Below are 115,343 nucleotides of genomic sequence, written 5' to 3' on the forward strand. Positions count from 1 at the left end.
TAATGAAGGTAATGCGGTCTCCACCACCTACACGGTTAACGGCCGCTTTGGTGCCGTGGTGATTGCCCCAGGTACTGGCTTCTTCCTGAATGATGAAATGGATGATTTCACCGTCAAAGTGGGCGAGCAAAACCTGTATGGTTTAGTACAGGGGGCAACCAACTCCATCGCCCCCGGTAAGCGCCCACTATCGTCTATGAGCCCAACATTAGTGACCAAAGACGGTAAGACATTTATGGTGTTAGGCTCTCCGGGTGGCTCCCGAATTATCACCATCACCCTGCAAACAGCCCTCAATGTCATTGACCATGGCATGGCACCACAAGAGGCGGTAGATGCACCACGCATCCATCACCAATGGCTACCTGATGAGGTATATTACGAACAACGTGGCGTATCCGCAGATAGCCTTAATCTGCTGAAAAACATGGGATATAAGATGGTCGAACAGAACCCATGGGGTGCAGCCGAGCTGATTCTGGTGGGTTTGGCCGGAGTGGAGGGTGTCAGCCCGGCCAACTCGGGGAATGACTCGGCAGTTTCCGGCAAAGTTCGTGAAGGTTACCTGTACGGCGCTAACGATGTCCGTCGCCCTGCCGGTGCCGCCATCGGTTACTGATAGTAATGGCTTACTAATGTAACTCATCCTCCATCAATATATCGATGGAGGAATTTACCACTTCATTATATACCCTAAATAATTCGAGTTGCAGGAAGGCGGCAATCGAGTAAATCCCGATGAGCTTACTCAGGTAAGTGATTCGGATGAACGAAAGCAGCCAACGCACATGCAGCTTGAAGTATGACGGGTATATATCACCAGGGTAATGACTGCCCCTGATAATCGATAAATCCATGCCCCCCTTTACCCGAAGCGTGCTCAATTTGGTCGACCACACCCTTCACACTGGTCGCAATAGTCAGGGGTGCCGCATCCCCGCCCATATCCGTTTTTACCCAACCGGGATGAATCGATAGCACCGTCAGAGCCGGATCGGCCACTTCAGCAACCAAACTACGGGTCATCATATTCAGTGCGGCTTTACTGGCTGAATAGAGAGGTTTATGGCCGGAGGCATTGTGACCAATACTCCCCAACTGAGAAGACATAAAGGCCAATACACTTTGAGTTGGATTACGTTGTGTCAGCAGATGCTGAGCGATACGGATAGGTGAAACGGCATTAGTTTGGAATAATTCCAGAATATCTTCCGGTTGCGCCTCAAGAGCTGATTGATGCTGCGGCCCAGAGATACCCGCATTAACAAATATCAGGTCGAATATCTGCCCCTGTACCTGTGGCAAAAACTGCTTAATACTTTCAGGTTTATTAATATCCAATGTTAGCCAATGGGCGGCATGGGCTGCGGTATCTTTCGCAACACCGCGTGTCGTCGCAGTCACTGACCAACCACGGCGATTAAGTTCGTCAACCAGCCCCAGTCCCAAACCTCTTGAGGCGCCAATGATCAATGCCTTTCGTTTAATTGTGCTCATATCATTTTCCCTTTGCTGAATATTACCTGCCCACTGTTTGGCCAGCCATACGATTACCTATCATATATATAATATCTCAACAAAAGGAAAAGCGGCGCTTGGCCGCTTTTAATCGCTATCACTGCTGGCTAACGATTAAGTTAGCGCTCACCAACACCACGCCACAAAGTGACACTCTCGCCAGCCAAGTGCAGATTGACGCCTGACTCAGTGCCATCCAGCTCAGATGAGCCTTCCAGACGCAGCCACTTAGCGACATTGAGTAAAGGGGATGCTGGCAACGAAACATTGATATCACTAATACGTTGTATCGCGACCATCACTCGTTCACGTTGGTAGCTACGAATAAACACCAAAGTGTCACCATTGGCATAAACCACCTGACAACCACCACGCCGCAGCGCCATGCTTTTGTGCCGTAGAGCCGCCAGTCGTTGGCATAATTTCAATAGGTCATTATCCCACTGAGCCTGATCCCACGGGAAGGGTTTGCGGCAGAACGGATCATTGCCACCATCAACACCAATTTCATCGCCATAAAATAAGCAAGGCACACCAATCCAGCTAAATAACCACACCAGCGCCATCTGCATCCGGGCTTTATCATTATTTAGTAGCGTGATAAAACGAGCAGTATCATGGCTGTCCAGTTGATTAAATAAACGCAACTGATGGCCGTGCGGCAATCCGGCTCGGTACTCATCCATCCAGTAGGCACAATCCTCAGCGTTGAGTTTTATTGGATGATAAGCCACATCCTGGCCCGCTAAAAAGCCACGCACCGGTAATGCAAAACCCATGTAATTCATTGCCGAATCTTCTACACCGGCATGTAACCAATTACGTGCATCACCAAAGTGTTCCCCCAGAATATAGGCCTGCGGATTTTCTTCTTTTGCTGCCTGATAAATACCGGCTAAATGGCGCAAATTCCCTTTTGCTCCGCCCTCCTCCCCCAACATATGCACTACATCTAACCGCCAACCATCAATGCTGTAAGGGGGGCGTAACCAATAACGCACCACACTATCGTCGCCCCGATAGATTTGATTTACCACGTCCTCACTCGCGAAGTTGAGTTTTGGCAAGCTGGCATTACCTTTCCAATCCAACGCTCGCCCATCGGGGAAGAAATTAAACCAGCCCCGATAAGGTGAGTCCTGATGATGACAAGCACCATTATCCCCTTGCTGGTGCCTATCAAACCAATGATGGGAATCACCGGTATGATTAAACACCCCATCAAGTACCAATTTTATGCCGGCCTCACGGGTAGCCAGACGTAATTGCAGAAAAGCCGCCTCGCCGCCCAGATAGGGATCTATCTGATAATAATCTTGCGTATCATATTTATGTACGCTGGGTGCGGTAAAAATTGGATTTAGATACAACGCAGTAACGCCAAGTTGTTGCAAATAAGGGATTTTTTGGCTGATACCCGCCAGGTCACCGCCATAGAATGTTGAAGCGGCATTAGTGTCATCCAATGGTTGTTGCCATGCACGACGAGCCACCGAATGACCCGCAGCGTGATGATGATAACTCCCATTTTGCACGCCGTGCTCACCCTGACTACTGGCAAACCGATCGGGGAATATCTGATAAAAGACTTGGTCGGCCACCCAGTCAGGGCCACTGTCGGGCATATCAATGGCAAACTGAGCCAGTTGCGCCGGAGGAACCCGCGAGAATCCCAGCGGGCCGAACCATTGTTGGTCGTCATCCCATAACAGTTTAAAACAGTAGCGCCGTGTAGGTTGCCCTTCATGTAAAGGCAGCGTCGCGCGATAACACCAAAAGCCATCACGCTGTTGGCCTTTCATCGTCAGTAGCCATTCTTCATTATCCGGTTCGCAGCGTAAGAAAACCTGTGCTGGTAATGTGTCGCCATGCAACCATTCGCCATGCAACCATAAAGTAATCTGTAATGCGTCGCCTCGCTGACGAACAAAAGGCGGGACCGGAAGATGCCAACCACTAAGCATAAAATTCTCCTGCGTTAACCAAAACCATTCCTGTTAAGGCTATCTGGTGCAGACATTAACGCCGCGACACATTCACCTGAGATAGGCGATTTATCTGAATATACAGCTCGCCGATATAAATAATGTCATGTAGTGGCTGCTTCCCCCTCATCTGTCACTATAAATATCAGGGATGAGATTGGGGGAGGAGAAGTATGTAGGTAAATAGCAGAATGCCCCAGATTGTATAGAGCAAAAAAAGCCGAGAAATCTCCCGGCTTGATAGTAGGTATTGACTCAGTATTATTCAGTTTCTTTGGCAAGCTCTAGCTGTTTCTTTTGATGGCGCACTTTCAAGTAATACCCCACCAACAGCAATGCAATCCACACTAACCCTACATACAGTGAAATGCGGGTTGTCGGGAACCAGCCAATCAGAGCGATGATAAACACCAGGAAAATGATTGCCAGCACCGAAGTAAAGGTGCCGCCACGCAGTGGGAAATCCAGCGCCTTAATCTGTTCTTTGCTTAATGAACGCCGGAAACCAATCTGGGAAAACAAAATCATGATCCATACCCATACAGTGGCAAAAGTCGCCAGCGATGCGATAACCAGGAATACATTTTCCGGCATGATGTAGTTCAGATAAACCGCAATCAGCATGGCAAACATCATCACCAACACCGTCACCCAAGGCACACCACGCTTGGATATTGCCGCAAAGGCTTTTGGTGCGTGGCCCTGTTCCGCCATTCCGTTCAACATACGCCCGACACCAAAGACATCACTGTTAATGGCAGATAATGAAGCGGTGATCACCACAAAATTGAGAATACCTGCCGCAACGGTAATCCCCATATGCTGGAAGGTCAGTACAAATGGGCTACCGTTCGTGCCCACCTGATTCCAAGGGTAGATAGACATGATGACAAACAGGGTCCCGACGTAGAACACCAGGATACGCCACGGCACTGAGTTAATTGCTTTCGGAATGGAGCTTTTTGGATTTTCCGCTTCTCCGGCGGTAATACCGATAATCTCAATACCACCATAAGCAAACATCACCAGTTGCAATGATAGGATCATGCCGACGAAACCGTTACTGAAGAAGCCGCCGTTAGTCCATAAATTATGAATACCGGTCGGCTGTCCACCGTTACCAATACCCCAAATAATGATACCAAACCCGGCCAGAATCATGATGATGATGGTGGCAACTTTAAAGAATGAGAACCAGAACTCCAGCTCACCGAAGACTTTGACACTCATCATATTAACTGCGCCAATAATCAGCACCACACTCAGCACCCATACCCAATGAGGCACGTCCGGGAACCAGACCCCCATATAGATACCGAAGGCGGTCACATCAGCAATAGCAACAATCAAAATCTCAAAGCAATACGTCCAGCCGGTGATATAGCCCGCCATTGGCCCAAGGTAATCTTGTGCATAGCGCGAGAAAGAGCTGGCCTGTGGGTTATTCACTGACATCTCACCCAACGCGCGCATAATGATAAATGCCACCACGCCACCGATCAGGTATGCCAATAACACACTAGGCCCTGCCATTCTTATCGCATCAGCCGAACCATAGAATAAGCCGGTACCTATTGCTGACCCTAATGCCATAAAGCGGATATGACGGGTCGTCAGGCCCCGTTTCAGCTTATTTTTGACTGGTAATTCCATGTACATTGCCCCGTCTTTTTTCAGCAAAAAGCCACGGGGATGAGCCGTGGCTAAAAAAAATCCTATAACTGTGCCGTTATTGCTTAGCAGCAACTTCCTGGCGACAGCAGAGGCGATCGTACAACCCTACGACGACGAATACCAGCAGGGAAGGCGATAACCACGCCAGACCTTGTTCAGCCAATGGCAGATGCTGAGTCCATTCAGGCAGGAAGTGCGCGAATGTAGAAGCCTTCACCGCATCAAGAATACCGAACAGCAAACTAACCAGCATAACCGGAGCCACGATACGTGAGGCATGATGCCACCAGCGCAAAGTAAAGCTCATCAAAACCAGCACGATGCATGGTGGATATATCGCTGTCAGCACCGGAATGGAAATCTGAATTAGGTGACTCAAGCCCAAATTCGATACCATCATTGAGAAGATACCGAGAATGAATACCAGCGCCCGATAAGACAGCGGCAAGTACTGAGCAAAGAATTCAGCACAGGCACACGTTAGGCCCACAGCGGTCACCATACAGGCAATGAAAATCAATGCGGCCAGGAACACACTGCCCAAACCACCAAAGGTGTGCTGAACATAAGCATGCAACACGACTGCGCCATTCTGTGCGTCAGGCGTCAGGCTGCCACTGCCACTGCCAAGTTTAAACAAGCTCAAGTAAACGAGCGTCAAACCGATACCGGCAATCAATCCTGCCCAAATGGTATAGCGCGTCAGCAGCCCTGCGGAAACCACTCCACGCGAACGGGCCGCATTGACGATAACGATACCAAAGACCAAGGCACCTAAGGTATCCATGGTCAGATAACCATTAACGAAACCGGAGGAGAAAGGCACGTTCTGATAGGCATCAGTGGCTGAAATCAACGGACCGGCAGGCCAAATCAACGCCGCGATACCCAAGATAGCAAGCGCCAGAATTTTCAGTGGGGCCAGAATATGACCGACGGTGTCCAGCAAACGCCCCGGATAGAGCGAAATGCCAATCACCAGCGCGAAATAAACCACACTATAAATAAACAGCGGCAACGGGCCATCACCAGTCAAAGGGGCGATGCCCACTTCGAAGGAAACTGTTGCGGTTCGTGGCGTGGCAAACAGTGGGCCGACAGCCAAATAACAGACGGTAGCCAGTACCAAACCAGCACTACGGCCAATTGGGCTACTCAGGGCATCAATCCCCCCGCCAACCCGGGCCAGTGCGATAATGGTAATAACCGGTAAGCCAACCGCGGTTATCAGGAAGCCAAGAGCTGCCCACCATACATGTTCACCCGATTGTAAACCAACCATCGGCGGGAAGATGATGTTGCCAGCTCCAACGAATAAGGCGAAGGTCATAAAACCTAATGCCATAATATCTTTAGACGATAAACGATGACTCATAGTGATGTGCGTTGCCTAGTTAAATGACCAAAAGGAAAAGTTCTAAGTTGTGGTCTTTCCTACGTGATCGAAACGATACAAAGCTCTGATAAACGCAAACTCCGGCGGTTAATAAGCAATCTATTTCGTCAGTATGCAGTGTTTTTGAAGTTATTTGCAGGTGGAATAGGCCAACAACGGCGCTAAGTAGACCGTTTATAGCGGAGAAAGGCAAGTCGGGATCATAAAAGCAGAGCCATCATCCAGATAATGTTATCAAACCAGTTAATCATGCCATGTTTTAAGAAATACACGCCATATGATTTGTATTATTTGTAGCCAGTCGTTAACAATTTACCGCCAATCTGGTGACGAATACTCAGGAGAGGTTGATCATTTTACGCACAGAAATGATGCAAGATTGCATAGGCAAAAAACGACGACTGAAACACCTTAATCAGTAAAACCTAACGCTTTTCGGGTGTGAATCAGTATCTCGGGAGGCAGGGGGAGATAACCGTCATGGGTGACCCTCTTTTGCCCCTCAGGTGATAGAACCCGCTCAAGGAACGCCGCAGTCAATGGCTCCAGTGGCTGGCCCGGAGCTTTATTGATATAAATATACAGATAACGTGATAAAGGGTAGCGGCCATCTTTAACATTCTCAGGAGTTGGCATCACAAAATCTTGCCCCACCGCCGCCAGTGACAACGGTTTAACACCACTGTTACGAAAACCAATACTGGCATAACCAATGCCATTCAATGAGCCAGCCACCGCCTGTACCACAGAGGCGGACCCAGGCAACTCATTGACATTATTTATAAAATCACCATCGCACAGTACCTTATGTTTGAAGTATCCATAGGTCCCCGAAGCTGAGTTCCGGCTATAACGTTGTAAGGAACGCGCCGCCCACGCCCCTTCCAATCCCAACTCACCAAAGCGCTGAATCTGGTGTGGCTCTCCACATCGGCGATTTTGCGAAAAAATAGCATCAAGCTGCGGTAAAGTCAGTTTGTTCAGTGGGTTATCCTGATGAACAAACACCACCAATGCATCAACTGCCACAGGAACTGCCAGTGGCGGATAGCCATAACGTTGAATAAATGCGTTGATCTCACCCGCTTTCATTGGGCGGCTCATCGGACCAAGCTGGGCGGCACCGACAGCTAACGCCGCAGGGGCAGTAGAGGAACCTGCCGCCTGAATTTGCAAATTAACACCAGGATAGTGATGATTAAAGTCATCTGCCCACAAGGACATCAGATTGGCTAAGGTGTCAGAACCCACACTGGAGAGGTTGCCTGATAAGGTATTGGTGGCAGGCACGGAAGCCATCGGCAAAACAGCAACCGGAGGGGAAAATACCGCTTCAGATTGCGCTAAAACGGCATGGCTAAACCATAGCATGACATGCAACAACGTCAGTTTTGCCCATTTCATCAGCTTGGTATCCATGCAGTTTTTAGGATTTGACTGCATTCTCGGCTAAAACTGCGGGAACAATCAATCGATTCGGCAAGGTAAAGATAAATCGAGTCCCCAGACCGACTTCGCTCATGACCTCTAAACGTGCATCGTGATGACTCAATGCATGTTTCACAATTGCCAGCCCTAATCCACTGCCCCCCGTTTGCCGTGATCGGGCTTTATCCACCCGATAGAACCGCTCCGTTAGCCGTGGAACATGTTCAGGACCGATTCCCGGCCCATTATCGCTGACCTGAAATTGTGCACCTTGTGGCGTTTGCTGCCAACACACCTCAATTTGGGTACCAACAGGCGTGTGATTGACGGCGTTATAAACCAGATTTGATACCGCACTGCGCAGTTGGTCTTCGTTACCAAACACTTTTAATTGGTCGTTAACCCGGAAGGTAATCTCATGTCGTCCGTTACTGAGAGCCTGAACTTCATGCTGTAACACTTTCAGCATCAACGGAATATCCACCCGCTCATTCATATCCACATTAGGTGCCGCTTCAATTCGTGATAGCGTCAAGAGCTGTTTTACCAATCCATCCATTCGCTTAGTCTGCTCTTGCATGGTCCCCAGTGCTTTATCCCGTAATGGCCCAACCAGCTCTTGGTCATTCATCATTTCCAGATAACCTTGCAACACCGTCAGTGGCGTACGCAATTCATGACTGACGTTGGCAAAGAAATTACGCCTTGCACCTTCCAACTGCCGCATCTGAGTAACATCACGGGCAACCATCAATAATTGCCCTTCTGAATAAGGCATCACACGAAATTCGACGTAATAACCATTGTTCAGTTGCAGAGTCAACGGGCGGGAGAACTCTTGTTGTTGCAGATATTGGCTGAATTCTGGGTAGCGCAATAAATTAAGGATATGTTGGCCGTTATCCTCCGGCCAACGAAACCCTAACAACTGCTGAGCTAAACCGTTACACCAGAAGATATTGCCATCAATTGTGGTAATAACTACCGCGTCAGGCAATGATTCGGCACCACTGCGGAAACGTTTGATAAGCAAAGCCAGTTCGCGCCGACGCCGACGATTTCGCAACTGCATTTGGTACAAGCCGTAAAATAAAGGCTCCCAGCTCCAGCGACCAGCAGGTGGTGTCATGCTACGGTCTAACCACAACCAGTGAGATAACTTAAGTTGATTATAGAAATTCCAAACCAGCGCCGCGACAGCTGAAATCAGCAATAGCCACGGAAGATAGCCGATGAAGGCACCCAGGAGTAATGCAGGCAGACAAAAAAGAGCCAGCTCGAGAGCCAGCGTTTTCCATGATAAGCGTTCTAACACAACGAATTCTCCGGCACTGAAAACTCAGTAGCGCGTTGAGAAACGGTATCCAGTTCCCCGGACAGTTTGTACCATTCTGTCATGACCATCAATTTCAAGCGCCTTGCGTAGCCGACGAATATGCACGTCAACCGTACGATCTTCTACATAAACGTTAGTGCCCCAAACATAATTAAGCAACTGTTCACGGCTGTAAACGCGCTCCGGGTGGGTCATAAAGAAGTGCAATAACTTAAACTCGGTCGGCCCCATATCCAGCGCTTGCTCATTGGCCATAACCCGATGTGAGGAAGGATCAAGGCTTAGCCCTTGCATTTCAATAACTTCCTCAACAGCCATCGGCGATATTCGGCGCATCACTGCTTTAATACGCGCAACCAGCTCCTTCGGCGAAAACGGCTTGGTAATATAGTCATCTGCGCCCACTTCCAAACCGCGCACCCTATCCTCTTCTTCGCCACGGGCCGTCAGCATCATCACCGGAATATCTCTGGTCAACGCTTCACGTTTCATATGTTTAATGAACTGAATACCCGAGCCGCCAGGTAACATCCAGTCCAACAACACTAAATCAGGGAAAGGCTCCGACAGACGAGTTACTGCGCTGTCATAATCTTCGGCTTCTAATGGTTGGTAACCATTCTGTTCCAACACAAAGCACACCATCTCACGGATTGGCGCTTCATCTTCCACCACAAGTATGCGTCTTGCCATCATCAACCCTGCCAGTATGTTAGTGGTCACTATTTGATTTCGGGAGCCATTATGCGTCAGTTTTGTGACATTTTTATGAAAAACATCACGCTTCTACTAGCAATAAGCATAGTGATAAATTTCATGATAATTGCAAAACACAGCAGTCAAGTTTGCGAGACGTCTCGGAGATTTTCCTCCTAGCCTTTTTTTAGCCGCGACATCCGGCGGGCAGCGTTTATAATCAGCGCCATTATCTTTGACTGATAACCTGCCGTGCGGGAGATTTATGCGCATTATTCATACCTCTGATTGGCATTTAGGCCAGCATTTCTTCACTAAAAGCCGCGCTGCTGAGCATCAGGCATTTCTGCACTGGCTCATTAATCAGATCGAAGAAAATCAGGTAGATGCGCTAATTGTAGCAGGTGATATCTTTGATACTGGCTCCCCGCCCAGTTACGCCCGTGAGCTATATAACCGTTTCGTGGTTGAGCTCCAACCCACTGGCTGTCAGTTAGTGGTATTGGGGGGTAATCACGATTCTGTGTCAACACTGAATGAATCACGGGGTTTGCTCTCTTATCTCAATACCACCGTTATTTCGTGCGCCAACAGCAATCTCGATCAACAAATCATTATTCTAAAAGACCGCCAACATCAACCTGCGGCTCTGCTGTGTGCGATCCCGTTTTTACGGCCAAGGGACTTAGTCACCAGTCAGGCGGGTGAATCTGGAGGGCAAAAACAACTGGCTTTACAAGAAGCGATCGCGGGCCACTACCAGGCACTGTATCAGCGGGCGGTTGAATTGCGTACCGAACTGGGTTTGCTACTGCCCATTATTGCCACCGGGCACCTGACTACCGTTGGCGTCACCACGACAGACTCGGTTCGCGATATCTATATTGGTACATTGGATGCTTTCCCCGCGCAGGCATTTCCACCAGCAGATTACATTGCTTTAGGCCATATTCATCGCGCCCAGCAAGTGGCTAAAACTGAACATATCCGTTATAGCGGCTCCCCCATTGCTCTCAGTTTTGATGAATTGAGCAAGGAGAAGAGCGTCTATCTGGTGGAATTCCACCAACAGGCACTGGCATCAGTTACCCCTCTCTTCATCCCACAATTTCAGCCAATGCAATTAATTAAAGGGGATTTAGCGCAAATAGAGCAGCAACTGGCTCAATTCTCTGAGCATCAAGGCTTACCCGTATGGCTAGATATAGAAGTTGCCACCCAAGACTATCTTACTGATATCCAACGCCGTATTCAGGCTCTGACCACAGAGCTACCGGTTGAAATTGTATTGTTACGTCGCAGTAAAGAACAACGTAACAACAGTATCGAGCGGCAGGAAAAAGAGACACTCAATGAGCTGAGTGTTACCGATGTGTTTGAACGCAGGCTGGCGCTGGAGCCAGACTTAGCCGAGCCGCGCCAACAGCGGATGCGTCAAATGTTCAATCAGGTGGTTGATGACATCACGCAAGATAAAGATGCCGCACAGGAGCAGCCTGCATGAGGATTTTAAGCTTACGTCTAAAAAACATTAATTCTCTGCAAGGGGAGTGGAAGATAGATTTCACCGCCGAACCTTTTGCCAGCAACGGTTTATTCGCTATCACTGGCCCGACAGGCGCAGGCAAAACCACACTGCTGGATGCCATATGCCTTGCGCTATACCACCAAACACCACGTTTGACTGTCACGCCCAGCCAAAATGAGCTAATGACACGCCACACAGCGGAGTCACTAGCCGAAGTTGAGTTTGAAGTAAAAGGCATCTGCTATCGTGCATTCTGGAGCCAGCGGCGGGCAAAAAACAGCCCGGAAGGCAATCTGCAAGCCCCTAAAGTTGAGTTGGCGCTATGCGACAGCGGTAAAATCCTGGCCGATAAAGTGCGTGATAAGTTGGAGATGGTTGCAGCGATCACCGGCCTGGATTTTGGCCGTTTCACTAAATCAATGATGTTATCGCAAGGGCAGTTTGCTGCTTTTCTCAATGCCGATGCCAATGACCGTGCCGAATTATTGGAAGAGCTAACGGGGACTGATATCTACGGGCGGCTATCTGAATATGTCTTTGAGCAACATAAACAGGCCAAGGCCAATCTGGATGCTTTACATCAACGTGCCAGTGGTATTGAACTGCTCAATGAAGAACAGCGCTTGGCATTAACGCAACAAATCGATGATCTCCACCAACAAGAAAAGCAGCTTGTTTCAGCACAATCAGCGAGTCAAAACCAAATAAACTGGTTAACCGGCTGGCAAAGACAGCAACAGAATCTACAAGAATATCAGCAGCAGCAAACAATTATTGAACAAGAATATCAGCAGGCACAACCTGAATTACACCGGCTGGCCCGTAGTGAACCGGCTGAGAAGTTGCGCCCTTTACTGCGTGACTGCTCACTCAGCCAACAGGATGCACAACAGACACAGCTGCGTATCACCGCGCTGACCCAACAGCAGCAACAGCTTCAGAGCCAACTAACCCCCCTGGCTCAAGCTCTGGAACAAGCCAATACCGCACGCCAACAACAGGCGGCCAAGCAGCATGAACAAGAAACACTGATTGAGCAAAAAGTGGTACCGCTGGATAACCTTATCGCGCAACAACAGCACTCATTAGCGCAATTTGCCACTCAATTGCAGCAATTGCGCGGCAAAGAACAACAAGGTAGACAGCAACTTGAGTTAAATGAGCAGCAGTTGCTAAAGACGCATCAGCGCCTGCAACAATTAGCTGAATATGCACAGCAATATCCCCACCATCAACACTGGGTAAAGTACCTACCGTTATGGCGCGAACAGTTCCGCCAATTGCACATACAGCACCAGCAGTCAGTGGCTAACGAGCAGCAATTACAGCAGCAAGCCTTATTACTGAGCAGCTTGCAACAGCAAGCGACCACATTAAATGAGCAGGATAAACAGCAACAGGCCGTATTAGTACACGCGGCCTCGCAAGCAGGTAGCATCCAGCAGCAATTAGCAGCATTCGAGCAGCAACAGCCCGCAACACAATTGCGCCAACAACTTGACGAGTTGCAGCAACAGCGACCGGCCCGGCAACAACTCGCCACATTATCGCCTTTAGCACAACAAGTTCAGGCACAGCACGATAAACAACAGCAACAATTCACCAGCCAACAGCAGCAATTAAAACAGCTTGAACAGCAGTTAGAAGAAAAACGTCAGCGCTACAAACATCAAAAACAACATCATGCTGATCTGGAAGCCTTGTGGGAACGCGAAAATCAGATAGTCAGACTGGAAGCGGAAAGAGCCAAACTCCAACCGGGAGATGCCTGCCCACTATGTGGCGCATTGGATCACCCCGCTATCACTGCGTATCAGGCGGTAAAACCGTCGGAAACAGCCGAACGCCTCGAGAAACTGCGCCGTCAGGTTGAACAACTCGCCACTGAAGGCTCAGAATTAAGCGCACAAAAAAACAGTATGCAGCAACAGCAGCAGCATCTAGAGCAAGAGTTACAGCACAGCCGCCAGCAATTGGCCGATTATCAACAGCGCTGGCAGCTGCTGGCGCAACCTCTGGCGTTGACATTTGCATTACATGAACATGCAGCATTAATGGATTGGCTGGAACAGCAGGAACAATCAGAGCAACACTGCCAGCGGAAATTGGCTGAATATGAGCGACTAAACCAGCAATACCAACAAGCTAAAGATGCTCTGGCTCAAGCAGAACAACAGCAGCAAAAACACTTGCAACAACTGGCATTAATCACTCAGCGCCAGCAAGATACTCAGCAAGCCCAACAGAAACTGCAGTTACAGCATCAACGCCAGCAAGATGATTTAGCTCAGATGCGCCAAGACTTCAATAATAGTTTGGCTGATTTATCATTATCAGTACCAGCAGCAGACCAGCAGCAGAGTTGGCTGACTCTGCGGGAAGAGGAACACCAGCGTTGGCAGCAGAATCAGCAAGAACAACAACAGTTGGTTCTGGGGCAAAAAACACTGGAAACGCGGATTGAAGAAGAGCGTCGCCATTTACAAGAGTGCATTGACCAGTTATCGGCGCTCACCCAACAACACCAACAGGCTGAAACCCTATTACAACAACAGAGTCAGCAACGTCAGGCACTGTTTGGTGATATCAGTACTACTGAGGCTCGTCAGGTGTTGCGCCAACAACAACAGCAAGCTGAGTTGATACAACAGAATGCGGCAGAAATCCTGCAACAGACTCAGTCCCAGCTAAACCGATTAACGGGGGAGCTGGCGGGCTTAGAGCAACAATATCAGCATAATCAGCAGCGCGCTGCCACCGCTCAAGCTCAATTACAGCAAGCACTGGCGATCAGCGAGTTCGAGGACGAAGCCGCCTTAAACGCCGCACTGCTGGATGAAGAGGAAAGGCAACGTTTGCAGCAATTAAAACAGCAATTGAGCGAGCGACAACAACAAATCAACATCCGCCAGCAACATGCCGGTGAAGCGCTGGAGCAACTATTACAGCAGTGTCCGGCGGGTGTCGATAAAGCATCTGAATTGGTGGTATTGCAACAGCAATCAGAGCAATTGTTGATGCAACTAAAGGCCAATACATTACGGCAAGGCGAGTTACGCAATCAGTTAGAAAGCGATACAGCGCGCCGTAGTAACCAGCATGCACTGTTTGAGCAAATTGAGCACAGTCAGCAGCAATATGAAGATTGGAGCTATCTCAATCATTTAATTGGTTCCAAAGAGGGTGATAAATTCCGCAAATTTGCTCAGGGTCTGACACTCGATCATCTGGTCTATCTGGCAAACAACCAGCTCAGCCGCTTACATGGCCGCTATTTGTTACAACGCAAAACCAGCGATGCATTAGAGCTGCAAGTTGTGGATACCTGGCAGGCGGATGCAATACGAGATACCCGCACCTTATCTGGGGGCGAAAGCTTTTTAGTCAGTTTGGCGCTTGCTCTGGCGCTGTCGGATCTGGTCAGCCATAAAACCAGCATTGACTCTCTGTTTCTTGATGAAGGCTTTGGTACGCTCGATGCTGAAACACTGGATACTGCGCTGGATGCTCTGGATAGCCTGAATGCGTCGGGCAAAACCATTGGAGTCATCAGTCATGTTGAAGCAATGAAAGACCGGATTCCAGTGCAGATTAAAGTGAAGAAAGTCAACGGACTGGGCGTTAGCCGCTTAGACAGTATCTTCCAGGTCAAGTAGGTATAGCAAAACTGCATATTAACCAGCGTCATTAGCAGCAAACGAGCTACAAATCGGTCGGGAACCGATTTGAACAGCATTTATGCTAGCCCGCAGGGTGAGCCTCAAGGATGAGGCTCATTAATCCCGATGAGCTTACACAAGTAAGTAATTCGGGTGCACGAGAGCCGCTAACAACGCTGTCGTGTCAAAGACAAAAAGTATTACCCAAAAGCATTGGCATTACAGCTAGGCAGCAAACGAGTAAGTCCCGATGAGCTTACACAAGTAAGTGATTCGGGTGCGCGAGAGCCGCTAACAACGCTGTCGTGTCAAGGACAAAGAGTATTACCCAAAAGCATTGGCATTACAGCTAGGCAGCAAACGAGTAAGTCCCGATGAGCTTACACAAGTAAGTGATTCGGGTGCGCGAGAGCTGCTAACAATGCTGTCGTGTCAAGGACAAAGAGTATTACCCAAAAGCATTGGCATTACAGCTAGGCAGCAAACGAGTAAGTCCCGATGAGCTTACACAAGTAAGTGATTCGGGTGCGCGAGAGCTGCTAACAATGCTGTCGTGTCAAGGACAAAGAGTATTACCCAAAAGCATTGGCATTACAGCTAGGCAGCAAACGAGTAAGTCCCGATGAGCTTACACAAGTAAGTGATTCGGGTGCGCGAGAGCTGCTAACAATGCTGTCGTGTCAAGGACAAAGAGTATTACCCAAAAGCATTGGCATTACAGCTAGGCAGCAAACGAGTAAGTCCCGATGAGCTTACACAAGTAAGTGATTCGGGTGCGCGAGAGCCGCTAACAACGCTGTAGTGTCAAGGATGCTGGGTAATAGCAGGCCACAACCAAGCGGCCCCACGCACACCACTAGAATCGCCATGAAGTGCTTTGCGTACCGGGGTCTGGCACTCACCACCAAATATCCATGGGCTGATTAGCGCGGGCAAGGTTGCATATAGCCGCTCAACATTGCTCATGCCACCTCCTAATACCACCACATCTGGGTCAAACAGATTAATGACATGGGCTAACGACTTGGCAAAGCGTTGTTCATAATGACTCATTGCTTGCTCTGCGATGGCATCCCCTTGTGCTACTAAGGCGATAATTTCGTGGCCTTTAAGCTGCTTGCCACTCATACGAAAATAATCTGTCGCAAAGCCGGTGCCGGAGACAAAAGTCTCAATACACCCTTTTTTACCACAATAGCAGGCTACTTCCTGTTGATATTGCCGCTCTTCATCATTTTGCCACGGTAAAGGGTTATGGCCCCATTCACCCGCAATACCATTGCCGCCAGCATGTACCCGGCCATCAATAGCAATACCAGAGCCACAGCCGGTACCAATAATGGCCGCAAATACCAGATGTTTCCCCGCCCCCGCACCATCGGTAGCCTCTGATACCGCCAAACAGTTAGCATCATTTGCCAATCGCACTGGGCGGGAGAGTAGTTCTGATAAATCCTTATCTACCATCTGACCATTCAGCCACACTGAATTGGCATTTTTTACTTTGCCTGTAAACGGAGAGAGAGTCCCTGGGATACCCACCCCCACACTCCCCTGCTGGCCCGTCGCCTGCTCCGCATCTGCAACTAACGTTGCAATCGCCTGCAAGGTATTTTGATAATCGTGGCGGGGTGTATCAACCCGTTTACGAAATAACTCCTGCCCGTCGTTGGCCAATGCGATGACCTCTATTTTGGTGCCACCCAGATCTATACCAATGCGCATAGCGCTTTACCTCATTGACAGGAAAATTCATTGTTGGTGATAACCGATTTTATCAAAAAATAAGGCCCTGCTTGCCAAAAACGTGACGACAATAAAAATCTTCTTCTTTCAGTTTGGACAATACACCCCAGTGACACAATCTTTGTCGCCCGCTATTTTGCATTCTGTCGTGTTTGAATCCCTGTGGATTAAAATAGCGCTCAGCCGATGAGCGGTTGGCTCTGTTTTTTTCTTATTCTTTTTACTAGGGGCCGAGGCGTCAATTCGTTATCATGCCGCCCTGCGTTTGATTAACTCGCGCGCTCCAGGCGCGCCCGAGCCAGGGATAACACTATGTTGTGGTTTAAGAATTTAATGGTTTACCGTTTGAGCCGGGAAGTTTCACTATCTGCGGATGAAATGGAGAAACAGTTAAGCGCCCTCAGTTTCACGCCGTGTGGCAGTCAGGATATGGCAAAAACGGGCTGGGTATCACCGATGGGGTCGCATAGCGATGCATTAACCCATACGGTTAATGGCCAGATTGTCATTTGTGCCCGCAAAGAAGAGAAAATCTTGCCATCACCAGTGATTAAGCAAGAGTTGCAAGCCAAAATTGAGCGCCTGGAAGGTGAACAGCATCGTAAACTGAAAAAAACTGAAAAAGACGCATTAAAAGATGAAGTTTTGCACAGTTTATTGCCACGCGCATTCAGTCGCTTTAACCAAACCTTTTTGTGGATTGATACCGTCAACGATCTGATTATGGTTGATGCTGCCAGCGCTAAACGGGCTGAAGACACCTTGGCATTGTTGCGTAAAAGTCTGGGTTCCTTGCCGGTGGTACCACTGACCTTAGAAAACCCTATCGAGCTGACGTTAACCGAGTGGGTGCGTAGTAAAGAATTGCCCGCCGGATTTGCGCTGATGGATGAAGCTGAGTTGAAAGCCATTCTGGAAGACGGCGGCGTGATCCGTTGCAAGAAGCAGGATCTATTCAGTGATGAAATCGCAGTACATATTGAAGCGGGCAAGCTGGTCACTAAACTGGCACTGGATTGGCAGGAACGCGTTCAATTGGTTCTGTCCGATGATGGCTCACTTAAGCGTCTGAAATTCGCTGACACGCTGCGTGAACAGAATGATGATATTGATCGGGATGATTTTGCGCAGCGCTTCGATGCCGATTTTATTCTGATGACCAGTGAACTGGCCGCCTTAATTAAAAATCTGATTGAAGCCTTGGGTGGCGAGGCTCAGCACTAACTTAGGTGCATAACACAGCTTAAGCTGATATCGCCCTTTCGCGATGAGAGGGCGAGTATCTGAATTCTTTAGCTCAAATATTTACACAGATACGAAGATGCTTCAGCAACTTGCAGGTTAAACTCACTTTCCCCTGGAATGTAGAAGGTTTCACCTGGCTTAAACACTTCCCAGCCAGCCGAACCAGGAATCAGTACTTTTAAGCAGCCGGTGATCACCGTCATTTCTTCCGCTTTAGCCGTACTGAAGGTGTACTCTCCCTTTTCCATCACCCCAACGCTAGCTTGCCCAATGCTGTCACTGTCAAAACCAATAGATTTCACTTTCCCGGTAAAATACTCATTAAATTTCAGCATAGTTTTGTACCCGCGTCTTAATCAAGATTGAGCTTTCATATTAGGGTTTCTATAAACGCTCTGTCACTGATTATTATGGCGAAATGGGATCATCGCCGGATTCACTCCCGAAGTTGTGGATAAAGCGTACAATTTAGCGGCAAATAGCCCTATTGGGGCCGGTAAATAGCTGCCATATGGTTGAAAATTAGCCATAGCAAACACCTTCACAGTTGTCGTGAAGGTTCATTTATCGAAATAAGAGTGGTATTAGAGGTTGCGTAAGATGTACAGCGCCAGCGAGGTTTCAAAAATCACAATCAATATTGACCAGAACGCTGGCATAAAATTGGTGTGTTGGTGAATAAAGGATTTGAAGGTTTTCATCGGCCCGCCTTGATCGGCCTTGCCTTAAGGGGCATTTATCAACGCAAACGATTTACGCTGAAATGATTACGTAGGTGATAATTGTACGCTTCGTATAATTATCAGGCAATCAGGTGGGCTAATTATTCATCGGATAAATTACGCTTACTTTCCCAGCTACTTTACGGTTTCATCAGTCAGAAGCTGCAAAATTTGTTCAACAACATCTTGCGGCGCTTGAGTCGCATCCAGCACATAGTGGGCAACCTCTTGATACAAAGCTTCCCGGCTAGCCAGCACATCCTGCATTTCCTCTACGATCGGTTTACCTGTAAGACTTGGTCGCTGGGCATCTTCCGGGGCTTCGGCTAATCGTTCAGCCAACACATTCGCTGATGCGCGTAAATAGATAACCTGCCCATGCTTACGCATAAAAGTACGATTCTCAAGAGCGAGCACCGCACCGCCACCGGTTGCAACAACAGTTTTAGGCGCAGTGACAGCCTGTAGAGCCATACTTTCCCGCTGGCGGAAACCCTCCCAGCCTTCGCGAGCAACCACTTCAGCAACACTCAACTGTGAGGTTTGCCGCATAAACAGATCAGTATCTATAAAACGATATCCCAACGCCTGTGCCAACGCCTTCCCTACCGTTGTCTTACCCGCACCGCGCGCGCCTACCATGAAGATAGTCTGTGTCATTACTTGAAAGTCCTTTCGCATCAACTTCTGAGGATAAATTCTCGGCATCAAAAAACTGGCCACTATTGTCGACCAGCTAAATAGTATTAACACTCAGCTCTACACTGTAGATGCGAATCATACCGATAATTAAAGGTAGTGCAAACTTTACAGCATCGTAAAATTAACGATACACCATTAGCCATTCTACTTTACTGCCAACCGCCCAAGATTACCCCTGCTGCGGTGGCAATCAATCTGGTTGGCAATAGACAAATTAGGTTTGAAGGATCCACTGTAAGCGTCATAAAGAGAAACTTTCGGTGTCAGCTTATAGACCACACCGGTACGAGGGACCAATTGACTATCAGAGCTATCGGGATTGATGACGAAAGGCCGCCCTTTACCGGCGAAAGCATCAAACTGATCGAAACGTAAACCTGCCAGTACAACCTACTTATCTATCAGCTCAATTGAATTGGGAAGGCATTTGGATGAGAGCGAAAAGTCGCTGAAAGTCACACTCAAGCGTGTATTTGATCAATACGATTGGGCTTTTTACCTGATAATCCTCTGGCAAACCAGAGGCTATTGCACAGGTAATATGAGGTGACTATCAAGGTTAGACCATTAACGGGGCTGACAAATATACACCAATGCAGGAGGGAAATTACGTACCACGCGTATCTTTTTCCACGTGAAATAACGAGATAACAGTGGCTCGGAAAGGTGGCTGTATTGAAATAAGACTAACACTCCGCTGTTAGCGCGTAAGCGCTGCTGAGTTTGCTGCAATATTCTAATACTGATTTTGGTTGGGATCGAGAGTAATGGCAAACAACAAAATACCACATCGTAATTCTGATCCAACTGTTCGGCTGAACGATCAGCTACCTGCAAACGTAAATCTTTAATCTGGTGTAATGCATGAACAAAGTGTGGCTGAATCTCGTAGGCCTGTAAGTGAGACTTTGCTGACATATGTGACAAAATACGCTTTGTCAGCACACCATCAGCAGCCCCTAATTCAGCAATATTAAGGTTTTGGGTCCAATCTACCTGATTCAACATCGCCTGACATAACCAAGGCGAAGAAGGAGCTAACGTACCAACGGTACGTGGTGAGGCAATAAAGCGCTGTAAATAGGAAAACTGACTTTTAAAATTACGCCGGACAGTGTTTAGCATAGCCTCTCCTCGGAAACCCGAATGGACCACAATAACACCTTATATTTATTAAGAGCGCATTAAGATTGCTCTAAGAGTTAATTATTTTTAGCAGATAAATTGATAGTACCGATGGGTAATAATGAAATGTACAGTCTTAGGTTAACAATGACCCATTATTGTTAACCTATTTTTAGAGTCTGATTAAAAAAATATTGCCATATCAATATAGTATCTAAATATTTCACTCACACTAACTTAGGCTTAGAACATTAACGATAAATCTCGGCACTGGCGTTGTAATGGCTGGAATCACCAGGGTTACTGATACCAATGACCCGATAGTGGCTGGCACCATCAGCGCTCGCTTTGGTATTCAATGCTGATTCCACATCCATGGGTGAACCGCTAACATTAGAAAGAGAAATCACCCCCATACTTTGCAATTTAGTGGCTTGTTCTGAGCTAATTTCTTGCGCGGCCAGAGTGGCGAATGAGGTGGTAGTAATAAGTGCAGCGATGATAACAGGTAATAGTTTCATAATATGCTCCAACTGACGGGTTATATGTAACGTCTTGCTGAGGTTAATTATGGGCGGACTAACGCAAGGTGACGTAATGCAATGTAAAGAAGCTCAATCATTGTGAGAGTAATAAGGAGAAAATAAATTAATTTGTGTCATTAGAAAAATAAATCACAAATATTTATGGGAAATCGTCGATGCATTAACACCGCCGCCTGCTGGTAGACCCTATATATTGCAAGATGCAGGCGGCTTGAAAGGTGACGGGTATCAGTCACGCTTTGCTACAATCATCATAATATCACTGGTAAATGAACCATCAGTTTGGATCTCATAATGCTTGATTACACCATCAGATGCTGATTTTTGTAACTCACGGATCGCGATAGCAAAATGCTGTGGAGTACGCATTCTGGCAATCCAACTACTGAACTCCAAATAGAGTCTATCGGAGGTGACTTCATTTATCACTAACCCGGCATCGGTCACTAGTGCCAGCCATTCGCCGGGAGAGTAATTTCGCACATGTGAGGTATCACGTAACACCTCCACGGTCTGTAAATAGATATCCAGCACCGGATGACCGGGGGAAACTACATCCATAAAGATTATCTTTCCGCCGGGGCGTAATACACGTTTAACTTCTCGTAACGCTTGGCCGACATCATGCCAATGATGGGCAGAATAACGGCTGATAACAATATCAAAACTCTGATCATTAAACGGCAATGACTCTGCTAATCCTTGCTGTACTTCAATATTAGTCAGTTCTTTATCTGTTGCCGCCTGACTGACCACTTGCAACATTTGCGCTGAAAGATCATAAGAAACTACAGATTTCACCACTGCCGCAGCGGTAAAACTGGCATGTCCGGCACCACATCCAAGGTCAAGTAAACGGGCATCGCCATCAGATTGCAATAGTGTAGCCAGACGCTGTAAATCTTTACCTTGAGCGTGAACCGCACTGGTCAGATAAGCATTGGCTTGATCGCCAAATTGCCGCTCAACGGCATCTTTATGGCTATTCTGCATGGTCATTACATCCCCTTTTATGGTTTAACCTTCTGATTTAATTTATGTATCCTATTTCCTACAAAACATTACTATGTTTATCTCAAACTAAATCTACTATATACACAAAGCTATTGGAGTTGTAGGCAGACCGCAAGTAAACGCATCTCCATAAGCTTATTCAGGGGTGAGAGCGCCGCTAACCCCCTTAGCACTTCAAATACCAAGGGAATATTATGGTCACACTCAGAGCAATGCATACCGAAGAGCTAAACGACTATCGGAATCTCTTTATTAGTGAGTATGCGCAAGATTTATCATCCAATAGTGGTTATAGCATCGAGCAAGCATTGGATCATGCAACGCAAATTTTTGATGGTTACTTACCAGAGGGTGTTAATACTCCCGGTGACCGTCTGTATTGCATCGAAAATAAGGATGGCGAGAGCGATAATAATGCACTGGTGGGCTATTTATGGTACGGCCAGGCTAACAATGATAGCGCAGCTTTTATTAAAGATTTCTATGTTCTGCCGCAACATCAGCGTAAAGGCTATGGTTCTGCGTGTTTACAGGAATTAGAAAATATACTGGTCGCTCAGGGCATATTTGAGATAAAACTGCGGGTCGCTGCGGATAATCCACAAGCGAAAAGATTGTATGAGCAAATGGCATTTGTAGTAACAGGATTTAATATGTCCAAATCACTGGCAAGAAAACCATAGGGATAAACAGGCGACTACAAGGCGAAAGACAATAAGCAGATAGCGCTTGCATCACTGCAAACGAAAAATAAAAGCCGGAACATCGGACTAACGGTTCATCAGATGGTGGCCTGCGTTAAACTGCTTTATCGTCGCCCATCTGTTGCAGTTGGTTTTTGTAAGATTTCACTTTTTGGCGTTTCTTCATCCAAATGGAAAACGATACAACAAAAATCCCGCCCGCCAGTGTTAACACACCTAACTCATGCTGATAAAACAGCATTATAATGAAATAGATGGCAGAAATGATTGCCACCCATTTAGCCGAATGACCAATAGAGCTTTTCTCATCAGTCAGACGGCGGATACTCTCTTCTTCGCTAATTCCCATGCGCAACCTCCTTAGTGACAAGTGTATAATATTGGGGCAGTTGCATGATAATTCAACATATTTTTCAGTTTTTATTTTGTTCAGTCAAGATAGTGCTAATTGACTACCCCGACTGAATCGATATTGGTTATAAAATAATAATCAGTTCGTATTCGCCACCATCCAGAGCAACTCGTACCCCGTCGGATTGATAGGCGAGTGCCAAACCATTCAATGTCGCCGAACTAATCCCCTGACAGCGCTGGGCCGGACTTTCAACACGAATAACATAGCGCGTGTTAGCCAGATTAACCGTCGCCTCAAATCCCGGCCAACTGGCGGGTATGCAAGGATTAATCACCAGTTCCCCGCCTTCACGCCGGATCCCCAGAATACCTTCCATACCCGCGCGCTGCATCCAGCCCGCAGAACCGGTATACCACGTCCAGCCACCGCGCCCAACATGAGGTGCGACTGAATAGACATCGGCTGCGACCACATAGGGTTCGACTTTGTAACGCGCAATCCCCGCAGGGGTATTGCCATGATTTATCGGATTGAGCAATGCAAACAGGTTGCGGGCCTTATCCCCCTCACCTAATTCAGCAAAGGCTAAAATCACCCACATGGCAGCATGGCTATATTGCCCCCCGTTTTCCCGTAAACCAGGCGGATAGCCTTTGATATAACCAGGATCATCTGGCGTTTTGTCAAAAGGCGGAGTGAATAGCAGTGCCATCCCATCATCGGGACGAATAAGATGTTGTTCCAGTGAAGCCATTGCTTGTACGGCTCGTAGTGGGTCGGCGGCCCCCGATAGCACCGCCCACGACTGGGCAATAGAGTCAATACGGCACTCGTTGCACGCTTTAGATCCCAGCCAACTGCCATTATCAAAGGTTGCACGGCGATACCAGTCGCCATCCCATGCTTCCCGCTCTAATGCCTCGATTAAACCACTGAGATGTTCCTGCCACTGCCTGGCCCGTCGAGGGTCACGCTCGCTCGCTAACGGAATGAGCATTTTCAGCGTTGCCACCAGCAACCAACCCAACCAAACACTCTCCCCTTTTCCCCCTTCACCGACTCGATTCATGCCATCATTCCAGTCACCGGTCCCCATCAGCGGTAAACCAAGCTCTCCGGTCAATTCAATGCATTGATCCAACCCTTTGGCACAATGTTCAAACAGTGAGGCGCTTTCCTGTGCCACCAGTGGCTGGAAGAAAGCATCGTGTTCGCCTGGGTGCAATATCGGCCCTTCGAGGTACGGTACTGTTTCATCCAGCACACCGCTATCACCGCTTGCAAGAATATACGTGGCGGTGGCAAAAGAGAGCCAAACCCGGTCATCAGAGATGCGAGTTCGCACCCCCTGCCCGGAGTGAGGCAACCACCAGTGCTGTACATCACCTTCGATAAATTGTCGCCCGGCGGCGCGCAATAGGTGATGTCGCGTCGTATCCGGTTGAACAAAGGTTAGCGCCATGCCGTCTTGTAATTGATCGCGGAAACCATAAGCGCCACTGGCCTGATAAAATGCCGACCTTGCCCAAACACGGCATGCCAGCGTTTGATAAAGCAGCCAGCCGTTGAGCATGATATCCATCTGCCGATCCGGCGTTTTCACTTGGATAGCCTTCAGCAAGGTACGCCAGTAATCGGTGACGTCACTCAACACCGCATCCAGATTTGCCGTACGGTAACGGGTAATTAAAGCTTGTGCCTCACTCACTGAAGCACACTGGCCGATAAACCACACCACCTCGACCTGTTCACCCACCGCCAGTTCAATCGTTTGTTGCAGCGCACTACAGGGATCAAACCCGGCACCGGTCGTACCGGAAAGCGGTATTATTGCCGATAGGGCTAACGGTGCAGAGCTGTCTCGATAATGTCCGAGGAACTCGCTACGATCGGCGGTCCAGCTAGTTTGCTGTCCATTTAAGTCAGCGAAGGAAACTCTGCCGGGGAAGGCGGTGCTCCAGGGATTTCGCGCCAACATGGCACCGGTTGGTTCATCCATTTCGGTAATAATAAATGGCCCGGTAGCCCCGCGAGAAGTCGCCAGTACCCATTCGGCATAGGCGGTCACCGAGATACGCCGTGGTTTATCCGACATATTGCGCAATGTCAGACGGGATATCTTGATAGGATCCGCCAGCGGCACAAATTGCAGCAGCGTCATGCCAATACCATTAGCCTGATGCTCAAACCGACTATAGCCATGACCGTGGCGAGCGATATAGGTGCCACCATCGCGGATCGGCTGTGCCGTAGGACTCCAGAGCAGCCCAGAGTCTTCATCGCGCAGATACAGGCATTCGCCAGACGAATCGATAACGGGATCATTGAGCCACGGCGTTATCTGGTTTTCTCGGCTATTTTCAGCCCAGGTATAGCCACTACCGGTAGCCGAAACCTGAAAACCGAAGGTCTGATTGGAAATCACATTCACCCAGGGCGCGGGGGTATTTTCCCCATCATTCAGGCAAGTTATATATTCCTGCCCTTGCAAGCCAAACCCTCCCAGACCATTAAAGAACTCCAGATTTTCAGGTAAGGGTAATAAGGTTGCCGTCGGCAAGTTAACCGGTTTGACCAGTGAGAAACTGACTTTCTTATCTGCTGTTAATAACTTTTTATCCTGTGCTAACAGGCGCTTATCTGATGTGAATAACTTTTTATCCGATGCGAACAGCTTTTTATCTGAAGGAACAATTTTCTTGTCCAGAGTGAATAACAGATGGTTGAGTTGATTACCCAATGTGCCATAACGGGCTGATAACACCACCCGAGCAACCGAACGGAGTAGCGATCGAGTCTCTGCACTCATCAGATCAGCACGCAAGGCATAGGCCGAACCTTGTCGTAGCTGATCACCCAAGTGTGGCCGTGACTGGCTACTGCGCACTGCGGTTTCTATAGCGATTTGCAAATCTTGTACATAAGAAGACGCCCGTTCATTGATGATAACCAGATCAACCGCCAAACGTTTCATGCGCCAGTATTCATGTGCGCGCAGTAATTGCCGCACCTGATCAATGTCTTCGATATCATCAATACGCAGCAGAACTATCGGCAAATCACCCGATATGGATTGAGTCCATAATGCTGATTGGGCCCCTGCACCACGTATGATAGTTGTCGATGGCGAACGGAAGCGGGCATCGGCATACAAAATAGGCGCGGCCAGTTGCTGAAAATCTGCCGCCTCCTCAGCTTTAATCTCCAAATGGCGTAACTGCACCTGAGCCTGGGTCCAAGCCAATGTTTTAGCACGATCATACGCACTGCGGTCCCGGTGTTTATCCACCATATCCAGCAAAGCTTCTTTCGATGAAGCAATCAGTGTCCAGAAGGAAACCGTAACCGTCTTGCCCGCCGGTACCAGCAAGCTCTGGCGCAGTGAGAATATCGGATCCAGCACTGTACCCACGGTATTTGACAGTGCCACTCCCACTTGCATGGCAGCCGAGCTAATAACCCGGTTACCGCGACCAATAAACTTGGCCCGATCCGATTCATATTGCAGCTCACTCATCGGCAGGCCATCAGCAACCAAGAAATGCGCCGCCCAGACTTGCGGTTCTTGTGCTGTTCTGGGCCGCCGCGTCGCAATTAATGCACCCAATTCCGCCAGATATTCAGTAACCACAAACATTTTGGCGAATGCCGGATGCGCACTGTCTGCTGCGGCCGCAGTGAGTACCACTTCAGCATAAGAGGTCAGTTCAATCTCCCGCGCACGGCGACCCGTGTTAAGTAACGAGATCCGCCGTACTTCACCATCATCTTCACTGGAGATAAGCACATCCATGGTGCTGGTCAGCGTACCGTCGCGGCAGATAAATTCGGCATGATCCTCACTGAAAATCACCTCACGATGGGAATTATCACTGGCGGCCAGTTGCGCCCCGGCAGACCAACTGCGGCCACTGCGCAAATCACGCAGGAAAATAAAGGAGCCGTAATCATCACAAGTAGTATCTTCCCGCCAGCGAGTGACCGCGACATCCAGCCATCGGCTGTAGCCAGCCCCCGCGCTGGTCAGCATCACAGCATAACGGCCATTGGATAACAGGTGAGTCACGGGTGCTCCAATAACCGGTGAGGACAAGCGGCGAATGGTTGGTAATGCACTGTCTGCCACCGCTGAAAGCAACACCTCCTCGGTCCGAGGATAAGCAATCGCCACATTGCGAGGCATCCGCTCCTGCAACAGTAATTCGCAAGCCTGAATCATTGGCTCATGGTGAAAACGGTTGCGCATCCGTCCTTGCTGTAAGGTATTGGCAATAGCAACAATGGTCATTCCCTGATGGTGCGCCATATAGTTGCGTACAATTACCACCTGCTGATGTTCCGGTAAGCGCGAGCGGGTGAAATCCAGTGCTTCATAGTAACCATAGCGGCCTAACGCACCCATCTCCGCCAGTTTTTCATAGTTTTGCAGCGCACCGTGTGGATCAATCATAGCTGCCAGCCCGGTAGCATAAGGCGCGATTACGGTATTTTCTGATAAACCACGTTTTAACCCCAACCCAGGGACACCAAAGTTAGAATATTGATAAGTAAACTCGATATCACGTGCACTGTACGCCGACTCAGAAATGCCCCACGGGATATTCAAGCTGCGGCCATAAGCCTGTTGCCGTTCAACCACCAGTTGATTCGTTTGTTCCAGCAAGCTGCCCGCCGGCGCGCGCATCACCAGTGAGGGCATCAGGTATTCGAACATCGAGCCAGACCATGAAATCAGCGCAGCCCCTTTACCAATCGGGGTCGCCGCTCGCCCCAGACGGAACCAATGACGGGTCGGTACATCGCCTTTGGCGATAGCAAATAGACTGGCAAGGCGAGCCTCTGAGGCCAGTAAATCGTAGCAACTCGGATCAAGGCTGTTATCCACCAACGAATAACCGATGGATAATAATTTACGCTCGGGATCAAGCAGGAAAGCAAAATCCATCGCCAGCGCCATATGGCGGGATTCAGCAGCCAATTTCAACAACCGATCATTAACTTGCTCCTGCATCTCCTGCGTGAGTTGCTGGTCATATTCATGTTCAGCGGCCGCCAAAATCAGTACTTCAATCCAATAACTCAAATCAATAAATGCATTATCATCAATAGAGCGTGCGACACCATGCACCATCGCTGAGGCTTTGACCAATAACGGTTTTAACGACAGCGGTAACATTTCAGTGTCACCGACTCCCTTTAAATCCATACGGATTTGTTCTAAAACTGCCCACAGCTTACGTTTAAAATCAGCATCACCCGCGGGTAACGCGTTAAAGGATATCTCGGCCAACAACAGGTTATCCATCAACCCCTTAGCGCCGTTAGTCGCCAGCGGTTCTGCCGCCCACTCTTCACAGGTATTGGCCAGCACAATCAAATGCCCGGCTAGGTTGCCACTGTCGACCGAAGAAACATAAGCCGGTTCCAGCGCCCGTAGATCCTGCGTGCCATACCAGTTAAAGAAATGCCCGCGGAAACGCGCCAGTTTATGAAAGGTTTCAAAGGTTGCTTCCAGCCGCATCAAGGTGCGATAGGTACCCGCCCAACCAAAATCGCGAGCAGCCACAGTCGAGAGTAAATACAATCCCATATTGGTCGGTGAAGTGCGGTGTGCCACCACAGGTTTTGGATCTTCCTGAAAGTTATCAGGCGGCAGCATGTTTTCATCAGGCGTAACAAAGGTTTCAAAGAAGCGCCAAGTGCGCCGGGCGGTCAGACGCAACTCGGGGATATCTTCCGCCGTTATCGGTTTATGTTGTGCTACCTGATGGGAGCGACTGACCCACAACGCGATGGCCGGAGCGAAAAACCATATAATGGCAAAGGGTAAAATCAGTGGCCAGGCCAAGGGCGAAACCATCAATGCAATGGCGGCCATCAGCAAACCTAATAGCGTTCCACCCGCCATATGGCGATAAAAACCGGCGACACCGGGGTGGGGTTTACCGGCAGATTGTGCGGCGGTGGTCCACTCCAGTAAATTACGATGGGTAATAAATAGGCGAATTAGCGTGCGGCCAATAGCATCAACCATCTGCCAGGCGTGGTCAGCCAGGAAAATCAATGACAACAACGTCTGACTGCCTGCTCGTTTAGTATCATCGAGTAAAGAACGTAAATGGTTACTCAGCCGAGTATTCTGAGCCGGCCATAATGAGAACAAAATGGGTAGAAAAGAGGGGAACGCGATCAGCAAGATGACTACCAGCACCCCAACCCACGCAGCAGGCATGGGTAGCATCCAACTGCAACCCAGCAACATTAGCGCAAAGGGAGCAACCAGTGAGCGGCGCAAGTTATCCACCATTTTCCAACGGCCCAGCAATGGAACATTTTTGCTGTCTTTGTCGTTCCTGACCACCCAACGCAATAATTGCCAGTCACCCCGCGTCCAGCGATGCTGACGCTTGGTAATTACGTCATAGCGGGCGGGTGACTCTTCCACCACTTCAATATCCGAAGCCAATCCGGCACGGGCAAAAATCCCCTCAAACAGATCATGGCTGAGTAAGGCATTTTCTGGCACCCTGCCGGCCAGCGAGGCTTCAAACGCATCAACATCATAAATACCTTTGCCGGTATAAGAGCCTTCGCCAAACATATCCTGATAAACATCTGAAACTGCGGCAGCGTAAGGGTCCATCCCCCCAGGACCAGAAAATACCCGTTGGTATAACGATCCACCTTTGCCCATCGGCAATGCCAGCGTCACACGCGGCTGAAGGATGCCATAACCATCGATGACCCGCTGCTGGTCTGCACTAAAGCGTGGTTGGTTCAGCGGATGCGCCATTTTGCCAATCAAGCGCAGGGCAGCATCGCGCGGCAGTCGGGTATCGGCATCCAGCGTAATGACATAACGCACATCGGTTGGCACCTGTGGTTCACCGGCGGCGGTGGCAATAAATGAGGTGTCCGTCGCCCCCCGTAACAGGCGGTTAAGTTCATGCAACTTGCCCCGTTTACGCTCCCAGCCCATCCAACGGTTTTCACTTTCATTAAACCTTCGCTGACGGTACAACAGCAGAAAGCGCGGCCCGGCAGGACCGGGGCCATATCGTTGATTAAGCCGTGCAATAGCCTCATCGGCTAATAGCAGTAGTGGGCCATCACTCGGTATGACTTGCTGGTCTGCATCAACCCCATCCAACAACAGAGCAAAGGTAAGAGAACCTGTAGCCCCCGATAAATGATGGACTTCTAGCTGCTCGATTTGCTCCAATAAATCGCTTTTACTGGTGAGCAACGTGGGCACCACCACCAAGGTACGCAATCCATCCGGTACGCCACTGGTTAGCTCCAATCCCGGTAAAATCGTGGCACCAAAGCTCCAGGTGATAACGCGGTTTACCAGGGCAGTTGCCACATCTGTCGCAGGGATAAATGCGATTAAGGTAAATAATACCAGCCAGCCCGTCGCCAGTCCGGGGAAAGAGAGCGCCCACAGCACCAATGCCAGTAATCCGGCAGTGACCAGGAAAATGGCCGCCATAAAACCGCCAACACCAAAGCTGACGCTCAAGCGGCTAAACCACAAACGTATTGAAGGACTGAATCTGAGTTGATTCTCTAATTCACGCCTTCCCGCCCCAATCAAGTGATAGCCTGGGTCACGGCAGCGTTCGACATTCTCTGGTTCTGCGGCCTCAGCTGTAGTCTGTGCGACTTGCAGGGCAAGAGCGGCAATTTCCAGTTCAGTGAAGGTGGAACCTCGGCATAATTGTTCGATGGCACTGCGGTACAAATTGCGGGTTTGAAAATCCATACTGGCGAAGGTGCTGCCCTGGCGTAAGCATTCATCGACCAGGCTTACACTCTCAAACAGATCAGCCCAGTCAATATCCGAGATCAACCGCATACTGGTAATAACATTTCGGACCGAAACGTTAGATGACCCCTGCCGTAGTTGAGCTCGTTGTACAACTTCACTAATCGATAGCCCTTGTAATTGAAGGCGATCTTCCAGCCAGCCCAATGCTGGCGTGGTGCGTGGGTCTTGATCACGTAACCGCTTTGCCAATTGAGATGCAAATTGCTCAGATAAAGGCTCACTGGATCGCACCGTAATATCAGACTCCAGAGCCAATCGGCTATCGCCGGCGTCCAATAAGCGATTCGCCAGCGCCTCAGCATCTGCCCGATCTTTACGACCTTGAGTTATCTGATCAGCCAGACGGCGTAAATTCTCTATCAGCACAATACGCAGCGTAATCGCCACCGCCCAGAGTTCACCAATAGTCAGCGGTTGAACACGCTGATACGCCATAATAAAACGGCATAATACATCCGGGTCCAGATGGCTGTCAGTGTGCGCCACAAAAGCCCAGGTAATGCCAAATACCCGTGGATAGCCAGCGAAGGGGCCGTCGGCCAGCTTCGGCAATTGACGGTAATAACCCGGCGGCAAATCATCACGGATCTCGCGGATCTGCTCTTCAACCAGATGATAATTATCCAACAGCCACTCAGCCGCAGGGACTACTGCGCGGCCCTTTTCCAGTTCTGCGGCACTGGCCCGATATGCTGCCAGCAGCGTATTGGCATTATCATTCAGGCGGGCATGCAGAGTAGATACCCGTGGTGGGTGGGTAGTTATCGACTGCGCTTTGGCAAGGCTCTCAGCATGCTGTTCCAATCGCTCCACACTGAATAGCTCATCCCTTACAGGTGCAGTATCATGCCAAGGGGGAGTCGCTGCGGTGGGTGATCCAAGAATAGCCTTTAGAAATAATTTCATAGGTACCTTTCTGGTCGGGTGCTCATACAGTCTGATGGCAATCTGCATAATGAAAAGTCGGGAATAGCCGTTAAAAGGCGTATCCAAACGGATTGCTCAGGTGAGCTTCCTGAGCCGTGCGAGCCGCGTGATATTGAGCAGAAAACGCCTTACAGGCAGAATGCTGTCAAAAATGCCGAGTGAAGGTGGAAAGCAAAAGACGGATACACCAAAGTATCCAGTCATAAAAAAGGGGCGAGTAAAGGCTGACGATACGCAATAAACGTACGACAGCAAAAAAGCTGAATAGTATTAACTATAGCCCAAAGGAGAAATTAAGGATCAGGGCATAAAATGAGAGAAATAAATCAAAAGGTTACATTAACAGCAGGTACTGTAATTTAAATACCTGCCGCCTTGCCACTATTACACAGACTGTTGGTAATCACCCCATACTTTCAGAAACTAGATGCTGTCTTGAAATTTTCGTGCCTTGGCAGTTTGCTGTTTCTCTAACTCAAAAATGGCGCGTTGCAGCCCTTTTTCTTGGATTGGACTCAGACGAGGAAATTTAAAACTCAAGCGTTGTACTGTGAGGGTTTCACCTTTGTTATTCACTACCTGTTTATCAATGGCCCGGATAAACTGCAGGTCCAGCTTAAAAACACCAAAACCACATAAATCCACTGAGGCATCTCGTAATATACCGCATTCCTGAAGGGGGAACTCACTGCCTTTCACTGCATACAGACCCATGCCCCCCAGGGAAATATCCCCTAATGTGTACGAGAAATTACTGCCATCAGTAAATTTCCCAGAACAATAATAAGGGGGCCATTGAGGAATGTTTACACGAAAATATTCCCGCCGTTGGATAAAATAAAGCTGCTCAGGAATAGCCGAGCTAAAGGCAGGTAGTGATAAATATTTTATTTCTTTCAGTGAATTACAAGTAAATTCAATTTTTGCGCCCGTAGGTTCTGCAATAATAGTCAATTGATTAGCAGCAAGGGCCAGACGGTTCTCGTGTTCTACACTACCAAAATCAAAAATAAACTGATTCGTCTCAGGTACCACATCCAGAATACGGCTGATAAATTGTCCGCGCGCATGCATAACCATCACTGCGGTATCGTTCTTCTTTAAATCTCGAAGAATTGCACAGATCGCTAATTTATTCGTTTTGACAAAATTTTCTTTAGACGTTTCGCTCACCTGCCATTCCCCATCTTTAATTTATTGCTCTGGCTACCCAGATTATTTTAATGAGCATATAAGTATCAGTATAGTTATCGGCAGATGCTTGAATTACTTTAATTATTTTTATAAAAAAACCGAAAGTTTAATTTCCACCCCAGGATTTCAAGATATAAGAAACCCGCATAGGCTTTGAATACGCTGTTGGACTGAACCAGACCAATATCCTTTACAACTAATCTTAAACGGAGAGCACTAGAGAGAGAACGTGGCAATTGATAAAAATTTGTGATCCAGGCAGCATTAAATCATCAGTCTGACTTGTACATTATTAACGCTCAAATTAGACATTTGAGTCATTTTTTATACCAATGAAATTTTAATAATTAATTATCAATGAATTACAAAAATATTCATGATACAAGCCGCCCTCTGAATAGGTATAAAAATGGTATATAAAAATCTGGTAACAAATATTCGAAAATTAATAAATCATCAGGATATTTCGCTGGGTGATTGCTTACCATCAGAAATTCAGTTAGCAGAGCGTTTTGGTGCATCACGAATGACAGTCAGAAAAGCACTGGATGTCTTAATTCAAGATGGTTTACTGGAACGGCAACAAGGGCGAGGGACATTTATTATCGGGAAAGATCTTAAACATGATAATAATCATCTGAACAGTTTCACCGAACAGATGAAAATGCTCGGCAAGACACCACATACTGAAGTTTCTGAGTTCAAAATTATTAGGGCATCGCAAGACATTGCCAGTCAGTTAAACATCAATCAAGACGATAAAATATATTATATCAAACGATTACGTTATGCTGACAAACAGATTATTCAGATAGAAGAGAGTTATCTGCCAGTCTCTCTGATGCCGGATTTAACTTACCATCATCTTGAATCATCTAAATATGACTTTATTGAAAAACATGCTAATTATCAGATTGAAGGTTGCCGGCAGACATTTTTACCTATTGTCGCCAGTCAGGAGTTTGCCCTGCAACTCCATTGCGACCCACGTACCCTGCTGCTGCAATTACTCGCCGTATCCAATGGAACTGACGGAGTCGTGGTAGATTTTTCGGTGATAACCTTTAATCCGGTTGATTATAAAGTCAGTTACTATCTCAAGCGCCATCCGCTAGATTAAAGGGTTGATTAGTGCATTAATCCTTTTTATCAGTAGATTAATGCACCAGAAGAAATATCAATAAGCCTAGCCCGGTAATAAACTCCCCAAACCAATAAATAGCCCGGCGATTGTGGCACTCATCAGATTAGATAATGTTGCCGCCAGTAGTGCACGGAATCCTAAGCGCGCAATTTCAGATGATCTTTCGGGTGCAACAGCACTGAAAGCGCCCACCACGACAGCAATTGAGCCAAAGTTGGCAAAACCACACAACGCAAAAGAGATAACTGCAATCGTTTTTACATCTAATGTCGCTATGGTTTCTTTCAGATAAGGAGAGAAACTCAAATAGGCTACGAACTCATTAATGGCTAATTTCTGGCCGATAAAACCACCCGCCAGTGAAGCATGTTCCCAAGATACGCCCATAATATAAGCCAGAGGCGAGAACACATAGCCAAGGATACTTTCCAGACTGAGCTGTTCGAAACCAAAGATGCCGCCAATTCCGCCAATAATGCCGTTAATTAACGCAATTAATGCAACAAATGCCATCACGACGGTGGCAACCCCAACGGCAATTTTTAACCCCAGCATGGCACCGCTGGCTGCGGCTTCGATAATACTGGCAGGGCGTTTGTCACTGAATGTCATCTCATTGAATTCAACTTTTGACTCTTCTGTCGCCGGGCTGATAATACGCGCAAACAATATCCCGCCAGGGATAGCCATTAACGAAGCAGCCAACAAATATTCAATCGGAACCCCAAGCCCGGCATAGCCCACCAACATAGAACCCGCGATGGATGCCATACCGCTACAGATAACGGTAAACAGTTCATTGCTGTTCATCTTATTAATAAAGGGTTTAACTACCGCTGGGATCTCATTCTGACCAAGGAAGATAGTGGTGACAGCGGCAAATGACTCTACTTTACTGATACCGAGTAACTTTTGAAATATAGAACCGAGAATATTAATTAGCCATCCCATAATGCCGAGATAATAAAGAATAGAAATTAATGAAGTGATGAAAATAATGGCCGGCAGGACATGAAAAGCAAAAACAAAACCGGCGCCATCAAATAACTCATTCATTTTTGGGCTAACTAAACCACCAAAAATAAATGCGCTACCTGCGTCACTATATGAAATAACTCTATTCACTGTATTAGCAATCGAAGAGATAAACCACTTTCCAGCAGGAACATAGAGCATGACTGCACCCAATGTTATTTGCAATAATAATGCAGCCCCGACGGTCCGTAATCTTATCTTTCTTTTATTTACTGAAAAAACATAGGCGATAAACAATAAAATGCATATCCCCGCCAAACTACGCAATAAATCCATAACCCCCCCGAAGTACCTCGAAGTTCCTATATAGATAGCTCATGCTCGAAAAGGTGCCCCTCGGACAACAAATGTGTCAGGGCACCTCAAAGATATGAGCAAGTATTTTGTAATAAGGACAATATTTAAAGCGTGTTACCGTTCTTTATTAAATAATGCTCTGATAGGAGCAGGCAATTTTGGCAGCTAACTGCGCATTATTAAATACCAACTGTATGTTAGCGTTTAAACTGTCACCACCGGTTAATTCAGCTACTCTGGCCAACAGGAATGGCGTACTTTCTTTACCAATAACCCCCTGCTCTTCTGATTCTTTTACTGCCTGATCAATGGCTGCATTGATCATCTCTTCGGGTAAAGCATATTGTGGTGGGATGGGGTTGGCAACAACCATTCCTCCACGCAGGCCGATACTCCATTTGGCATTCATTGCTGCCGCAATTTGCTCAGCACTGTCTAAGGTAATACTGACCTCAAACGGGCTGGTCCGACAGAAAAAAGCGGGCAGTGACCGAGTCTGATAACCAATAACCGGCACCCCATTAGTTTCCAGATATTCCATGGTTAGACCTAAGTCCAAAATAGATTTAGCGCCGGCGCAAACCACCGTCACATTAGTTTTCGCCAACTCCTGTAAATCGGCGGAAATATCAAATGTGGTGGCCGCACCACGGTGTACACCACCAATACCGCCGGTCGCAAAAACCTTAATCTTCGCCATTTGTGCAATAATCATGGTGGAAGCCACTGTTGTAGCACCATGTTGTCCATTTGCTATCACAAAAGGCAAATCACGACGGCTGACTTTCATAATGCTATGGCCTTCCTTGCCCAGCAATTCTATTTCGTCACGGGATAGGCCCGCTTTCATCCGGCCGTTTATAACGGCAATAGTGGCAGGAACAGCGCCATTCTCACGAATTTTCTGCTCTACCAGTAACGCTGTTTCTACATTTTGTGGGTAAGGCATCCCATGAGAAATAATGGTAGATTCTAATGCGACGACGGCTTTATTTTGCGCCAAAGCCTGTGCAACCTCTGGTGATATATCTAAATAAGATTGTGCCATTGCGTTATTTGTCATGGTTGTAATTCCAATAGTTTTTTAACACTGCCATTTGACAGATTGGGGTTATTAGTCAGTTCCGAAGAGAGCGTTAATGCTGAGCACCCTTGAGCAAAACGGATACTCTCAGCAAATTCCATGTCATCCAGCCAGCAACTTGCTAAACCAGACATCATCGCGTCTCCGGCCCCGGTAACATTCACAATGTTGATATTCAGTGGCAATGACCAGCCAACCTGTCCATCAATTTCACTGAAATAAACCCCCTCTTTTCCCATACTTAATGCCAGGCGCTGGACGCCTTGTTGGTGAAACCAGTGCGCCACCACCGGAATATCATCGTGGCTGTTAATTTTCATGCCACTGAGTATCTCTGCTTCCAGACGATTAGGTTTCAGCGTGTGAATATGGGATAACCAGTTTTTAATTCTGGGTGCTTTGAATGCTGAAACCGTATCGACGAATACAGGAACATTACCGGCATTGGTAAATATCCATGAGAGGGCTTCTTCGGTTAAATTACAGTCGACGACTAATATTCCCGCGTGTTGAATTATCTCTTTGGTGGTTGCTAATAATGACGGCGTTAGTTTTTCTAATATGCGCATATCATTAATCGCCACCAACATTTCGCCACCATCATCGAGTAACGAAACATAAGTAGAGGTATTTTCACCGTGCAAACTGTGGCAATTACTGACATTGACACCGGCGCGTTTAGCCTCATCAATCAGGGTCGCACCATAAAAATCATCTCCCACCACCGAGATGAGATGGCACTCTTTGCCTAATAGCGCAATATTTTCAGCAATATTTCGCCCAACACCGCCTGGGGTGCATTTTATTTTCCCTGGGTTGGAATCTTCATAAATGAGCTTACTGGCTGCATAACCACAAACATCCATATTTACCGAGCCAACCACCACCACATAACTGTGCTCAGATAATATATATCCCTTTCCTTTGATATAACCTTTTTGCATTAGATTCATAATGTGACCCGCCACCCCCGAGCGACTAATGCCTAGAATATCGGCAATTTCTTGCTGGGGGATCAATGGATCTCGTCTCAGAAGCTGCAATATTTGTTTTTCTCGGCTGGTCATAATGGACACTTGTTTGTTTTTAAACATGTGCTTGTTTTATTATTTTGACTAAATAGAGTAAAGCGTATTTTATTACTCTATTTCAAAGTTGAGAGAACGATCGTAAGCGTGTTTTCAAGCAGTTACAGCACATTTTCTGTGAGGTAACTCAAGTTCTTCCGATAGGAAAATAAGTTTTAAATAGTAATATTCTGACAGGAAGGATATTCCACTAAAAATAAAGATAGATAATCAAGAGGATAACAATACACGCAGAAGCAACCCAACAAGTGTTTGGTTGTCTATTTTTGGGTAGGTAAATTGATGAGTAGCCATAAACGCGTTACATCGAATAATGATCTATTTCACACTTAAAGGCTGATACTTCACAGGGAGATTAACCAGAGAAAAAAATAAAACGACAGCAGCAGCCAGATGTCGTTTTACTGTATATGTTCTATCTGGTAATTAGCTACGCACTAAATCGTCGCCATAGCCAATCCACTTATAGGTTGTCAATGCATCCAACCCCATCGGGCCACGGGCATGAAGTTTTTGTGTACTTACTGCCACTTCAGCGCCTAAACCAAACTGGCCGCCATCGGTGAAACGGGTGCTGGCATTGACATAAACTGCCGATGAATCCACCGCCCGGACAAAATGTTCCGCGCTACTGAGTGAGCGGGTCAGAATAGCATCAGAATGGCTGGTGCCATGCTCGCGAATATGGTCAATAGCAGCATTGATATTAGCCACAATCTCCACATTCAAATCCAGAGATAACCATTCATCGTCATAATCAGCAGCTTCAACAGCCACTACCTTGGCCTTACCTTCGGTCAGATACGGCAGCGCCTGCGGGCTGGCATGCAGTGTCACGCCAAAGGCATGCATTCGGGTACTGAGTACAGGCAGGAAGCGCTCTGCAATAGCTTGATGAACCAGCAAGGTTTCCAATGAGTTACACGCACTTGGCCGCTGAACTTTGGCGTTTTCAATCACTAATAACGCTTTCTCAAAATCAGCACTTTCATCCACAAAGGTATGACAAACCCCAATACCACCGGTAATCACCGGAATGGTTGATTGCTCACGGCACAGTTTATGTAAACCAGCCCCACCCCGTGGAATCAACATATCGACATAGCGATCCATACGCAGTAACTGATTTACCAATTCCCGATCAGGGCTTTCAATCGCCTGCACTGCCGCCGCGGGTAAGCCGCACTGTTCCAGTGCCTGCTGGATAACCTTCACGGTTGCCTGATTAGTGTGATGAGTCTCTTTGCCACCCCGCAAAATCACGGCATTGCCGGTTTTCAAGCAGAGGCTGGCGACATCAATCGTAACGTTAGGACGTGCTTCATAAATGACACCAATCACCCCCAGAGGCACACGGCGGCGTTCCAGCTTTAAGCCACTGTCAAGTAGGCTGCCATCAATAACGCGGCCCACAGGGTCATTCAGGCGGCATACCTGACGCACATCATTAGCAATAGCCGCTAAGCGTGCCGGGGTCAATAACAGCCGATCGAGCAGCGCCTCACTCATGCCCGTATCACGTGCAGCCTGCATATCTTGCTCGTTGGCATGCAAAATAGCCTGACTTTCAGATTCCAACAGGTTAGCTATTACTGCCAGCGCCTGATTTTTCTTTGCCGTGCTCAACATTGCCAACTGCCAGGAAGCCTGTTTGGCGGCTTTCCCCATCTGTTCCAGCATGCTCATGCTCGCTCCTTAGCTAACAATCATATCGTCACGATGAACCGCCACCGGGCCATATTCGTACCCGAGGATTTCACTGATTTGTTGCGAGTGATGCCCCGCTAACATGCGCAGCGCATCGCTGTTATAGCGTGATACACCGTGGGCCAAATCCCGCCCGCCAAGATTGCGGATACGGATCACTTCACCACGGGAGAAATCCCCTTGAACACTGCGAATACCTTTGGGCAGCAGCGAACTGCCGCGCTCCATAATAGCGGCTACAGCCCCATCATCGACCGTAATTTCACCCGCTGGCGGTGCACCAAAAATCCAGCGTTTACGGTTTTCCAACGGGGTTTCCAGTGCATGGAAGCGAGTACCAACCGGCGTGCCATCAATCACATTCGCAATAACACCGGACTGACTGCCCGCGGCAATAATCACATCAATACCAGCGCGGCAGGCAACATCTGCTGCTTGCAGTTTAGTGGCCATACCACCAGTGCCAAGGCCTGAGACACTATCGCCAGCAACTCCGCGCAAAGCATCATCGATACCATGCACTTCGCGAATAAGCTCAGCTTCAGGATTGTTACGCGGATCAGCCGTGTATAACCCCGCCTGATCGGTCAGTAACAGTAGCTTATCGGCACCGGCAAGAATGGCTGCCAGTGCCGAGAGATTATCGTTATCGCCTACTTTGATTTCAGCGGTGGCGACAGCATCATTCTCATTGATTACCGGCACGATGCGGTTATCCAGCAAGGCATTCATGGTGTCACGGGCATTGAGAAAACGCTCTCTGTCTTCCAAATCAGCACGGGTCAGTAACATCTGACCGATATGGATGCCATAGATGGAAAACAGCTGTTCCCAGAGCTGGATTAGCCGGCTTTGCCCGACTGCGGCTAACAGTTGCTTTGAGGCAATAGTGGCAGGCAATTCTGGATAACCCAAGTGTTCACGCCCGGCGGCAATCGCCCCGGAGGTGACAATAACAATACGATGACCTTTTGCGTGTTGCTGGGCACATTGGCGCACCAGTTCAACAATATGGGCACGGTTAAGACGACGGGAACCGCCGGTCAGAACACTCGTCCCCAATTTCACAACCAATGTCTGGCTGCCACTCATAATTTTTCTGCCATTGGGATGAATTAAAGAAACAATATATACCCAAAGTAATTGGAGTTGCAGTATGGCTGCCAGCGAACTCATCCCGATGAGCTTATTCATGTAAGAACAAATGTGACTCGGGTGAATGAACGTAGCTAACAACCCTGCGGCTCTATGTACGAAGGGGATGGGTCTTTGTAGCAGGCGGGAGGCATAATGCCAACAGTCAGAATGAGAAATTCCCCCTTTTATTGTGCTAAAGGGGGAATATTCTATTTAATTAGGCATTAACAAACAGACTTCTAAGCGGACAACTTCAGCGGCTGATCGCTAAAATGCTGCGCTGGCTCCAATCTCATTTCAATTGAAGTCAACATCTCAGCAAGGCGTTTATGGAAACCACGCAGCGTGGTCTCCAGTTTCTCTTGTATTTCAGGATCTTTAATCTTTTCCGCTTTCCAACTGCCTTCTTTATTAAACAGGCCGAACTGGTAAACGTAGGTAAAATGGTCTTCTGCCGGTTCCAACTCTATCCACCAGCCCCAAAACTCACGTTTCTCGGGGGCAAGCTTCACATTGACGCAAACAGCTAAACAGTCAAAGAAAAAATGGTCACTCTGGCACTGCCCTTCACGCAGATATGGTCCTAAAGCGGCAAAACGTTTCATAAGCTTACTTTTAGGATGAGCACTGGTCGACGTCATTCTTAAATCTCCTTATATAGACGATCCTTTTTAGCAAACTGTTAAAAATTAGCAACTCATTAACGCATTTTATCTTCTAACCACTCACTGGCTTGCAATAATGCACGGTGGAAATTGTCGTACAGCGGCGTTGATGATATAGGTAATAGCTTGCCATCCGCCGAGGAAGAACAGATTAACTTCGCCTCTTCTTTCGGGCTGAATGGATCATTTTCCCAGTAGCCCGCCAACATAGGTGTTTGGCAACGCCGCCCCAGCAACCCCTGTGTTTTCAGCGAATAGCGGTTCATTTCTGTTCTAAGCGTTTCATCTGCCGCATCAGCCATTCCCAATCGGCTGGCCATAACATCCATATACATATCTGGCACCTGGCGCTGGCTGTCAGCGTTACACAGAAGATAATGCACAATCGGCCCAAGGCATGCCACAGCACGCACCCGCTGCGGCTCTAAATACCCCAGGCGCACCGCTACGTTGGCACCGAAACGGAAACCGAAAACACTGACTCGCTGATGATCAACCCAAGGGATATCCGGCAATGCCTGCAATACTTGCTGATGCAGATAACTGGTGTCCTGCGTTAACTTCCAACGCGACGAAGCCCCCACCGATGGCATGTCCACCGTCAACATGGCTATCCCTTTCGGGGCCAGATAGTCACGGAACAGGCGATGATAGTCACTTTGCAATGTATCCAACCCACCACACATCAATACCGTTGGGAATGGCGCACTGCCAACAGTCGGCATATGCAGGAACCCCGCCAGCGTACCGCCATCTGAAATCGCGAAATTAAGCTCTTTCAGGTTATACGGCAGGTGTTCAGCGGCGGCTTCATAGGCGCGGTTTGATAACACCTCGACTTGCTCGGCCAGCTCATCACCTTTCAGATGTGGGTAACCCGCAATGCTGTATAAATTGGCCGCATTTAACCAGTATTGACCAGCATTCAATGGGTCAGTCTCTTCCATGGCTTTTTGCTGCCACAGCATCCCCTGATGGGCCCACTCATAAATCCAGTTACCATTGCGATAGCCCACCACGGTATCTAGCAGTTCGTTATCGCTGTGTTCTGCCTTTGAACAGGCAATGCGTGACAACACTTCTTCTATTTCAAGGGGATCAACACCGCGCCAGGTCCATATCAAACGGTTGATCATCCGATACCAATGGCTGGTGGTATCACCGTCCAAGGCAGAATGTACCGTCATAGGATGGTTGCAGTGAGCATGCCGCACGAGAGTTGAAGTTTCAGGATGCTTGAACTTTGGTTTAAACAGAATTTCAGAGAGGTTGGCTTGTGCCATGGTAACGATAGCCTCCATAAGCCGTGATTCAGGCCCGATAAGGGCTGGTCAGATGGGGTCAAGTGTACTCATACTGCGGAGAAAATGAAACGCCCGGAGCTGACCAGGCGTTTAAAGCCAACTAAATTACTTACCGCTTAAAGGAGCAACAAAGGTTACAGCCATATCCCACGGCTGCTCAATCCAGGTGCCCTGAGGAATATCAACCACATAATCATCAACTAATGGGCGACCAGCAGGTTTGGCGAAAATAGTAACAAAGTGTGCCTTCGGATACATCTCACGGATAGCTTTCGCAGTGCCGCCAGTATCAACCAAATCATCAATCACAATAAAGCCTTCGCCGTCACCTTCAGCACGTTTCAGGACTTTAAGCTCGCCTTGGTTATCATGGTTATAACTGGCGATGCAAACGGTGTCGACATAACGAATACCCAGCTCACGCGCCAGAATACCCGCAGGCACCAAACCACCACGGCTTACCGCAATAATCCCTTTCCATTGATCGGCTGGCAGTAAACGCTGTGCCAGTTTGCGGGCGTGAATTTGCAACATATCCCAGGTAACGACGTATTTTTCGCTCATAAAGTGTAATCCCAGCCAGTAAAGGAGTGGCTTGCCATGTATCAGAAGGGGAAAAAAGGTTGCGCGAGATTATAGTGAGCCAGCCGGATAAAAACCAGCAATTATCGGGTTAATTAATCGGGTCTAATGCGGTAATTGTGCGGCGAAACGCGCGTAATGCCGATGAAAGTGATATTCTCAAACCATCTCGCCATTCCGATGGCGGTTTGTCACTACCCTTAAAATCTTTAGTCATCAACCCGATAGCATCTCTGACATCTTCATCCTGAGGTTGCCGATATGAGCATGCTGTTACAGGAGACTTACAGTGTCTGAACTGTCTCAACTTTCGCCTCAGCCGTTGTGGGATATTTTCGCAAAAATCTGCTCAATCCCCCATCCGTCTTACCATGAAGAAGCGCTGGCGCAGCACATTATGACGTGGGCCAAAGAAAAAGGTCTGCACGCTGAGCGTGACAAGGTCGGTAATATCTTGCTGCGTAAGCCTGCTACCAAAGGGATGGAGAACCGTAAGCCAGTTGCGCTGCAAGCTCATCTGGATATGGTTCCGCAGAAGAATAATGATACGGTACATGACTTTACCAAAGATCCTATCCAACCATATATCGACGGTGAATGGGTTAAAGCCCGTGGCACCACATTGGGTGCGGATAACGGCATTGGTATGGCTTCTGCGCTGGCCGTATTGTCTGATGACAGCGTTGAACATGGCCCACTGGAAGTGTTACTGACCATGACCGAAGAAGCCGGTATGGATGGTGCCTTCGGCCTGCAACCTAATTGGTTGAAAGCCGATATTCTGATTAATACCGATTCTGAACAGGAAGGTGAAATCTATATGGGTTGCGCTGGTGGTATTGATTTTATCACCACTCTGGCCCTGAAGCGCGAAGCCGTTCCTGCTGGGTTCCAAACCCTGAAACTGACCTTAAAAGGCCTTAAAGGTGGTCACTCCGGTGCGGATATCCATTTAGGTTTAGGCAATGCCAACAAGCTGCTGGCCCGCTTCCTGTTTGAACACGCAAAAGATCTGGATCTGCGCGTATTGGACCTCAATGGCGGTACATTGCGTAACGCTATCCCGCGTGAGGGTTCGGTGATCCTGGCAGTTAGTGCAGATAAAGTCGATCAATTGAAAAGCCTTAGTCAGGCGTATCTGGCAACGTTGAAAAACGAGCTGGCGGCGGTGGAAAAAAATCTGGCACTCCTGCTCGAACCGGTATCCACTGAGACAAAAGCGCTGACTAAAGACACACAGCAGCGTTTAGTGGCACTGCTGAATGCCACGCCAAACGGTGTAATTCGCATGAGTGATGCCGTTAAAGGCGTGGTTGAGACCTCACTGAATGTCGGTGTGGTTACCATGAATGAGAACGAAGCAGAAATCATCTGTCTGATTCGTTCCCTGATCGACAGCGGCAAAGATTACGTGGTGAGCATGCTGACGGCAATTGGTCAGTTGGCTGGTGCACAAACGCTACCGAAAGGCGGTTACCCTGGCTGGCAGCCGGACCCAACCTCTCCTGTCATGGCATTGGTGCGGGAAACATACCAAAAACTGTTCAACAAAACACCGAACATCATGGTTATCCACGCGGGTCTGGAGTGTGGTTTATTCAAAAAACCTTACCCGGATATGGATATGGTGTCGATTGGGCCAACCATGACCGGCCCACATTCACCGGATGAACAAGTTCATATCGAAAGCGTTGGTCAATATTGGCAGTTACTGACCGCCCTGCTAAAAGCCATTCCAGAACGGGCATAAACAAATCTGATTGATCTTTATGTGATAACGGCGGTGCTTCGACCCGCCGTTTTTTATTGCATATACTATTCCCAACTAAGCAATAATTGCCGCTCAAGTTGTGGATCCAGTAAAGTGACATGTAGCCCTACCAAGCGAACTCCCCGCCCGGCTCGCCGTTCATTCCATGCAGTGCGCGCCACTTGTAGCAGATCAGTCTTATTCAGTTCCGGCCAGACATGCTCCTGCGTAGTTTGTTGAAAATCATGAAATTTCAATTTAATACCCTGACGCGCAATATGCAGATCCGGCCTCACTTTACGTAATCGAGTTTCCAGTTCAATATAAAGCTGTTCAATCAATGCCTCACAACTTTCCCAGTCATGAATATCTTCCGCCAGCGTTCTTTCAACACCGACCGATTTACGCAATCTGTCCGGGGATATTTCCCGCTCATCAATACCGTGGCTACGCTCCCACAACACATGACCGAATTTGCCAAAACGCTTTAATAGTTCAGCCTGCGGATAGTTTTGTACCTCGCCGCAAGTAACCAACCCGAGTTCTTGTAAACGTTTAGCGGTCACTTTCCCCACGCCAGGAATCTTACTCAACGGCAAATCATGCAGGAAAGGCTGAATCTGATTAGGGGTGATGACATATTGACCATTCGGTTTATTCAGATCTGACGCAATTTTGGCCAGAAATTTTATCGGGGCAATACCGGCGGAGGCGGTCAGACTCAGTTCATCAGAAATGGCTTGACGGATTTCCTGAGCAATTAAAGTGGCAGAACCACTGCATGCGGAGCAATCAGAAACATCCAGATAGGCTTCATCCAGCGAGAGCGGCTCAATCAGCGGGGTATAGCGAGCGAAAATTTCACGGATATGCAGCGACGCCTCTTTATAAGCCGCCATTCTGCCAGGAATAACTTTAAGCTGTGGGCAGAGTTTAAGTGCCATCGCCGTTGGCATAGCACTACGAACACCATAACGTCTGGCAGGGTAATTGGCCGTACTGATCACTCCACGCCGATCGCGGCTGCCGCCAATCGCGATGGGAATATCACGCAAACTGGGATCGTCGCGCATTTCCACTGCCGCGAAGAAGCAATCCATATCGACATGAATAATCTTACGCATGTTATCTTTCCCCAACCAAACCACTGTATAAGGATACAGTTAAATCGGAAAAATTCAAGATTATCCTAATCCTCAACCCGCCTCAGATTGCTTATCGGAGGCTAGCCTGCTAGCTGTTTACTCAGTCCTCTCCAATATCAGCAAGTCCCGCCGATAAAGCTGGCTAGACGGCCTAAATCCACATTACCTCTCGAAAGAATCACACCAGCCCGTTTGCCGCGCAGATCGAACTGATCACCAAACGCAACGGCTGCCTACAGGCAACCGCTGGGTTCAACCACAATCTTCATTTAGTGGTCGCTAAAAATAGAACTCTTCAATGACTTATCTTGCTGATGCCGTTCTAACGCCAGTTCAATCAGTGTTGTGATCAACTCTGTAGAACCGACTCCCGTGGCGCGCCAGAGTTTGGGGTACATACTGATATTAGTGAAACCAGGTAGTGTATTGATTTCATTTATAATAACGGTATTTTCTGGCGTTAAAAAGACATCTACCCGTGCCAGACCACGGCATTCAAGCGTACGAAACGCGGCTAATGCTACTGCGCGAATATTGTCGCTGGCTGCATTGTCTATCACTGCAGGGATAACCACCTGAGCACCGGTTTCATTAATATACTTGGTATCGTAGGAGTAAAATTCATCACTGACGACCACTTCACCACACAGGCTAGCTCGAGGGTTATCATTACCCAGTACCGCACATTCAATCTCGCGCCCAACAATAGCTGATTCAACTAATACCTTATGGTCAAAATCAAACGCAAGCGTAACAGCCTGCTGGTATTCAGCCGCATTGCGTACTTTACTCACCCCAACCGAGGAGCCTTGATTTGCCGGTTTGATAAATAAAGGTAAGCCAAGTTTTGCCGTTATCTGCTCAAAACTGTAATTATCTTTATTTGTCCGTGTCAGCGTAATAAAAGGGGCAATATTCAACCCGGCATCACGCAGTAACCGCTTGGTGAGATCTTTATCCATGCTGACCGCAGATCCCAGCACGCTGGACCCAACGAAGGGGATATTGGCCATGCGCAGCAAGCCTTGCAAAGAACCATCCTCGCCTAATGTACCGTGTACTATCGGGAAAATAACATCCAGTTGCGCCAATGCTGTGGCATTATCCGCCGCAATCAGTTGCTGGCGCTCTTGACCGGGAATCAACGCTACATTTCTGTTTGAGTGATTCAGGGAGATCAGCGCTGGATTCTCTGCATTTAACAAATAGCTGGATGCATCGTTAACATGCCATTTCCCCTGTTTATCAATACCCAGTAGCGTGACATCAAACTTTTCCTTATCAATCGCCTCTACGATGTTTTTAGCCGACTGCAACGACACTTCATGCTCAGCCGATTTACCACCAAAAATCACACCAACCCGCAATTTCGACACACAGTATTCCTTCTTAAAATCTGGCACTTAAAGGTGCAACAACCCAGTGAAATCTCACCTCACACTAATACAATCTTTGTCTGCTTAACTAATGGTTTTTAAGATTTATACAGAATTTTCTCACTCCGCGACAGGGAATAAACATCATCAATATCAGTATGTAATTCTATTGTTGATGAATACCACCCTATTTATTCATATCAAGATAACCACCGCGATGAGTCATAATTATCCTAATCAAAACACCAACTAATTACGTATATAACAGAATTGAATTCTGTTATTGGTTTTTTTTTGCATTTTGTCATTTATTTTTAATAAAAAACCATTAAATTCGACAAGGTCGAAAAATGTTAGTTATATGATTAACCTTCACCTCATAAAATTCATTATTAGATAATGAATGGAAACTATATATTATGCGAAATTATATAATGGCTACCCTACTCCTTTCCGCTACCTTTGTTGTTAACGCCCAATCTGTTACCCTTGCAGCGCCACAAATTATTGCCCACCGTGCAGGAACGGCTGATGCGCCAGAAAATACCTTACCGGCTATCGATAAAGCACTGTCTAATGGTGCTGACGCCATATGGATTACATTACAACTATCGAAAGATAATATTCCGGTATTGTATCGCCCTATAGACCTCAAAGAGTTGACAGATAAGTCCGGTACCATCTCAGGTTATACTGCACAACAACTGGCTAAAGTGGATGCGAGCGTTGCCTATGATAAGAAACATCATATTCAACCGAAGGCTGGCACACACACAGGTATTCCCACACTTGATGAAGTGCTGAAGAAGTATCCTGACACGACATTCTATCTGGACATTAAATCGCCCGATGCCAACCCAATAACCTTTGCCAAAGCCCTAAAAGAGACGCTTACCGCAACCAGCAAAGGAGAAAAAGATCGCTTCGCACGTACCCGAGTTTACTCTACGGATGATAACTATCTGGAAGCACTGGATAAAGTGAATGAAACCAGTGATATCTCACATAAAATCAATCGATTTGAAAGCCGCAAATTTACTCGGACTCAATTAGCTAATATTACGATGGATCATAAATGTGAATTGCCAGCAGATAATAAAGAACGTTGGTATGGTTTAGAGTTACATCGCAAAGTACAAGTGGTAGAAAAATACACGTTGGGCGAAGGGCGTTCTGATGCAGTATTAAGTTGGGATAAAGAGGCGATGGATTGTTTTAGAAGGAATACCAACGCACATATTATTTTCTTCGGCATCAATACTCCCGAAGATTATAAAAAAGCGAGGGAATTACAGGCAAATGGAGTTATGGTTGATTCTCCTGCACTTTTTAAAAGTATAGTGAGTAAGTAAGAATAAATAAGTAAAGAACAACCACAATGGTATAGACGTAAATCAGAAAATGAAAAAACAGCATTATCGACGTAGACTAATCAGCCACGAATAGCACTAAAGCGTAAATACCCCCCTGGTCAACACTGAGTTGGCTGGGGGGTTATGTCTAAATTTGCTTGTCGTGCATATAACCACGTTTTATACAGAATGCTCGGCATTAAAGCATCGTAATCTATAACACATCTTATAGGATACGGTATTGATCCAATTTTTTCTGGCGAGCGGCTTCCTTAGCCAAGCGCTTCTTACGAGAATCACAAGGCTCAGGGCAATCACATACTTTCTCCATCCCCAAACCCGTTATTCCTCCGCAACTGCCCTGTAAGGTTTTACGTTTTACGATATAACCTAACGACATCCCGCCGATGGCCAATAGAAAAAAGACAAAGGATGCGATAAAAACAGTCAACATATCCTCTCCTATCAAGGCCGTTTTTGCAGATAAGGTTTGAACGCATCAGAATAGCGTTCCTCAAAACCTTCATCGGTTTTTACTATCATAAACACTGGAATACCCAGTAAATTAGCGAGTGCCATCCCTCTTTCTGGCCCAAGGACATCTAACCCAGTCGACAGTCCATCTGCGGTCATACAGCTTGGGTCCAAAACAGTAATTGAGACTAATCGGTGGTTAATTGGTCGGCCAGTATCCGGGTCAATCGTATGTGAGTAACGCACACCATTCTGTTCAAAGTAATTACGATAATCCCCTGAGGTTGCTATCGCCATACGTCCAGGTTCGATAACCTCTTGAGCACTTTGCGCAGAACCTGCGACAGGTTTTTCTATCGCAATGCGCCAAGGTTTATTTTCCCCATTATTGCCACGAGTCCGTACTTCCCCTCCGATATCAACCATATAGTTGGTGATATTTTGCGTTTCCAGATATTCGGCTACAACATCGACCCCATATCCCTTGGCAATAGAGGATAGATCAACATACAACTCAGGGATCCGTTTGAGCAAGGCACCATTTTCTACGGCCAGATTATTAATACCGACCCATGCCCGACGTTTGGCAATTTCAGCCTCAGTAGGAACAACATCTGGCCGCCCTTCAGGACCAAAGCCCCATAAGTTAACCAAAGGTCCGACGGTGACATCCAGCGCCCCATCGGTCAGGCGATTAATGCGAATAGCCTCACGCACGACTTTAGCCGTCGCCGCTGAAACCGCGAAAGGTGTATTCACGGCACGACTTTGATTGAAGCGACTCAATTCAGAGTCGGGCCGATATGTCGACATCTGGTCATTAACCTGTTCCAACTCGCGGTCTATTTCCTGCTGTAACTTCTCTGGGCTGGGTGTGGATGAGTCACTCATATACTTAATTGAATATGAAGTTCCCATGGTTTTACCTTCGAGATTCACTTGCTCAGGACCACATCCTGTGAGCAGCAAAATCCCCACCACTGCCATGAACCAATGTGTTATCTGTTTCTGCACAATATCCCCAATTGCAGTAAAAAGCCGTGTAATGGCAAATCAGCCACCAAAATCATCAAGCATAATATTGTCGTCTTCCACACCGAGATCCTTCAGCATCTTGATAACTGCCGCATTCATCATCGGAGGGCCACACATATAGAATTCACAATCTTCCGGTGCCGGATGATTTTTAAGGTAATTTTCTAACAACACGTTATGAATGAAGCCGGTATATCCCGTCCAATTATCTTCCGGCTGTGGGTCTGATAATGCAACGTGCCAACGGAAATTATCATTCTCAGCCTGTAACTGGTCAAAATCTTCTTCATAGAACATTTCACGCCGTGAACGCGCACCATACCAAAAACTGATTTTACGCTTCGAATGTAGCCGCTTAAGCTGATCAAAAATATGCGAGCGCATCGGTGCCATACCCGCCCCACCGCCAATAAAGACCATCTCGGCATCGGTATCTTTGGCAAAAAACTCACCAAATGGACCAGAGATAGTCACCTTATCACCGGGTTTTAGTGACCAGATATAAGAGGACATAATACCTGGCGGTGCATCAGGAACTGACGGTGGTGGCGTGGCAATACGCACGTTAAGCATGATAATGCCACGCTCTTCCGGGTAGTTTGCCATCGAGTAGGCACGCACCGTTGGTTCAACGACCACTGACTCGAACCGGAACAGATTGAATTTATCCCAATCACCGCGATATTCATCAGGCACATCGAAGTCCGCGTATTTAACAGTATGCGGTTCGGCCTCTATTTGGATAAAACCACCGGCACGGAATGGCACCACTTCACCATCTGGAATCTTCAGTTTCAGTTCTTTGATAAATGTGGCTTTATTATCATTAGAGATAACTTCACACTCCCACTTTTTCACCCCAAAGATTTCTTCTGGCAATTCAATTTTCAGATTTTGCTTAACGCTAACCTGGCAAGCTAACCGGCAGCCTTCTTTCGCTTCACGCTTTGAGATATGTGAAAGTTCCGTCGGCAGGATATCCCCGCCACCTTCTTTAATTGTCACGCGGCACTGCCCGCAGGAACCGCCACCACCACAAGCTGAAGAAACGAAAATACCTTGGCTGGAAAGCATGTTGAGCAGCTTATCCCCTGCCGGAGCGGTAAAACTTTTGTCCGCATCATCATTAACATCAACGGTAATATCACCGGTATTCACCAATTTTGATTTGGCAAATAGAATCATCACCGTCAATGCCAGTACGATGAGGGTGAACATCACTACGCCCAGAATTATTTCCATGAATTATTCCTGCCTTTATAAATTCACACCGGAGAAAGACATAAACCCTAAGGCCATCAATCCGGTTGTGATAAAGGTGATCCCTAACCCCTGTAAGCCCGCAGGCACATTGGCATATTTCATTTTTTCGCGAATACCTGCGAGGGCCACAATCGCCAGCATCCAACCGATACCCGAACCAAAGCCATAAACGATGGACTCAGGGAAGTTGTAATCTCGTTGCGCCATAAAGGAGACGCCGCCGAAGATGGCGCAGTTGACGGTGATCAGTGGCAGGAAAATACCCAATGCGTTATAAAGTGCCGGGAAATAGCGATCGAGAATCATCTCCAACACCTGCACTATGGCGGCAATAACACCAATAAAGGTGATGAAGTTGAGGAAACTAAGATCAACCCCTTCAACCAATGCGCCATCACGCAGCACCAGGTTATAAACCAGATTATTCGCAGGTACTGAGATACCCAATACCACCGTTACCGCGATACCAAGGCCAAAGGCGGTCGACACTTTCTTGGAAACAGCGAGGAAAGTACACATCCCCAAAAAGAATGCTAACGCCATATTCTCCACAAACACCGCGCGGACAAACAGACTGATGTAATGTTCCATCGTCAATTACTCCTTCTCAATCTGCGCAGGTTTCAGGGTACGTAGACCCCAAATCAGCAAACCAATGATAAAGAATGCGCTTGGTGCCAACAGGAACAATCCGTTCGGCTGATACCACCCGCCGTTCTGGACGGTTTCAAATACTGTTACTCCAAATAATTTGCCGGAGCCAATCAGTTCGCGGACAAAACCCACCAACACCAGCACTACGCCGTAACCCAAACCATTACCAATACCATCCATAAAGCTTTCAATCGGCGGCGATTTCATCGCATAAGCTTCAGCACGCCCCATCACAATACAGTTAGTAATAATCAGGCCGACAAATACGGATAGCTGTTTGGATATCTCATAGGCATAAGCCCGTAAGATCTGATCGACCACAATCACCAGCGAGGCAATAATCACCATCTGAACAATGATGCGCACGCTGTTTGGAATATGATTGCGAATCAGTGAGATAAAGAAACTGGAGAACGCCGTTACCAAGGTAACGGCCAGCGTCATCACTAATGCGGTTTCCAGCTTGGTGGTCACCGCCAGCGCGGAACAAACGCCAAGGATCTGTAAGGCTATCGGGTTGTTATCAAATAACGGCCCAAATAAAACCCGTTTAATCTCTTTGCTATCAGCCATTTTTTAACGCTCCTTCGCGCACTTTTTTCAGGAACGGGCCAAAGCCGTTTTCACCGAGCCAAAAATCAAAGCTGTTTTGCACCCCATTAGAGGTCAAGGTTGCACCTGACAGACCATCGATCGCATGAGGATCATTAGCCGGTGCGCGCCCTTTAACAATCCGAATAGCCGGTTGGCCTTGCTCGTCAAATAGCCGCTTACCAATCCATTGATTACGCCAAATTGGGTTCTCAACCTCGCCTCCCAGCCCTGGGGTCTCACCCTGATCGTAGTAGGTGATACCACGCACCGTTTTGCCGTCAGTGTCGATGGCAACAAAGGCATACATCATTGACCACAGACCGGAGCCATAAACAGGGAGAACTATCTTGTTGATTTGCCCGCTTTCACCACGTACCAGATAAATTTCAACGACATTCGCGCGCCGGCGGATGCCAGCAATATCCTGTGCGGGCGTTAGGGCAATGCTCATTTGGTCACTACGCAGTGCCTGAGCACGATCAAAGGTTGCCGGATCTTGTTGAATAAACGCACCGCTTTGCAAATCCAGCAGCCGTGGTTCAATGCGCAGCGCAAATTCCCGCTGAACGTCTTCTGCCGGCATTCTTGGTTGCAACAAACCCGCCACCGCTAGAATATTGCGCTGTTTGTCTAATAGCCGTTGCTCCTGCTGCTTGGCTTTCAAACCAACAGCCGCACCAGAAACCACCACAGAACACACCAGACAGAGCACAATTACCACCAGCAACGTTTTGCTGATGCTGTCATTATTTCTTGGTTTATCACTCGCCACGCGCTTTCCTCCGCTTGATGTTGGCCTGAACAACCACATAGTCAAACAGCGGTGCAAACAGGTTGGCGAACAGGATCGCCAGCATCATTCCTTCGGGATAAGCTGGATTAGCGACGCGGATTAACACACACATCGCACCAATCAAGCCGCCATACCACCATTTCCCTTTATTGGTAAAGGAAGCCGACACTGGGTCGGTCGCCATAAAGATCATCCCGAAAGCGAAACCACCGAGTACCAGATGCCAATACCACGGCATGGCAAATAACGGATTGGTAGTGGAACCAACCCAGTTAAATAGGTAGGCCGTAGCAATCATGCCAATCATGACCCCAGCCACAATCCGCCACGAGGCGATGCGGCCGAAAAGAATAATGGCACCGCCAATCAGGATCATCAGCGTAGAGACCTCGCCAATAGATCCGGGAATATTACCGAGGAAAGCATCCATCCACGTAATAGGCTGATTAGTAATGGTATTAACCAAACTGTGGCTACCGTTGACACTCCATTGTGACAATGGAGTTGCACCAGAAAAACCATCAGCGGCAGTCCACACCAAATCACCGGATATCTGTGCCGGATAAGCAAAGAATAGGAAAGCACGCCCAGCCAGTGCCGGGTTGAGGAAGTTACGCCCAGTGCCACCAAAAATCTCTTTACCAATAACCACACCGAAAGAGATCCCAAGTGCTGCTTGCCATAATGGCAATGTGGGAGGGACTATCAGGGCAAACAGAATCGAGGTGACAAAGAAACCTTCGTTGATTTCATGCTTGCGGACAATAGAGAATACCACTTCCCAAAAACCACCGACCACAAACACAACGGCATAGATAGGCAGAAAATAAACCGCCCCCAGCACCATTTTGCTTGCCCAGCCAGCATCTGGAGCCAATGACGCCCCTAGCATTTGTGCCAACCAGTAATGCCAGTCACTGGCTATAATCTGTTGCAGTTCCGCGCCACTGTAGAGTTGGTTTAGCGCCGGGATGGCCTGTAGCCCTACGTTATACATGCCCCAGAACATGGCTGGGAATACCGCCAGCCATACCAGAATCATCATCCTTTTCAGGTCGATTGCATCTCGTACATGGGAAGCACCCGGTGTTACTTTGCCCTGCGTATAGAAAATAGTGGCTGCGGCTTCATATAGCGGATAGTACTTCTCTAATTTGCCACCCGCTTCAAAGTGGTGCTCTATTTTCTCAAGAAAATTTTTCAGGCCCATCAGTTATCCTTCCTGCTCAATCTGGGTCAATATGTCGCGCAGTACCGGACCGTATTCGTACTTACCGGGGCAGACAAATGTACATAAAGCCAAATCTTCTTCATCTAACTCCAGGCACCCTAGCGCTTGCGCGCTGTCGGTATCACCGGATAACAGATCACGCAACAAATGGGTTGCCAGGATATCCAGTGGCATCACCCGCTCATAGTTGCCAATAGGCACCATAGCGCGCTCCCCGCCGTGCATGTCGGTTGAGAAAGCAAACAGTTTGCGTTTGAAGAAATGGCCCAGCGTGGTGCGGGTGATCGAATATTTATCGCGACCTGGCATTACCCAACCAAATAGTTCTTTTTCTCGCCCTTCGCGGATAACCGATACTTGCTGGTGGAAACGGCCCAAATAACCATGAGTTGCGGAGAAAGCAGTGCCGCTGAGGACTGAACCAGAGATAATACGGTTCTCCCCCTCTTTTAACTTAGCCGCGGTTAATTCAGCCAGGCTGGCACCCAAACGGGTACGCACTAATACTGGTTGATTTACCTGTGGACCCGCCAGCGCAACGATGCGGTCAGTACAGAGTTCACCACGGGTAAATAATTTACCGATAGCAATCACATCCTGATAACCCACATGCCACACCATTTTACGCAAGCTCACCGGTTCAAGAAAATGGATGTGGGTACCAACCAGACCCGCAGGATGGGGGCCGGAGAATTCATTATAAGTTATCTGGGCATTAGAATGGTTGGCAACCACCTGCCCCGGGGCATGGCCCACATGCACCTTGCCTTCAGTTAGACGCGTAAGAACAGTTAAACCGTGCTTAAAGGCGTCTGACTCAGTGGCAATAATGACCTGCGGATTGGCTGCCAGCGGTTGGGTATCCATTGCACTGACAAAAATAGCGCGTGGGCGACTACTAGGAACAGGGGTTTTACTAAACGGGCGGGTTCTGAATGCAGTCCATAAACCAGACGCCAGTAATAGGCTTTGCACCTGTTCATTGCTCAGATGATTAAGGTCCGCTGCATCATAGTGTGGGAAAGGTACTTGCTCATCCCCTTCAATCTCTATCACAACAGATTGTAGCACCCGGCGTTCACCACGATTAATAGCGCTAATTCTGCCACTGGCGATCGCAGTAAAGGTCACCCCTGGATTTTTTTTATCTTCAAAGAGCGCCTGGCCTTTCTTAACCCAATCACCTTCTTGCACCAACATTGAGGGGCGCATGCCCACATACTCTTCACCGAGCAGAGCCACATGACGAATAGCAGGACCATCCTCTATCACCTGCACAGGTGCTCCGGCGATGGGTAGGTCGAGTCCTTTCTTTATTTTAATCATAGGTTTGAGCGACTTTATTAGTTATATCAAATGCTGTACTTAGCCCAGAGCGTACAGCCACATAAAGATAAGATACTTTCATGGTTCAGTTAAACGACGGTTTAATACCCAGTCAATTAGATAAACATAAACGCTAATTGAAAGCATCGCGGTAATGAGTACTGATACCCACATTGAATGATTTCAGGGTAAAATGGCTGTTATAACGATTACATGTGCAAGCCATCAGCAGTGGACGATTTTAGCATTTTCATTCCGCACTGTCTGACAAATGCAGTGACCTGGGTCAAGCAAACACGAATATTTTACGGCTAATTTATCTATCCACTCGGTAAAACCGTATCGTTAATTCATGTTTACCGACTTTGTGGTTATTTTATACAAAACATATATTGCTAAAATTTTTCCGACTGATAATCTGCGCCTATAAATCGAAAAATGCAGTGGCATAATTTACATAATATAAGTAGGAATAATAAATGGGCAAAATCGCACGGTTGTTTGCGATGCTTACGTTTGTGGTGATAATTGGTTTGCCTGCGGTATCCTTCACCAGCTCAGCCAGTGAGCCTGTGGCAGTATCCAAAGAGCTAAAACAACAATTACTCGGGTCATCGGTCTATATTCAGATTTTCAAAGAAGAACGTACCCTGGAATTATACGCCAGGCTACAAGGTGAATATCGTTTAGTGCAAAGCTATCGCATCTGTGAATTTTCAGGTGGCCTTGGCCCAAAACGCCGTGAAGGGGATTTTAAAAGCCCGGAAGGTTTTTACAGTATTGATATGCGCCATTTAAAACCTGACAGTAAGTTTTATCGGGCAATCAATATTGGCTTCCCAAATGATTATGATAAGTCGCAGGGTTATTCAGGGAAATATCTGATGATCCACGGCGCTTGCAAATCAATCGGCTGTTATGCAATGACCGATGCCTATATGGACGAGATATTTAACTACGTGCAAACGGCATTTATCTTTGGTCAGGAAAAAGTGGATATCAGTATCTATCCATTCCGTATGACTGAACAAAATATGCAACGCCACCGTAACTCGTCGGATTACAGCTTCTGGCGGCAATTACAGCCGGGATATGCCTATTTTACCAAAAACCGGATGCCCCCATCCGTTGCAGTGATCAACGGGCAGTATGTACTCAGCCGCCCGCCAGTCTCCAATGCACCGGTATCGCAATATGCGCTCACCAAATCAAATTCGCTCACCAAAACAGAATAATGCAAATTCACCTGGTGCAATTTTGTGCCAGGTTTCATTACCTGTCAGGGGTTGAGTCGCAATCACCGTGACCACATCTTTGGGTGTGGTCTGGCGTTGAAAATCTATCTCAACATCTTGATCCAGTAAGGTCGCTTTACCAAAAGGTGCCCGGCGCGTAATCCAATACAGATTGGTCGAACAGAACGCCATCACAAAACGCCCATCCGAGAGCAACATATTAAAGACCCCTTTGGCCCGCAACTGCTCACATAGGGTAGCGATATAGCGGAATACCGCTGGCCAATTACTGGGAGTACGAGGGTAGCGCTTTGCCAATTGATTAAGTAGCCAGCAGAAAGCATATTCGCTGTCAGTCTGACCGATAGGCCGGAAAGTACCGGTCTCTAATTGACGATAACCTTTAAGTTGGCCGTTATGGGCATACGTCCAGTTTCGTCCCCACATTTCGCGGGTAAAAGGGTGGGTATTCTCTAACGCCACTTCACCGCGATTTGCCTGACGGATATGAGAAACCACCGCACAGGATTTTATCGGGTAGTCTTGTACCAAACGGGCTATGGGTGAATTAAAACTGGGTTGGGGATCTTTAAACGTGCGGCAACCATTACCTTCATAAAAGGTAATACCCCAGCCATCTTTATGTGGGCCAGTCCCCCCGCCCCTTTGCACTAGGCCGGTAAAGCTAAAGCAAATATCCGTGGGAACATTTGCGCTCATCCCGAGCAATTCGCACATAACCAACCTCCCGCGTATATCTTAGCTCTTGGTGTTGCAGCGTTGTAGCTGCTCTCGCTCACCGTCTAGGTGATCAACGAGATTGATAATACCGTTGATCACCACGACATATCAGGCTTTAACCATCTCTTTTTCAATCAATTGAATCAAGATATGAATCACTTTGATATGAATTTCCTGAATGCGATCGGCATAACCAAAATGGGGAACCCGAATTTCGATATCTGCCGTACCCGCCATTTTGCCACCGTCTTTACCCGTCAGGGTGATCACCTTCATCCCTTTGGCACGAGCAGCATCAATCGCCTTAATGACATTAGCTGAATTACCGGAAGTGGAAATACCGAGTAATACATCCCCTGTGCGGCCGACGGCTTCAACATAACGAGAGAAGATATAGTCATAACCAAAATCATTACTAACACAAGAGATATGGCTAACATCTGAAATAGCAATCGCCGGATAACCTGGACGATTCTCGCGGTAGCGGCCGGTCAACTCTTCGGCAAAATGCATGGCATCACAATGGGAACCGCCATTACCGCATGACAAGACTTTACCGCCAGCCTTAAAAGAATCAGCCAATAATACGGCTGCGCTCGCAATAGCATTGATATTGCTATCATCTTTCAAAAAGTTTGCCAGTGTGTCTGCTGCTTCATTCAATTCACTGCGGATTAAATCCTGGTACATGGGAGCCTCTTTATAGTTCTATGGCATCGATATTCATCAGCCGTCAGTGTACCGGATAGCATAAACAGCGAGAAGCACTGTAATGAATAAGACATAAGAGTTTTAACTATTAATGCGGGCAGTTTGTGAGATGAGTTGTAAATAACATGTAATGGTATTGATAAAAATAATGAGATGGACTACAACAAATGTATCTCTCAACAGGTCAGACCTCCTACATCTCAGGAGCTTCACTATGATGGTTCTTAGCATTGTTGCCTTACTGGTTCTTATTGGTGTGCTGTTCTATCACCAGGTGAACCTCTATCTCAGTAGTTTGATTCTTGTCGTTTACACCGCCGCGATGGGAGCGTTGCAGTTATGGTCATTCTGGGCATTATTGCCTCTGGTGATTGTTTTGCTACCCCTGACGCTGACCCCACTGCGCCAGTCACTGTTTTCTGCACCAGCATTGCGCATGTTCCGTAAAGTCATGCCTGCGATGTCACGCACCGAAAAAGAAGCGATTGATGCAGGTACCACTTGGTGGGAAGGTGATTTATTCCAGGGCCAGCCTGACTGGAAGAAACTGCATAACTACCCAAAACCGCAGTTAACTGCCGAAGAACAAGCTTTTATTGATGGGCCGGTAGAAGAAGCCTGTCGTATGGCTAATGACTTCCAAATTACCCACGAACTGGCTGACTTGCCGCCAGAACTGTGGGCGTATCTGAAAGAACACCGCTTCTTTGCGATGATCATTAAGAAAGAGTACGGCGGCCTTGATTTCTCAGCTTATGCTCAGGCACGTGTACTGCAAAAACTGTCTGGCGTGTCTGGCATTTTGGCCATCACTGTTGGTGTACCTAACTCTCTCGGCCCCGGCGAATTGCTGCAACACTACGGCACTGAAGAGCAAAAAAATCATTATTTGCCTGGTTTGGCTCGTGGCGACGAGATCCCTTGTTTCGCCCTAACCAGCCCAGAAGCGGGTTCTGATGCCGGCGCAATCCCAGATACCGGCACCGTCTGTATGGGCGAATGGCAAGGTAAGCAGGTACTGGGCATGCGCCTGACCTGGAATAAACGCTATATCACCCTCGCCCCGATCGCCACAGTGCTCGGGCTGGCGTTCAAACTGTCTGACCCTGAACATCTGTTGGGCGATACCGTTGATTTAGGCATCACCTGTGCGCTGATCCCAACCAACACCCCTGGGGTGGAAATTGGTCGTCGTCACTTCCCACTGAATGTGCCATTCCAAAATGGCCCGACCCGTGGCAACGATATCTTTGTGCCGATTGATTACATCATCGGCGGGCCAAAAATGGCTGGGCAGGGCTGGCGCATGCTGGTGGAATGCCTGTCTGTTGGCCGCGGGATTACCTTGCCGTCCAATGCCACTGGTAGCTTAAAAAGTGTGGCGATGGGGATCGGTGCTTACGCCTATATTCGTCGTCAGTTCAAAATCTCAATCGGTAAAATGGAAGGGATTGAAGAGCCGTTGGCGCGAATCGCCGGTAATGCTTATGTGATGGACGCGGCGGCAACCTTAATTACCAGCGGTATTATGCTAGGTGAGAAACCGGCGGTGTTATCCGCTATCGTTAAATATCACTGTACCCACCGTGGTCAACGCGCTGTGATGGATGCCATGGATATTGCCGGCGGTAAAGGGATCTGCCTTGGTCCGGCCAACTTCGTAGCCCGTGGCTACCAAGGTGCCCCTATCGGTATCACCGTTGAAGGCGCTAACATTCTGACCCGTAGCATGATTATCTTCGGCCAGGGGGCAATCCGTTGCCATCCGTTTGTTCTGGATGAAATGGCAGCAGCACAATCTAATGATGTTGCCGCCTTCGATAAAGCGCTGTTCGGTCATTTGGGCCATGTGGGTAGTAGCAAAGTCCGTAGCTTCTGGTTGGGGCTGACCAATGGCCGCACCAGTGCCACGCCAACCAAAGACAGCACTCGCCGTTATTACCAGCATCTGAACCGCCTGAGCGCCAATTTAGCTTTGCTCTCTGATGTCTCAATGGGGGTGTTGGGTGGCAGCCTGAAACGTCGTGAACGTATTTCTGCCCGTTTGGGGGATATTCTCAGCCAAATGTATCTGGCATCAGCAACGTTGAAACGCTATGAAGACGAAGGCCGCCAAAAAGAAGATCTGCCGCTGGTTCATTGGGGTGTGCAGGATGCCCTGCATCAGGCAGAGCAGGCTCTGGATGATTTACTGCGTAACTTCCCAAATGGCGTTATTGCCGGGTTAATGCGGTTGGTGGTCTTCCCGTTTGGTCGCGTACATCAGGCACCGTCAGACCAGTTGGACCATCAACTGGCGCAGTTACTGCAAGTACCGTCAGCAACCCGCAGCCGTATTGGTCGTGGTCAGTATCTGACACCGAGCGAGTTTAATCCAGTAGGTTTGCTGGAAGCCGCTTTGCAAGATGTGATTGCAGCAGAGCCAATTCATAAGCGCCTGAGTAAAGAAGCGGGTAAAAGCCTGCCATTTACTCGCCTGGATGTGCTGGCAAAAAATGCGCTGGCTGAAGGGAAAATCAATGTTGAAGAGGCCGCTATTTTGACTAAAGCAGAAGAGAGTCGCCTGCGCTCAATTAATGTCGATGAGTTTGCAGCCGATGCCTTGGCAGCCAAGCCTGCACTAAAGCAGCCAACCAAACAACGGCAAACTGAAGCAGCGTAATAAATAAGTCTTATTGATGTTAGTGTCTACTCAAGCCTCCGATTCAGGAGGCTTTTTTTATCCTCTTTCAGCACCACAATCATCAAGCAGGCCTCTAATAATTAGCCCGAATTGCTCAGGTTTCCCGCTAAACAGCACATTATCAGGCTGAATTGTTAACAACTGGCGACGTAGGCTATTACGCCACTCAATATCGGTGATCAGCCGCACGGTAACCGCAATATACTCAGCCAAATCATGTGCAATCAACTCCGCAGATAATCCCAGCCGACGGAACAATCCCTCATCGATATGTTCGTGTACTTCAGCCCCACTCAGGCAAACACCGGGTAACCCCTGACGCACAGTATCGACGATGCCATTGGTATTGCCGAAAGGAAAAGGATTAATAAACAGGTCACACTGATTAATGACCAATAAATAGTCCTGATAGGCCAAATGCTCATAGATTTTAGCTTGAGGGATAACAGCATTAACGGCTTTTTCCATCACTCGATGGGTAATTCCCCAGCAAAAACCCACCAAAAAATGAAATATCACCGGCGTTGATGTTTGCCGGGCAATCTCAGCACAGGTATCGATAAAGCGAGGGTTAATTTTCATCGCCGAGGCACAAACCGCGATATGTACCGCTGGGCGCTCATCGAAATGTTGTATCGGTTCCGGCTGGCAAATATTGGCAGGCGGCACATAGGGCAGACAGTCCTTGGGTAACGCAACCACTTTTTCGGAGAAACACTGAGGATCCCCCAGATAATCCTCTTCCACTAATACCGCATCAATATAGCTGGAATGGGTCGTTGCCGGATGGCCTAGTGCCATTATCTGTAAGGGCGCTAAGCGTAAATTAGTCAGTGCAATGGTGAGTGGAAACATCCCGACACTGGGGAAGTAGATAACATCCGGTCGCAATTGTTGCGCCAATGCCACAATAGCCTCAACCGCCCCCGCCCGCTGGACCTGGGTAAAATCATCAAAAACGTCACGGGTGATGGCATCAGTGGCCCCCACAATGGTGACGCCATGGGTGGAAAACTGCTCACGCGCGGCGCGCAACGTACTGGAGTGAGTACGGTAAATAGAATGGCCGCTGTTAAACCACTCCAGGATAACCAGCATCAATGGTTTATCCCGCGCAGGTGGGAGGGAGTGGTTATCAGATAGCCCATTGCGCAGCAGCGTGTTACGTAAGTGAAAATTAATACTGCGTTTTATGGCGTGTTTTGCTGCTCTATCTGCATAACTGCAATGCATATAAACATCGTGCAGGATGCGTTCAGGTAAGCCCTCAAGATTCTCTAGCGTTAGTAGTTTTTCAGGTAACCACTCTAATAGCCGCTCACGTTTCGCATGCCCAGCAGCGCTGGGTAAAATACGTGGCGACAGTAACGCCAGAAACAGTGCCGCGGCCACAGGGGGATTAAATTGCCACAATATATCCGGCTGAAGCGGAATACCCGATTCAGGTAAATACATCAGGCAAAATTTCAGAAAATTATGGTGCTCAAAGCGCAAAGGATGGGCGCATCCCTCCCCCGCTTGATTAAGGTTGGTAATCACATGATCCGCATGGCCAAAAGGTGATGCGGCAAATATCAACGCTATCCAGCGATGGAAATTAATCAGTTGTAAAAAACCTTTATCGGATACCACAAAACCAGGATCAGAAAGTAGGTTGCCAATAGCCGCAGCCAGGCGATTACAGTAATGCTCCTGTTGCTGTACCGATTGATGCTTAAGCGAAAAAACATCCCAGCGGCCATATTGGCGGTCCAGTTGCTCCAACATCAAGACCAGTAATCGCCCCGCCTCCTCATAGCGCCGCACACACACTAAAAACTCGAAATAGGGTAATGAAAATGCGGTCGACTGCTCTACCGCTGATGCTAATTCAGCCGTTTTCTCCACCATTGTCAGCTCACCTTGTCACATCGACATCACGATTTCTCTAGCAAATTTAGAGAGTTAAAAATCCATTACTCCTGACCCGATATTTTAGTCAGGGGGTTCCACTTACCGAGAACATGGGTCCCGCATAGCTCGTGCTCATTGGTAACCTGTTCGGAGGTTATACCCTTAGGAATACAAACCGTGAGGCTGATATGGTCTGTACTATCATGCTCATATTCAGTCAGGATAGAGGGCGGTAAAGTTTGTGTTTCGAGGGCGCCGAGAATTTGATTTCGTCTTATGAGTAACGAGGCTGATTCCCCCCCCTCCTGAGACTGAGCTACCTGCGTACTATCTCCAGTCGATTTCTCACCGGGGTTAGGGGCCGACCTGACTTTACCGCCAAAATTATTTTTATTAACAGGTTTGCCATTGATAATCACATTGTCACCAATATTCTCCGGCAAGGTGAAAAACACCGATGGCTTATATGAGCCGGTATTCCCGCCAAGCGTAATGTCAGTTATCGCTGCATAATCATTGAGGAAAATACCATGAGTATTACCGGAACGGCCGTTCACCCTCCCCCCACTAATTGGGCCACCAATATGCACACCATGACCATCACCTGCGGCATCACCATTAATCGTCGTATTGCCGCTGTTGAATACTAGCCCCGTGATCTCCACGCCATGACCATCGCTGGCATTACCGCCTAAGGTGGTGTCATTCAGCGTATTGTTGCCGCCGAACTGAACACCGGTGCCTTTCTCACCGCTAGCATTGCCGATCACCGTCAGCAGATCATCCGCTGCAGGGCCACTGAGCGAGGCGTTTTCACCAATATCAACACCGGTGCCATTAGTGGTATCGCCTTGCACCACGCTGCCGTTGCCACCTGTCAGATTAGCGGCGAACTCTACCCCCTTACCGTCCGGGCTGTTACCGTTGAGGATGGCGTGGTCCAGATTACTGTCATTTGCCACCTTGATGCCGCTGCCATTAGCTGATGTACCATTAATTGTGCCGCCACTGACTGCCCCTCCAAGCTGGACACCGTTGCCATTCTCCGATTGCCCCCCAATCGTGGTATTACCTTCATTTTGTAGTAAGCCATTAATATCCACCCCGGTGCCGTTAGTGGCATTCCCCGTCAGGGTGGTGTTATCAAGGAGATTGATACCGTCAAGCTGCACGCCGGTGCCATTCTCGCCGGTGGCGTTGCCGGTAACATTGAGCAGGTCACCCAGGCCACCGCCCTCCAGGAGGATTTGTTTACCAATGTCCACCCCGGTGCCGTTAGTGGTATCGCCCTGTACCGCACTGCCATTGCGGCCAGTGAGGTTACCGGCGATCTCCACCCCCTTACCGTCAGAGCTGTTACCGTTAATGATGGTGTTATTAAGTTGGATATCACCATCAACTTTGACACCCGTCCCCCTGTCCGAGTTGCCATTAACCGTGCCGCCAGCGATCGCCCCGTTCAGCGCCACCCCGTTGCCGCCAGTGGCAATACCCACCACGCGAGTATTGCCGTTATTCACCAGCGGACCGGCAATATCAACACCGGTACCCTGAGTGGCGCTACCGTTTAGCGTGGTATTATCAAGGGTATTATTACCTTCCAGTTGCACACCGGTGCCTTTATCGCCCATCGCATTACCGTTGACAGCAAACAGATCGTCCGTACCACCACCAGTGAGAGTGGCATCTCTATCGATATACACTCCCGTGCCGTTAACCACTTCACCCTGTACTGCGCTGCCGTGGCTACCTGACAGGCGGCCCACGATCTCCACCCCTTTACCATCCGAACTATTTCCCACCAGCACGGTATCATTCAGCACCGTGTCGCCATTGACGCCAACCCCAGAACCAGAATCGGAGATGCCATTGATGCGGCTGTCATCAAGCACACCATTCATAACTTGAACACCAATGCCACTGGCCGCAGTCCCATTCACCACACTGTCGCTCAGTTGGCCATTAACCCACACACCAATACCGCTGCCGGAAGCAGTGCCGTTCAATACCGTATTGCCTTGATTGGTCAGTGGGCCGATGATATGCAATGCAATACCATCCACAGCCGAGCCATTTAAGCTGGTATTACTTAAATCATTATTGCCATTGAGTTTTATCCCAGTACCGGTATCTGTTGTTGCCACCCCATTTAGTGTCAGCAAATCGGTTTCACTGGTGCCGATGACATATAAATTTTCTGCTATATCCATGCCATAACCAACACCATCGGTGCTGCCATTAATAACACTCTGATGGACACCCTTTATATCATTGGCAATCTCTACGCCGATGCCATTAGTACTACTGCCATTGAGCGTGGCATTATCTAACACGGCATGAGTGACAATATTAGAACCCGGCAGTGGATCAATTTTCACACCATTGCCATTAATTGATTCTCCGGTCAGAGTGGTATCAGTAATAGTGGCATTGCCGCTAATGCGCAGACCTTCGGCATGGGTTGAACTCCCGGTGACATTAATATGATTAATTTGATGCTCGGCACTGAAGAGGTGAACACCGGCGCTATCAATACTGGTTCCTTCAATCGTGACCGGGCCGGTACCGTTATTAACCACACCGGAAATAGCAACCCCAATACCTTCGACACTACTGCCGCTAATGAGAGTGTCACCCTCGCCACTTAATATCACGCTATTATTACTGGCAGGAAAGTTAATGCCGACACCGCTGGTTGAGCGCCCTTCCATTTTGAAAGAACCATTATTGTTTATCGTTAACTGAGCTGCATCTGTATGGGTAATACCCCCTCCACCAGCAGTCGCTGGTGCCCCTTTATTTTCACCGAGGAGAGATAATTGGCTACCTTTAGCAATATTGAGTGTATTCACCCCATTAAAATCAATCCCTTTGCGGGTAGCACCATTGCCTTCTGTCTCGCCTTGAAACGCAATATTCCCTTCAACCGACAAGGTACTATTGGCTCTAAAACCAACGCCTGAGCCCTGCGTCGTATTAAATGCTTTACCGATCATCGAACCATTTTTGGCTTTTATACTGATATTCCCCCCCAAACTTAATGCAGTGCTTAATGAAGTCGGTAAAGCGGCCAGTGTTTCAGAATAAACAGTAACATTCCCCGCAGTAGCATTAAGTTCTACATCAGTAAAATAAACATGTCTCGAACCTTGAGACAGACCATTGATATCAATATTGTGCTCAGTTGATGTCAGCGTCGTATTTAATAGATAGACAGATGCTCGCGTAGCAGCCCCCATATCAGCCTTACCATTTAAGGTGATATTTCCTTGTGCATTAAGATTATTATGTGACGTATTTGAATCCCCTTGAATAAAAATCCCTTCGCCATCACCGGTGGCAACTCCCGTCAGATTAATATCTTTGTTAGCATTAAAAATGGTATTTGGCTTAATCAAAATACCTTCTTTTTCGGAGGTTACATTGGCATTAATATCACCTGTTGTAGCAGTAATATTAGATTCACGTATTGCCAATCCGGCAGAGCTAGTCGAGTTAGAGACAACGTTAACCTCATTTGCTGTGAGATCTAAATTGGCCCAGGTTATGCCTTTTGAACCATTGTTATTTACTGTGAAGTTTCCGTTTTTAGTTTCAATATTAGCCCCATCAATACCAATACCCGCCCCTGAAGTATTGCCATGATTATTGGCTTCTATTGATATATCTTTCCCCGCAGTGATATTTACTTTGTTAGATGAGGTCCCATTTATTGTCACCGCCTCCACAGCGAGTGCTGAGGTATTGGCAACTAATAGTATATCTTGGCCTGCCGTCATCGCACCATTACCGCTGAACCCGAAGGCTTTATGTGCGGCGGAGGTTAAATTGGTTCTAATATCATTTTTAGCAGTAAGAACTGTATTCTTCATCAATATAACCTCATTACCGATGATATTACCATTCATCAAAATATTATCGGCACTGATAGTGACATTATTGAAAGGACTGCCTTTGACCCCACTGATATTTAAATTAAAATCTCCTTCCTGTGCTTTTATATTGGCAAAATCCGCAACAACTGTGGTACCGATTTCCGTTCCTTCATTAACCGCCACCAGCGATATATTACCACCGGCAGTCATATTGACCTGAACACTACTGGAGTTACCACTTATCCTGATGGCATCAGCACCCGCAACTGTAGAGTTCGTGGTTACACCTTTCAGATTAATATCGCCACTGGCATTTATATTAGTGTCACCTGAGATCCACAGCCCTTTATTGGTAGTAGTGGCATCAACATCAATATTACCGGCAGTTGCCGTAAGGTTACTATCTCTAAGTAATAAACCATCAACTCCAGTGATATTGATATTTAATTTAACACTATTTCCATTAACTTGTGATTCCTTTATTCGTAACCCAAGGTTAGTCTGGGTAAAGATATCACCATTGATATCAAATAAAACATTGCCAGACTTAGAATAAATACTGCCATTAATAAAATCCATTCCACCATATGCACTACCATTGGTATTTACCAGGAATGTGATATCTTTATCACCGGTAATGGTTGCATTCGTAAATGTGCCTACCCACGAACTTTTAGAATTAGACTTAAGATCAAATAAAATATTACCCGAACCAGTCAAGACTGAATCCTCAGATATATCAACACCCCGCCACCCTTGCCCATTAGCATTACTACTTTCACCCGCTATACGCGTTTCACCTGCTACAGAAATATTAGCAGCATGACTGATACTCACCCCAATTTGCGATGCCACCCCAGCATTTCCTTCAAGAGTGAGGTTGCCGACATCATATTTCCCACCCATAATAATAATACGAGTCGCACTGTTATCATTGGCATGTTTTGCCAATAAATCCCCTTTATTTAACAACACATCACTATTATTTAATGTAATAACAGAGTCGGCAGTAGAATTACCCGCTAATAAATTAAGATTCAGCTTGCCAAGATTAGCGGTAATATTATTGTTAATAACAACATTGCCGTCAGCATGTAACGTCAGCGTAGCATCGCCACCCGCTGTTTTATTGATATCAGCCTCTAGCGTAATATTGCACCAGCGGCAATTGGTTAAAGTGTGATTAGTGGTAGTCACCGTCACATTGGTGCCGCGATCGAGTTGAGTATTGATACTGCTATTCAATATTTGCGCTACCTTGACCGTCGGAGCGAAAACCTGGGTATTTTTCACATATCCAGCAGGAATGTCCCCAATCTGAACCATTACCCCGCTTTCAGCACCACTACCAACAATACTTACCTCTGCGGGATCAAGTAACCAACTCCCCTGACTACCATGAATAGCCGCAGTATCAACCTGACCAAAAGCCTGTAAATTACGGTTACTGGATGTCTCTACCTGCCCACCATTACCTGACTGTAGCCCACCACGAGCATAAATATTGCCATAGAAGCCAGTGTAATCTTCTGACCAGAGCACGGCGGTACCACCCGACCCGTGGTTTGAAGCAGAAACATCAATATCCGCACCTTTATCCATGACGACTGCTCGGGCATTTTTTATCGCATTATTTTTACCCTGCCAATCGCCCCCGACCAGGACTTTGCCACCGCCCTCAGCCCCGCGAGCATCAATTTTGCTCGTTTCGACCAAATGTATCTTTTCACCTTGCAAGATAACATTCCCGCCACGGCCCTGCGCACTACTGACATCAATAACACCTTGCTGGCTCACCACCCCTTCACTGCCGCCATCGAGGTAAATAACGCCATTTTTTTCAGATAAACTATGCGCCTGCAAAATACCGGTATTATCAATCACAGTATTCATTAACATCTCTTTGCCGCGCGCTGTCAGTTGGATAACCCCGCCATCAGCCTGAATCAGCCCGCCGTTTTGCAACAAAGTACTGACCTGTTCACCCTGGACTTGCACACTCAGCAAGCTGCCGTGATCCAGATTAAGGGTGACACGACTCCCGCTCGCTAATGCTACTTTTCCTTGCGGCGACGCGATAACACCGGAAGCCTGATTATCAACCTGCTGGCCGATCAGCGCGATATAGCCACCAGTGGTGGTGTGCAAATTAGCCTGATTAACCAACTTGCCTTCATGTTTTCGGCTGGTCAACGTATAGCGCCCAGAAACAAAATCCTGATTTGACATGGATTTAGTACTGGCAACCAAACCACCAACATCAACTTGCGCACCTTTTCCAAACAGAATGCCATTCGGATTAAGTAAAAAGACCTGTCCATTCGCTTTTAGGCTGCCATATATCTGCGATGCATCGCGACCAAGCACCCGGTTCAGCGCAATACTCTGCTGCCCTGGCTGGTTATAAATAACGCTGTTCCCCTGCGCGATATCAAAGCTGCCCCAATTGATTGCCAACTTATCGCTTTGCTGAGTCACGGTAAGGGTGGTGTTGTGAACATTCAACACACCTTGACCGATAATAATATTGCCGTTAACCGGCAGTGAGGGATGGGCGAATACCCGTAGCGGTAATATGCCAAGAGCTAATCCCGTCATGATGGCCAGATGGCTTAATATTCCAGCTTTTGTATTATTGTCATTAATGACTTTTTTGCCGCCAGACGAAAAGGACCGTCCGTAAGTTCGGGTAAACTCTCCGACAGCAATTAAACATCCCAACCGACGGCAGAAAATAAGTTTGTATAATTTACTGTTCATTATTCACGTCCATTAAATCTGACAAATATGCCAATAAGCGCTAAAACATCTTGTAAGCGCTAAGCCAAAGTTGGTCGTTATCCGGTTGTGCAATTGCAGCCTGGCCGGTTCGATGTGCCCAAGTCAGATTCAAGGTGTAATCTGCCGGACGAAAGAGTGTGATATAGGCACCAAAGCCAGACAGGTTAATATTATTCCCCGTCAGGCCCGCGATAGGCTGGCGATAGTAAGAGCCCCACCCTTGGTCAAAAAATGCCGCAAAGGTGATTTGATTCCCAGTTCCTGCCCATGTGGGAAGTAAGAGTTGCCAGTGGGTGCGTAATTCGGTAGTGAAAAGAGTGCCTTTATCCACCGCCCCTTCACCAATGCCATAGGCGCGCACCGCCAGCGGCCCACCTAATAACAGTTTTTGTGAGCTATCAAGATTCTTACTGGCTATTTGACCGGTAAATTGGTTGAAAAAGGTGAAATAAGGGCCAAAACCCTGATCATGACCGGCACGATAATTAAAACGGGCAAAAGTGCCACCAATACCAGTTAAGGAATTCATGCTTTGACTGAATTCGTCATCCAATGACAGATGGCCTGCCGTACCCAGTAAAGTAAAATTACTGAGTCCTCTAGGTACTGCGGTAAACGTACCACCAAGACCAAACTCACCGGCATCCAGATTGCGCTTTTGTTCTGGCAGCATAATCAGTGAATCACGCATTCTGCTCTGATAATAACCGGTATTCACATCAATTCTAGCTGCCGAATTACGGATCCACGGATGGCGTAAATTAATGCCCCAAGTGTTAGAATGGCCATGAGCATCCAATATTTCGAAAGGCCCCTTTAGGGTATAATCCAGATAACTATAATTAAGCGCTGCACGGGTGCCATAAGTATTAATGGGGAAGTTGTAATCCAACATGCCATTGAATACATCTACCGAGCTGGATAAAATAAAATCAGTACGTAGTTGATCACCCCAGCCGGTCATATTATTGAGTACCCCACCGACTAATAACCGATTATGACCAGAATAATTATTACCCTGGTTATCCACACCGAGATATCCCATCGCAGTCTGTCCTGGGGAAATATCAGCATAAACTCTCGTCATTCCCGATTGAGTTCCCGGTTTTAATGCCAAAGCAGCATCAACCCCCGGAATTTCATTAAAAATAAGGGTGGTGCGTTCAAGGCGGGATAACTCAGCCGGAGAAGCGGCACAATCTTTATTGCCAACAAAACCCACTTCTTTGCTACAACTATTACTTTCAATCACCGCAGTAGCAAAATCAGTATTCAACCGGCTCTGATTATTAATCTCCGGTTTATCTAATCTGCCAGCAATAATACGAACTATGACAACACCTTCACGGATAGTTTGTGGTGGCAATATTGCCTGAGTGGCAACAAATCCTTGTTGTCGATAAAAGCGAGTTACCGCTAACGTCATGGTTTGTAAATCATTAAAGGTTAATTGTTGCCCCAACCAAGGCGTAATTACGGCGCGTAGTGCTTTATTATTTCCGTTACTGTGCCGTAATAACTGGGTATCACCCTCGAATCTAACCTCACGTAACATGATTCTTCCCGCCGAGGTAGAACCGCCAAACGATGTAGGAAGGAGCAAAGGTGGAAGTTTGATTTCAGCTTCCTGTGGCGCACGCAATGGCACCGGCGTTGTTTGCCGTATTTCGTTACTAATCACACCCGCATTCGGTACATTTATGACCTGAGGAGCGGCGACTACCTGTGAGCAAAAAAAAAGGGCAAACATGATTACTGTGGAACTCAGTTTAGTCTGATACCGTAATTTTTCTGGATAATAAAAATGTCGCATAAAATACGCCTGCTTAGCATGATGATCACGCCAGTTTAAATAATAAGAACCTCCGTCATTTAATACTGGCCCACATAGTTGATTTTAGTTAGCAAGTTAATAAAGTGATTAAATAAACATAAAATAGAATGTAAAATGGCATGACAAATTAATAAATACCAACATCCCAAAGAGTAACCTCTGTTGGTTCAGACTAATATTCATCTCACACGTATAACAAATAGTTATTTATGGTAGATATTTCATTATCGACATGAAACAATAATAGATTCACATACAAATAAATAATCAAAGTAATTAGAATTTAAATAGGGAGTGAAGTAATAACTTAACAAAATGAAAACACACATTAAAATAATAGCCAGCCAGCCAAATAACACCAACTACAATTACAGTAAAAGAAATAATAAGCCACATGGAATACTAATAATAACAATAAAAAACATTAATCGTATTTTAAAACAGCCTAAATACCCGCTAATCACTTAAATATGAACAATGCTTTTTATAATTATAATTAGATATAGTAATTTAAATAATAAAAAGCCCCGCATTACTTAACGGGGTCACTATATTCTGGTTCAGACCATCACCGAGTACCATGAATAATTTTTGCTATCCATTCTGCCTGATGCGAGCAATCAAATTATCAATGTTATCAATGTGTGATGCGGCCAATATCAAACTACGCCCCAAACTCAACGCATGACGCTGACATTCCCGGCGCATCTCTTCATCAGCGATACTATCCAGATCAGCAACATGTGCCAGGCCAATGGTACGCCGAATTAATTCAGTACCACAAAACCCTATCGCGTCTTGCCAAACCTGTTGCAGGAACTGTTGTACATATCCTTCGGTCGCTAAGGCTAAATCCTGCGTTTTTTCCTGACTTAACGCCACGAAACGGCTAGAAAATGTTTGCCAGATAATATGCACATCTTTCAGCCGTTGCTCGCGGCTAGCTGCGGCATCACGAGGGCCGGCCAAGCCGGGTAGTCCACAGTAATTGAGCAGTAAATTCCCTAGTGCGGTACCCACATCAAAGCCGATTGGGCCATAGAAACCAAATTCGGCATCAATAGTTTTCAAACGCCCCTCAGCAACGAAGATAGAACCACTATGAATATCCCCGTGCAGCAATGCTTCGGCCTTACTCAAGAAGCGATGTTTAAGTGAGGCCACCGCCACCTTGAGAGCATTATCCTGGCGCAGAGCCAGTACATCAGGGAGTAATGCCGGATCAAAATTATTACGTTCATGATCAATATAAGGGTCAGTAAAGAATAGATCCTCAGTAATCTGGCACAACTCTGGATTGGTATAGCAGCTCACTGCCGCTTTTTTGGCTTGTGCCGACTGATAAAAATCTGAGGTATGGAATAAGGTTTGCGCCAAATATTCAGCCAGTTGTCCCGCCGCTTGCGGATAGTGTTTACCTGCCAGCAGTTCACTGCGCCAGATATGGTGATCAGATAAGTCCTCTTGCACCATAACCGCCAATTCAGCATCGTGATGCAGCACATTGACCGTGTGTTGAGGGCAAAATTGGCTGTGTGTCAGCAGGGTTTGCGCTTCAATTCTGGCGCGATCCAAGGTCAACGGCCAAGACTCCCCAACGCAGCGCACATAAGGCAGTGCCTGCTTGACAATCACCCGACTGACGCCGGCCGCATCACGGATTTTAAACACCAGATTGAGATTGCCATCCCCAATTTCATCGGCCATCACTAAGGTCAGTGGATTAGCAACCTGACCAAATTGGCGAGCATATTCAACAGCATCCGCAGCAGTAAATGTATGGTAGCGCGACATCTTCGACCTCTTTATTCTTTACCCGATTCTGGTTCACTCACCGCCAACTACTTGCTTAGCTGTGAAATTATTCTCTGTTAGAGCTAAAAAATCCGTATTTAGGCGTAAAACCATATAGACGTCTACACATCCGTAAGATATGTTGGCAGAATAAGAAACCAGATGCAATAACGCAACATGGATTTAACTGACAATGCAGACGCTTAACAGGCTCGATTTACAAACCACCAGCTTAAGAATTATCGATAACCAGCTCTGGATACTCGATCAGCAGGCATTACCACAGCGTCAGGAGTGGCTATTAGCTGATACGGTAGAGTTACTGATTGGTCATATCCAAACATTGCGAGTCCGTGGTGCACCGCTCATTGGACTGTCAGCAAGTTTATTATTGGCTTTACTGGCAGAACGTGGTTTGCCGCAAGCTCAACTTGAGCAGGCACTCATCGCGCTGCGTGAATCCCGCCCGACGGCAGTCAACTTGATGAATAATCTGGCACGGATGCAGCAGGCTTTGCTACAAGCCAACTGGGTCGATACTTTGGTCCGCGAAGCGCTACATTTGGTGGATGAAGACCGAGAATTGTGCGAGCGCATTGCCCGGCATGGGGCGGCACTGGTTAAACCGGGCAGTAACTTGCTAACCCACTGCAATACCGGTGGCCTCGCTACGGCAGGCATTGGTACCGCTATCGGCGTATTATTGAAAGCCCATCAGCAAGGTAATATTCAGCAGGTGTGGGTCGATGAAACCCGTCCTTTACTACAAGGCGGCCGCTTAACCGCCTGGGAGTTAGGTGAGTTAGGTATTCCATATCAATTGATTTGTGATTCGATGGCTGCCAGCCTGATGGCTCAGGGCAAAGTGGATGCTATCTGGGTTGGTGCGGATCGCATTGCCGCCAACGGCGATGTGGCAAATAAAATAGGCACTTACAGTTTGGCGGTGTTGGCCCACTATCACAATATTCCGTTCTATGTTGCCGCCCCGCACACTACTCACGATCCAAACTGCCCGAATGGTGCAGCGATCCCAATCGAGCAGCGTGCCGCCAGTGAAGTGACCGGTGTCTCAGGCAGCTTTGGCAGTTGCCATTGGGCACCAGAAGATGCCGCTGTGTATAACCCGGCATTTGATGTCACACCGGCAGCATTGATCAGTGGTTGGGTATTAGACAGCGGCGTCATTAGCCCAGAACAAGTGGCGGCAGGCTTCTTCCAAGCTAAGAATTAGCAATGTTTGTAATTTTATCCCCAAAGCAATTGAAGCCGCAGCGGTGTTAGCTGCGGCTTCAAGTAAGAAGGTGATCAATCCAAACGTGGATAAGCATCGGCTATCTTATCGCCAGTAAAATGTGCCACCCACCCCTCAGGATTATCAAATACCCGAATAGCCGTGAAATTCGGTGCAGACCCCATATCAAACCAGTGGCGAGTATCGGCAGGGACAGAAAGTAAGTCATTCTTTTCACAAAGTATTTGATAAATTTTACCGTTCAGATGCAAACAGAACAACCCTGCACCTGCAACGAAAAAGCGCACTTCATCTTCACCGTGGGTATGTTCTGATAAAAACTTCTCACGCAACACTTCCCGCTGAGCGTTATCAGGCCGCATGCTAATCACATCCCAACTCTGATAACCCTTCTCCGCCACCAGCCGGTCAATCTCATGTTGATAAGCTGCAATCACCGCCTCCGGCTGTGGATTTTCACCCAGTTCACGATCTGCCTGCCAGCGCTCAAAGCGCACACCAATAGCAGTCAGTTGCTGCTGGATCTCTTCAGCATCACGGCTTTGCCACAGCGGTTGCTCCGGCTGCTCATCACTAAAAATCGTTAATCCGCTCATGCTGTAAAATCCTCCAAAACGATTTGATCAAAACGTCTCACCTGTGGGTGGCGGCTTTCGTTATCAGGAAAGTCGCGAATCAGTTGGCAAGTTTGCCAACCCGCCAGTTGCGCAGCATCCAACTCCTGACGGATATCAGATAAAAACAGCAGTGCTTGTGGGGCGATAGCTAATTGACTAGCAATATTCTGATAAGAGCTCACCTCACGTTTCCCCCCAACATGGGTATCAAAATAGCCACTGAATAGCGGGCGTAAATCCCCTGCATCGCTGTAACCAAACAACAGTTTCTGCGCAGCAACCGAGCCGGAAGAGTAGACATATAACCCCAAACCCTGTTGCTGCCAGTCGGCCAATTGCCGGGCCACTTCTGGGTAAAGATGACCACGAAAGTCCCCTTGCAGATAACCGGTGCGCCAGATAATGCCTTGAATCGCTTTCAACGCCGTGGATTTACGGTCTTCATCCATAAAACCATGTAACGCGGTAATCAATGTTTCAATATCAGCATCCGGCTGTGCAAGTTCATGGCGCAAACTGGTTAGCGCTACGGCAATCTCTTCATCCTGCTGATGTGCACGCAAATAGGGCGTCAGTCGCTCGCGGGCATAGGGGAACAGCACCTGATGGACAAAGCGGATGTCACTGGTGGTGCCTTCAATATCGGTAACAATAGCCTGGATCATTTAGCCCCCACGTTAGGATTGAGATCAAACAAGCGGCGTTGCAGTTCACACTGGAACAAGAATTCCAGCCCTTCCAGATGACGACGGGCTTCCACCACGCTATTTCCCCAGCAATACAGGCCATGACCGCGCACCAAGAATCCGTAGTGTAGCGGGTTATTATCTGCCAGTGCGGCAACCCGTTGGGCCAGCGCCGGAATATCCTGATCATTATCAAAAATAGGGATGGCAACCGCATCCAAATGACTACGCTGACCCGATAGTGATTTCTGCATTTCATAGCCTTGCAATACTAATTCATGGCTACGCTCAACCCGAGATAGCACAGTGGCATTCACCGAGTGAGTATGTAACACCGCATTGATCTCTGGATACCGACGATAAAGCAAGGTATGTAGCCCGGTCTCTGCCGAGGGTGTGCGCCCACTGGGAACATGGTTGTTGGCGGTTTCTACCAGTAGAAAATCGTCAGCGGTGAGGCTGCCTTTATCTTTACCCGATTCGGTAACCAGACAATGAGTCGAGTCCAGCCGCAGGGACATATTACCACCGGTCGCTGGGCACCAGCCCTTCTCCCCGATCCAGTGGCAGGCGGCTAACAGCGCGCCAAGTTGTACATTTTCTGTCATTGCATATCCCTGTTGTGGTGTAGGTGGGTCATCACATTTAGCAACCGCAATTTGCCCGACGATCAGCTTTAGTACATTTTTATCTATGCTTAGCGAATTACGGCATTTAGCCGTTTAAACATCTAAGCGTCTTGATTGCCAAATCTTAACATCGTGTTATATTGACGGCAACATACAGCGCCAGGAGTATTCATCTGCCATGAGCACTTTATCCTTTATTCCAGACAGTAAATTGCCGGCACAAGGCACTACAATCTTTACGCAAATGAGTGCATTGGCGCAAAAACACCAAGCGATTAACTTATCGCAAGGGTTCCCCGATTTTGATGGCCCAGACTATTTGAAACAGCAATTGGCCTATCATGTCAGTCAAGGTGCAAACCAATATGCCCCAATGACCGGCGTGGCGCCGCTCCGCAATGCAATTGCGGAGAAAACGGCTAAAATCTACGGCTGGCAGCCCGATGCCGACAGCGAAATCACCATCACTACCGGTGCCAGCGAAGCCCTGTTTGCCGCCATTACCGCCCTGGTGCGCCCAGGCGACGAAGTTATCTGCTTTGACCCCAGTTACGACAGCTATGCACCGGTAGTTAAACTGGCGGGCGGCATACTCAAGCGCATAGCACTGAAACCCCCGACATTCGCCACCGACTGGTCTGAATTTGCTGATCTGGTTTCTGAACGTACTCGTCTGGTTATCGTCAATACGCCGCATAACCCTTCAGCGACTGTTTGGCGGGCGGAAGACTTTGAACAACTGTGGCAAGTGATTGCTGAACGTAATATCTATGTGCTGAGCGATGAGGTGTACGAACACATCTGCTTTAGCGCCACAGGCCATGCCAGTGTGCTGGCTCATCCGCACCTGCGCCAACGCGCCATTGCAGTGTCCTCTTTCGGCAAAACCTTCCATATGACCGGTTGGAAAGTGGGGTATTGCATCGCCCCCGTCGCTATCAGTGCCGAAGTGCGTAAAATTCATCAATATCTGACCTTTTCGGTTTGCACGCCGGTTCAGCTCGCATTGGCGGATATGCTCAATGCCCAACCAGAGCACTGGCAGCAACTGCCCGATTTTTATCGCGCCCGTCGTGATCGCTTCGTTAATGCGCTGTCCACCAGCCGCCTGAAAATTCTGCCGAGTGAAGGCACCTATTTCCTGTTGGCCGATTACAGCGCGGTTTCTGATCTTGATGATGTTGAATTCTGCCAATGGTTAACCGAACATGTCGGCGTGGCCGCGATACCGTTATCGGTATTTTGTGAAGGCCCGTTTCCCCATAAACTGATCCGGCTGTGCTTCGCCAAACAGGATGCCACGCTGGATGCTGCGGCGGAGCGATTGTGTCAACTTTAAAACTGACCCTGCTGCAACAGCCATTGGTATGGTTGGATGCACAGGCAAATCTGCGCCATTTTGACATGCTGTTGGAGCCACTCCGGCAGCGTGATGTGATTGTGTTGCCAGAGATGTTTACCACCGGTTTTGCCATGAATGCGGCTGAAAATGCATTATCAGAAGGTGAGGTCATCAACTGGTTACGCCATTGGGCCACGGTTACTGATGCCCTGATTGGCGGCAGTGTGGCGCTGAAAACCACCGAGGGTGCGGTGAACCGCTTCCTGCTGGTTGAACCGAATGGGCGCGTTCATCATTATGACAAACGCCACTTATTCCGCATGGCCGGTGAGCACCACCACTATCAAGCGGGCAAAGAGCGCAAGGTGGTGGAATGGCGCGGCTGGCGAATTTTGATGCAAGTTTGCTATGACCTGCGTTTTCCGGTGTGGTCACGCAATTTGCAAGATTATGATTTAGCACTCTATGTCGCTAACTGGCCAGCTCCTCGCGCCAAACACTGGCAAAGTTTACTGACAGCGCGCGCGATAGAAAATCAGGCTTACGTCGCCGGATGTAATCGGGTCGGCGATGATGATAACGGCCATCACTATCAGGGCGACAGTGTGATTCTGGATGCTCAAGGTGAGGTGTTGGCGCAAGCAGAACCGGGACTGGCTGCGCAACTGGATGCTGAGTTGTCTTTAGAAACATTGCAGAGCTATCGCGAAGCCTTTCCGGCATGGCGCGATGTTGATGATTTTTTATTGTTGTAAAGGTAAAACCAGGGGGAGCCGTGCCGCAAAAGTGCTCCCCAAGTGTATTAAACCCGCTGCCAGGATAGCACCGTTTCCAGATAAGCCTGAATGGCTAGCGCAATATCACTATGCATGACGGATTCATCAGGATGATGGCTTACCCCTCCTTTGCAGCGCACAAACAACATCCCTACTGGCCAGCACTCAGCAACAGCAATGGCATCATGCCCCGCACCGCTGGGCAGCAATAATGAGCGCCCCTGTACCCGATCAATACTGGCGTTGATTCGCTGGCGCAAAGCCATATCACATTCGGTAGCACTGATACGGTAAAACTCTTCTGATGAAAAAGTCAGGCCGCGCTGTGCTGCTATCACTTGCGCCTGCGCCAACAAGCTGGCCAGTAACTGGTCCACGTGACAGTCTTGCGGGCCACGAATATCCAGCGTCAGAACCACCTCTGCGGCAATCACATTCACAGCACCTGGCGAACAACTGAGTGTTCCAACTGTCGCCACTAAATGTTCACCATAGCAAGCAGTCAACTGTTCAACGGCACCAATCCATTGCGCCGCACCGGCCAATGCATCTTGCCGCTGCCCCATCGGCACCGTACCAGCGTGGCCCGCTAAGCCAATAAATCGGCAATTCAGACGGCGCGCGCCATTGATTGCCGTCACCACACCCAATGCCAAATCGGCCTTTTCTAAACACGGCCCCTGTTCAATATGCAGCTCCAGATAAGCACAAAAATCACTCACCTCACGTCGCGCACTGACAATAGCCGCCGGGTCAAAATCAAGATTCTCCATGGCCTGCGCCACACTGACACCCTCAGCATCGGTTTTACTCAACCAATCGGCCGGCCAGCGCCCAGTGATACCTTTACTACCCAGCAGGGTGATACCAAAGCGCGTACCCTCTTCATCGGCAAAACCAATCACCTCAATGGCCACCGGCAGCCGCTGCTGCTGACGATACAAATACCCCACCACTTCTAGCGCACTTAATACACCTAGCATGCCATCGTAACGGCCGGCGTTGCGCACCGTATCAAGATGAGAGCCTAACAATAGGGCCGGCGCATCAGGTTGCAGCCCTTCATAACGGCCGCAAATATTACCAACTGCATCCTGCCACACGCGCATCCCGACCGCCTGCATCCATTCACCCACTTGCTGATTTGCCCGCAAATGTTCAGAAGACAGGTACACCCGCGTCAGCGCATCCGCTGATTCACTGATTGCCGCCAGCACATCACAACGGGCCAAGACCCGTAATGCAGCCTGCTCTGCCTCGGCATCCGGCAGGGTAACAGCCATCAGTTCGCTCCGTTTAGTGGATCAATAGCCGGTTTATCACTCTCAGCTTGATAGACATTCCACGCGCTTTGCAATCCGTTGCCCTGAACCGTGGCAAAACCTAAACGGTTTAATACCGCCTCCAATGCCACCAGCGTTTGCATCACACAATCTTTACGCGCGTTATATCCCATAGTGCCGATGCGCCAAATTTTGCCATTTAGCGGCCCGAATGAGGTACCAATCTCGATACCAAAATCATTTAGCATCAGTTGCCGCACTTGCTCACCAGGAACACCGGTCGGAATAACCACCCCCAACACATTGTTCATGCGGTGCTTCATATCACCGAACACCGCCAGCCCCATTCCCTGAATGCCCGCCAACAACGCTGCACCATGCAAAGCATGACGGGCAATACCGTTATCCAATCCCTCTTCCAGTATTACTCGTGCGCATTCCCGTGCCGCAAACAGCATACTGGTGGCTTCGGTATGATGATTCAGGCGCTCCGGCCCCCAATAATCCATGATCATGCCCAAATCAAAGTAATTGGAATAGATCATCTCTTCGTCGCCATCAGCATGATCCTGAGTACGGATCCCCTGCTCAATACATTTGCGCCGCCGAATTTGCTCAGCGAATTGTGGGCTGAGGGTCACCGGAGCACTGCCTGATGGCCCGCCAAGGCACTTTTGCAACCCGGCAGATACTGCGTCCAACCCCCAGGCGTCAGTTTCCAATAGGTTCCCCCCCAGCGATGCAGTCGCATCGGTATAAAACAACACTTGATGGCGGCGACAGATCTCGCCCAACTCAGCTAGCGGCTGCAACATGGTGGTTGAAGTATCTCCCTGCACCGTCAATAGCAGCCGTGGGTGTACTTTCTTGATAGCATCTTCAATCATCTCTGGGCTGAATACCTCGCCCCACGCCACCTCGATAGTGTGGACTTCGGCCCGGCAACGGCGGGCAATTTCACACAATAAGTGACCAAAACGGCCAAAAACCGGCACCAGAACTTTATCGCCAGGGCGGATGGCCGACAGCAGAACCGCCTCAATACCCGCACGAGAGGTGCCATCGATCAACATCGTCCACTGATTCTCAGTGCGGAAAACCCCACGATATAGCGCCATCACCTGATTCATATACTCTGTCATCGCCGGATCGTATTGCCCGATCAACTGACTGGCCATCGCCCGCAATACCCGGGGATCGGCATTGATCGGCCCCGGCCCCATCAGCAACCGTGCCGGTGGGTTAATCTGACAAAACAGCGGATTAGGGTTTATTGCCGACATAGAAAATCTCCATCCTTAAATAATTCAGTGAAATGTGGCCTACAAACCACGGACCGATGATATAAACTGTTTTAATTCAGTAGTTTGTGGATTAGCAAATAAGGCGCGACTTTCGCCCTGCTCCCACACCCGCCCTTGATGCATAAACACCACCCGGTCACCCACTTCACGGGCAAAATTCATCTCATGGGTCACCAGAATCAGTGTCATACCTTCTGCCACCAACTGTTCGAGGACTTTCAACACTTCCCCCACTAACTCAGGATCCAAAGCCGAGGTGATCTCATCGCACAGCAATACCTTCGGCTGCATCGCCAGCGCACGGGCAATCGCCACACGCTGCTGCTGCCCACCGGAAAGATTAGCCGGGTAATAATCGAGCCGGTCGGCCAGCCCAACTTTTTCCAGCATCAACGCCGCCAGTTCACGGCACGCGGTCGTGCTCTTTTTCAGTACCCGACGCGGTGCCAGCATCACATTCTCCAACGCTGTCATATGTGGGAACAGATTAAAACTCTGGAACACCATGCCTACCGAGCGGCTAATCTCCCGCGCCTGCGAATCACGATCCGTTACCGTCATACCACCCAACTTGATACTGCCGTCCTGATATCCCTCCAGCCCGTTGATACAACGCAATAAGGTACTTTTACCTGAACCACTGCGGCCAATTATCGAGATCACTTCGCCCATCTCGATATCCAGATCTACGCCTTTAAGTACATGATTCTGGCCATAGTATTTTTGAACCTGATTAATGGTGATCAGCGGCATGAAATTTCCTCTCCAGATAATGGCTGTAACGCGACAACGGATAACACATCAGGAAATAGCCCAGCGCCACTAAGCCAAAAACTTTAAACGGCTGATAAGTGACATTATTGAGCATGGTGCCCGCTTTGGTTAATTCGACAAAACCAATGATCGATGCCAGTGCTGTGCCCTTGATAACCTGCACCGAGAAACCCACGGTCGGTGCAATTGCGATACGCATCGCCTGCGGCACAATCACCCGCAATAACGTCTGGCTGAAACTCAGACCCAGACAGCGGGAGGCCTCCCACTGGCCTTTCGGCAACGCTGCAATACTGCCACACCAGATATCCACCAGAAAGGCACTGGTAAACAGTGTCAAAGCCATCGCCGCAGCCGCCCACGGGCTAACATCAATACCCAACAGTGCTAAGCCGAAGAAGGCCAGAAACAGTTGCATCAGCAACGGCGTACCCTGAAACAATTCGGTATATAGACGGACAAAACGAGCTGCCCAACACCAACGACTCAAGCGCATCAACATCAATGGTAATGTCACTAATGTGCCGCCAAAAAAGGCCGTTAGTGACAGTAACAGCGTCCAGCGGGCGGCCAATAACAAGTTACGGATGATATCCCAGTCAGTAAACATCATGAGTTATGGCTCCCAAAGAATCGACGGCCAACCGCCAGCAGTAATTGGCGCATTGCGATGGCTAACAACAAATAGAGCAAGGTGGTCACCAGATAGACTTCAAAACTGAGGAAGGTGCGCGACTGAATCAGGTTGGCGGCAAATGTCAGTTCTTCAAATGACACCTGTGATACCACCGCAGAACCGAGCATCACAATAATGCACTGGCTTACCAGCGCCGGATAAATGCGCTGTAACGACGGCGGTAGGATCACGCGGAAAAAAGTCTGACTACGGCGTAACCCTAATACCCGCCCCGCCTCCCACTGGCCTTTAGCGCTGGCTTGAATCCCGGCACGAATAATCTCCGTGCTATAAGCGCCCAGATTGATAGTCATCGCCAATAAGGCTGCCTGACCGGCACTAAGTTTCAAGCCAAGTGCCGGTAAACCAAACACAATAAAAAACAGTTGCACCACGAATGGGGTATTACGCACAATTTCTACATAACCGCCCCATATCCGGCGCAATATAACCCTATCACCACAGCGAATTGCGGCTCCCGCTATCCCCAGCGCAATACCGCCGAGGGTGGCCATAGCCGTCAGCTCAATGGTGGTCAACAGGCCCGACAATAGTTCAGGCAGATAAGGCCACAAAGCAGAGAAATTAAGCTGATAGGTCATAGCCAACTCCTGTTATGCACCCAAATCAGCCGGTAACGGCGCCTTCAACCATTTCTCGGACAAACCATTTAGCGTGTTATCCTGCAATGCTTCCCCAATCAGAGCATCCACTTTGGCTTTCAGAGCCGGTTCTCCCTGACGCAAACCGATATAACACGGTGAATCTTTCAGCATAAACTTCGCCACCGGTGCCTGGGTTGGATTCTGGCGAACCAATGCACTGACCACCAAATTGCCCGTCGCCAAATAATTCACCTGACCAGACAGGTAGGCTGACAGCGTAGTGTTGTTATCTTCATACCGTTTAATCTGAGCATCTTTAGGGGCTAACTCACTCAGCACCATATCTTCCACTGCACCACGGGTTACCCCCACCGTTTTACCTGCCAATTGTTCTGGTTGCTTCAGTGCATCGTCTTTAGCACCAAATACACCCAAGAAAAACGGTGCATAGGCACGGCTAAATGCGATAGCTTTTTCCCGTTCAGGATTTTTACCCAAGCTGGAAATCACTAAATCCACTTTATCCGTTTGCAGATAAGGCACTCGGTTGGCACTGGTCACCGGCACCAGTTGCAACTTTAGTTTCATCTTATCGGCCAAATAATGTGCCATGTCGATGTCATAACCCTGCGGCTGAAGATCCGTACCAACCGAGCCAAATGGCGGGAAATCCTGTGGAACAGCGACCCGCAACACACCACGCTGCTGAATTTGCTCTAACTGATCGGCTAACACCGAAGGAGCCTGAACCCATATCAGTGCAGCACTCAGCAAGGCCAACATCCGCTTTTTCATGTTCATAGCATATCTCCAATAACTCAGTAATGAAACGATGGGTTCTTTAAAAGCAAATACTGAAACCATCGTTGCAACTACTATGCCAATGATAACCTATGACGAGAGGCCCATATTTAGGCTCACTACACGAATCACAAGGAATAAATCGAAGAGAGAGACTCACAATCAAGGTGCAAATCAACAATCAAAATGCACCACAAAAGTGCATTAATTGATAAAAAGAAGGCGTTAGCGCGCCGCCGGGAGGTGAAAGTGACATAAGCTGTCGCAACAGCCAGAAGAGTGTTACCCCTTCGGACACTGAACTAAACGATAGCCTTTTGACCTATATGGCGAACAAACTACCGTTGCTCTAACTCTCCTAAATCATCATATAAATCAGCGATTTGATGAATTCGCTGACGGCCCTGTGCGAGCATTTCATGCAATAAAGCATTACTCAGTAAATTTGCCAGACTCATGGCCGAAGAGTAGCTATCAAAAGCCGATACGCTGTCGAGCGGCGTAGTCAACCGCCAACGTGCTAACGGCAATATTGACTGAGCTTGCGGCTCACAAATCAGCAGCGTCGGCACGCCTTGTACCTGCATTTGTAGCAGGATCTCGCGGATAACTTTTGGCCGGCGGCGAAATGCCACCACAATAACTAAATCACGCGGCGTGACATCCACCAACTCCTCTGCCAGCGTCTGCCCCGCTTGTGGCACCAACTGCACGTGCTGGCGCACCTGCAACAACTGTTGACGTAAATGCAGAGCAACCGGGTAACTGTTTCGTAGCCCCAATAATAAGATACGCGGCGCACGTATCATCGCATCGATAACCTCGGCTAACTGACGGCTATCCAACTGACTCACCCAATGCGTTAAATTCGCCATTTCTTGCTTATAGTGGCGCGCCAGCAAGGTGTTCCCTTGTACCGCATCACGACTATCGGTCAATGGCATACCGCTTTGACGCAAGGTGCGTACTTCTTCACGCATTTCCCGATAACTGGCGTACCCCAAGCGCTTAAACAGCCGGCTAACCGTGGCCTTAGACACCCCACTCAAGCGCGCCAATTCAGCACTGTTATAGCTAATCAGGTCGTCAAAATGATCAAAAATAAAATCAGTAACGCGCTGCTCCTGCGGGGTCAACTGTGCATAATGCGCCCGCAAACGTTCATCAATCTGTTTCATACCCTTCTCCGGCCAATGAAACTATCGTTTCAGCATAAGCATTTTTGCGGAAAATAGCACACAAGCCCACCGCAGTAATAAGATAATTTTCATGCTGAGTGCTATCTGTCATTCGCCAGCGAGTCGGCCACGGTTCGATTAGCCTGCTTGGTTGAAGCAAAGTGACCACCGATCGAGTATCAACTAAAACCCGAACTGAACTGAGATAAAATTTATCCCTTGGTTTATCATTCCTAATTATCTAATACTGTCGCTCTTATCAATTCAGAATAATTCCTTATGACACAAAAAGCTGAAAACTCCGGGTTAAGTCCGGCATTGATCGTGTTGATGTCGGTCGCAACCGGACTGGCTGTTGCCAGCAACTACTATGCCCAGCCACTGCTGGAAACCATCGCACAAGCCTTTAATCTCTCGGTCAATCAAGCTGGATTTATCGTTACTGCGGCCCAGTTGGGCTATGCTGTGGGATTAATGTTCCTGGTGCCGCTAGGGGATATGTTTGAACGCCGTGGGCTGATTGTGGGCATGACCTTGCTGGCTGCTGGCGGCATGCTGATTACCGCGATGTCACAAAACCTCACTATGATGATTGTTGGCACCGCGCTCACTGGTTTGTTCTCAGTGGTGGCACAATTACTGGTGCCGCTGGCGGCCACTCTGGCTGCGCCGGAAAAACGCGGCAAGGTGGTCGGTATTATTATGAGTGGTCTGCTGCTGGGGATTTTGCTGGCACGAACCGTGGCAGGAGCACTGGCCTCCATTGGCGGTTGGCGCACCATTTATTGGGTCGCCAGCGCGCTGATGTTCGTCATGGCATTGGTATTGTGGCGCTACCTGCCGCGCTATAAACAACATACCGGTTTAAATTACGGCCAGCTGCTTGGTTCAATATTCTCGCTGTTTATTCGAACACCCGTGCTGCGCACCCGTGCCTTGCTCGGCGCGCTCTCGTTTGCCAACTTTAGTGTGTTGTGGACGTCGATGGCCTTCTTACTGGCTTCTCCCCCCTTCGGCTATTCAGAAGCTACTATCGGGCTATTTGGCCTGGTCGGTGCTGCTGGCGCGTTGATGGCGACCAAAGCGGGCCAATTGGCGGATAAAGGTAAAGCCCGCATCACCACCAGTGTTGGTTTGGGATTACTGCTGTTGTCTTGGATACCTATCGCCCTGGGGCAACATTCCATCATCGCGCTGATTATCGGCATTGTGGTGTTGGATCTGGCGGTTCAGGGGGTACATGTCACCAATCAGAGCGTGATATATCGCATGATGCCGGAAGCCAGAAATCGCTTAACCGCCGGTTATATGACCACTTACTTTATCGGCGGGGCGTTAGGTTCGCTGATTTCAGCAGCAGCATACCAACATGCCGGCTGGTATGGTGTGGCAATGGCCGGTTTGGTGCTGTGCATACTAAATATTACGACGTGGCTGGCCGGTAAACGCTTTGATCCTCCCGCTAATCAACCCGTTGAGTGACCTTAATTAGTTAGCTAACTAATAATCAATGCAGATATAAATTTGGGTTATAGGGTGTTAAGAAAATTACCACTCTGGTAATGTTACCTAACTTGTTATTTTGCCCTGTAACCCAAAGATCTTATGCCAAGCCAAATCACCGACTCTCCGCCAGCTACCCGGTCAACCGCCACCTTTACGGAGGGCATTACCGATAGCCTGCCTATCGTTATCGGCTATTTACCCGTCGCCTTCGCCTTTGGTCTGAGTTCGGTAAAACTGGGTTTTACCCCGCTGGAAGGTATTTTCTTCTCTTGCATCATTTATGCCGGTGCCAGCCAATTCGTTATTACCGCCCTGCTCAGCGCCGGGATGTCATTATGGGTTTCCGCCTTAACCGTGATGGCAATGGATATCCGTCATATCTTGTATGGACCGGCACTCAAACACCGTATTCTGACCAAATTATCCGGTAAAAAAACCGCGCTGTGGGCATTTGGTTTGACCGATGAAGTGTTTGCTGCTGCCACCACCAAGTTAATGAAAGAAGAGCGACGCTGGAGCGAAAACTGGATGCTCGGTATCGCGTTTACCTCTTGGCTATCTTGGGTGGCAGGTACCGCAATCGGTGCCATGTTTGGCAATGGCCCGTTGGAGAATTATCCCGCTATTGAGGCCTCCCTCTCCTTTATGTTACCGGCGTTGTTCTTGAGCTTTCTGCTGGCCTCATTTAAACGCCAATACAGCCTAACCGTTATCGCCTCGCTGAGTGGCGCATTGCTCGGCGCCGTGTTGTTCTCTATTCCGGTGGCGATTTTGGCCGGAATTGGCGCAGGGTGCCTGGCCGCCCTGCTGCAACCCACACCAGAAGTGGTGACCGAACACAGTGAAAATAACGAGCAGGAGCCGACACCATGAATTCAGATGTCCTGATTATTGGGTTAGTGGTGGGGACGGTAAATTACCTGTTTCGTTATTTGCCACTGCGCCTGGGACCAGCACGTAAACAAGCGGGTCTGCAACGAGGCAGAGTTTCACTGCTGTTGGACAGCATTGGGATTGCTTCTATCTGTGCGTTATTGGTGGTTTCCAGTACACCAGAAATTATGCATAACCCGCAGAAACTCATGCCGACACTGATTGGCTTTCTGGTTATCTGTGGCTGCTTTTATAAAACCAACAGTATTATCTTCGCCACGTTATTTGGCGCGATCAGCTATGGACTGACATTCAAATTGCTCATGATTTTGGGATAAGAGATTGCCTGAATTGTGAGCTAAAACACAATAACCTTACAATTAGTGATACTAATTACTACAAACAGTGACTGAATAACACGAATTGCTAAATTTTTCTCGAATTATACCGTTTACATTATTAGTCACTATCGTTACTGTACCATTTGAAATTAATGAGGCTCATTATAATGGAAAATTCGTTTAGTCCTATAGAACAGATGCTTAATTTTCGTGCCAAACGCCAGAAAGATTTCCCTTATCAGGAAATTCTACTGACACGCTTGTGTATGCATATGCACAGTAAGTTGCTAGAAAATCGCAACAAGATGCTGAAAGCACAAGGAATTAACGAAACCTTATTTATGGCATTAATTACGCTGGATGCGCAGGAAAGTCGCAGTATCCAACCGTCTGAACTGAGTGCGGCACTGGGTTCTTCGCGCACCAATGCGACCCGCATTGCTGACGAACTGGAAAAGAAAGGTTGGATTGAGCGCCGCGAAAGCCACAATGACCGCCGTTGTTTGCATTTGCATCTGACCGAGGCGGGCGTTGAGTTTTTGAATCAGCTGCTGCCCCCACAACATAAATGTCTGCATTTTCTTTGGTCAACCCTAGACGCTGACGAACAGCAACAGCTTGAAACGCTGACGCGCAAATTACTGTCTCGTTTAGATCAAATGGAAGTACCGGAGCAGTAATTCCAATATATCTATCCAGGCGCATTACTTGATCCAAGTAAACAACTATGCGATCCCCACATAGCTGGAGACTCACGCCTTTGTTCGCCATTTTTTAAGGGCTGAACTGACGATTGATTTACTCGGCTAATACCCGGATATTGCAGCCCAACGTCCGTTATAAAACTGGGATTATCGGCAGTGATGAGCTGTTGGTAACCGAATCACAATATCTACAACAGCAACAATCGGAACTTAGCGCCAGCAACCATTTATTGCAGGCCAAGATTAGTTTGATCCGTTCATTGGGTGGTGGTCATCAGGCCCCGGTCAATGAGGGTTCACAAAATAAAACAATATAAAATGTGGGGAAGACCATGAGTACAAGCGCGGAAGCTCAAATCCCGCAACAACCGCAGAACAAGAAGAAGCAACGTAAACGCATACTTCTTCTCCTGACGGTTATTTTTATCATCCTTGGCGTGGCCTATTTTATTTATTGGTTCTTGGTGTTACGTCATCATCAAGAGACTGATAATGCTTATATTTCAGGCAACCAGATACAGATCATGTCGCAGGTTCCCGGCAGCGTAGTCAGTGTCAATTTCGAAAATACAGATTTTGTTAAAAGTGGCGATGTACTGCTGGCTCTTGACCCAACTGATGCCGAACAGGCGTTTGAGCAGGCAAAAACCGCACTGGCTAACAGTGTGCGTCAAACCCACCAGCTCATGATTAACAGTAAGCAGTATCAGGCGAATATTGCCCTGAAAAAAACTGAACTGAGTAAATCACAAAATGACCTACAACGCCGTGTGGTGCTCGGTTCGGCTAATGTCATTGGCCGTGAAGAACTGCAACACGCCCGTGATGCCGTCGATGCCGCACAGGCTTCGCTGGATGTTGCGATTGCACAATACAATGCCAATCAGGCATTGGTTTTAAATACCCCATTAGAAAAACAACCGGCTGTCGAGCAGGCTGCGGCCAAGTTACGTGATGCCTGGCTCTCCTTGCAACGGACCAAAGTTGTCAGCCCGGTAGACGGTTTTGTTTCACGCCGCAGTGTGCAAGTGGGTGCTGAAATTGCCAATGGCGCGCCATTAATGGCAGTTATCCCGGCAAACCAGATGTGGGTTGACGCTAACTTTAAAGAGACACAGTTAGCGAATATGCGCATTGGCCAAAGCGCCACAGTCATAACTGATTTCTATGGTGATGACGTGGTTTATCAGGGGAAAGTGGTTGGTCTGGACATGGGGACCGGCAGCGCCTTCTCACTGTTACCGGCGCAAAATGCCACCGGTAACTGGATTAAAGTGGTTCAGCGCCTGCCAGTCCGTATCGAACTGGATAACAAACAACTGGCTGAACATCCGCTGCGTATTGGCCTGTCTACCACGGTTAGAGTGGATACCGCCAATACCGACGGCCAAGTGCTGGCACAAAATGTGCGTAAAGAACCTGCATTTGTAACTAACGCGCTGTCACTGGATTTAGCACCGGTTAATCAAATGATTAGCGACATTGTTCATGCGAATGCGGGTTAATGTTGATGCAAATGCAAGTTAAGCGCGCCGGAGGCCTCTGTGGCACAAAAACCGCTTGAGGGTGCCCAACTCGCCTGGATGACGGTCGCGCTATCATTAGCAACCTTCATGCAGGTGTTGGACTCCACCATTGCAAACGTGGCTATTCCTACTATTGCCGGTGATTTAGGCTCATCCAATTCGCAAGGCACTTGGGTTATTACTTCGTTCGGGGTGGCAAATGCTATTTCGATCCCCATCACCGGCTGGCTGGCCAAGCGCATTGGTGAAGTGCGCCTGTTCCTGTGGGCAACCGGACTATTTGCTCTGGCTTCATGGTTGTGTGGTATTTCCAACAGCCTGGGGATGCTTATCTTCTTCCGGGTGATTCAGGGATTGGTCGCAGGGCCATTGATTCCGCTATCGCAAAGCCTGTTACTGAATAATTATCCGCCAGCCAAGCGAAGTATGGCCTTGGCATTGTGGTCGATGACAATTGTCGTGGCCCCGATATTTGGGCCGATCCTCGGCGGTTATATCAGCGATAACTATCACTGGGGCTGGATCTTCTTTATCAACATCCCTATCGGGCTGGTGGTTATTTTGGTCGCAGGCAGTACCTTAAAAGGGCGTGAGACCAAAACTGAAATCAAACCCATTGATACGGTGGGGCTGGTGCTATTGGTGGTTGGGATCGGCGCGTTACAAATCATGCTTGACCAAGGTAAGGAGCTGGATTGGTTTAACTCGACCGAGATTATCGTCCTGACGGTCATTGCCGTGATTGCCATTACCTTCTTGATAGTCTGGGAACTAACCGACGACCACCCAGTGATTGATCTCTCGTTATTCAAATCGAGAAACTTTACCATTGGTTGCTTGTGTATCAGCCTGGCCTATATGTTGTACTTTGGCGCTATTGTCTTGCTGCCACAACTACTACAGGAGGTATATGGCTACACCGCCACCTGGGCTGGCTTGGCATCTGCGCCGGTAGGCATATTGCCGGTGCTGTTATCACCGATCATTGGCCGCTTCTCTCATCGAATTGATATGCGACAGTTAGTCACCTTCAGCTTCATTATGTATGCGGTATGTTTCTACTGGCGGGCTTACACATTCGAACCGGGAATGGATTTTGGTGCATCGGCGTGGCCACAATTTGTGCAAGGCTTTGCTATTGCCTGCTTCTTTATGCCACTGACCGCCATTACGTTATCTGGCTTGCCGCCAGAGCGCATGGCCGCAGCATCCAGTTTGTCTAACTTCCTGCGAACCTTGGCGGGATCGATTGGTACCTCCATCACCACAACGCTCTGGACGCAAAGAGAATCGATGCACCATTCGCAACTGACCGAGTTTGTTAACCCGTTCAACCCGAATGCGACATTGATGTATCAGGAGTTGGAAAAACTGGGGATGAATCAGCAACAAGCCTCGGCTTATCTGGCACGGGAAATTACCAATCAGGGGCTGATTATCTCAGCAAATGAGATCTTCTGGCTCTCGGCGGGGGTATTCCTGCTGCTGCTGGCGCTGGTGTGGTTTGCCAAGCCACCCTTTACCTCCGGTGGCGGCGGCGGTGCGCACTAGCGGCTAACGCTGAGCAACAAAAAGGGCACTGACTTATCATCAGCGCCCTTTTTTATTTTTCTAGCTCAATGATATACCCAAAGTCATTGGAGTTGCAGGTAGGCAGCAAGCAATGCCGCTAACAACCCTGCTGCTGCAAGGACCAGGGTATTATTGGGCGCTATTCTGACGCCACCACTCCGACAGCAAAATACCGGTTGCCACTGACACATTCAGGCTTTCTACCCGGCCAGTACCGCCGATAGACACACTCATATCGCCCTGCTGCCAGGCACTGTCGGTCAGGCCATCACTCTCTTGACCTAATACCAGCACCATTTTGGCAGGCAGTTCAGCTTTTGACAGACTGACACCTTTATGACTCGATGTGGTCACGATGGTGTAACCGGCTTTACGGAAGGTATCCAATACCGAGAGGAAATCGTCTGCATTGATAGCCTTGATATGCTCCGCACCACCTTCAGCCGTACGCACTGCAGCACCCGATTCCAGCATCGCCGGATCTTGCAACAACACGCCGTTAATACCGAAATGCGCACAGGTCCGCATAATGCCGCCGAGGTTATGTGGGTTACCCACATCTTCCAGCGCCAGTACACAATCTTTAGCCTGAGTCTGCTGTTGCAGATAGGTTTCTGCATCCAGACCCTGACGTTTCTTGATAAGGAAGCACACACCACCATGGTGTTCAGTGCCAGAAGCCTTCGCCAGCTCCTCTTCTTCAACCACATGATAAGCCTTGCGGTTAGCCGCCATCCATTTCAACGCTTCGCGAAAACGAGGGGTAACTGACTGCACAAACCAGGCGCGGACGATAGCGTCTGGGCGGCTTTCAAACAATGCCTTACAAGCATTCTCACCATAAACACGTGTTTCTTCAGCCCGCTGACGGCGCAATTGCGCCGGATCTACATGACTTTTACCGCTGATGCCACCATGATCAAACTCTGGCTCTTCTGATGGCGCACGGGATACCGTTTTCCACGGTGAATCGTAAGGGCCATTGCCTTCAGAACGTGCCGGGCGGCTAGGACTCACGCGTTCATTACGGCCGGAATCATTACGACGTGAATCATTATTACGCGATGAACTGCCCCGACTCGCATTGTCACCTGGACGACCTTTGCTTGCCGGACGCTGGTTTTTACTACGGTTATTGTTGTTACGGTCGTCACTGCTGCTTTCGTCACTGCGGACGTACATCACTTTAACTTTGCCGTTTTTGCCACTAAATGAATCGTTCATTGTCTTCTCCACCAACGCGCAGGGCGCGAAGATTACCTGATGTCCGCCCGGTTAGCCATAAGCAAGCGCTAAAAGCTAGCAACTATCGTATTCATCGAATAAACCTTTTTGGCACTTATCCCATTTATCTCCATAATAGATAACAACAAGGAAACAAGTCAGCGATGTTTTCTCTTCTATCTATTGAGACACTAAATAAAGGCTAATTTATGAATACGGTATGTACAGCTTGTATGGCGACTAACCGCCTACCGGAAGAACGTATTGATGACGGCGCTAAATGTGGGCGCTGCGGCCACTCTTTATTTGATGGCGAGGTGATTAACGCCACCACTGAAACGCTGGATAAATTGCTGCAAGATGACCTGCCGGTGGTCATCGACTTCTGGGCTCCGTGGTGCGGGCCTTGCCGCAGCTTCGCGCCTATCTTTGAAGATGTTGCCGCAGAACGCGCCGGAAAAGTCCGTTTCGTCAAAGTTAACACCGAAGCCGAACCCGAGCTTAGTACCCGTTTCCGTATCCGCAGCATTCCTACTATTATGCTGTACCGCAACGGAAAAATGGTCGACATGCTCAGTGGCGCATTGCCAAAAGCGCCTTTTGATCATTGGCTAGATGAGCAATTATCAGTAGAGCCAGCCGCCCGATAAGCTAGTTTAACTCATTTATCGCGTCTCGGCGCAACGTAGTCGCCCGGTGAGATTGATGCCCTGACAGTTTTTTGTCGGGGCATTGTTTTTTTGTTTTATGGTATGACTAAGCGTATGGATTGATTAGAATAGCGCTATTTCATCAGGAGTCCGTCGTGACTGAAATATTGATCACTGACCATGCTTTATTAGATACGATCCTCACGACGGAAAATGCCGTACTGCGTTTACGCCGGCAGCGTTTAGCCGCATCCACGCGCGCCTATCGTGCCCGTGGCTGTCGCGCAATACGTTGTCAGGGCTGCCTGTTGGCAGAGCGTTTTTGTTTGTGCGATACCATAAAACCGCAGCCAGCCGCCAGCCGCTTTTGCCTGATTATGTTTGATACCGAACCCCTAAAACCCAGCAATACCGGCCGCTTGATCGCAGATATTCTACCCGACACCCAAGCCTTTCTCTGGGCGCGCACTGAAGTTGACCCTGTATTGCTGGCGGCCATTGGCGACCCTGCGCGCCAGCCATATGTCGTATTCCCAGAAAAATACGCTGAACCGCCACGGCAGATACTTAATCACTTGCCCATTAGCGATAAGCCTCCGCTATTTATACTGTTGGACGGCACCTGGAACGAAGCCAAAAAGATGTTCCGCAAAAGTCCCTATCTGGCTGACCTGCCGATGCTGTCACTCAATGTCACTAATAGCTCGGATTATCTGTTACGCGAAGCCCCACGCCCAGAGCAACACTGCACGGTCGAAGTCGCCGCTGCTCTGCTACAACAAGCGGGTGATATTCAGGCCGCAGACCAATTAACGGCCCATTTCCTCTATTTCCGCCAGCAATATTTAGCGGGAAAACCTCACCATCCAGTGGGGCGAGTCACAGCAACTGTCGAAGAAAGCACATAAAATCAGATAAGCTGTCTTTAACTTATACCCAATAGATTTCAGGGCGCAGAAAGGCGGCGAATCGTTCTGGAACCAGTTTGAACAGTATTGATGCGAGCCCGCAGGCTGAGTGAGCGCAGCCAACACACCTGCAACTTGAAAGATAACGGGGATAAACGATGAGCCAACGTGGATTAGAAGCACTACTACGCCCGAAGTCTATTGCGGTTATCGGCGCTTCTGAAAAACCGGATCGCGCCGGTTTCCTGATGATGCGTAATTTGCTGGATGGCGGCTTCAATGGCCCTATTCTACCGGTGACCCCAACCCATAAAGCAGTATGTGGTGTGTTGGCTTACGCAGATATCGCTAGCCTGCCGATTACGCCCGATCTGGCGATTTTGTGTACTCATGACAGCCGCAATTTGGCCCTGTTGGAAGATCTCGGCATCCGTGGCTGTAAAGCAGTCATCATTCTGTCTGCCGCAACCGAACAGTTCCCAGAGCTGAAAGCCTGCGCGCAACGCCATCATATGCGCTTACTTGGCCCCAACAGCCTGGGTTTGCTGGCTCCGTGGCAAGGGTTAAATGCCAGTTTCTCACCCGTTCCCATCAAGAAAGGGCGGCTGGCATTTATCTCTCAATCAGCCGCGGTAGCCAACACCATTCTCGACTGGGCGCAGCAGCGGGAAGTTGGCTTCTCGTATTTTATTGCGCTGGGTGACAGCCTGGATATTGATGTCGATGACTTACTCGATTTCCTGGCCAGAGATGGCAAAACCAGTGCCATTATGCTGTATATCGAACATATCAGTGATGCGCGCCGGTTTTTATCCGCCTCGCGCAGCGCTTCGCGCAATAAACCGATTCTGGTGGTCAAAAGTGGCCGCACACAGCGTGCTCAGCAGTTGCTAAATGGTCAGCAAGGGCTGGACGCGGCTTATGATGCGGCGATTCAGCGGGCAGGCCTGCTGCGGGTGCAGGATACTCACGAGCTATTCTCCGCCGTCGAAACACTCAGCCACATGCACCCACTACGGGGTGAACGGTTATTGATTGTCAGCAATGGTTCCGCCCCGGCGGCCATGGCGCTGGATGAGCTGATCAGCCGTAATGGCAAGTTGGCAACACTGTCTGATACCACCCAATCGGCGCTGAGTGCCGTGCTACCCTCTTTTGTTTCCTTACGTAACCCCATAGACTTGCGCGATGATGCCAGCGCTGAGCGCTATCTGGCGGCACTTAAACCGCTACTGGACAGTACCGACTACGATGCGCTATTGCTGATTCATTCCCCGAGCGCTGCTGCGCCAGGAAGCAAAACGGCGGAATTACTGATTTCCGCTATCCGTCAGCACCCACGCGGCAAGCGCCTTACTCTGCTCACTAACTGGTGTGGTGAATATTCATCGCAAGATGCACGCCGACTGTTCACCGAAGCCGGGATCCCCACCTATCGCACACCGGAAGGGGCGATTACTGCCTTTATGCATATGGTGGAATATCGCCGTAACCAGAAGCAATTGAAAGAGACACCTGCGCTGCCTGTCGGCCTCACCGCCAACACCGCCCACGTGCATCAGTTGATTCGCCAGGCGCTGGCAGAAGGTGCCACCCAGCTTGATACCCATGAAGTACAACCGATACTTGAAGCTTATGGCCTCAGCACACTGCCAACCTGGATTGCCAGTGATAGCGTAGAAGCGGTGCATATCGCCGAACGATTGGGCTATCCGGTTGCCATCAAACTACGCTCGCCGGATATCCCGCACAAGTCAGAAGTCCAGGGCGTAATGCTGTATCTTCGTACCGCAATTGAAGTACAGCGGGCTGCTGACGATATTCTTGACCGGGTAAGGCGCACTTATCCGCAAGCCCGTATCCACGGGTTGCTGGTGCAAAGTATGGCGAACCGCGCAGGCGCTCAGGAATTGCGAATTGCAGTAGAGCAAGATGCGATTTTCGGCCCGTTGATCATGTTAGGTGAAGGTGGCATCGAATGGCATCATGAAACTCAGGCCGCCGTCGCGCTGCCGCCACTCAATATGGCACTGGCCCGCTACCTGATTATACAAGCGGTCAAAGGCGGCAAAATTCGCAGCCGTGGATCATTACAACCCTTGGACATCCCTGGCTTGAGCCGTTTACTGGTACAAGTCTCTAATCTAATTCTCGATTGCCCCGAAATCAGCCGGTTAGATATTCACCCGGTACTTGCGTCAGGCAGCGAATTCACGCTGTTGGATGTTTCGATGCAACTGGCACCTGTCAGCGGCGATCCGCAGGCACGGTTGGCGATCCGTCCCTATCCACACGAGTTGGAACAAAAGGTCGAACTTAAAGATGGTTCTCACTGTCTGTTCCGCCCAATTTTGCCAGAAGATGAACCACTACTAAAATTGTTTATTGATCAAGTCACTAAAGAAGATCTCTACTATCGCTACTTCAGTGAAATAAATGAATTCAGCCATGAGGATTTGGCGAATATGACGCAGATTGACTATGATCGAGAAATGGCATTTGTCGCTGTGCGCCAAAAAAATAATGGCCCTGAAATTATTGGCGTCACGCGCGCATTGTCTGACCCTGACAATATTGACGCCGAGTTTGCCGTGTTGGTGCGCTCAGACCTTAAAGGGCTGGGTCTGGGGCGGGAACTATTAGAAAAGATGATTCAGTATACTCGCAGCCATGGGTTAACACGGTTAACCGCAGTCACCATGCCCAACAACCGTGGCATGATCGGTTTAGCTAAAAAACTCGGTTTTAGTATTGATGTACAGATGGAAGATGGGATCGTTAATCTGGAGCTGACACTTTGATTTCAGTTACATGAATCACCGTGATATATACCACAACCCCAAACGATTCGGTCTTTGGCAGGCAAAACTTGCGCACAATCCGCGAAAGTAGTGGTATTATCGCCCAACTCAATGGATTAGTGTTTTTAGGATATGGCGGTTCTGCCATCAAATAACAAGAGAAGAAGCGCACTGTGATGTTGTCAAAATTCAAACGTAGTAAACATCAACAACACCTTGCACAACTGCCCAAACTCCCTCAGTCAGTTGATGATGTCCAAACACTTTATTGCCCCAAGGTTTTCCGCTCCACTCTGCTGGATTTAATAGGCCTGGCGACCAAACGTATTTATCTGGTGGCGCTCTACCTGGAGCAGGATGATGCAGGCCGGGACGTAATGAATGCCCTCTATCAGGCTAAGCTTCAGCGCCCAGAGCTGGAGATTTGCGTGCTGGTAGACTGGCACCGCGCACAACGTGGGCGTATTGGAGCCGCAGCGGTCAATACCAATGCTGATTGGTACTGTGAAATGGCGGCCAATCATCCGAATGTTTGCGTTCCGATTTACGGTGTTCCAGTCAATACTCGCGAAGCACTCGGCGTGTTGCATCTGAAAGGTTTTATCATTGATGATACTGTGATTTACAGTGGTGCCAGTATCAATGATGTCTACCTCTATCAAAACGATAAGTATCGTTATGACCGATACCAATTAATCACGAACCCATCATTGGCCGAAATTATGGTCGATTACGTGAAACAACGGATGCTAAGTGCAGGAGCGGTGCAACGCTTGGATCGTGCTGATCGGCCGACCAATCCTGAGATTAAAAATGAGACCCGACAGTTTCGCTCGTCACTGCGCGACATCGGCTATCAATTTCCGGCACAAGCGAGTAATGATGAACTGGCCGTCACCCCATTGGTTGGCTTAGGCAAAAAGAGTCAACTGAATAAAACAATTCATCATTTAATGGCCTCCGCTGACGAACGACTCACTATTTGTACACCTTACTTTAATCTGCCAGCACTGTTAGTCCGCAATATCATTTATCTACTGCGTGAAGGCAAACAGGTCGAGATTATTGTTGGTGACAAAACAGCAAATGACTTTTATATTCCAGAAGATCAACCGTTTAAGATTATTGGCGCGTTACCTTACTTATACGAAATCAACCTGCGTCGCTTCCTGAGTCGCTTACAGCGTTTTGTCGATAGCGGGCAATTAATCGTGCGCCTGTGGAAAGATGGCGACAATACTTATCATCTGAAAGGAATGTGGGTTGATAATAATTGGCAGTTGATTACCGGTAATAACCTGAATCCACGCGCATGGCGTTTGGATCTGGAAAATGCCATTTTGATCCACGATCCTAAGCATGAGATGCACGAGCAGCGCGCTAAAGAGCTGGAGTGTATCCGTACTCATACTAAAGTTGTTTCACATTACCTTGAGCTTGAGAATATTCAGCAATATCCAGTCAAGGTTCGCAAATTGATCCGTCGTTTGCGCAGGATCCGTATCGATCGGCTGATTAGCCGCATTCTATAAATATGAAAGCCCGGTTACATGCCGGGTTTTTTGTATCTAGCCAGAGGAGAGACGGCATGTGGTGCCCACCTTATCTTCGCCCATTACTTATCGCCCCACTGTTTTTTCTCAGTTCTGCATGCACGCATATGGCTAATGATAATTGGACTGGGAAAGATAAGGCACAACATTTCTTTGCCTCCGCCGTTTTAGCCGCCGCTGGCACTGCCTATGGTGAACATCAAAATTGGTCCGATGCCAAGAGCCGTAATTTTGGCCTGCTGTTTTCTATCGGGATCGGGGCGGGTAAGGAGTTATATGATAGTCGTCAAGGTGGGACTGGCTGGAGCTGGAAGGATTTTGCCTGGGACGTCGCCGGTGCAATGACAGGTTACAGCCTTTATCAAGCGGCAAACTGACCCCACTACAGCAATAAACACGCTATTCCTACGATAAAACCTTACTTACCTGGTTCAAATCCTCACAGCTAAATCCATAAACAAAAAAAACCACCTATCAAGGTAGCCTTTTGTTTTATTCATCGCTGTGACGGCCGGATTTGACTCACCTGCCCCTGCAATATTTGACTCGTCTGACTATGAGCCCTGCGACGCAACCACTCTAAGGTCACTATTTATACCTATTTCACTATTCTGCCCATAGCAAAAACCCCACGCTTTTGGCATGGGGTCTCGGCTTTATTTGATGCCTGGCAGTGTCCTACTCTCGCATGGGGAGACCCCACACTACCATCGGCGCTACGGCGTTTCACTTCTGAGTTCGGCATGGGATCAGGTGGGACCACCGCGCTAAGGCCGCCAGGCAAATTCTGTCTAAACTAAACCCGCTATATGTCTCCATACAGCCAGCCAGCCCAATCTCGGAACTTCGCTGAAAATTTCTATCTCTCAAATCTAAAACACCTTTGGTGTTGTAAGGTTAAGCCTCACGGATCATTAGTACTGGTTAGCTCAATGCATCGCTGCACTTACACACCCAGCCTATCAACGTCATAGTCTTTAACGTTCCTTCAGGGGGCTTAAAGCCCCAGGGAAGACTCATCTCGAGGCAAGTTTCCCGCTTAGATGCTTTCAGCGGTTATCTCTTCCGAATTTAGCTACCGGGCAATGCCATTGGCATGACAACCCGAACACCAGTGATTCGTCCACTCCGGTCCTCTCGTACTAGGAGCAGCCCCTCTCAATCTTCCAACGCCCACGGCAGATAGGGACCGAACTGTCTCACGACGTTCTAAACCCAGCTCGCGTACCACTTTAAATGGCGAACAGCCATACCCTTGGGACCTACTTCAGCCCCAGGATGTGATGAGCCGACATCGAGGTGCCAAACACCGCCGTCGATATGAACTCTTGGGCGGTATCAGCCTGTTATCCCCGGAGTACCTTTTATCCGTTGAGCGATGGCCCTTCCATTCAGAACCACCGGATCACTAAGACCTACTTTCGTACCTGCTCGAGCCGTCACTCTCGCAGTCAAGCTAGCTTATGCCTTTGCACTAACCTCACGATGTCCGACCGTGATTAGCTAACCTTCGTGCTCCTCCGTTACTCTTTGGGAGGAGACCGCCCCAGTCAAACTACCCACCAGACACTGTCCTCACCCCGGATCACGGGGCCGAGTTAGAACATCAAACATTAAAGGGTGGTATTTCAAGGTTGGCTCCATGCAGACTGGCGTCCACACTTCAATGCCTCCCACCTATCCTACACATCAAGGCTCAATGTTCAGTGTCAAGCTATAGTAAAGGTTCACGGGGTCTTTCCGTCTTGCCGCGGGTACACTGCATCTTCACAGCGAGTTCAATTTCACTGAGTCTCGGGTGGAGACAGCCTGGCCATCATTACGCCATTCGTGCAGGTCGGAACTTACCCGACAAGGAATTTCGCTACCTTAGGACCGTTATAGTTACGGCCGCCGTTTACTGGGGCTTCGATCAAGAGCTTCGCCTTGCGGCTGACCCCATCAATTAACCTTCCAGCACCGGGCAGGCGTCACACCGTATACGTCCACTTTCGTGTTTGCACAGTGCTGTGTTTTTATTAAACAGTTGCAGCCAGCTGGTATCTGCGACTGGCTTCGGCGCCGAGAGCAAGTCTCTTTACCTAATGCCAGCGTGCCTTCTCCCGAAGTTACGGCACCATTTTGCCTAGTTCCTTCACCCGAGTTCTCTCAAGCGCCTGAGTATTCTCTACCTGACCACCTGTGTCGGTTTGGGGTACGATTTAATGTTACCTGATGCTTAGAGGCTTTTCCTGGAAGCTTGGCATCAACTACTTCACCACCGTAGTGGCTCGTCATCACACCTCAGCGTTGATAAGCAACCGGATTTACCAAGTCGCTCCGCCTACATGCTTAAACCGGGACAACCGTCGCCCGGCTAGCCTAGCCTTCTCCGTCCCCCCTTCGCAGTAACACCAAGTACAGGAATATTAACCTGTTTCCCATCGACTACGCTTTTCAGCCTCGCCTTAGGGGTCGACTCACCCTGCCCCGATTAACGTTGGACAGGAACCCTTGGTCTTCCGGCGTGCGGGTTTTTCACCCGCATTATCGTTACTTATGTCAGCATTCGCACTTCTGATACCTCCAGCAACCCTCACAGGTCACCTTCAACGGCTTACAGAACGCTCCCCTACCCAACAACACCTAAGTGTCGCTGCCGCAGCTTCGGTGCATGGTTTAGCCCCGTTACATCTTCCGCGCAGGCCGACTCGACCAGTGAGCTATTACGCTTTCTTTAAATGATGGCTGCTTCTAAGCCAACATCCTGGCTGTCTATGCCTTCCCACATCGTTTCCCACTTAACCATGACTTTGGGACCTTAGCTGGCGGTCTGGGTTGTTTCCCTCTTCACGACGGACGTTAGCACCCGCCGTGTGTCTCCCGTGATAACATTCTTCGGTATTCGGAGTTTGCATCGGTTTGGTAAGTCGGGATGACCCCCTAGCCGAAACAGTGCTCTACCCCCGAAGATGAGTTCACGAGGCGCTACCTAAATAGCTTTCGGGGAGAACCAGCTATCTCCCGGTTTGATTGGCCTTTCACCCCCAGCCACAAGTCATCCGCTAATTTTTCAACATTAGTCGGTTCGGTCCTCCAGTTAGTGTTACCCAACCTTCAACCTGCCCATGGCTAGATCACCGGGTTTCGGGTCTATACCTTGCAACTAGACGCCCAGTTAAGACTCGGTTTCCCTACGGCTCCCCTATTCGGTTAACCTTGCTACAAAATATAAGTCGCTGACCCATTATACAAAAGGTACGCAGTCACCCAACAAAGTAGGCTCCCACTGCTTGTACGTACACGGTTTCAGGTTCTATTTCACTCCCCTCGCCGGGGTTCTTTTCGCCTTTCCCTCACGGTACTGGTTCACTATCGGTCAGTCAGGAGTATTTAGCCTTGGAGGATGGTCCCCCCATATTCAGACAGGATGTCACGTGTCCCGCCCTACTCATCGAGTTCACAGCAAGTGTGTTTTGGTGTACGGGACTATCACCCTGTACCGTGCGACTTTCCAGACGCTTCCACTAACACACAAACTGATTCAGACTCTGGGCTCTTCCCCGTTCGCTCGCCGCTACTGGGGGAATCTCGGTTGATTTCTTTTCCTCGGGGTACTTAGATGTTTCAGTTCCCCCGGTTCGCCTTGCATGGCTATGTATTCACCATGCAATAGTGCAACGAATTGCACTGGGTTTCCCCATTCGGGTATCGTCGGTTGTAACGCTTCATATCAGCTTACCGACGCTTTTCGCAGATTAGCACGCCCTTCATCGCCTCTGACTGCCTAGGCATCCACCGTGTACGCTTAGTCGCTTAACCTCACAACCCAAAGGTGTTTCTTCTGTTCAAGTCGGTTGCGCGTCGTGAATACAGCGTTGTGCGGTACTCGGAATGCTCATGAACATGAAGTTCACTCCGCTTCCTCCGTGCCGTACGCCTTGCCTTCACTTAGCTCACGCGACTCTCTTCATCAGAATGCACATTGGCATTGCGATTATTTGAGAGACTCTATTACAGGTTAATCCTTACCTCAGTAATTCTACGGAGAGATAAGTTTCAGCTGTATTGTTTCAATTTTCAGCTTGTTCCAGATTGTTAAAGAGCAATATTTCACAACACACTGTGCCTTACGACCGCAGTACGTTTTGAAATAGTTTTTTATATGGTGGAGCTAAGCGGGATCGAACCGCTGACCTCCTGCGTGCAAGGCAGGCGCTCTCCCAGCTGAGCTATAGCCCCATATAAAAAGCAAAATACCTTATCGGCATAACTCATTCTCAGACAAGGCGCAGTCACGCGACGTTTATGGGTATAAACGAGTGTGTCTGTAACGCACTATGAGGATGAGTTGGTGGGTCTGAGTGGACTTGAACCACCGACCTCACCCTTATCAGGGGTGCGCTCTAACCACCTGAGCTACAGACCCAACAAGGTACTAAAGCCCGACTAATCTCTCAGTCCGGCCTTATTTGCTCGTTACTTTCTATCAGACAATCTGTGTGGACACTGCGCAATGCGTATCGTTAGGTAAGGAGGTGATCCAACCGCAGGTTCCCCTACGGTTACCTTGTTACGACTTCACCCCAGTCATGAATCACAAAGTGGTAAGCGCCCTCCCGAAGGTTAAGCTACCTACTTCTTTTGCAACCCACTCCCATGGTGTGACGGGCGGTGTGTACAAGGCCCGGGAACGTATTCACCGTAGCATTCTGATCTACGATTACTAGCGATTCCGACTTCATGGAGTCGAGTTGCAGACTCCAATCCGGACTACGACAGACTTTATGTGGTCCGCTTGCTCTCGCGAGTTCGCTTCACTTTGTATCTGCCATTGTAGCACGTGTGTAGCCCTACTCGTAAGGGCCATGATGACTTGACGTCATCCCCACCTTCCTCCGGTTTATCACCGGCAGTCTCCCTTGAGTTCCCACCATTACGTGCTGGCAACAAAGGATAAGGGTTGCGCTCGTTGCGGGACTTAACCCAACATTTCACAACACGAGCTGACGACAGCCATGCAGCACCTGTCTCACAGTTCCCGAAGGCACCGAAGCATCTCTGCTAAGTTCTGTGGATGTCAAGAGTAGGTAAGGTTCTTCGCGTTGCATCGAATTAAACCACATGCTCCACCGCTTGTGCGGGCCCCCGTCAATTCATTTGAGTTTTAACCTTGCGGCCGTACTCCCCAGGCGGTCGACTTAACGCGTTAGCTCCGGAAGCCACGCCTCAAGGGCACAACCTCCAAGTCGACATCGTTTACAGCGTGGACTACCAGGGTATCTAATCCTGTTTGCTCCCCACGCTTTCGCACCTGAGCGTCAGTCTTTGTCCAGGGGGCCGCCTTCGCCACCGGTATTCCTCCAGATCTCTACGCATTTCACCGCTACACCTGGAATTCTACCCCCCTCTACAAGACTCTAGCTTGCCAGTTTCAAATGCAGTTCCCACGTTAAGCGCGGGGATTTCACATCTGACTTAACAAACCGCCTGCGTGCGCTTTACGCCCAGTAATTCCGATTAACGCTTGCACCCTCCGTATTACCGCGGCTGCTGGCACGGAGTTAGCCGGTGCTTCTTCTGCGAGTAACGTCAATCAACCGTGCTATTAACACGATTGCCTTCCTCCTCGCTGAAAGTGCTTTACAACCCGAAGGCCTTCTTCACACACGCGGCATGGCTGCATCAGGCTTGCGCCCATTGTGCAATATTCCCCACTGCTGCCTCCCGTAGGAGTCTGGACCGTGTCTCAGTTCCAGTGTGGCTGGTCATCCTCTCAGACCAGCTAGGGATCGTCGCCTAGGTGAGCCATTACCCCACCTACTAGCTAATCCCATCTGGGCACATCCGATGGCGTGAGGCCCTAAGGTCCCCCACTTTGCTCTTGCGAGGTCATGCGGTATTAGCTACCGTTTCCAGTAGTTATCCCCCTCCATCAGGCAGTTTCCCAGACATTACTCACCCGTCCGCCGCTCGCCGGCAAAGTAGTAAACTACTTCCCGCTGCCGCTCGACTTGCATGTGTTAGGCCTGCCGCCAGCGTTCAATCTGAGCCATGATCAAACTCTTCAATTTAAGATTTGTTTGATTTGCTGCTAATAAAAGCAGCGATGCTCAAAGATTACTTTCTGCAAATATGCATTCGAACCGAAGTTCAAATGTGTACTGCTTTGGTCACTCTTCAAGACTTTGATATTTCTTCTGCCTGTCGAAACAGGCTTCGATATCGTCTTGCGAGTGCCCACACAGATTGTCTGATAAATTGTTAAAGAGCGTTCGTTACCTGTTTGCCTTTCAGCGAATCTTACGGTAACGCGGGAGGCAGATAATACGCTTTCCCGCTGAAGAGTCAAGAGTTTCTTTGGTTTCTTTCGAAGTCAAAATCATTCTTTTCGCTTCCTGACCCGGCGAAGTATGTTTCGTTGTTCCCGGTCAGTGGAGGCGCATTATAGGGAGTTCCTGACAGCCTGCAACCCCTAATTTGAAAAAACTTTTCAACCGCTCATTAATACGGCAAAAATCGCAAATATGGCGAAAAAGAAAACAAAAAGGGGGCGATTTCTCGCCCCCTTGAGGATTAACGATTACTGTCTGGCAATGATATGCCCGTTTTCCACATCTAAAGTAACAGGTACTCCCGGGATTAATTTGCCGGAAAGTATCTGCTGCGCCAGCGGGTTCTCGATTTCCTGCTGAATCGCGCGTTTCAATGGCCGTGCACCATAAACAGGATCAAAGCCGGTTTCCCCCAGGAACTCCAACGCAGGTTGAGTAATGGTAACCTGATAGCCACGCTCTTCCAGACGTTTATACAGCCGCTCCAGTTGAATACTGGCAATTGAGGCCAGATGTGCTCGACCAAGCGGATGGAAGACAACCACCTCATCTATACGGTTAATAAATTCAGGACGGAAGTGATGGCTAACAACCTCCATCACCATATTCTTCATTTCGGTATAACTTCTTTCACCGAAACGTTCCTGAATCAAATCTGAACCGAGGTTAGAGGTCATGATGACAACAGTGTTACGGAAATCAACCGTTCTCCCCTGCCCGTCAGTCAAGCGACCATCATCCAATACCTGCAACAAGATGTTGAACACATCAGGATGTGCTTTTTCCACTTCATCTAACAAGATTACAGAATAAGGACGACGGCGCACCGCTTCCGTCAGATAACCACCTTCCTCATAGCCAACGTAGCCCGGAGGTGCACCAACCAGCCGAGATACGGAGTGTTTCTCCATAAACTCTGACATATCAATACGCACCATGGCATCGTCGCTGTCGAACAAGAACGTGGCCAATGCTTTACATAATTCAGTTTTACCTACACCCGTCGGGCCTAAGAATAAGAAGGAACCAATTGGCCGGTTCGGATCTGATAACCCAGCACGACTACGGCGGATAGCATTGGATACTGCTTCGACTGCTTCATCCTGACCAATGACACGTTTATGCAGGTCTTGTTCCATGCGCAGCAGTTTATCGCGTTCACTTTCCAGCATGCGTGATACCGGAATACCCGTCCAGCGCGCCAGGACATCAGCAATCTCAACCTCAGTGACACGATTGCGCAGCAACTTCATGGTTTTCCCTTCCAGCGCATTGGCTGCCGCTAGCTGTTTTTCCAACTCAGGGATTTTACCGTACTGAAGTTCTGACATCCGAGCCAAGTCACCCACACGTCGAGCCTGTTCTAAGGTAATTTTGGCCTGTTCCAACTCAGTCTTAATATTCTGAGTCCCAGTCAGTGAGGCTTTTTCAGCTTTCCACTCTTCTTCCAGCTCAGAATACTCACGCTCTTTCTGCTCTAATTCGGTATTGAGCATTTCCAGCCGTTTTTTACTGGCGTCATCGGATTCTTTGTTCAGCGCTTGCTGTTCCAGTTTCAATTGGATAATTCGGCGCTCCAGCCGATCCAATGATTCTGGTTTTGAATCCATTTGCATACGGATACTGGAACCGGCTTCATCGATCAGGTCAATGGCTTTATCCGGTAACTGGCGATCCGAAATATAACGGTGCGACAGTGTTGCCGCGGCAACAATTGCCGGGTCGGTGATCTGCACATGGTGATGCAGTTCATATCGCTCTTTCAGCCCGCGCAAAATGGCAATGGTGTCTTCGACTGTCGGTTCCGCAACATAGACTTTCTGGAAACGCCGCTCCAGCGCCGCATCCTTCTCTATATACTGGCGATATTCGTCCAGGGTGGTCGCACCGACGCAATGCAGTTCACCGCGCGCTAACGCAGGTTTCAGCATGTTACCAGCATCCATCGCCCCATCGCCTTTCCCAGCGCCAACCATGGTATGCAATTCATCAATAAACAAGATCACACTACCTTCTTGTTTTGATAAATCGTTCAACACGCCTTTTAGACGCTCTTCAAATTCACCACGATACTTAGCACCGGCAATCAGTGAGCCCATATCTAATGACAGCACACGTTTATGTTTCAGGCCTTCAGGCACTTCGCCATTGACGATACGTTGTGCCAACCCTTCCACGATGGCGGTTTTACCGACACCGGGTTCACCAATTAATACCGGGTTGTTTTTGGTACGACGTTGTAACACCTGAATAGTACGGCGAATCTCTTCATCACGGCCAATCACCGGATCAAGTTTCCCCTGCTCTGCACGCTCAGTCAGGTCGATAGTGAATTTTTTCAACGCCTGACGCTGATCTTCGGCGCCTGGATCATCGACTTTGTCACCACCACGCATATTTTCAATTGCCTTATCTATTTTATCAGTTGTTGCACCGGCAGCCTTTAACATGTCAGTTAAGGTGCCGCGGTCTTCAAGCACTGCCAACACGAACAGTTCTGAAGAGATAAACTTATCTGCACGCTTTTGCGCTAACTTGTCACAAAGATTCAATACACGTACCAGCTCGTTTGATGGTTGAACATCACCGCCGGTACCTTCAACTTGTGGAAGACGACCTAAAGCCTGCTCAATGTCGCTGCGCAAACTGGCAACATTAATACCCGCCGAGGTCAACAATGGGCGAACCGTCCCCCCATCCTGATTAAGCAGTGCGCTCATCAAATGTAACGGTTCAATAAACTGGTTGTCGCGCCCAAGCGCTAAAGACTGGGCATCGGCGAGGGCAAGCTGGAATTTGCTAGTAAGACGATCCAGACGCATAACACCTCCGATATTGGTCAAAATTGCTACTGGAGATTAGATGAGGTCATCCCTCAAATTTTCAAGGTTATTTCGACACTATATTTAAAGTAATTCGTTATGCGTCAGCGGATCGTCCTAATTCAGTAGGTTATATCAGCCAGACTAAACTTGCCATACGTCCAGTGATTCCATCGCGCCGATAAGAGAAAAATTGCTGTTTTTCACTCACAGTACAGCGATTACCGCCATAAATAGCGTGAATACCTGCAGCCTGTAGCCGCAAATGAGCCAATAGATAGATGTCAGCGAGATATTTAATGCCTGAGGGAACAAAAGCAGAGGCGGATGCTGGGTCGATATTGATAAAGGCCTGTTTCACCTCTTCACCCACTTCGAACTGCTGTGGGCCAATGGCTGGGCCTAACCAGGCAATAATAGAAGCAGGGGCCGCGTTGAACTGCGCCAGCGTCTGTTCAAGGACGCCAGCACATAAACCACGCCAACCAGCATGTGCGGCCGCAACTTCATCGCCTGCTAATGAACAAAACAGGACCGGTAGGCAATCTGCGGTCATTACGGCACAAACTTGCCCGGCAACCCGGCTATAAGCCGCGTCAGCCTGTACATCAGCTACCGCCTTACCATCCAGATGCAGGACACGAGTACCATGCACCTGCTCCAACCAAACAGGCATTTGCGGCAAGCCAGCCAGTTCAACTAATCGCTGGCGATTAGCTGTCACACTGGCTGCAACATCACCAACATGGGTACCAAGGTTTAATGAATCATAAGGCGATTCGCTGATACCACCGTGACGGGTGGTGCTACATGCCTTAACACCGGCAGGCATCGGCCAGTCTGGAAGTATCAGTTGGGGACTCATTACCAATCCATCTGGTCTTTGAATTCTTCAGTATCAGCCTTCAGCGCATTTATCAGCTCAACCATATCTTCTGGTAATGCTGCATGCCATTCCATTTGGATACCACTGATAGGGTGATACAAACGCAGCATGGTTGCATGCAATGCCTGACGATCAAAACCACGCAGAATGGAAATAAAGGAATCAGAGGCGCCTCTAGGTGGGCGCGGACGGCCACCATAAAACTGATCACCCACCAGTGGATGGTTAATATGAGACATATGCACGCGGATCTGATGGGTACGGCCCGTTTCTAAACGCAAACGCAGGCGGGTATGGGCGCGGAAATGCTCCATAATCCGGTAATGGGTAGTTGCTGGTTTACCCATTGGGTGCACAGCCATGTGAGTACGCTTGGTGGAATGACGAGAAATTGGCTCATCGACCCGACCGCCCGCAGTCATATTGCCAATGGCTACGGCTTCATATTCACGGGTAATTTCACGCGCTTGCAGTGCTTCAACCAAACGCGTTTGTGCCGGAACCGTTTTTGCTACTACCATCAAACCAGTAGTATCTTTATCCAGGCGATGAACGATACCCGCGCGCGGGACATCCATGATTTCAGGATAATAATAGAGCAGCGCATTCAGAACCGTACCATCTGGGTTGCCGGCTCCGGGATGCACAACTAAACCACGGGGTTTATTAATGACCAAAATATCGTTATCTTCATAGACGATATCCAGTGGGATGTCTTGAGGCGCCCAGCGGGCATCTTCCTCAATTTGCGCGTCAATGGCGACGAGCTCACCACCCAACACTTTTTCTTTAGGCTTATTAATTGTTTTACCGTCGACTGTAACCCTGTCTTCCAAAATCCACTCTTTTATGCGAGATCTTGAATAATCAGGGAACAATTCGGCCAAAGCCTGATCTAACCGTTGACCGAGTTGAGATTCGGCCACCGTTGCGCTGAGTTGTACTTGTTGTGCCATATGCAGCTTCTTGTTCGTTAACGTTGGGTTTTGACGGCGATGCCGTTTAATATAATGTGCTATTGTATCTAGATCTTTGTCGGGAGCTTAACGGACAGTCTCCCGGAATAACACTTCGAGGATAATCAAAACGTCATGACGCGTATGAAATATCTGGTGGCTGCCGCCACGTTGAGCCTGGTGCTGACCGGTTGCTCCAGTAACAAGGACGTGGTTCCCGATAACCCGCCTTCTGAGCTCTATGCTACCGCTCAGCAAAAACTGCAGGACGGTAACTTTAAGGGAGCTATTACGCAACTAGAAGCGTTAGATAACCGCTATCCTTTCGGGCCTTACTCCCAACAAGTTCAGCTTGATTTGATTTATGCGTATTATAAATCTGCTGATCTGCCGTTGGCGCAAGCCTCAATCGATCGCTTTATGCGCCTCAATCCAACACATCCTAACATCGATTACGTATTATATATGCGTGGTTTGACTGACATGGCTCTGGATGACAGCGCATTGCAAGGTTTCTTCGGGATTGATCGTTCAGACCGCGACCCGCAACATGCCAAGGCCGCATTCCGCGATTTTAACCAGTTGATTCAAAACTATCCGAACAGCCAGTACGCAACTGATGCGCAAAAACGCCTGACGTTCTTGAAAAATCGTCTGGCCAAGCATGAACTGGCCGTGGCGCAATATTACACTAAACGAGGCGCTTACGTCGCGGTAGTTAACCGTGTAGAACAAATGTTGAGAGATTATCCTGATACTCAAGCAACCCGTGATGCGTTGCCATTGATGGAAAATGCTTATAAACAACTGCAACTCAATGCCGAGGCAGACAAAGTTGCCAAGATAATTGCAGCGAACCCAGCCTGATATTGTCTGGCTCGATAAAATAACAAACGGCAGCCTAGGCTGCCGTTTTCAATTCTTGCCTTACGGCAGATGTTCACTTTACTGGTGTAGGCCGAGAAAACTCACTGCATCAGACTATCGCGCTAATATGCTATCTAAAACAGAAAAATAACGCCGTTTTTAACTGAATGCAGGCAATATAACTTATCAATAATGCGGCATTATAATCAATGATTCAAGCCCCCAGCCGCTATTCCTGACGTTGAATCACAGTTCCCATGACCTTTGCAAAAAGTGACAAAAAAAAGTGACCTTGATCATACATTTTGTGAGAAAGAGAGGTATGCTGAAGTTATCCAAGACGGAGCAGACAGAGAGGTAAGTCATATGACAGTCAACATTACCAGTAAGCAAATGGATATTACCCCAGCAATTCGCAAGCATGTTGAAGACCGTCTCACCAAACTGGATAAATGGCAGGCCCAGTTAATAAACCCGCACATCGTACTGTCTAAAGGTCCACAAGGATTTGTTGCCGATGCAACTATCAGTACACCAATGGGGCCATTGGTTGCCAGTGCCAAACATGATGATATGTATGCTGCAATTAATGAGCTTATCACCAAACTAGAACGCCAATTAAATAAAGTGCAGCACAAAGGTGAAGCTCGCCGCGCAGCAAGTAGTGTTAAAGAAGCTAATCTGGAATCAGTAGATGTAGAGGAAGAAGAGTCCGAGCAAGAACAATAGCCGGAGCCATCCATCTCATTTCGGATCTAACGCGCCTTTGGGCGCGTTTTTTATTGACAGCAATTCAGGCTGGCGGTTAATTTAGAGTCTGATCAGTTTTAAGAACTGACTTTCTTTACTTTTTTTTTCGTGGCAACACACTTACGAGTAAAACAGGTAACCAGTAACGATGATCAATAAAGTGTTTTTCTTCGCATTCTTTTTTACCTTCCCCTGATTGGGAGGCGTTTCGTCGTGTGATAAAGAATGCGAAGACGAACAACAAAGCCTCCCAAGCGGGAGGCTTTTTTTATGTGTATATCCTCGTCATACTTCAAGCTGCATGTGCATTGGCTACCTTCCTGCTGCTCGAATTATTTAGGGTATAATCATTCAGAAAAATAAGGCAAATCCCTATGACCGATAATCCATTACTGGTGCTACGTGAACGCATCAGCGCACTAGACTTAAAACTGCTCGCCTTGCTGGCAGAGCGGCGTGAATTAGCAGTGGATGTCGCTAAAGCTAAGCAGCTCCATCATCGTCCTATTCGCGATAAAGAGCGTGAACGTGACTTACTGGATGCCTTGATAACTGCCGCTAAGCCCTATGACCTCGACGGATTCTATGTCACTCGTCTGTTCCAACTTATTATCGAAGACTCGGTCTTAACTCAGCAGGCACTGTTACAACATCAGCTTAATCAAACCGCCCTGCATTCTGCCCGTATCGCTTTCCTGGGCCCAAAAGGCTCTTATTCACATCTGGCTGCACGTCAATATGCCGCTCGTCATTTTGAGCAACTGATTGAATGTGGTTGTCAGAAATTCCAAGATATTTTCACTCAGGTAGAAACCGGGCAAGCGGATTACGCCGTCTTACCGATAGAGAACACCAGTTCCGGCTCTATTAACGACGTTTATGATTTGCTGCAACACACCAGTTTGTTCATCGTAGGGGAAATAACCAACCCTATTGACCACTGTGTTCTGGTTGCAACTGAAACTGACCTGAGCAAAATCGAAACCGTATACAGTCACCCACAACCTTTCCAGCAGTGCAGCCAGTTCATTAATCGTTTCCCTCATTGGAAAATTGAGTATTGCGAAAGCACTGCTGCGGCGATGGAAAAAGTGGCACAAATGAACTCGCCGACAGCCGCCGCTCTGGGTAGTGAAGCCGGTGGTGCACTGTATAATTTGCAGGTGCTGGAACATAATCTGGCGAATCAGCAACAAAATATCACTCGCTTCATTGTTCTTGCCCGTAAGTCCATTGAAGTTTCAGAGCAGATACCGGCCAAAACCACCTTAATTATGGCGACGGGTCAGCAATCAGGGGCACTGGTTGAAGCACTATTAGTGCTGCGAGACCACGGTATCATCATGACGAAACTGGAATCCCGCCCGATTAATGGCAATCCGTGGGAAGAGATGTTTTATATTGATGTGCAGGCTAATTTACGGTCCGATTCGATGCAAAAAGCGCTGGCAGACTTAGCACCTATTACCCGTTCATTGAAAATATTGGGTTGCTACCCAAGCGAGAACGTGATTCCGGTCAATCCAAGTTAACGCAGCTTTAGAGATTCACAACGCTTAGGATTTACAAGGCCCAAGGATGGGCCGAGTAACAAGTGCAACCAATGACGGGTATGATTATAGCCGGCTATCGTTCGCCTGACGCAGCAATGAACGGCTCTCCACCAGAAAACGCTCTGCATAATCGCCAAACCAGTGCTCAACTTTCTGAAAACTTTGGACAAAGGCTTGTTTATCACTCTGCTCGAGCAAAGTAATCGCTTCACCAAAGCGTTTGTAATAACGTTTAATTAGCGCCAGATTATCTTCCGAAGACATAATAATATCGGCATAAAGCTGTGGGTCTTGCGCAAACAACCGCCCAACCATCGCCAGTTCCAGACGATAAATCGGTGAAGACAGTGCCAACAATTGCTCTAGCTGCACGTTTTCCTCAGCCAGATGTAGCCCATAGGCAAAGGTCGCAAAATGCCGTAATGCCTGAATAAATGCCATATTCTGATCATGTTCGACAGCGCTGATGCGGTGTAATCTTGCCCCCCATACCTGTAACTGCTCCAACAGCCACTGGTATGCTTGCGGGTCGCGACCATCACAATACACCACCACTTGCTTCGCCAGACTCCCCACATCAGGGCCAAACATCGGATGCAGGCCCACAACCGGCCCTTCATGAGCAGCCAGCATGGCTTGCAGCGGCTTGTTTTTCACCGAAGCGAGATCCAATAAAATGCAATCTGGCGGTAATTTTGGCAATCGCCCAATCACTTCTTCAGTGATATGGATGGGTACACTAACAATCACCATACCAGCATCCGCCAGAATGGACTCAGCCTGTGGCCAGTCCTCTTGCTCCAGTGTTTTCACCTGGTAACCAGACAAGCCCAGCATGCGGCTAAATAAACGCCCCATCTGCCCTTGCCCACCGATAATGACTACGGGCCGCAATTGTGGGCACAAGGTTTTAAAACCTTTGTCATTCTCGCTGGTATAAGACTCTCGCATTATCCGACGCAATACGTCTTCAATCAAATCCGGCGGTACACCTAAAGCCTCAGCTTCCTGTCGGCGTGAGGCCAACATCAAAGCCTCACGATCTGGAACATAAATAGGTAAACCATAACGGCTTTTAACTTCACCTACTTCTGCCACTAAATGCAGGCGTTTAGCCAGCAAGTCCAACAGGGCTTTATCGACTTCATCAATTTGATCGCGTAAAGCGGTCAGTTCAGCCACCATACTTACTCTTCCTCTACAGTCCGTGCCGCCAGCACTGAACGCAATTCTTGATGCATGCCACGTAACAAGGTTTCGGTGCTTTCCCAGTTAATACAGGCATCGGTCACTGAAACCCCGTAGTGCATAGCAGTACGGGGTTGTTCAGATGACTGATTCCCTTCGTGGATGTGGCTTTCCAACATCACACCGGTGATAGAACGATTACCCGCCTTGATCTGTTCAACCACAGATTCAGCGACGGCAGTCTGGCGACGGTAGTCTTTATTCGAATTACCATGACTGCAATCTATCATTAAGGATGGAGTGAGTCCCGCATCCTGCATCTGTTTTTCACACTGAGCGACATCTTGTGCACTGTAGTTAGGGGTTTTGCCACCACGTAAAATCACATGACCGTGTGGATTGCCCTGGGTTTGCAACAAACAAACCTGACCGGATTGGTTAATTCCCATAAAGCGATGTGGCATAGCCGCAGCACGCATTGCATTGATTGCGGTGCCCAAACTGCCATCA

The 115,343-nt window shown here is 48.4% G+C and carries 84 protein-coding genes, 2 tRNA genes, 3 rRNA genes, 2 pseudogenes and 1 other annotated feature (2 of these 92 only partly in view); of the genes and pseudogenes, 28 read left to right on the plus strand and 63 right to left on the minus strand.

The annotated features are described in order from the left end of the window. Window positions 1-619, plus strand: partial view of a gamma-glutamyltransferase gene (ggt, locus tag V1953_RS16150; protein ID WP_442851121.1) — the 3' end only. It extends 1,145 nt beyond the left edge of the window; 619 of the gene's 1,764 nt are visible here — the last part of the coding sequence; its start codon lies beyond the left edge, outside the window; it ends in the stop codon at window positions 617-619. Between the two features lie 197 nt (window positions 620-816). On the opposite strand, the gene V1953_RS16155 is transcribed toward ggt, so the two are convergent. The 7 genes from V1953_RS16155 to phoB all read right to left on the minus strand — a co-directional run bounded on the left by V1953_RS16155 (window position 817) and on the right by phoB (window position 10,030). Further along, complete coding sequence (locus tag V1953_RS16155; protein ID WP_442851122.1) at window positions 817-1,497, minus strand: SDR family oxidoreductase; 681 nt, start codon at window positions 1,495-1,497, stop codon at window positions 817-819. A 140-nt stretch (window positions 1,498-1,637) separates the two neighbouring features. Then, window positions 1,638-3,482 carry a maltodextrin glucosidase gene (gene malZ, locus V1953_RS16160; RefSeq protein ID WP_442851123.1) on the minus strand — a complete coding sequence of 615 codons (1,845 nt, stop codon included), beginning with the start codon at window positions 3,480-3,482 and terminating at the stop codon, window positions 1,638-1,640. Between the two features lie 282 nt (window positions 3,483-3,764). Continuing rightward, complete coding sequence (gene proY / locus V1953_RS16165; protein ID WP_083160079.1) at window positions 3,765-5,156, minus strand: proline-specific permease ProY; 1,392 nt, start codon at window positions 5,154-5,156, stop codon at window positions 3,765-3,767. 76 nt (window positions 5,157-5,232) lie between these two features. Beyond that, complete coding sequence (gene brnQ, locus V1953_RS16170; RefSeq protein ID WP_083160081.1) at window positions 5,233-6,552, minus strand: branched-chain amino acid transport system II carrier protein; 1,320 nt, start codon at window positions 6,550-6,552, stop codon at window positions 5,233-5,235. Window positions 6,553-6,984: 432 nt separating this feature from the next. After that, window positions 6,985-7,977, minus strand: a complete 993-nt coding sequence (locus V1953_RS16175; RefSeq protein WP_372568758.1) for a PstS family phosphate ABC transporter substrate-binding protein — start codon at window positions 7,975-7,977, stop codon at window positions 6,985-6,987. A 22-nt stretch (window positions 7,978-7,999) separates the two neighbouring features. After that, complete coding sequence (gene phoR, locus V1953_RS16180; RefSeq protein WP_083160085.1) at window positions 8,000-9,316, minus strand: phosphate regulon sensor histidine kinase PhoR; 1,317 nt, start codon at window positions 9,314-9,316, stop codon at window positions 8,000-8,002. A gap of 24 nt (window positions 9,317-9,340) precedes the next feature. Continuing rightward, on the minus strand, window positions 9,341-10,030 hold the full coding sequence (gene phoB, locus V1953_RS16185) for a phosphate response regulator transcription factor PhoB (protein ID WP_025377384.1): 690 nt from the start codon (window positions 10,028-10,030) through the stop codon (window positions 9,341-9,343). A gap of 268 nt (window positions 10,031-10,298) precedes the next feature. Between phoB and sbcD the strand changes: the two genes are divergently transcribed. Together sbcD and V1953_RS16195 are read left to right on the plus strand one after the other, a co-directional pair. After that, window positions 10,299-11,537 carry an exonuclease subunit SbcD gene (gene sbcD, locus V1953_RS16190; RefSeq protein ID WP_083160087.1) on the plus strand — a complete coding sequence of 413 codons (1,239 nt, stop codon included), beginning with the start codon at window positions 10,299-10,301 and terminating at the stop codon, window positions 11,535-11,537. Then, complete coding sequence (locus V1953_RS16195) at window positions 11,534-15,217, plus strand: AAA family ATPase (protein ID WP_442851124.1); 3,684 nt, start codon at window positions 11,534-11,536, stop codon at window positions 15,215-15,217. The genes sbcD and V1953_RS16195 overlap by 4 nt, the downstream gene beginning before the upstream one ends. Before the next feature lie 807 nt (window positions 15,218-16,024). On the opposite strand, the gene mak is transcribed toward V1953_RS16195, so the two are convergent. Then, window positions 16,025-16,945, minus strand: a complete 921-nt coding sequence (gene mak / locus V1953_RS16200; RefSeq protein ID WP_372568755.1) for a fructokinase — start codon at window positions 16,943-16,945, stop codon at window positions 16,025-16,027. Between the two features lie 333 nt (window positions 16,946-17,278). Between mak and rdgC the strand changes: the two genes are divergently transcribed. Continuing rightward, complete coding sequence (rdgC, locus tag V1953_RS16205; RefSeq protein WP_083160093.1) at window positions 17,279-18,190, plus strand: recombination-associated protein RdgC; 912 nt, start codon at window positions 17,279-17,281, stop codon at window positions 18,188-18,190. Window positions 18,191-18,258: 68 nt separating this feature from the next. On the opposite strand, the gene ppnP is transcribed toward rdgC, so the two are convergent. From ppnP to V1953_RS16240, 7 genes and pseudogenes are all read right to left on the minus strand, one after another. Further along, complete coding sequence (ppnP, locus tag V1953_RS16210; protein WP_005189270.1) at window positions 18,259-18,546, minus strand: pyrimidine/purine nucleoside phosphorylase; 288 nt, start codon at window positions 18,544-18,546, stop codon at window positions 18,259-18,261. Window positions 18,547-18,609: 63 nt separating this feature from the next. Further along, on the minus strand, window positions 18,610-18,741 hold the full coding sequence (locus V1953_RS16215) for a hypothetical protein (protein WP_265331634.1): 132 nt from the start codon (window positions 18,739-18,741) through the stop codon (window positions 18,610-18,612). 327 nt (window positions 18,742-19,068) lie between these two features. Next, window positions 19,069-19,593: a shikimate kinase AroL gene (aroL, locus tag V1953_RS16220; RefSeq protein ID WP_083160095.1), complete on the minus strand. Its 525-nt coding sequence runs from the start codon at window positions 19,591-19,593 to the stop codon at window positions 19,069-19,071. 231 nt (window positions 19,594-19,824) lie between these two features. Continuing rightward, window positions 19,825-20,025: pseudogene (locus V1953_RS16225) on the minus strand (TonB-dependent receptor domain-containing protein); the annotation flags it as partial. A gap of 177 nt (window positions 20,026-20,202) precedes the next feature. After that, window positions 20,203-20,760 (minus strand): class I SAM-dependent methyltransferase, encoded by a 558-nt coding sequence (locus V1953_RS16230; protein WP_083160097.1) that lies wholly within the window; start codon window positions 20,758-20,760, stop codon window positions 20,203-20,205. A gap of 251 nt (window positions 20,761-21,011) precedes the next feature. Then, complete coding sequence (locus V1953_RS16235; RefSeq protein ID WP_083160099.1) at window positions 21,012-21,281, minus strand: YdgH/BhsA/McbA-like domain containing protein; 270 nt, start codon at window positions 21,279-21,281, stop codon at window positions 21,012-21,014. Between the two features lie 252 nt (window positions 21,282-21,533). Continuing rightward, window positions 21,534-22,304 carry a class I SAM-dependent methyltransferase gene (locus tag V1953_RS16240; RefSeq protein WP_372558166.1) on the minus strand — a complete coding sequence of 257 codons (771 nt, stop codon included), beginning with the start codon at window positions 22,302-22,304 and terminating at the stop codon, window positions 21,534-21,536. Window positions 22,305-22,513: 209 nt separating this feature from the next. On the opposite strand from V1953_RS16240, the gene V1953_RS16245 reads away from it, so the two are divergent. Continuing rightward, on the plus strand, window positions 22,514-23,002 hold the full coding sequence (locus V1953_RS16245; protein WP_083160102.1) for a GNAT family N-acetyltransferase: 489 nt from the start codon (window positions 22,514-22,516) through the stop codon (window positions 23,000-23,002). 115 nt (window positions 23,003-23,117) lie between these two features. On the opposite strand, the gene V1953_RS16250 is transcribed toward V1953_RS16245, so the two are convergent. From V1953_RS16250 to V1953_RS16260, 3 genes are all read right to left on the minus strand, one after another. After that, window positions 23,118-23,372 (minus strand): hypothetical protein, encoded by a 255-nt coding sequence (locus tag V1953_RS16250; RefSeq protein WP_083160103.1) that lies wholly within the window; start codon window positions 23,370-23,372, stop codon window positions 23,118-23,120. Window positions 23,373-23,499: 127 nt separating this feature from the next. Continuing rightward, window positions 23,500-32,115, minus strand: a complete 8,616-nt coding sequence (locus V1953_RS16255; RefSeq protein WP_442851125.1) for a GH36-type glycosyl hydrolase domain-containing protein — start codon at window positions 32,113-32,115, stop codon at window positions 23,500-23,502. A 444-nt stretch (window positions 32,116-32,559) separates the two neighbouring features. Beyond that, the gene (locus V1953_RS16260) at window positions 32,560-33,309 is read right to left on the minus strand and encodes a flagellar brake protein (protein WP_083160107.1); all 750 of its coding nucleotides are present in this window, start codon (window positions 33,307-33,309) and stop codon (window positions 32,560-32,562) included. Between the two features lie 430 nt (window positions 33,310-33,739). On the opposite strand from V1953_RS16260, the gene V1953_RS16265 reads away from it, so the two are divergent. Continuing rightward, window positions 33,740-34,450, plus strand: coding sequence for a GntR family transcriptional regulator (locus V1953_RS16265; RefSeq protein WP_083160109.1), 711 nt, complete (start codon window positions 33,740-33,742; stop codon window positions 34,448-34,450). Window positions 34,451-34,516: 66 nt separating this feature from the next. On the opposite strand, the gene V1953_RS16270 is transcribed toward V1953_RS16265, so the two are convergent. From V1953_RS16270 to gpt, 8 genes are all read right to left on the minus strand, one after another. Next, window positions 34,517-35,785, minus strand: a complete 1,269-nt coding sequence (locus V1953_RS16270) for a NupC/NupG family nucleoside CNT transporter (RefSeq protein WP_083160111.1) — start codon at window positions 35,783-35,785, stop codon at window positions 34,517-34,519. Window positions 35,786-35,933: 148 nt separating this feature from the next. Then, window positions 35,934-36,869, minus strand: a complete 936-nt coding sequence (locus V1953_RS16275; RefSeq protein ID WP_083160113.1) for a pseudouridine-5'-phosphate glycosidase — start codon at window positions 36,867-36,869, stop codon at window positions 35,934-35,936. Then, window positions 36,866-37,984: a PfkB family carbohydrate kinase gene (locus V1953_RS16280; RefSeq protein ID WP_372568751.1), complete on the minus strand. Its 1,119-nt coding sequence runs from the start codon at window positions 37,982-37,984 to the stop codon at window positions 36,866-36,868. The genes V1953_RS16275 and V1953_RS16280 overlap by 4 nt, the downstream gene beginning before the upstream one ends. Before the next feature lie 420 nt (window positions 37,985-38,404). Further along, entirely contained in the window at window positions 38,405-39,658 is a 1,254-nt protein-coding gene (gene proA, locus V1953_RS16285) for a glutamate-5-semialdehyde dehydrogenase (RefSeq protein ID WP_193784836.1), read from the minus strand. Window positions 39,659-39,673: 15 nt separating this feature from the next. After that, entirely contained in the window at window positions 39,674-40,777 is a 1,104-nt protein-coding gene (gene proB / locus V1953_RS16290) for a glutamate 5-kinase (protein WP_083163836.1), read from the minus strand. 284 nt (window positions 40,778-41,061) lie between these two features. Then, window positions 41,062-41,463, minus strand: coding sequence for a sigma factor-binding protein Crl (gene crl, locus V1953_RS16295; RefSeq protein WP_083160119.1), 402 nt, complete (start codon window positions 41,461-41,463; stop codon window positions 41,062-41,064). A 59-nt stretch (window positions 41,464-41,522) separates the two neighbouring features. After that, window positions 41,523-42,770, minus strand: a complete 1,248-nt coding sequence (gene frsA, locus V1953_RS16300; RefSeq protein WP_372568750.1) for an esterase FrsA — start codon at window positions 42,768-42,770, stop codon at window positions 41,523-41,525. Window positions 42,771-42,896: 126 nt separating this feature from the next. Further along, window positions 42,897-43,355: a xanthine phosphoribosyltransferase gene (gene gpt / locus V1953_RS16305; protein ID WP_083160123.1), complete on the minus strand. Its 459-nt coding sequence runs from the start codon at window positions 43,353-43,355 to the stop codon at window positions 42,897-42,899. Window positions 43,356-43,662: 307 nt separating this feature from the next. Here gpt and pepD point away from each other — a divergent pair, with 307 nt between their 5' ends. After that, window positions 43,663-45,123 carry a beta-Ala-His dipeptidase gene (gene pepD, locus V1953_RS16310; protein WP_083160125.1) on the plus strand — a complete coding sequence of 487 codons (1,461 nt, stop codon included), beginning with the start codon at window positions 43,663-43,665 and terminating at the stop codon, window positions 45,121-45,123. A gap of 65 nt (window positions 45,124-45,188) precedes the next feature. Here pepD and dinB read toward each other — a convergent pair whose 3' ends face one another. Next, the gene (gene dinB, locus V1953_RS16315) at window positions 45,189-46,247 is read right to left on the minus strand and encodes a DNA polymerase IV (protein ID WP_083160127.1); all 1,059 of its coding nucleotides are present in this window, start codon (window positions 46,245-46,247) and stop codon (window positions 45,189-45,191) included. 290 nt (window positions 46,248-46,537) lie between these two features. Then, window positions 46,538-47,644 (minus strand): D-alanine--D-alanine ligase, encoded by a 1,107-nt coding sequence (gene ddlA, locus V1953_RS16320; protein WP_083160129.1) that lies wholly within the window; start codon window positions 47,642-47,644, stop codon window positions 46,538-46,540. 419 nt (window positions 47,645-48,063) lie between these two features. On the opposite strand from ddlA, the gene V1953_RS16325 reads away from it, so the two are divergent. Then, window positions 48,064-48,996 carry a glycerophosphodiester phosphodiesterase family protein gene (locus tag V1953_RS16325; RefSeq protein WP_442851126.1) on the plus strand — a complete coding sequence of 311 codons (933 nt, stop codon included), beginning with the start codon at window positions 48,064-48,066 and terminating at the stop codon, window positions 48,994-48,996. Window positions 48,997-49,222: 226 nt separating this feature from the next. Here V1953_RS16325 and nqrM read toward each other — a convergent pair whose 3' ends face one another. From nqrM to V1953_RS16365, 8 genes are read right to left on the minus strand one after another with little or no spacing between them, the layout of a single operon-like run. After that, on the minus strand, window positions 49,223-49,450 hold the full coding sequence (gene nqrM, locus V1953_RS16330; protein WP_083160133.1) for a (Na+)-NQR maturation NqrM: 228 nt from the start codon (window positions 49,448-49,450) through the stop codon (window positions 49,223-49,225). An 11-nt stretch (window positions 49,451-49,461) separates the two neighbouring features. Continuing rightward, window positions 49,462-50,484, minus strand: a complete 1,023-nt coding sequence (locus V1953_RS16335) for an FAD:protein FMN transferase (RefSeq protein WP_083160136.1) — start codon at window positions 50,482-50,484, stop codon at window positions 49,462-49,464. A gap of 39 nt (window positions 50,485-50,523) precedes the next feature. Next, window positions 50,524-51,747: an NADH:ubiquinone reductase (Na(+)-transporting) subunit F gene (gene nqrF, locus V1953_RS16340; protein ID WP_083160138.1), complete on the minus strand. Its 1,224-nt coding sequence runs from the start codon at window positions 51,745-51,747 to the stop codon at window positions 50,524-50,526. A 15-nt stretch (window positions 51,748-51,762) separates the two neighbouring features. Then, a complete protein-coding gene (nqrE, locus tag V1953_RS16345; protein WP_004392325.1) occupies window positions 51,763-52,359 on the minus strand; it encodes an NADH:ubiquinone reductase (Na(+)-transporting) subunit E in 597 nt (198 codons plus the stop codon). 6 nt (window positions 52,360-52,365) lie between these two features. Then, window positions 52,366-52,995, minus strand: coding sequence for an NADH:ubiquinone reductase (Na(+)-transporting) subunit D (locus V1953_RS16350; protein ID WP_083160140.1), 630 nt, complete (start codon window positions 52,993-52,995; stop codon window positions 52,366-52,368). Next, window positions 52,988-53,788, minus strand: coding sequence for a Na(+)-translocating NADH-quinone reductase subunit C (locus V1953_RS16355; protein ID WP_083160142.1), 801 nt, complete (start codon window positions 53,786-53,788; stop codon window positions 52,988-52,990). The genes V1953_RS16350 and V1953_RS16355 overlap by 8 nt, the downstream gene beginning before the upstream one ends. Then, window positions 53,778-55,019 carry an NADH:ubiquinone reductase (Na(+)-transporting) subunit B gene (locus V1953_RS16360; RefSeq protein WP_442851127.1) on the minus strand — a complete coding sequence of 414 codons (1,242 nt, stop codon included), beginning with the start codon at window positions 55,017-55,019 and terminating at the stop codon, window positions 53,778-53,780. The genes V1953_RS16355 and V1953_RS16360 overlap by 11 nt, the downstream gene beginning before the upstream one ends. 3 nt (window positions 55,020-55,022) lie before the next feature. Next, window positions 55,023-56,366 (minus strand): Na(+)-translocating NADH-quinone reductase subunit A, encoded by a 1,344-nt coding sequence (locus V1953_RS16365; protein WP_442851128.1) that lies wholly within the window; start codon window positions 56,364-56,366, stop codon window positions 55,023-55,025. A gap of 479 nt (window positions 56,367-56,845) precedes the next feature. Here V1953_RS16365 and dpaA point away from each other — a divergent pair, with 479 nt between their 5' ends. Beyond that, window positions 56,846-57,601, plus strand: a complete 756-nt coding sequence (dpaA, locus tag V1953_RS16370; RefSeq protein ID WP_083160149.1) for a peptidoglycan meso-diaminopimelic acid protein amidase — start codon at window positions 56,846-56,848, stop codon at window positions 57,599-57,601. Here the strand turns inward: dpaA and V1953_RS16375 are convergent. Together V1953_RS16375 and lpcA are read right to left on the minus strand one after the other, a co-directional pair. Continuing rightward, window positions 57,575-58,339, minus strand: a complete 765-nt coding sequence (locus V1953_RS16375) for a class II glutamine amidotransferase (protein ID WP_102970460.1) — start codon at window positions 58,337-58,339, stop codon at window positions 57,575-57,577. The two genes, dpaA and V1953_RS16375, sit on opposite strands and share 27 nt — an antisense overlap. Window positions 58,340-58,450: 111 nt before the next feature. Further along, window positions 58,451-59,032, minus strand: coding sequence for a D-sedoheptulose 7-phosphate isomerase (gene lpcA, locus V1953_RS16380; protein ID WP_372568744.1), 582 nt, complete (start codon window positions 59,030-59,032; stop codon window positions 58,451-58,453). Window positions 59,033-59,267: 235 nt separating this feature from the next. Here lpcA and fadE point away from each other — a divergent pair, with 235 nt between their 5' ends. Continuing rightward, a complete protein-coding gene (gene fadE / locus V1953_RS16385) occupies window positions 59,268-61,715 on the plus strand; it encodes an acyl-CoA dehydrogenase FadE (protein WP_442851129.1) in 2,448 nt (815 codons plus the stop codon). A gap of 57 nt (window positions 61,716-61,772) precedes the next feature. Here fadE and V1953_RS16390 read toward each other — a convergent pair whose 3' ends face one another. The 4 genes from V1953_RS16390 to mtnK all read right to left on the minus strand — a co-directional run bounded on the left by V1953_RS16390 (window position 61,773) and on the right by mtnK (window position 73,913). Then, a complete protein-coding gene (locus V1953_RS16390; RefSeq protein ID WP_442851130.1) occupies window positions 61,773-63,626 on the minus strand; it encodes a glycosyltransferase in 1,854 nt (617 codons plus the stop codon). A 65-nt stretch (window positions 63,627-63,691) separates the two neighbouring features. Then, a complete protein-coding gene (locus tag V1953_RS16395; protein WP_442851131.1) occupies window positions 63,692-70,264 on the minus strand; it encodes a two-partner secretion domain-containing protein in 6,573 nt (2,190 codons plus the stop codon). A gap of 40 nt (window positions 70,265-70,304) precedes the next feature. After that, window positions 70,305-72,098 (minus strand): ShlB/FhaC/HecB family hemolysin secretion/activation protein, encoded by a 1,794-nt coding sequence (locus V1953_RS16400; protein WP_442851132.1) that lies wholly within the window; start codon window positions 72,096-72,098, stop codon window positions 70,305-70,307. A 615-nt stretch (window positions 72,099-72,713) separates the two neighbouring features. Further along, entirely contained in the window at window positions 72,714-73,913 is a 1,200-nt protein-coding gene (gene mtnK / locus V1953_RS16405; RefSeq protein WP_083160161.1) for an S-methyl-5-thioribose kinase, read from the minus strand. Window positions 73,914-74,106: 193 nt separating this feature from the next. On the opposite strand from mtnK, the gene mtnA reads away from it, so the two are divergent. After that, a complete protein-coding gene (gene mtnA / locus V1953_RS16410; RefSeq protein ID WP_372568740.1) occupies window positions 74,107-75,147 on the plus strand; it encodes an S-methyl-5-thioribose-1-phosphate isomerase in 1,041 nt (346 codons plus the stop codon). A gap of 74 nt (window positions 75,148-75,221) precedes the next feature. On the opposite strand, the gene V1953_RS16415 is transcribed toward mtnA, so the two are convergent. The 3 genes from V1953_RS16415 to V1953_RS16425 are packed head-to-tail and all read right to left on the minus strand — an operon-like array spanning window position 75,222 to window position 77,079. Beyond that, window positions 75,222-75,764, minus strand: coding sequence for a 1,2-dihydroxy-3-keto-5-methylthiopentene dioxygenase (locus V1953_RS16415; protein WP_083160165.1), 543 nt, complete (start codon window positions 75,762-75,764; stop codon window positions 75,222-75,224). Beyond that, a complete protein-coding gene (gene mtnC, locus V1953_RS16420; RefSeq protein ID WP_442851133.1) occupies window positions 75,761-76,450 on the minus strand; it encodes an acireductone synthase in 690 nt (229 codons plus the stop codon). The genes V1953_RS16415 and mtnC overlap by 4 nt, the downstream gene beginning before the upstream one ends. After that, window positions 76,447-77,079: a methylthioribulose 1-phosphate dehydratase gene (locus tag V1953_RS16425; RefSeq protein WP_083160169.1), complete on the minus strand. Its 633-nt coding sequence runs from the start codon at window positions 77,077-77,079 to the stop codon at window positions 76,447-76,449. The genes mtnC and V1953_RS16425 overlap by 4 nt, the downstream gene beginning before the upstream one ends. A gap of 199 nt (window positions 77,080-77,278) precedes the next feature. Between V1953_RS16425 and V1953_RS16430 the strand changes: the two genes are divergently transcribed. Together V1953_RS16430 and V1953_RS16435 are read left to right on the plus strand one after the other, a co-directional pair. Then, window positions 77,279-78,439 (plus strand): pyridoxal phosphate-dependent aminotransferase, encoded by a 1,161-nt coding sequence (locus V1953_RS16430; protein ID WP_083160171.1) that lies wholly within the window; start codon window positions 77,279-77,281, stop codon window positions 78,437-78,439. Then, the gene (locus V1953_RS16435) at window positions 78,427-79,197 is read left to right on the plus strand and encodes an amidohydrolase (RefSeq protein WP_083160173.1); all 771 of its coding nucleotides are present in this window, start codon (window positions 78,427-78,429) and stop codon (window positions 79,195-79,197) included. Before V1953_RS16430 ends, V1953_RS16435 begins: the two co-directional genes overlap by 13 nt. A 47-nt stretch (window positions 79,198-79,244) precedes the next feature. Here V1953_RS16435 and hpxK read toward each other — a convergent pair whose 3' ends face one another. The 7 genes from hpxK to V1953_RS16470 all read right to left on the minus strand — a co-directional run bounded on the left by hpxK (window position 79,245) and on the right by V1953_RS16470 (window position 85,839). Continuing rightward, the gene (gene hpxK / locus V1953_RS16440) at window positions 79,245-80,501 is read right to left on the minus strand and encodes an allantoate amidohydrolase (protein WP_372568737.1); all 1,257 of its coding nucleotides are present in this window, start codon (window positions 80,499-80,501) and stop codon (window positions 79,245-79,247) included. After that, window positions 80,501-81,784 carry a pyridoxal-phosphate-dependent aminotransferase family protein gene (locus V1953_RS16445; protein ID WP_102970462.1) on the minus strand — a complete coding sequence of 428 codons (1,284 nt, stop codon included), beginning with the start codon at window positions 81,782-81,784 and terminating at the stop codon, window positions 80,501-80,503. Before V1953_RS16445 ends, hpxK begins: the two co-directional genes overlap by 1 nt. Window positions 81,785-81,823: 39 nt before the next feature. Beyond that, on the minus strand, window positions 81,824-82,558 hold the full coding sequence (locus V1953_RS16450) for an amino acid ABC transporter ATP-binding protein (RefSeq protein WP_442851134.1): 735 nt from the start codon (window positions 82,556-82,558) through the stop codon (window positions 81,824-81,826). Beyond that, window positions 82,539-83,192: an amino acid ABC transporter permease gene (locus tag V1953_RS16455; protein WP_372558134.1), complete on the minus strand. Its 654-nt coding sequence runs from the start codon at window positions 83,190-83,192 to the stop codon at window positions 82,539-82,541. The genes V1953_RS16450 and V1953_RS16455 overlap by 20 nt, the downstream gene beginning before the upstream one ends. Continuing rightward, complete coding sequence (locus V1953_RS16460; RefSeq protein ID WP_083160181.1) at window positions 83,189-83,857, minus strand: amino acid ABC transporter permease; 669 nt, start codon at window positions 83,855-83,857, stop codon at window positions 83,189-83,191. The genes V1953_RS16455 and V1953_RS16460 overlap by 4 nt, the downstream gene beginning before the upstream one ends. Window positions 83,858-83,869: 12 nt before the next feature. Beyond that, window positions 83,870-84,661 (minus strand): transporter substrate-binding domain-containing protein, encoded by a 792-nt coding sequence (locus V1953_RS16465; protein WP_442851135.1) that lies wholly within the window; start codon window positions 84,659-84,661, stop codon window positions 83,870-83,872. Window positions 84,662-84,999: 338 nt separating this feature from the next. Continuing rightward, a complete protein-coding gene (locus tag V1953_RS16470; protein WP_083160185.1) occupies window positions 85,000-85,839 on the minus strand; it encodes a MurR/RpiR family transcriptional regulator in 840 nt (279 codons plus the stop codon). Between the two features lie 279 nt (window positions 85,840-86,118). On the opposite strand from V1953_RS16470, the gene V1953_RS16475 reads away from it, so the two are divergent. From V1953_RS16475 to emrB, 7 genes and pseudogenes are all read left to right on the plus strand, one after another. Further along, window positions 86,119-87,321: an MFS transporter gene (locus tag V1953_RS16475; protein WP_102970463.1), complete on the plus strand. Its 1,203-nt coding sequence runs from the start codon at window positions 86,119-86,121 to the stop codon at window positions 87,319-87,321. Window positions 87,322-87,444: 123 nt separating this feature from the next. After that, on the plus strand, window positions 87,445-88,218 hold the full coding sequence (locus V1953_RS16480; RefSeq protein ID WP_083160187.1) for an AzlC family ABC transporter permease: 774 nt from the start codon (window positions 87,445-87,447) through the stop codon (window positions 88,216-88,218). Beyond that, on the plus strand, window positions 88,215-88,556 hold the full coding sequence (ygaH, locus tag V1953_RS16485; protein ID WP_083160189.1) for an L-valine transporter subunit YgaH: 342 nt from the start codon (window positions 88,215-88,217) through the stop codon (window positions 88,554-88,556). Before V1953_RS16480 ends, ygaH begins: the two co-directional genes overlap by 4 nt. Window positions 88,557-88,726: 170 nt before the next feature. Continuing rightward, window positions 88,727-89,239: a transcriptional repressor MprA gene (gene mprA / locus V1953_RS16490; RefSeq protein ID WP_442851136.1), complete on the plus strand. Its 513-nt coding sequence runs from the start codon at window positions 88,727-88,729 to the stop codon at window positions 89,237-89,239. Between the two features lie 149 nt (window positions 89,240-89,388). Then, window positions 89,389-89,580, plus strand: a pseudogene (locus V1953_RS16495) (efflux transporter outer membrane subunit); the annotation flags it as partial. A 15-nt stretch (window positions 89,581-89,595) separates the two neighbouring features. Next, window positions 89,596-90,768 (plus strand): multidrug efflux MFS transporter periplasmic adaptor subunit EmrA, encoded by a 1,173-nt coding sequence (emrA, locus tag V1953_RS16500; protein ID WP_083160193.1) that lies wholly within the window; start codon window positions 89,596-89,598, stop codon window positions 90,766-90,768. A 39-nt stretch (window positions 90,769-90,807) separates the two neighbouring features. Continuing rightward, complete coding sequence (gene emrB / locus V1953_RS16505; RefSeq protein WP_083160195.1) at window positions 90,808-92,340, plus strand: multidrug efflux MFS transporter permease subunit EmrB; 1,533 nt, start codon at window positions 90,808-90,810, stop codon at window positions 92,338-92,340. 150 nt (window positions 92,341-92,490) lie between these two features. Here emrB and V1953_RS16510 read toward each other — a convergent pair whose 3' ends face one another. Next, a complete protein-coding gene (locus tag V1953_RS16510) occupies window positions 92,491-93,585 on the minus strand; it encodes a tRNA/rRNA methyltransferase (protein ID WP_083160197.1) in 1,095 nt (364 codons plus the stop codon). Window positions 93,586-93,794: 209 nt separating this feature from the next. On the opposite strand from V1953_RS16510, the gene trxC reads away from it, so the two are divergent. The 5 genes from trxC to V1953_RS16535 all read left to right on the plus strand — a co-directional run bounded on the left by trxC (window position 93,795) and on the right by V1953_RS16535 (window position 99,874). Then, window positions 93,795-94,235 carry a thioredoxin TrxC gene (gene trxC, locus V1953_RS16515; protein WP_372568735.1) on the plus strand — a complete coding sequence of 147 codons (441 nt, stop codon included), beginning with the start codon at window positions 93,795-93,797 and terminating at the stop codon, window positions 94,233-94,235. Between the two features lie 155 nt (window positions 94,236-94,390). Then, window positions 94,391-95,143: a tRNA-uridine aminocarboxypropyltransferase gene (locus V1953_RS16520; RefSeq protein ID WP_442851137.1), complete on the plus strand. Its 753-nt coding sequence runs from the start codon at window positions 94,391-94,393 to the stop codon at window positions 95,141-95,143. Window positions 95,144-95,301: 158 nt separating this feature from the next. Continuing rightward, on the plus strand, window positions 95,302-97,944 hold the full coding sequence (locus V1953_RS16525) for a bifunctional acetate--CoA ligase family protein/GNAT family N-acetyltransferase (protein ID WP_442848094.1): 2,643 nt from the start codon (window positions 95,302-95,304) through the stop codon (window positions 97,942-97,944). 179 nt (window positions 97,945-98,123) lie between these two features. Next, window positions 98,124-99,476, plus strand: coding sequence for a CDP-diacylglycerol--serine O-phosphatidyltransferase (pssA, locus tag V1953_RS16530; RefSeq protein ID WP_372559835.1), 1,353 nt, complete (start codon window positions 98,124-98,126; stop codon window positions 99,474-99,476). A 56-nt stretch (window positions 99,477-99,532) separates the two neighbouring features. Next, window positions 99,533-99,874 (plus strand): YfiM family lipoprotein, encoded by a 342-nt coding sequence (locus tag V1953_RS16535; protein ID WP_083160207.1) that lies wholly within the window; start codon window positions 99,533-99,535, stop codon window positions 99,872-99,874. 288 nt (window positions 99,875-100,162) lie between these two features. On the opposite strand, the gene rrf is transcribed toward V1953_RS16535, so the two are convergent. The 8 genes from rrf to rluD form a co-directional block, all read right to left on the minus strand. Further along, window positions 100,163-100,278 (minus strand): 5S ribosomal RNA (gene rrf, locus V1953_RS16540). Window positions 100,279-100,390: 112 nt separating this feature from the next. Further along, a 23S ribosomal RNA gene (locus V1953_RS16545) occupies window positions 100,391-103,298 on the minus strand. Between the two features lie 344 nt (window positions 103,299-103,642). Further along, window positions 103,643-103,718, minus strand: a tRNA-Ala gene (locus V1953_RS16550). Window positions 103,719-103,828: 110 nt separating this feature from the next. Next, a tRNA-Ile gene (locus V1953_RS16555) sits at window positions 103,829-103,905 on the minus strand. 102 nt (window positions 103,906-104,007) lie between these two features. After that, a 16S ribosomal RNA gene (locus V1953_RS16560) occupies window positions 104,008-105,550 on the minus strand. Together the 16S, 23S and 5S rRNA genes with 2 tRNA genes alongside form the textbook arrangement of a ribosomal RNA operon. Window positions 105,551-106,059: 509 nt before the next feature. Next, the gene (clpB, locus tag V1953_RS16565) at window positions 106,060-108,633 is read right to left on the minus strand and encodes an ATP-dependent chaperone ClpB (protein WP_372558124.1); all 2,574 of its coding nucleotides are present in this window, start codon (window positions 108,631-108,633) and stop codon (window positions 106,060-106,062) included. Between the two features lie 130 nt (window positions 108,634-108,763). Next, entirely contained in the window at window positions 108,764-109,498 is a 735-nt protein-coding gene (gene yfiH / locus V1953_RS16570; RefSeq protein ID WP_442851138.1) for a purine nucleoside phosphorylase YfiH, read from the minus strand. Then, window positions 109,498-110,475, minus strand: coding sequence for a 23S rRNA pseudouridine(1911/1915/1917) synthase RluD (rluD, locus tag V1953_RS16575; protein ID WP_083160215.1), 978 nt, complete (start codon window positions 110,473-110,475; stop codon window positions 109,498-109,500). Before rluD ends, yfiH begins: the two co-directional genes overlap by 1 nt. A 135-nt stretch (window positions 110,476-110,610) precedes the next feature. Here rluD and bamD point away from each other — a divergent pair, with 135 nt between their 5' ends. The 3 genes from bamD to pheA all read left to right on the plus strand — a co-directional run bounded on the left by bamD (window position 110,611) and on the right by pheA (window position 113,624). Beyond that, window positions 110,611-111,342, plus strand: coding sequence for an outer membrane protein assembly factor BamD (gene bamD, locus V1953_RS16580; protein WP_032905545.1), 732 nt, complete (start codon window positions 110,611-110,613; stop codon window positions 111,340-111,342). A gap of 366 nt (window positions 111,343-111,708) precedes the next feature. Continuing rightward, window positions 111,709-112,071 (plus strand): ribosome-associated translation inhibitor RaiA, encoded by a 363-nt coding sequence (raiA, locus tag V1953_RS16585; protein WP_083160217.1) that lies wholly within the window; start codon window positions 111,709-111,711, stop codon window positions 112,069-112,071. Window positions 112,072-112,239: 168 nt separating this feature from the next. Beyond that, window positions 112,240-112,364 (plus strand) — a sequence feature (Phe leader region). A gap of 102 nt (window positions 112,365-112,466) precedes the next feature. Next, complete coding sequence (gene pheA / locus V1953_RS16590) at window positions 112,467-113,624, plus strand: bifunctional chorismate mutase/prephenate dehydratase (protein ID WP_083160219.1); 1,158 nt, start codon at window positions 112,467-112,469, stop codon at window positions 113,622-113,624. Window positions 113,625-113,708: 84 nt separating this feature from the next. Here the strand turns inward: pheA and tyrA are convergent, their stop codons facing one another. Both tyrA and V1953_RS16600 read right to left on the minus strand, forming a co-directional pair. Continuing rightward, the gene (gene tyrA, locus V1953_RS16595) at window positions 113,709-114,830 is read right to left on the minus strand and encodes a bifunctional chorismate mutase/prephenate dehydrogenase (protein WP_083160221.1); all 1,122 of its coding nucleotides are present in this window, start codon (window positions 114,828-114,830) and stop codon (window positions 113,709-113,711) included. A 2-nt stretch (window positions 114,831-114,832) separates the two neighbouring features. Continuing rightward, on the minus strand, window positions 114,833-115,343 hold the final stretch of the coding sequence (locus V1953_RS16600) for a 3-deoxy-7-phosphoheptulonate synthase (protein WP_083160223.1). 569 nt of this gene lie beyond the right edge of the window; only the last 511 of its 1,080 coding nucleotides appear in the window; its start codon lies off the right edge, out of view; it ends in the stop codon at window positions 114,833-114,835.

It is taken from the genome of Yersinia sp. 2541 StPb PI (genome assembly GCF_052217145.1).
GTDB lineage: Bacteria > Pseudomonadota > Gammaproteobacteria > Enterobacterales > Enterobacteriaceae > Yersinia > Yersinia enterocolitica_E.

Coding starts and splice junctions, on each gene's coding strand:
- V1953_RS16245 (WP_083160102.1), top strand. CDS start 22,514: ATGGTCACACTCAGAGCAATGCATACCGAAGAGCTAAACGACTATCGG.
- V1953_RS16450 (WP_442851134.1), bottom strand. CDS start 82,558: ATGCCGCTGATCACCATTAATCAGGTTCAAAAATACTATGGCCAGAAT.
- malZ (WP_442851123.1), bottom strand. CDS start 3,482: ATGCTTAGTGGTTGGCATCTTCCGGTCCCGCCTTTTGTTCGTCAGCGA.
- nqrM (WP_083160133.1), bottom strand. CDS start 49,450: ATGTTGACTGTTTTTATCGCATCCTTTGTCTTTTTTCTATTGGCCATC.
- fadE (WP_442851129.1), top strand. CDS start 59,268: ATGATGGTTCTTAGCATTGTTGCCTTACTGGTTCTTATTGGTGTGCTG.
- mtnK (WP_083160161.1), bottom strand. CDS start 73,913: ATGTCGCGCTACCATACATTTACTGCTGCGGATGCTGTTGAATATGCT.
- V1953_RS16365 (WP_442851128.1), bottom strand. CDS start 56,366: ATGATTAAAATAAAGAAAGGACTCGACCTACCCATCGCCGGAGCACCT.
- tyrA (WP_083160221.1), bottom strand. CDS start 114,830: ATGGTGGCTGAACTGACCGCTTTACGCGATCAAATTGATGAAGTCGAT.
- V1953_RS16480 (WP_083160187.1), top strand. CDS start 87,445: ATGCCAAGCCAAATCACCGACTCTCCGCCAGCTACCCGGTCAACCGCC.
- clpB (WP_372558124.1), bottom strand. CDS start 108,633: ATGCGTCTGGATCGTCTTACTAGCAAATTCCAGCTTGCCCTCGCCGAT.
- phoB (WP_025377384.1), bottom strand. CDS start 10,030: ATGGCAAGACGCATACTTGTGGTGGAAGATGAAGCGCCAATCCGTGAG.
- V1953_RS16325 (WP_442851126.1), top strand. CDS start 48,064: ATGCGAAATTATATAATGGCTACCCTACTCCTTTCCGCTACCTTTGTT.
- proB (WP_083163836.1), bottom strand. CDS start 40,777: ATGAGTGGCAGCCAGACATTGGTTGTGAAATTGGGGACGAGTGTTCTG.
- V1953_RS16240 (WP_372558166.1), bottom strand. CDS start 22,304: ATGACCATGCAGAATAGCCATAAAGATGCCGTTGAGCGGCAATTTGGC.
- V1953_RS16250 (WP_083160103.1), bottom strand. CDS start 23,372: ATGGGAATTAGCGAAGAAGAGAGTATCCGCCGTCTGACTGATGAGAAA.
- V1953_RS16155 (WP_442851122.1), bottom strand. CDS start 1,497: ATGAGCACAATTAAACGAAAGGCATTGATCATTGGCGCCTCAAGAGGT.
- gpt (WP_083160123.1), bottom strand. CDS start 43,355: ATGAGCGAAAAATACGTCGTTACCTGGGATATGTTGCAAATTCACGCC.
- lpcA (WP_372568744.1), bottom strand. CDS start 59,032: ATGTACCAGGATTTAATCCGCAGTGAATTGAATGAAGCAGCAGACACA.
- V1953_RS16525 (WP_442848094.1), top strand. CDS start 95,302: ATGAGCCAACGTGGATTAGAAGCACTACTACGCCCGAAGTCTATTGCG.
- V1953_RS16535 (WP_083160207.1), top strand. CDS start 99,533: ATGTGGTGCCCACCTTATCTTCGCCCATTACTTATCGCCCCACTGTTT.
- pheA (WP_083160219.1), top strand. CDS start 112,467: ATGACCGATAATCCATTACTGGTGCTACGTGAACGCATCAGCGCACTA.
- V1953_RS16415 (WP_083160165.1), bottom strand. CDS start 75,764: ATGAGCGGATTAACGATTTTTAGTGATGAGCAGCCGGAGCAACCGCTG.
- mtnA (WP_372568740.1), top strand. CDS start 74,107: ATGCAGACGCTTAACAGGCTCGATTTACAAACCACCAGCTTAAGAATT.
- V1953_RS16280 (WP_372568751.1), bottom strand. CDS start 37,984: ATGTTTAAAAACAAACAAGTGTCCATTATGACCAGCCGAGAAAAACAA.
- frsA (WP_372568750.1), bottom strand. CDS start 42,770: ATGGCACAAGCCAACCTCTCTGAAATTCTGTTTAAACCAAAGTTCAAG.
- V1953_RS16400 (WP_442851132.1), bottom strand. CDS start 72,098: ATGCGACATTTTTATTATCCAGAAAAATTACGGTATCAGACTAAACTG.
- mak (WP_372568755.1), bottom strand. CDS start 16,945: ATGCGCATTGGTATAGATCTGGGTGGCACCAAAATAGAGGTCATCGCA.
- V1953_RS16255 (WP_442851125.1), bottom strand. CDS start 32,115: ATGAAATTATTTCTAAAGGCTATTCTTGGATCACCCACCGCAGCGACT.
- proY (WP_083160079.1), bottom strand. CDS start 5,156: ATGGAATTACCAGTCAAAAATAAGCTGAAACGGGGCCTGACGACCCGT.
- hpxK (WP_372568737.1), bottom strand. CDS start 80,501: ATGGCTGTTACCCTGCCGGATGCCGAGGCAGAGCAGGCTGCATTACGG.
- rluD (WP_083160215.1), bottom strand. CDS start 110,475: ATGGCACAACAAGTACAACTCAGCGCAACGGTGGCCGAATCTCAACTC.
- ppnP (WP_005189270.1), bottom strand. CDS start 18,546: ATGCTGAAATTTAATGAGTATTTTACCGGGAAAGTGAAATCTATTGGT.
- dinB (WP_083160127.1), bottom strand. CDS start 46,247: ATGCGTAAGATTATTCATGTCGATATGGATTGCTTCTTCGCGGCAGTG.
- ygaH (WP_083160189.1), top strand. CDS start 88,215: ATGAATTCAGATGTCCTGATTATTGGGTTAGTGGTGGGGACGGTAAAT.
- nqrE (WP_004392325.1), bottom strand. CDS start 52,359: ATGGAACATTACATCAGTCTGTTTGTCCGCGCGGTGTTTGTGGAGAAT.
- emrA (WP_083160193.1), top strand. CDS start 89,596: ATGAGTACAAGCGCGGAAGCTCAAATCCCGCAACAACCGCAGAACAAG.
- V1953_RS16465 (WP_442851135.1), bottom strand. CDS start 84,661: ATGAACATGAAAAAGCGGATGTTGGCCTTGCTGAGTGCTGCACTGATA.
- V1953_RS16395 (WP_442851131.1), bottom strand. CDS start 70,264: ATGAACAGTAAATTATACAAACTTATTTTCTGCCGTCGGTTGGGATGT.
- V1953_RS16235 (WP_083160099.1), bottom strand. CDS start 21,281: ATGAAACTATTACCTGTTATCATCGCTGCACTTATTACTACCACCTCA.
- V1953_RS16390 (WP_442851130.1), bottom strand. CDS start 63,626: ATGGTGGAGAAAACGGCTGAATTAGCATCAGCGGTAGAGCAGTCGACC.
- V1953_RS16445 (WP_102970462.1), bottom strand. CDS start 81,784: ATGTCGGCAATAAACCCTAATCCGCTGTTTTGTCAGATTAACCCACCG.
- V1953_RS16360 (WP_442851127.1), bottom strand. CDS start 55,019: ATGGGCCTGAAAAATTTTCTTGAGAAAATAGAGCACCACTTTGAAGCG.
- aroL (WP_083160095.1), bottom strand. CDS start 19,593: ATGACACAGACTATCTTCATGGTAGGCGCGCGCGGTGCGGGTAAGACA.
- V1953_RS16215 (WP_265331634.1), bottom strand. CDS start 18,741: ATGGCTAATTTTCAACCATATGGCAGCTATTTACCGGCCCCAATAGGG.
- V1953_RS16230 (WP_083160097.1), bottom strand. CDS start 20,760: ATGCTAAACACTGTCCGGCGTAATTTTAAAAGTCAGTTTTCCTATTTA.
- proA (WP_193784836.1), bottom strand. CDS start 39,658: ATGCTGGAACAGATGGGGAAAGCCGCCAAACAGGCTTCCTGGCAGTTG.
- bamD (WP_032905545.1), top strand. CDS start 110,611: ATGACGCGTATGAAATATCTGGTGGCTGCCGCCACGTTGAGCCTGGTG.
- V1953_RS16475 (WP_102970463.1), top strand. CDS start 86,119: ATGACACAAAAAGCTGAAAACTCCGGGTTAAGTCCGGCATTGATCGTG.
- V1953_RS16430 (WP_083160171.1), top strand. CDS start 77,279: ATGAGCACTTTATCCTTTATTCCAGACAGTAAATTGCCGGCACAAGGC.
- dpaA (WP_083160149.1), top strand. CDS start 56,846: ATGGGCAAAATCGCACGGTTGTTTGCGATGCTTACGTTTGTGGTGATA.
- V1953_RS16350 (WP_083160140.1), bottom strand. CDS start 52,995: ATGGCTGATAGCAAAGAGATTAAACGGGTTTTATTTGGGCCGTTATTT.
- brnQ (WP_083160081.1), bottom strand. CDS start 6,552: ATGAGTCATCGTTTATCGTCTAAAGATATTATGGCATTAGGTTTTATG.
- V1953_RS16195 (WP_442851124.1), top strand. CDS start 11,534: ATGAGGATTTTAAGCTTACGTCTAAAAAACATTAATTCTCTGCAAGGG.
- mtnC (WP_442851133.1), bottom strand. CDS start 76,450: ATGATCCAGGCTATTGTTACCGATATTGAAGGCACCACCAGTGACATC.
- V1953_RS16460 (WP_083160181.1), bottom strand. CDS start 83,857: ATGACCTATCAGCTTAATTTCTCTGCTTTGTGGCCTTATCTGCCTGAA.
- V1953_RS16470 (WP_083160185.1), bottom strand. CDS start 85,839: ATGAAACAGATTGATGAACGTTTGCGGGCGCATTATGCACAGTTGACC.
- V1953_RS16375 (WP_102970460.1), bottom strand. CDS start 58,339: ATGTGCGAATTGCTCGGGATGAGCGCAAATGTTCCCACGGATATTTGC.
- V1953_RS16175 (WP_372568758.1), bottom strand. CDS start 7,977: ATGAAATGGGCAAAACTGACGTTGTTGCATGTCATGCTATGGTTTAGC.
- nqrF (WP_083160138.1), bottom strand. CDS start 51,747: ATGGAAATAATTCTGGGCGTAGTGATGTTCACCCTCATCGTACTGGCA.
- V1953_RS16275 (WP_083160113.1), bottom strand. CDS start 36,869: ATGACAAATAACGCAATGGCACAATCTTATTTAGATATATCACCAGAG.
- crl (WP_083160119.1), bottom strand. CDS start 41,463: ATGACGTCGACCAGTGCTCATCCTAAAAGTAAGCTTATGAAACGTTTT.
- trxC (WP_372568735.1), top strand. CDS start 93,795: ATGAATACGGTATGTACAGCTTGTATGGCGACTAACCGCCTACCGGAA.
- V1953_RS16510 (WP_083160197.1), bottom strand. CDS start 93,585: ATGAACGATTCATTTAGTGGCAAAAACGGCAAAGTTAAAGTGATGTAC.
- rdgC (WP_083160093.1), top strand. CDS start 17,279: ATGTTGTGGTTTAAGAATTTAATGGTTTACCGTTTGAGCCGGGAAGTT.
- raiA (WP_083160217.1), top strand. CDS start 111,709: ATGACAGTCAACATTACCAGTAAGCAAATGGATATTACCCCAGCAATT.
- V1953_RS16265 (WP_083160109.1), top strand. CDS start 33,740: ATGGTATATAAAAATCTGGTAACAAATATTCGAAAATTAATAAATCAT.
- V1953_RS16425 (WP_083160169.1), bottom strand. CDS start 77,079: ATGACAGAAAATGTACAACTTGGCGCGCTGTTAGCCGCCTGCCACTGG.
- V1953_RS16270 (WP_083160111.1), bottom strand. CDS start 35,785: ATGGATTTATTGCGTAGTTTGGCGGGGATATGCATTTTATTGTTTATC.
- sbcD (WP_083160087.1), top strand. CDS start 10,299: ATGCGCATTATTCATACCTCTGATTGGCATTTAGGCCAGCATTTCTTC.
- V1953_RS16455 (WP_372558134.1), bottom strand. CDS start 83,192: ATGATGTTTACTGACTGGGATATCATCCGTAACTTGTTATTGGCCGCC.
- mprA (WP_442851136.1), top strand. CDS start 88,727: ATGGAAAATTCGTTTAGTCCTATAGAACAGATGCTTAATTTTCGTGCC.
- yfiH (WP_442851138.1), bottom strand. CDS start 109,498: ATGAGTCCCCAACTGATACTTCCAGACTGGCCGATGCCTGCCGGTGTT.